86 protein-coding genes and 1 pseudogene are annotated in these 84,012 nt (G+C 65.7%); 55 read left to right on the top strand and 32 right to left on the bottom strand.

The features are described 5' to 3' along the window. Positions 1–308: 308 nt before the first annotated feature. The gene (locus RXV90_RS02915; RefSeq protein WP_316646751.1) at positions 309–503 is read right to left on the bottom strand and encodes a hypothetical protein; all 195 of its coding nucleotides are present in this window, start codon (positions 501–503) and stop codon (positions 309–311) included. Between the two features lie 88 nt (positions 504–591). Here RXV90_RS02915 and RXV90_RS02910 point away from each other — a divergent pair, with 88 nt between their 5' ends. The 4 genes from RXV90_RS02910 to ppk2 all read left to right on the top strand — a co-directional run bounded on the left by RXV90_RS02910 (position 592) and on the right by ppk2 (position 5,373). Beyond that, a complete protein-coding gene (locus RXV90_RS02910) occupies positions 592–1,476 on the top strand; it encodes a LysR family transcriptional regulator (RefSeq protein WP_316646750.1) in 885 nt (294 codons plus the stop codon). A 268-nt stretch (positions 1,477–1,744) separates the two neighbouring features. Then, positions 1,745–2,464 (top strand): VPLPA-CTERM sorting domain-containing protein, encoded by a 720-nt coding sequence (locus tag RXV90_RS02905; protein WP_316646749.1) that lies wholly within the window; start codon positions 1,745–1,747, stop codon positions 2,462–2,464. 136 nt (positions 2,465–2,600) lie between these two features. Next, positions 2,601–4,370: an adenylate/guanylate cyclase domain-containing protein gene (locus tag RXV90_RS02900; protein ID WP_316646748.1), complete on the top strand. Its 1,770-nt coding sequence runs from the start codon at positions 2,601–2,603 to the stop codon at positions 4,368–4,370. A 106-nt stretch (positions 4,371–4,476) separates the two neighbouring features. After that, entirely contained in the window at positions 4,477–5,373 is an 897-nt protein-coding gene (gene ppk2 / locus RXV90_RS02895; protein WP_316646747.1) for a polyphosphate kinase 2, read from the top strand. Between the two features lie 118 nt (positions 5,374–5,491). On the opposite strand, the gene RXV90_RS02890 is transcribed toward ppk2, so the two are convergent. Both RXV90_RS02890 and RXV90_RS02885 read right to left on the bottom strand, forming a co-directional pair. Continuing rightward, positions 5,492–5,716 carry a VPLPA-CTERM sorting domain-containing protein gene (locus RXV90_RS02890; protein WP_316646746.1) on the bottom strand — a complete coding sequence of 75 codons (225 nt, stop codon included), beginning with the start codon at positions 5,714–5,716 and terminating at the stop codon, positions 5,492–5,494. A 3-nt stretch (positions 5,717–5,719) separates the two neighbouring features. Further along, positions 5,720–6,244, bottom strand: a complete 525-nt coding sequence (locus RXV90_RS02885; protein ID WP_316646745.1) for a hypothetical protein — start codon at positions 6,242–6,244, stop codon at positions 5,720–5,722. Between the two features lie 170 nt (positions 6,245–6,414). Here RXV90_RS02885 and RXV90_RS02880 point away from each other — a divergent pair, with 170 nt between their 5' ends. Continuing rightward, positions 6,415–7,794: an MATE family efflux transporter gene (locus RXV90_RS02880; protein WP_316646744.1), complete on the top strand. Its 1,380-nt coding sequence runs from the start codon at positions 6,415–6,417 to the stop codon at positions 7,792–7,794. 7 nt (positions 7,795–7,801) lie between these two features. On the opposite strand, the gene RXV90_RS02875 is transcribed toward RXV90_RS02880, so the two are convergent. Then, entirely contained in the window at positions 7,802–8,353 is a 552-nt protein-coding gene (locus RXV90_RS02875; RefSeq protein WP_316646743.1) for a TetR/AcrR family transcriptional regulator, read from the bottom strand. A 204-nt stretch (positions 8,354–8,557) separates the two neighbouring features. Between RXV90_RS02875 and RXV90_RS02870 the strand changes: the two genes are divergently transcribed. The 8 genes from RXV90_RS02870 (at position 8,558) to RXV90_RS02835 (ending at position 13,459) form a co-directional block, all read left to right on the top strand. Further along, on the top strand, positions 8,558–9,316 hold the full coding sequence (locus RXV90_RS02870) for a cysteine hydrolase family protein (protein ID WP_316646742.1): 759 nt from the start codon (positions 8,558–8,560) through the stop codon (positions 9,314–9,316). A 101-nt stretch (positions 9,317–9,417) separates the two neighbouring features. Continuing rightward, positions 9,418–9,882, top strand: coding sequence for a nuclear transport factor 2 family protein (locus RXV90_RS02865; protein WP_316646741.1), 465 nt, complete (start codon positions 9,418–9,420; stop codon positions 9,880–9,882). Between the two features lie 11 nt (positions 9,883–9,893). Further along, positions 9,894–10,517: a pyridoxamine 5'-phosphate oxidase family protein gene (locus RXV90_RS02860; RefSeq protein ID WP_316646740.1), complete on the top strand. Its 624-nt coding sequence runs from the start codon at positions 9,894–9,896 to the stop codon at positions 10,515–10,517. Positions 10,518–10,529: 12 nt separating this feature from the next. Then, positions 10,530–11,015: a YHS domain-containing (seleno)protein gene (locus tag RXV90_RS02855; RefSeq protein WP_316646739.1), complete on the top strand. Its 486-nt coding sequence runs from the start codon at positions 10,530–10,532 to the stop codon at positions 11,013–11,015. 70 nt (positions 11,016–11,085) lie between these two features. Continuing rightward, complete coding sequence (locus RXV90_RS02850) at positions 11,086–11,283, top strand: hypothetical protein (RefSeq protein ID WP_316646738.1); 198 nt, start codon at positions 11,086–11,088, stop codon at positions 11,281–11,283. A 37-nt stretch (positions 11,284–11,320) separates the two neighbouring features. Further along, positions 11,321–12,079 carry an NAD(P)H-dependent oxidoreductase gene (locus RXV90_RS02845; protein ID WP_316646736.1) on the top strand — a complete coding sequence of 253 codons (759 nt, stop codon included), beginning with the start codon at positions 11,321–11,323 and terminating at the stop codon, positions 12,077–12,079. 168 nt (positions 12,080–12,247) lie between these two features. Then, entirely contained in the window at positions 12,248–12,928 is a 681-nt protein-coding gene (locus RXV90_RS02840) for a DUF6928 family protein (protein WP_316646735.1), read from the top strand. A gap of 180 nt (positions 12,929–13,108) precedes the next feature. Next, the gene (locus RXV90_RS02835; protein WP_316646734.1) at positions 13,109–13,459 is read left to right on the top strand and encodes a carboxymuconolactone decarboxylase family protein; all 351 of its coding nucleotides are present in this window, start codon (positions 13,109–13,111) and stop codon (positions 13,457–13,459) included. A 295-nt stretch (positions 13,460–13,754) separates the two neighbouring features. On the opposite strand, the gene RXV90_RS02830 is transcribed toward RXV90_RS02835, so the two are convergent. Further along, positions 13,755–14,096: a hypothetical protein gene (locus RXV90_RS02830; RefSeq protein WP_316646733.1), complete on the bottom strand. Its 342-nt coding sequence runs from the start codon at positions 14,094–14,096 to the stop codon at positions 13,755–13,757. A gap of 149 nt (positions 14,097–14,245) precedes the next feature. Between RXV90_RS02830 and RXV90_RS02825 the strand changes: the two genes are divergently transcribed. Further along, entirely contained in the window at positions 14,246–15,028 is a 783-nt protein-coding gene (locus RXV90_RS02825; protein WP_316646732.1) for a hypothetical protein, read from the top strand. Positions 15,029–15,238: 210 nt separating this feature from the next. On the opposite strand, the gene ptsP is transcribed toward RXV90_RS02825, so the two are convergent. Continuing rightward, positions 15,239–17,488 carry a phosphoenolpyruvate--protein phosphotransferase gene (gene ptsP / locus RXV90_RS02820; RefSeq protein WP_316646731.1) on the bottom strand — a complete coding sequence of 750 codons (2,250 nt, stop codon included), beginning with the start codon at positions 17,486–17,488 and terminating at the stop codon, positions 15,239–15,241. A gap of 139 nt (positions 17,489–17,627) precedes the next feature. Here ptsP and RXV90_RS02815 point away from each other — a divergent pair, with 139 nt between their 5' ends. From RXV90_RS02815 to RXV90_RS02790, 6 genes are all read left to right on the top strand, one after another. Beyond that, the gene (locus tag RXV90_RS02815; protein WP_316646730.1) at positions 17,628–17,918 is read left to right on the top strand and encodes a hypothetical protein; all 291 of its coding nucleotides are present in this window, start codon (positions 17,628–17,630) and stop codon (positions 17,916–17,918) included. A 761-nt stretch (positions 17,919–18,679) separates the two neighbouring features. Next, positions 18,680–19,405, top strand: a complete 726-nt coding sequence (locus tag RXV90_RS02810; protein WP_316646729.1) for a proteasome-type protease — start codon at positions 18,680–18,682, stop codon at positions 19,403–19,405. A 1-nt stretch (position 19,406) separates the two neighbouring features. Next, positions 19,407–20,138, top strand: coding sequence for an alpha/beta hydrolase family protein (locus RXV90_RS02805; protein ID WP_316646728.1), 732 nt, complete (start codon positions 19,407–19,409; stop codon positions 20,136–20,138). Then, positions 20,135–20,497 (top strand): VOC family protein, encoded by a 363-nt coding sequence (locus RXV90_RS02800; RefSeq protein ID WP_316646727.1) that lies wholly within the window; start codon positions 20,135–20,137, stop codon positions 20,495–20,497. Before RXV90_RS02805 ends, RXV90_RS02800 begins: the two co-directional genes overlap by 4 nt. Before the next feature lie 5 nt (positions 20,498–20,502). Next, positions 20,503–21,123, top strand: a complete 621-nt coding sequence (locus tag RXV90_RS02795; protein WP_316646726.1) for a VOC family protein — start codon at positions 20,503–20,505, stop codon at positions 21,121–21,123. A gap of 49 nt (positions 21,124–21,172) precedes the next feature. After that, positions 21,173–21,640, top strand: coding sequence for an MmcB family DNA repair protein (locus RXV90_RS02790; RefSeq protein ID WP_316646725.1), 468 nt, complete (start codon positions 21,173–21,175; stop codon positions 21,638–21,640). Between the two features lie 96 nt (positions 21,641–21,736). Here the strand turns inward: RXV90_RS02790 and guaD are convergent, their stop codons facing one another. Further along, positions 21,737–23,029 carry a guanine deaminase gene (guaD, locus tag RXV90_RS02785; protein ID WP_316646724.1) on the bottom strand — a complete coding sequence of 431 codons (1,293 nt, stop codon included), beginning with the start codon at positions 23,027–23,029 and terminating at the stop codon, positions 21,737–21,739. Between the two features lie 111 nt (positions 23,030–23,140). Here guaD and mgtE point away from each other — a divergent pair, with 111 nt between their 5' ends. From mgtE to RXV90_RS02755, 6 genes are all read left to right on the top strand, one after another. Then, positions 23,141–24,529, top strand: coding sequence for a magnesium transporter (gene mgtE, locus RXV90_RS02780; protein WP_316646722.1), 1,389 nt, complete (start codon positions 23,141–23,143; stop codon positions 24,527–24,529). Continuing rightward, positions 24,526–25,095 (top strand): 5-formyltetrahydrofolate cyclo-ligase, encoded by a 570-nt coding sequence (locus RXV90_RS02775; RefSeq protein ID WP_316646721.1) that lies wholly within the window; start codon positions 24,526–24,528, stop codon positions 25,093–25,095. Before mgtE ends, RXV90_RS02775 begins: the two co-directional genes overlap by 4 nt. 53 nt (positions 25,096–25,148) lie before the next feature. Further along, entirely contained in the window at positions 25,149–25,961 is an 813-nt protein-coding gene (locus RXV90_RS02770; RefSeq protein ID WP_316646720.1) for a TIGR00282 family metallophosphoesterase, read from the top strand. Beyond that, the gene (locus RXV90_RS02765; protein WP_316646719.1) at positions 25,958–26,884 is read left to right on the top strand and encodes a DMT family transporter; all 927 of its coding nucleotides are present in this window, start codon (positions 25,958–25,960) and stop codon (positions 26,882–26,884) included. Before RXV90_RS02770 ends, RXV90_RS02765 begins: the two co-directional genes overlap by 4 nt. Before the next feature lies 1 nt (position 26,885). Next, entirely contained in the window at positions 26,886–28,664 is a 1,779-nt protein-coding gene (locus RXV90_RS02760; protein WP_410482334.1) for an SLC13 family permease, read from the top strand. Between the two features lie 62 nt (positions 28,665–28,726). After that, positions 28,727–30,919 carry a SulP family inorganic anion transporter gene (locus tag RXV90_RS02755; protein ID WP_316646716.1) on the top strand — a complete coding sequence of 731 codons (2,193 nt, stop codon included), beginning with the start codon at positions 28,727–28,729 and terminating at the stop codon, positions 30,917–30,919. A 2-nt stretch (positions 30,920–30,921) separates the two neighbouring features. Here RXV90_RS02755 and RXV90_RS02750 read toward each other — a convergent pair whose 3' ends face one another. After that, a complete protein-coding gene (locus RXV90_RS02750; RefSeq protein WP_316646715.1) occupies positions 30,922–31,899 on the bottom strand; it encodes an oxidoreductase in 978 nt (325 codons plus the stop codon). A 156-nt stretch (positions 31,900–32,055) separates the two neighbouring features. On the opposite strand from RXV90_RS02750, the gene RXV90_RS02745 reads away from it, so the two are divergent. Then, positions 32,056–33,192 carry a citrate/2-methylcitrate synthase gene (locus tag RXV90_RS02745; RefSeq protein ID WP_316646714.1) on the top strand — a complete coding sequence of 379 codons (1,137 nt, stop codon included), beginning with the start codon at positions 32,056–32,058 and terminating at the stop codon, positions 33,190–33,192. 19 nt (positions 33,193–33,211) lie between these two features. Here RXV90_RS02745 and RXV90_RS02740 read toward each other — a convergent pair whose 3' ends face one another. The 3 genes from RXV90_RS02740 to ndk all read right to left on the bottom strand — a co-directional run bounded on the left by RXV90_RS02740 (position 33,212) and on the right by ndk (position 34,998). Next, positions 33,212–33,565 (bottom strand): hypothetical protein, encoded by a 354-nt coding sequence (locus RXV90_RS02740; RefSeq protein ID WP_316646713.1) that lies wholly within the window; start codon positions 33,563–33,565, stop codon positions 33,212–33,214. A gap of 147 nt (positions 33,566–33,712) precedes the next feature. Beyond that, positions 33,713–34,579: a GFA family protein gene (locus RXV90_RS02735; protein WP_316646712.1), complete on the bottom strand. Its 867-nt coding sequence runs from the start codon at positions 34,577–34,579 to the stop codon at positions 33,713–33,715. Next, complete coding sequence (gene ndk / locus RXV90_RS02730) at positions 34,576–34,998, bottom strand: nucleoside-diphosphate kinase (RefSeq protein ID WP_316646711.1); 423 nt, start codon at positions 34,996–34,998, stop codon at positions 34,576–34,578. Before ndk ends, RXV90_RS02735 begins: the two co-directional genes overlap by 4 nt. Before the next feature lie 92 nt (positions 34,999–35,090). Here ndk and RXV90_RS02725 point away from each other — a divergent pair, with 92 nt between their 5' ends. The 3 genes from RXV90_RS02725 (at position 35,091) to RXV90_RS02715 (ending at position 38,369) form a co-directional block, all read left to right on the top strand. After that, complete coding sequence (locus RXV90_RS02725) at positions 35,091–36,938, top strand: ABC-F family ATP-binding cassette domain-containing protein (RefSeq protein WP_316646710.1); 1,848 nt, start codon at positions 35,091–35,093, stop codon at positions 36,936–36,938. 193 nt (positions 36,939–37,131) lie between these two features. Beyond that, positions 37,132–37,746: a MarC family protein gene (locus RXV90_RS02720; RefSeq protein WP_316646709.1), complete on the top strand. Its 615-nt coding sequence runs from the start codon at positions 37,132–37,134 to the stop codon at positions 37,744–37,746. Positions 37,747–37,787: 41 nt separating this feature from the next. Further along, positions 37,788–38,369 (top strand): retropepsin-like aspartic protease family protein, encoded by a 582-nt coding sequence (locus RXV90_RS02715; RefSeq protein WP_316646708.1) that lies wholly within the window; start codon positions 37,788–37,790, stop codon positions 38,367–38,369. Between the two features lie 236 nt (positions 38,370–38,605). Here RXV90_RS02715 and RXV90_RS02710 read toward each other — a convergent pair whose 3' ends face one another. From RXV90_RS02710 to RXV90_RS02695, 4 genes are all read right to left on the bottom strand, one after another. Further along, entirely contained in the window at positions 38,606–39,679 is a 1,074-nt protein-coding gene (locus RXV90_RS02710; protein WP_316646707.1) for a TRAP transporter substrate-binding protein, read from the bottom strand. A 38-nt stretch (positions 39,680–39,717) separates the two neighbouring features. Next, positions 39,718–41,208, bottom strand: coding sequence for a TRAP transporter large permease (locus tag RXV90_RS02705; protein ID WP_316646706.1), 1,491 nt, complete (start codon positions 41,206–41,208; stop codon positions 39,718–39,720). Between the two features lie 4 nt (positions 41,209–41,212). Beyond that, a complete protein-coding gene (locus tag RXV90_RS02700; RefSeq protein WP_410482333.1) occupies positions 41,213–41,827 on the bottom strand; it encodes a TRAP transporter small permease in 615 nt (204 codons plus the stop codon). 66 nt (positions 41,828–41,893) lie between these two features. After that, positions 41,894–42,394, bottom strand: a complete 501-nt coding sequence (locus RXV90_RS02695; protein ID WP_316646704.1) for a flavin reductase family protein — start codon at positions 42,392–42,394, stop codon at positions 41,894–41,896. A 239-nt stretch (positions 42,395–42,633) separates the two neighbouring features. On the opposite strand from RXV90_RS02695, the gene RXV90_RS02690 reads away from it, so the two are divergent. Both RXV90_RS02690 and RXV90_RS02685 read left to right on the top strand, forming a co-directional pair. Beyond that, positions 42,634–43,335, top strand: a complete 702-nt coding sequence (locus RXV90_RS02690) for a GntR family transcriptional regulator (protein ID WP_316646703.1) — start codon at positions 42,634–42,636, stop codon at positions 43,333–43,335. 10 nt (positions 43,336–43,345) lie between these two features. Beyond that, positions 43,346–44,500 carry a Gfo/Idh/MocA family protein gene (locus tag RXV90_RS02685; RefSeq protein WP_316646702.1) on the top strand — a complete coding sequence of 385 codons (1,155 nt, stop codon included), beginning with the start codon at positions 43,346–43,348 and terminating at the stop codon, positions 44,498–44,500. A gap of 29 nt (positions 44,501–44,529) precedes the next feature. Here RXV90_RS02685 and RXV90_RS02680 read toward each other — a convergent pair whose 3' ends face one another. Then, the gene (locus tag RXV90_RS02680) at positions 44,530–44,808 is read right to left on the bottom strand and encodes a hypothetical protein (RefSeq protein WP_316646701.1); all 279 of its coding nucleotides are present in this window, start codon (positions 44,806–44,808) and stop codon (positions 44,530–44,532) included. A 132-nt stretch (positions 44,809–44,940) separates the two neighbouring features. Here RXV90_RS02680 and RXV90_RS02675 point away from each other — a divergent pair, with 132 nt between their 5' ends. From RXV90_RS02675 to RXV90_RS02665, 3 genes are all read left to right on the top strand, one after another. Then, positions 44,941–46,089 carry an aromatic ring-hydroxylating oxygenase subunit alpha gene (locus RXV90_RS02675; RefSeq protein ID WP_316646700.1) on the top strand — a complete coding sequence of 383 codons (1,149 nt, stop codon included), beginning with the start codon at positions 44,941–44,943 and terminating at the stop codon, positions 46,087–46,089. Then, positions 46,086–46,310 carry a hypothetical protein gene (locus RXV90_RS02670; protein WP_316646699.1) on the top strand — a complete coding sequence of 75 codons (225 nt, stop codon included), beginning with the start codon at positions 46,086–46,088 and terminating at the stop codon, positions 46,308–46,310. The genes RXV90_RS02675 and RXV90_RS02670 overlap by 4 nt, the downstream gene beginning before the upstream one ends. A 103-nt stretch (positions 46,311–46,413) precedes the next feature. Then, positions 46,414–48,831, top strand: coding sequence for a GcvT family protein (locus tag RXV90_RS02665; protein ID WP_316646698.1), 2,418 nt, complete (start codon positions 46,414–46,416; stop codon positions 48,829–48,831). 4 nt (positions 48,832–48,835) lie between these two features. Here the strand turns inward: RXV90_RS02665 and RXV90_RS02660 are convergent, their stop codons facing one another. Continuing rightward, positions 48,836–49,597 (bottom strand): Crp/Fnr family transcriptional regulator, encoded by a 762-nt coding sequence (locus RXV90_RS02660; RefSeq protein ID WP_316646697.1) that lies wholly within the window; start codon positions 49,595–49,597, stop codon positions 48,836–48,838. 172 nt (positions 49,598–49,769) lie between these two features. On the opposite strand from RXV90_RS02660, the gene RXV90_RS02655 reads away from it, so the two are divergent. The 3 genes from RXV90_RS02655 (at position 49,770) to RXV90_RS02645 (ending at position 52,157) form a co-directional block, all read left to right on the top strand. After that, entirely contained in the window at positions 49,770–50,591 is an 822-nt protein-coding gene (locus tag RXV90_RS02655; RefSeq protein ID WP_316646696.1) for a bifunctional allantoicase/(S)-ureidoglycine aminohydrolase, read from the top strand. Between the two features lie 67 nt (positions 50,592–50,658). Beyond that, complete coding sequence (locus RXV90_RS02650) at positions 50,659–51,087, top strand: DUF2267 domain-containing protein (protein ID WP_316646695.1); 429 nt, start codon at positions 50,659–50,661, stop codon at positions 51,085–51,087. 86 nt (positions 51,088–51,173) lie between these two features. Then, the gene (locus RXV90_RS02645) at positions 51,174–52,157 is read left to right on the top strand and encodes a DUF808 domain-containing protein (RefSeq protein ID WP_316646693.1); all 984 of its coding nucleotides are present in this window, start codon (positions 51,174–51,176) and stop codon (positions 52,155–52,157) included. 89 nt (positions 52,158–52,246) lie between these two features. On the opposite strand, the gene tkt is transcribed toward RXV90_RS02645, so the two are convergent. Further along, complete coding sequence (gene tkt, locus RXV90_RS02640) at positions 52,247–54,295, bottom strand: transketolase (RefSeq protein WP_316646692.1); 2,049 nt, start codon at positions 54,293–54,295, stop codon at positions 52,247–52,249. A gap of 210 nt (positions 54,296–54,505) precedes the next feature. Between tkt and RXV90_RS02635 the strand changes: the two genes are divergently transcribed. Further along, positions 54,506–54,967 carry a hypothetical protein gene (locus RXV90_RS02635; RefSeq protein ID WP_316646691.1) on the top strand — a complete coding sequence of 154 codons (462 nt, stop codon included), beginning with the start codon at positions 54,506–54,508 and terminating at the stop codon, positions 54,965–54,967. Beyond that, positions 54,960–55,355, top strand: a complete 396-nt coding sequence (locus RXV90_RS02630) for a cell division protein ZapA (RefSeq protein WP_316646690.1) — start codon at positions 54,960–54,962, stop codon at positions 55,353–55,355. The genes RXV90_RS02635 and RXV90_RS02630 overlap by 8 nt, the downstream gene beginning before the upstream one ends. Positions 55,356–55,424: 69 nt before the next feature. Here RXV90_RS02630 and RXV90_RS02625 read toward each other — a convergent pair whose 3' ends face one another. The 7 genes from RXV90_RS02625 to RXV90_RS02595 form a co-directional block, all read right to left on the bottom strand. Then, the gene (locus RXV90_RS02625) at positions 55,425–58,067 is read right to left on the bottom strand and encodes a TRAP transporter permease (protein ID WP_316646688.1); all 2,643 of its coding nucleotides are present in this window, start codon (positions 58,065–58,067) and stop codon (positions 55,425–55,427) included. Positions 58,068–58,174: 107 nt separating this feature from the next. Beyond that, the gene (locus tag RXV90_RS02620; protein ID WP_316646687.1) at positions 58,175–59,137 is read right to left on the bottom strand and encodes a TAXI family TRAP transporter solute-binding subunit; all 963 of its coding nucleotides are present in this window, start codon (positions 59,135–59,137) and stop codon (positions 58,175–58,177) included. A gap of 189 nt (positions 59,138–59,326) precedes the next feature. Beyond that, positions 59,327–59,692 carry a Grx4 family monothiol glutaredoxin gene (gene grxD / locus RXV90_RS02615; RefSeq protein ID WP_316646685.1) on the bottom strand — a complete coding sequence of 122 codons (366 nt, stop codon included), beginning with the start codon at positions 59,690–59,692 and terminating at the stop codon, positions 59,327–59,329. Beyond that, positions 59,689–59,943: a hypothetical protein gene (locus tag RXV90_RS02610; protein ID WP_316646684.1), complete on the bottom strand. Its 255-nt coding sequence runs from the start codon at positions 59,941–59,943 to the stop codon at positions 59,689–59,691. The genes grxD and RXV90_RS02610 overlap by 4 nt, the downstream gene beginning before the upstream one ends. Then, a complete protein-coding gene (locus RXV90_RS02605) occupies positions 59,940–60,176 on the bottom strand; it encodes a BolA/IbaG family iron-sulfur metabolism protein (protein ID WP_316646683.1) in 237 nt (78 codons plus the stop codon). The genes RXV90_RS02610 and RXV90_RS02605 overlap by 4 nt, the downstream gene beginning before the upstream one ends. A gap of 105 nt (positions 60,177–60,281) precedes the next feature. Continuing rightward, positions 60,282–62,441, bottom strand: coding sequence for a phosphoribosylformylglycinamidine synthase subunit PurL (purL, locus tag RXV90_RS02600; RefSeq protein WP_316646682.1), 2,160 nt, complete (start codon positions 62,439–62,441; stop codon positions 60,282–60,284). Positions 62,442–62,695: 254 nt separating this feature from the next. Beyond that, complete coding sequence (locus RXV90_RS02595; protein ID WP_316646681.1) at positions 62,696–63,613, bottom strand: LysR family transcriptional regulator; 918 nt, start codon at positions 63,611–63,613, stop codon at positions 62,696–62,698. Positions 63,614–63,756: 143 nt separating this feature from the next. Between RXV90_RS02595 and RXV90_RS02590 the strand changes: the two genes are divergently transcribed. Further along, on the top strand, positions 63,757–67,170 hold the full coding sequence (locus RXV90_RS02590; RefSeq protein ID WP_316646680.1) for an indolepyruvate ferredoxin oxidoreductase family protein: 3,414 nt from the start codon (positions 63,757–63,759) through the stop codon (positions 67,168–67,170). On the opposite strand, the gene RXV90_RS02585 is transcribed toward RXV90_RS02590, so the two are convergent. Further along, positions 67,155–67,574, bottom strand: coding sequence for a RidA family protein (locus tag RXV90_RS02585; protein ID WP_316646679.1), 420 nt, complete (start codon positions 67,572–67,574; stop codon positions 67,155–67,157). The two genes, RXV90_RS02590 and RXV90_RS02585, sit on opposite strands and share 16 nt — an antisense overlap. A gap of 116 nt (positions 67,575–67,690) precedes the next feature. Between RXV90_RS02585 and RXV90_RS02580 the strand changes: the two genes are divergently transcribed. From RXV90_RS02580 to RXV90_RS02525, 12 genes and pseudogenes are all read left to right on the top strand, one after another. Then, positions 67,691–68,569 (top strand): lysophospholipid acyltransferase family protein, encoded by an 879-nt coding sequence (locus RXV90_RS02580; RefSeq protein ID WP_316646678.1) that lies wholly within the window; start codon positions 67,691–67,693, stop codon positions 68,567–68,569. Positions 68,570–68,574: 5 nt separating this feature from the next. Further along, positions 68,575–69,387 carry a glutamate racemase gene (locus tag RXV90_RS02575; RefSeq protein ID WP_316646677.1) on the top strand — a complete coding sequence of 271 codons (813 nt, stop codon included), beginning with the start codon at positions 68,575–68,577 and terminating at the stop codon, positions 69,385–69,387. 54 nt (positions 69,388–69,441) lie between these two features. Continuing rightward, entirely contained in the window at positions 69,442–70,470 is a 1,029-nt protein-coding gene (gene argC / locus RXV90_RS02570; RefSeq protein WP_316646676.1) for an N-acetyl-gamma-glutamyl-phosphate reductase, read from the top strand. Beyond that, on the top strand, positions 70,467–70,910 hold the full coding sequence (gene ccmE, locus RXV90_RS02565) for a cytochrome c maturation protein CcmE (protein WP_316646675.1): 444 nt from the start codon (positions 70,467–70,469) through the stop codon (positions 70,908–70,910). The genes argC and ccmE overlap by 4 nt, the downstream gene beginning before the upstream one ends. A 66-nt stretch (positions 70,911–70,976) precedes the next feature. Continuing rightward, positions 70,977–71,588 carry a holin-associated N-acetylmuramidase gene (locus RXV90_RS02560; protein WP_316646778.1) on the top strand — a complete coding sequence of 204 codons (612 nt, stop codon included), beginning with the start codon at positions 70,977–70,979 and terminating at the stop codon, positions 71,586–71,588. Further along, positions 71,579–72,088, top strand: a pseudogene (locus tag RXV90_RS02555) (holin family protein). The gene RXV90_RS02560 and the pseudogene RXV90_RS02555 overlap by 10 nt, the downstream one beginning before the upstream one ends. Then, positions 72,085–72,261 carry a hypothetical protein gene (locus RXV90_RS02550; protein ID WP_316646674.1) on the top strand — a complete coding sequence of 59 codons (177 nt, stop codon included), beginning with the start codon at positions 72,085–72,087 and terminating at the stop codon, positions 72,259–72,261. The pseudogene RXV90_RS02555 and the gene RXV90_RS02550 overlap by 4 nt, the downstream one beginning before the upstream one ends. A 10-nt stretch (positions 72,262–72,271) precedes the next feature. Next, the gene (locus tag RXV90_RS02545) at positions 72,272–72,406 is read left to right on the top strand and encodes a hypothetical protein (RefSeq protein ID WP_316646673.1); all 135 of its coding nucleotides are present in this window, start codon (positions 72,272–72,274) and stop codon (positions 72,404–72,406) included. Then, a complete protein-coding gene (locus RXV90_RS02540; protein WP_316646671.1) occupies positions 72,403–72,819 on the top strand; it encodes a hypothetical protein in 417 nt (138 codons plus the stop codon). The genes RXV90_RS02545 and RXV90_RS02540 overlap by 4 nt, the downstream gene beginning before the upstream one ends. 75 nt (positions 72,820–72,894) lie before the next feature. Then, positions 72,895–74,868, top strand: a complete 1,974-nt coding sequence (locus RXV90_RS02535) for a heme lyase CcmF/NrfE family subunit (RefSeq protein WP_316646669.1) — start codon at positions 72,895–72,897, stop codon at positions 74,866–74,868. Next, positions 74,865–75,320, top strand: coding sequence for a cytochrome c-type biogenesis protein (locus RXV90_RS02530; RefSeq protein WP_316646668.1), 456 nt, complete (start codon positions 74,865–74,867; stop codon positions 75,318–75,320). The genes RXV90_RS02535 and RXV90_RS02530 overlap by 4 nt, the downstream gene beginning before the upstream one ends. A gap of 97 nt (positions 75,321–75,417) precedes the next feature. Next, complete coding sequence (locus RXV90_RS02525; RefSeq protein WP_316646667.1) at positions 75,418–76,194, top strand: enoyl-CoA hydratase-related protein; 777 nt, start codon at positions 75,418–75,420, stop codon at positions 76,192–76,194. Here the strand turns inward: RXV90_RS02525 and RXV90_RS02520 are convergent. Continuing rightward, positions 76,191–76,694, bottom strand: coding sequence for an RNA polymerase sigma factor (locus RXV90_RS02520; protein ID WP_316646666.1), 504 nt, complete (start codon positions 76,692–76,694; stop codon positions 76,191–76,193). The two genes, RXV90_RS02525 and RXV90_RS02520, sit on opposite strands and share 4 nt — an antisense overlap. A gap of 272 nt (positions 76,695–76,966) precedes the next feature. Between RXV90_RS02520 and RXV90_RS02515 the strand changes: the two genes are divergently transcribed. Both RXV90_RS02515 and RXV90_RS02510 read left to right on the top strand, forming a co-directional pair. After that, positions 76,967–77,218 (top strand): EF-hand domain-containing protein, encoded by a 252-nt coding sequence (locus tag RXV90_RS02515; protein ID WP_316646665.1) that lies wholly within the window; start codon positions 76,967–76,969, stop codon positions 77,216–77,218. A 157-nt stretch (positions 77,219–77,375) separates the two neighbouring features. Continuing rightward, positions 77,376–78,050, top strand: coding sequence for a transglutaminase-like cysteine peptidase (locus RXV90_RS02510; RefSeq protein ID WP_316646664.1), 675 nt, complete (start codon positions 77,376–77,378; stop codon positions 78,048–78,050). Here RXV90_RS02510 and ilvN read toward each other — a convergent pair whose 3' ends face one another. From ilvN to RXV90_RS02485, 5 genes are all read right to left on the bottom strand, one after another. After that, a complete protein-coding gene (gene ilvN, locus RXV90_RS02505; RefSeq protein WP_316646663.1) occupies positions 78,051–78,614 on the bottom strand; it encodes an acetolactate synthase small subunit in 564 nt (187 codons plus the stop codon). Positions 78,615–78,675: 61 nt separating this feature from the next. After that, complete coding sequence (locus RXV90_RS02500; protein WP_316646662.1) at positions 78,676–79,866, bottom strand: cytochrome P450; 1,191 nt, start codon at positions 79,864–79,866, stop codon at positions 78,676–78,678. Continuing rightward, positions 79,867–82,146 (bottom strand): TRAP transporter permease, encoded by a 2,280-nt coding sequence (locus RXV90_RS02495; RefSeq protein ID WP_316646661.1) that lies wholly within the window; start codon positions 82,144–82,146, stop codon positions 79,867–79,869. It lies immediately after the preceding gene. Between the two features lie 28 nt (positions 82,147–82,174). Continuing rightward, positions 82,175–82,867: a nitroreductase family protein gene (locus RXV90_RS02490; protein WP_316646660.1), complete on the bottom strand. Its 693-nt coding sequence runs from the start codon at positions 82,865–82,867 to the stop codon at positions 82,175–82,177. 62 nt (positions 82,868–82,929) lie between these two features. Beyond that, on the bottom strand, positions 82,930–83,919 hold the full coding sequence (locus tag RXV90_RS02485; RefSeq protein WP_316646659.1) for a TAXI family TRAP transporter solute-binding subunit: 990 nt from the start codon (positions 83,917–83,919) through the stop codon (positions 82,930–82,932). Positions 83,920–84,012: the final 93 nt, after the last annotated feature.

Genomic DNA, 84,012 nt, shown 5'->3' with positions numbered 1-84,012 from the left:
AAACTCGCGAAACTGATCCCGGGAGCGCCCGCCCCGGCCTGAGCGCCAGGTAAAAGCACACGCGACCGCAATCCGCTCGCGCTCTTCAAGCCGACTTCTTCAACACAATCGGCTCACTGCGGTCATTCGCTGTCTTACGTTGTCTGCAACCCGGCGTCGCGGTGGAGACGGGGCGCGGGAGCTTTGCGGGTGCGGCGGTGAGGGGCGGTGCGCGGATCACGCTGCGGGTTCATGCCGGGCGGCGCGGTCAGACCAGGCGTCGGAATTCGCGGCAAGACCGGCCCGAGATCGGCGGGAAACCTCGTATGTCAAAACTCGTCCGGAAAGATCGACATCAGCATCTGAATACCAAATTCGCTGTCGCAGGCCCCCGCTGCAATCATCTCGCCGACAATCCTGCGACGGTCTGCATCGCCGGTGGGCATAGTGTCATCGGCCATTTGCCCGGACGTCCGTGAGCGCCAGGGAAAGACGAGAAAGGCGGGAAGGGACAGGGTGGTCATTGCAGGTCTCCGTCGTGTTGCCGGGAGCAAGGTACTTTCACGGGAGGATCTGCTGGTATCTGTCACGGCGCCGTGCTGATATGCAAAAATGCAGAGCCGGTTCAGAGATTGGGGAGACGTGCGCGTGTTCCTCGCCGTGATGCGGGAGGGCTCGACCCTCGCGGCCTCCCGATATCTGGGGCTCAACCAAACCACCGTGTCGCGTCGCATCGATGTTCTGGAACACGCCCTCGGCGTGACCCTGTTCGAGAGAACCGCGCGCGGGGCGGAGCCGACCGAGCACGCACTGAACCTGCTGGCGTCCGCCGAGGCCCTCGAGACCGCCGCCCATTCCCTTGAAGCGGAGGCTGCGGCCGAAAGAGTTAGTTCGAGCAAGCCGATCCGCGTCACGGCTGTCGGCGACAAGTCGGTTGGCAACATCGGGGCGATCGTCGCTCAATTCGTCGAAGAGAACCCCGGCGTGAGTTTCGAGTTCATTTTCTCGGAAAACCCGCTGGACCTGATGAAAGGAGAAGCCGACGTTGCTTTGCGCATGGCGTCCGAGATCTCGGACGATCGGCTGATTGCCAGGAGGGTCGGCGTCACGCAATGGACCTATTATGCCTCGCGTGCCTATGCCGCCAAAACCACCCTGCCGGCAGAGTTTTCCGACGATATGGAGGCGCACCGTGTCCACCTTCTGCACCATTTCCGAAGCAAACGGCGCAACGTCGTTCGCTGCGCCACAGTCAACGACCTGATGATGGCAGTTGAGACCGGGCAGGGGATCGCGCCTTTCCCGGTGACGGTGGGGGATGCAAACCCCAACCTTGTGCGCTGCTTCAATCCGCCGCCCGGATCGGATTTGCAACTCTGGCTGATCGTATCGCCGACGGCGCACAAGCGACCCGAGGTGCGCCGCTTCACCGCGTTTGCCGCGCCGAGGATCGCAAGCAACCTCAGACATTCGAACGAACAGCATCCGGATCCTTGAGGCCTGCCCCAGGCGGGCGGCTGGCAGAGCGACCGGCTGACATTCGCCTTGCGCGAGGCATGCGTCACCCGGGGCTGAAAGCCGCGTCAGCGGCTGCCACGGATCGGGGGGCCTTGAGACCGGGCCTGGTACGCCGGGCGGGGCCGCTCGCGAGCAAGCTGCGGAGTGTTTCCGGAATGGAACCGGAGTGTTCAGATCAGGGGGCCTGCGCCCGGCGTGGAAGCCGATAACATGCAAACCTCTGTATGTGTAACGAGTCGGGGGCTTTATGCGACTTCCCATCCTTGCGGCCTGTGCCGCCGCGGTGCTGTGCGCCGCAAGCGCAGCGAGTGCTGCGGTCTATGATTTCAAAGCGGCGGCGAATTCCGGTGGCGGTATCGGCGAGAGCGCGTGGACGACGTTCAGCACGTCTTCCTTCGCGGGTTTCACCGGGCCGAACCTGGATGTGACCGCCTCGCTGACGGCGGACGCGTCGGATCAGGACGACGATATCGACCAGTACGTCTATTTCGATGCGGGCAATGCCGGGATCGGGGTGTGCCGCGATGTTCTCGACGGGACCGTTCTGAACTTCGCCTATGGCGGGGGCACGAACCGCTGTGCGCCGTCGGACGATGACGGGCTGACCACGACGGGCGAGGTTCTGACCTTCACCTCGACCGATATGGATGTGCTGATCTCGTCGATCTGGATCAACTCGAACCACGACGGGAAGGATCCCTATGCCACGATCTGGAGCATCGGGGGCGTGATCTACGACGCCGATGACATGATCGCCAATTCCGTGTCTCAGGACGGGGATGTGCGGATCGACATCAACTATTTCCTCGGGATGGGGGAGAGCCTGGAGATCTTCGGAATCTCGGGCCCGAACTCCTACATCTCGGCGATCGAGATCGCGGCGGTGCCCTTGCCGGCGGCGGGGCTTCTGATGCTGGGCGGACTTGGCGGTCTGACCGCGCTGAAACGGAAGCGCCGGGCGGCCTGAACCGCGGCCGATCCTTCGATCGGAGGCCCGGGCGGCGCGCCCGGGCCTTCTTTTCGTTCCGGGCCGATGCCACTTGCGCATGATCTTCGCTTCGGGGCAGGCTTTCCCTGCGCCGACCGAACGACCGAAAAGAGTGATGACCGAACCCGCAGTCCACCGCCGTCTTGCCGCGATAATGTCCACCGACATCGCCGGGTTCTCGCGCAGGATGAATGCGGACGAGGCGGGCACGCTGGCCGCTGTCAACCGGATCCGCAGCGAGATCTTCGCGCCGAAGGTTGCCGCCCATAAGGGCCGGGTGGTGAAGCTGATGGGCGACGGGGCGCTGGTGGAATTTGCCAGCGTCGTCGACGCGGTCAGATGCGCGATCGCGATCCAGCGCGCGATGGCCGCCCGGGAGAAGGACCCGCAGGGCCGGCCGCTTCTGCAGCTCAGGATCGGGATCAACCTGGGCGATATCATCATCGAGGGCCGCGACATTTTCGGGGATGGCGTGAACCTTGCCGCGCGGCTTCAGGAGATCGCCTCGCCGGGCGGGATCAGCCTGAGCGGGAACACCCATGAGCATATCGGCAGCCGCATCGACGCGGCGTTCTATGACGATGGCAAACACGAACTGAAGAATTTTCCGAAGCCGGTGCGGGTGTTCCGCTGGCCCGAAGAGAGCGGCAGTGCGGAGCGGACCGGGCCCGCGACCGCCCCCCTGCGGCGACCCGAGAAGCCCTCGATCGCGGTGCTTCCGTTCGACAACATGTCGGGCGACACGGACCAGGAGTATTTCGCGGACGGCGTGGTGGAGGCGATTACCGCCACGCTGTCGCGCATCCGCTCGTTCTTCGTGATCGCGCGCAATTCCGCTTTCGCCTACAAGGGGCGGCATGTGAACGTGCGCGATATCGGGCGCGAGCTTGGCGTCAAGTACGTGCTGGAGGGATCCGTCCAGCGGGCCGGCAACCGGGTTCGGATCACTGTGCAGCTGATCGAAACCGATGGCGGCGCGCATCTTTGGGCCGACAAGTATGACGGATCGCTCGACGATATCTTCGAGTTGCAGGACAAGATCACCGCGCAGGTGGCCGGCGCCATCCAGCCCTCGATTCAGTTCGCCGAAATCGAGCGCACCCGGCGCAAGCCGCCACATGACCTTGGCGCCTACGATTACACGATGCGGGCGATGCCGGATGTCTGGACGCTGGAAGAGACCTCCGCGACCCGTGCGCTGAAGATGCTCGACAAGGCGCTGGAGATCGACCCTGAATACCCGCTCGCACTTGCGCTTGCCGCATGGTGCTGGGCGCAGCGATCCGTCTACAACTGGGCCGAGCATATCGGTGACGCAAAGGCGGAGGCGCTGTCGAGGGCGGAACGGGCCGCGCAGATGTCGTCCGACGACCCGCTGATCCTGTCGGTGCTTGGCGCGGTGCATACCTTCGCGCGGAATTTCGGCGCGGCGCGGGTGCTTCTGGAGCGCGCGATCCAGCTCGATCCGAATTCCGCCTGGGCGCTGAGCCGGCTTGGCTGGCTGGACAATTATGCCGATCGGCCGGAGGAGGCGAAGCGGCATTTCGAGCACGCCATGCGCCTCAGCCCGCTTGACCCGATGAATTTCAACAACCTCGTGGGCATCGGGGCGGCGCACCAGGTGGCCGGGGACGACGCCAGGGCCGCCGACTTCTACCTTCGGGCGTTGCAGGAGCGCCCGAACGCGCATTGGGTACACCGCAACCTCAGCGCCGCGCTATTGGGTGCGGGTCGGGAGGAGGAGGCGCGGGCCTCGCTGCAGACGCTTATGGATGCGCATCCGAACATGACCGTCGCGCGGTTCAAGGACGCGATGGTGTTTTCCAAGCAGGTGCTGGACCGGATCGGGGATCAGCTGGTGGCGCTGGGCGTTCCGGAGGCGTGATGCCGCGCCGGCCGCCTGTCCCGGGCGGGTTTGATCCCGCTCAAGGCGGCGGGCGGCGGTTTCTGGCAGACTTGCGGGTAGGATCACCTGACGGGAGAACTGCCCCATGCCGGATACGGCCCGACCGAAGACCGCCCTTCCCATGCCCACGCCGGACAAGATCCGGGCGGCGTTCGAATCCGGCGAATACCCCTATGACACGCGGCTGTCGCGCCGGGCCTATGAGGCGCGGAAGGCGAAGCTTCAGGCGGAGCTTCTGAAGGTGCAGCTTTGGGCGCAGGAGACGGGGGAGCGGTTCGTCTTCCTCTTCGAGGGTCGGGATGCCGCCGGGAAAGGCGGCACGATCAAGCGGTTCATGGAGCATCTGAACCCGCGGTCGGCCCGCGTCGTGGCGTTGAACAAGCCCACCTGGGAAGAGAAGGGGCAGTGGTTTTTCCAGCGTTACATCAAGGAGTTGCCGACGGTCGGGGAAATGGTTTTCTATGACCGGTCGTGGTACAACCGGGCCGGTGTGGAGCGGGTGATGGGGTTCTGCGCGCCGAACGAGTACCTCGAGTTCATGCGTCAGGTGCCGGACCTCGAGCGGATGCTCGTGCGGGACGGGATCCGGCTTTACAAGTTCTGGTTCTCGGTGACGGCGGCAGAGCAGCGGCGGCGCTTCGAAAGCCGCGAGAACGACCCCCTGAAGCGGTGGAAGCTGTCGCCGATCGACAAGGCGTCGCTTGGGAAGTGGGACGATTATACCGAGGCGAAGGAGGCGATGTTCTTCTACACCGACACCGCCGACGCGCCCTGGACGATCATCAAGTCGGACGACAAGAAGCGTGCGCGGCTGGAATGCATGGCGCATGTGCTGTCGACGCTGGATTACCCCGGGAAGGACCCGAAGGTGGCGCGCCACCCCGACCCCCTGATCGTGGGCGGGGCGAGCCACGTGGTGCACCGGGCGGACCATATCCTGGGCACCGCCTTGCACCCCGAATTGCGGCATGTGGAGAGCTGAACGGCAAAGGGGCCCATGCCCTTCATGAGCATAGGCCCCTGACCGCCGCTGTCCCAACACACGGGACAAGGAATTCCGGCTGGGGACCCCCGGGCCTCGCCCGGAGACAACCCGGAGTTTAAGAGCGGCGGCGCATTGCCCCGAGCGCGCCGAGCATCAGAAGACCGGCGGCCGGAAGCGGCACCGGTGCGACGGTGGCGAGGAAATCGTTGGTGCCGTAAGTGCGCCCGTCGCTGAGGCACTTACGCTCGTAGTACTCTTCCCCGTATGCAACGGACTGGACCGAAACCGAGTACTCATAGCCGCCCCCGCCGGGCAGCTTGCCGCAATAGCCGGCGTCCATCGTTCAGCCGCGGAACACGCCCGAGCTGTCGTCGCCGTCGAGGCGGAAGCCGTCGAAGGCGAAGAGCGCGACATAGCCCGTGTGGTCGGCCTTGCCGGTGAAGTCGTACTGAACGTAGTCGGTGTAGAACGACCCGTAGCCGCCAGTGGCGGTGAAGCCGCCATTGCCGTCGGAGACGACGCCGGTCAGTTCGTAAAACAGGCTGACCTCATCGCCGATGCCCGGATCGGTGGATCCGGCCACGCCTGCGGTCGATGCGTTCAAGCTGCCCGACAGCGTGGCCGTGCTGCCGCCATCCCAAGTCAGCGTCACGTTGCCGAGTTGCATGGTTCCGAAGAACTCGACGTCTTCGCCGCGATAGCCGTAATCCCAGCAATCGCTGCCCGCCGAGACGTTTTCGCAGCGCAGCACCCCGTCGGGATGATCGTCGAGCACGTAGGATGCCGCGGACGCCCCTGATGCACCCATAATAAGACAGGCGGCCCCGAAACCGGCCGCATACCGCCACAGGCGGCTTGACAGTGTCATGATTTCCCCCTTCTGGCCTACCGGCCAACACGATTAACACCGCTAAATTACCATGAGCGACGCTACGTAAACAGATCAAACAGACCTGCTTTAGCGGCCGTTCAATACTTGTGGATAAGGTTGCGCCTTGCGGGCTTGCCCGGGGCCCGGCGGAGGCGTATGCGCGGGATATGACCACATTGCCGGAGGAAACCGCCGCCCCGGGCGCCCGGGGACATGCGCATGCGCTGATGGTGCTGGGCCTGCCGCTGATCGGCAGCCATCTGGCGCAATATGCCGTGCAGGTGACCGATGCGGTGATGCTGGGGCGCTATGACCTGGGCGACCTCGCGGCGCAGACGGTGGCAGGCGCGATCTATTTCGTTTTCTTCATCGTGGGATCGGGGTTTGCCTGGGCGGTGATGCCGATGGTGGCCGCCGCCGCGGGCACCGACGACGACGTGCAGGTCAGGCGCGTGACGCGGATGGGGATCTGGCTGTCGGTGCTGTTCGGGCTGGCCGCGTTGCCGGTGCTGGTGTTTTCCGAGCCGCTTCTGATCCTGATGGGGCAGGAGCCGCTGGTGGCGGCGCGGGGGGCGCTTTACCTCAAGATCGTGGGCATCGGGCTGATCCCGAACCTTCTGATCATGGTGGTGAAGAGCTATCTCGCCGCGCTGGGGCGGACGCGGATCGTTTTCGTGGTGATCGCGGTGACGGCCGCGCTGAACGTGCTTCTGAACTATGTGCTGATCTTCGGGAACTGGGGCGCGCCCGAGCTGGGAATCGCGGGCGCGGCCATCGCGAGCGTCACGCTGCAGGTCGTGGGGTTCCTGTGGCTGGCGATCTATGCCGCGCGGGTGACGCCCGAATACGAGCTGTTCCGGAACCCCTGGCGCGCGGATTGGGAGGCGTTCGGGCGGGTGTTTCGCCTCGGCTGGCCGATCGGGCTGACGAACCTTGCCGAGGTGGGGCTTTTCGCGGCGTCCTCGGTGATGGTGGGCTGGATCGGGGTGAAGGAACTGGCCGCCCATGGCATCGCGCTTCAGATCGCGAGCGGGACGTTCATGATCCATATCGGCCTGAGCCAGGCGGTGACGGTGCGGGCGGGGCGCGCCTATGGCCGCCGGGATCGCGAGGGCCTGCGGCTGGGCGCCGCGGTGGGGTTCGGCCTGTCGATGGCGGTGGTGGCGGTGACGGTGATCGCGTTTCTGACCGTGCCCGGCCTTCTGATCGCGCCCTTCGTGTCCGCCGACGATCCGGCAAGGCCCGAGATCATGGCGATCGGCGCCGCGCTTCTGGCCGTGGCCGCGCTGTTCCAGGCCGTCGATGCGGGGCAGGTGATGGCGCTGGGGATGCTGAGAGGCGTGCAGGACACGCGCGTGCCGATGGTGATCGCGGGACTGAGCTATTGGGCCGTTGGGGTGCCGGCGAGCTATGCGCTGGGCTTCTGGGCCGGGCTTGGCGCGGTGGGGGTGTGGCTTGGCCTTGTCATGGGCCTGGCGCTGGCGGGCGTGTTCCTGACCTGGCGGTTCTGGGGGCGGGCGTCGTCGCCCGCAGCACTCGGGGCCTGAGCGCCCCCTAACCGAGAAGACGGGCGGCGATGGCCTTCGCCTCCATCGCCGGGGCGGGATCGTGGGACATGGCGGCGATCACGATGGCGCCCTCTTTCAGGATCAGGAGTTCGCGGGCGAGAGCGCGGGGCGCGTCAAAACCCGCTGCGCCGGCGAGGCGGGCGAAGTGATCGACCAGAAGCTCCTTATGCGCGTAGGACTGGCGGTTGATGGCGTCGCTCGGGTTCTGGAATTCAGCACTCGCCTTGATGAACATGCAGCCCTGGAAGCCGTCGGCCTCGAACCATTCTTCGAGCGCGTCGAACATGGCGAGAAGCTGACCGGCGGGCGTATCCGCCAGATCCTCCATCCGGCGGAAGAGCCAGTTGCGGAAATCCTCGTCCCGGAGGCGAAGGACCGCGAGGATCAGTTCGTCCTTGGTGCGGAAGTGTTTGTAGATCGAGGTTTTGGAGACGCCGGATTCCTTTGCGACGAGATCCATCCCCGTCGCGTTGAAGCCGTTCCGGTAGAAGATCTTGAGCGCGTTTCGAATCAGCTCATCGCGTTTGTTGCGGCTCATCGGGCACCTTACGTTGACTGATCTGTAAATATTCCTGCTGCCAGCCGGGTTCAAGAAACCCTTCCGCAATCTCTTGTTTTCAAGGCGTTCCGTGGTGTTTCGGCATCGCGCCGGGTGGGGTTCGCAAAAATTTCTCTTGCAAACATGTACCGATCGGTTAACCCAATAGGTGCACCGATCAGTCAACCTTGGAAAGGACAGACCATGACCCCCGCCACCTTCTCGCTTACCGGCCTTGCCGCGACGCTTCTGATTTCGACCGCGCTGGCCGATCCGGCCGCGGCGCAGGGCGGGTTGCCCGACCCCGGTTTCGAGATCACCGAAGGGAATACCGCGCTTCTCGTCACCGATCCGCAGAACGACTTCCTGCACCCCGACGGCGTGGCCTGGGGCGTGGTGGGCGCCAATGCCGAGGAGAACGGCACGGTCGAGAATATCGGGCGGCTGTTCGCGGCGGCGAAGGAGACGGGGATGCCCGTGTTCGTTTCCCCGCATTACTATTTCCCCCACGATCACCGCTGGCACATGGAAGGCGCGCTTGAGACGCTGATGCACCAGATCGGCATGTTCGACCGGGCGGGCCCGCTTGATACCCACGGGTTCGAAGGATCGGGGGCCGACTGGCTGGAGCAGTACAAGCCCTTCATCGACGATGGCGACACCGTGGTGTCGAACCCCCACAAGGTGTTCGGGCCCGAGACAAACGACCTTGTCCTGCAGATGCGCAAGCGCGGGATCGACAAGGTGATCATCGCGGGCATGTCGGCCAACCTTTGTACCGAAAGCCATATGCGTGAGCTGCAGGAGCAGGGGTTCGAGGTGATGGTCGTCTCTGACGCCACCGCCGCCGCGCAACTGCCGGGCCTCGACGGCTATGCCGCCGCGATCACCAACTTTCGCATGATCGCAAGCCATGTCGCCGATACCGACGCGACCGTGGCGGCGATGCGGGACGCGCGCTGACCTCCCCAAGACGCGCGTTCCCCGAAGCCCCGGCCGGCCAGTCACCCCTCTCTCCCTGTCGCGCCGGCCGGGGCCCCCTTCTTCGAACAAGGACCGATCCCATGACACGCCCCCCCGTTCCGCCCTTCACCGAAGAGACCGCGCGCCGGAAGGTGCGCGCCGCGGAGGATGCCTGGAACAGCCGCGACCCCGACCGCGTGACGCCCGCCTATACCGAGGACAGCCGGTGGCGGAACCGCGCGGAGATCTTCGAGGGCCACCCCGAGATCCACGCGTTCCTGACGCGGAAATGGGTGCGGGAGCTGGACTACCGGCTGATCAAGGGCCTCTGGACCTTCGGCGGCAACCGGATCGCCGTGCGCTTTGCCTATGAGTGGCGGGATGCGGACGGCCAGTGGTTTCGCGCCTATGGCAACGAGAACTGGCAGTTCGCACAGGACGGGCGGATGTGCCGGCGGATCGCCTCGATCAACGACCGGGCGATCGGGGCGGAGGACCGGCTGTTCCACTGGCCACCCGGCCCCCGGCCCGCAGATCACCCCGGCCTTGACGACCTTGGCCTTTGAGGAGCGGTTCCATGGCACTTGCCTTTGCAGAGATTTCCTTCACCCCCGCCGTGCGCCGGCGGCAGGAGCGGCACGGCTCTGGCAGCTATGCGCGGTTTCTGTCCGACGACCGGCAGGGCGGGGCGCGTCTGGGGGAGGCCGAGCGGGCCTTCATCGAGGCGCGAGACGGGTTCTACCAGGCGACGGTTTCCGAGACCGGCTGGCCCTATGTGCAGTTCCGGGGCGGGCCGCCGGGGTTTCTGCGCGCGATCGATGACCGGACGATCGCCTATGCCGATCTGCGCGGGAACCGGCAGTACATTTCCGTGGGCAACCTGGACGGGAATGACAGGATCGCGCTGATCCTGATGGATTACGCCCACGCGCGGCGGCTGAAGATCTGGGGCCGGGCCGAGACCTTCGAGGCCGGGGGGATCGGGGCCGGGAGCCCCGATCCCCCCGCCGAACGGGCGGTGATCATCCATGTCGAGGCGTTCGACTGGAACTGCCCCCGCCATATTCCGCGCCGCCTGACCGAGGCGGAGACGCAGACAGAGATCGCGGCGCTTCGCCGTGAAAACGCGGCCCTGAAGGCCGAAACGCTTGCCCTGAGCCGTGCGGCCAAGGGCAGCCCCACCCAAACCTCCACTTCCTGAAAGGAACCTCCCATGACCTCCAAACTGCTTATGACCGCCCTTGCCGCCACGACGACGCTGGCGCTGTCGACCATGGCCTTCGCGGCGGACGAATATAACGTCTCGAACGGCCTGACGCTGACCGGCAACCCCCTGGGCCTGCACGGGGTGGACCCCGTTTCGATGTTCGTGAGCGAGGCGCCGGGCCTTGGTGACGCGGTGCACACCGCGGCCCATGACGGCGTCGATTACTACTTCTCCACCGCCGCGGCGAAGGAGGCGTTCGAGGCCGACCCGGCCGCCTACCTGCCGCAGTTCGGAGGCTTCTGCGCCTTCGGTGTGTTCAAGGGCAAGAAGCTCGACGGCGACGTGCGCTATGCCGATATCGTTGACGGCAAGCTCTATCTCTTCGTGAACGCGGCGATTTTCGAGAAATACCTTGAGAACCCCGAAGAGGTGATCGCCGGGGCCTACGACCTGTGGCCGGGCATCCGCGCGACGCCGGTGGGCGACCTCTGACCCTTCCCATCTTCGAGTGCCGCGCCCGGGCTTCGGGCGCGGCGCACCGACCCATTGAAGGACAAGACCGATGCTGACAGATCTTGCTTCCGCTGCCCTTGCCGCTGTCGTGGCCGGGGTGCTTTTGCTGCCAATCACGATGCCCGGGGGGGCCTGGGCGGCGGGCCGCCCGATCGCCGCCGCGATCCCGGACACGGGGACCGTCGCGTCCGGGATCGGGGCAAGGCCCCACTTCGCGCGATTGCCGGGCCCCGCGGGCGGGGTGTAAGCCTGAGGCCCGAAGACCCTTGTGCAGGAGCGGGCCATTGACGACGACGCTGATCGTGCTGGCGCATCCGGAGCCGCGTTCGTTCAACGCGGCCTGGGCGGAGGCGACGCGGGCGGCCTGTGCGGCCGCGGGCGACCGGGTTTTGCGGTCGGATCTTGTGCAGATGGGGTTCGATCCGGTGGAGGCGGCGCGGCACTATCGCGATACCGGCGATGCCTTCGACCCCCTGAAGGCGCAGGAGACGGCGGCGGCGGCCGGCACCATCCCGGCGGATGTGGCTGCCGAGCTTGAGAAGCTTCGCGCCGCGGACCGGGTGATCTTTCACTTCCCCGTCTGGTGGTTCGGGCCGCCCGCGATCCTGAAAGGCTGGTTCGACCGGGTTCTGATGCACGGGGCCACCCATAGCGTGGACGAGCGCTTCGACACCGGGCGGTTCCGGGGGCGGCGGGCGCTGTTCTGCGTGACGACCGGATCGCGGGCGACCGAAAGCGGCTTTGACGGGCGGGAGGGGGATATCTCGATGCTGCTCTGGCCCTTGGCCTATGCGCTGCGCTACCTCGGGTTCACGGTGCTGGAGCCCGAACTGGTGCACGGGGTGCACGGCTATCACCGGGAGGCGCGGAAGGCCGAGCTGGAGGCGCGGCTTCGTACGGTTCTGGATGGGCAGGCCCGGGTGATCGCGGGGCTTCCGGCGCGGGCCGCGATCCCGTTCAACGCTGACAGCGATTTCGACGGGGCGGGGCGGCTTTTGCCGGACCGGCCGAGTTATTCGGGGTTCATCCGGCATGAGGGGTGAGGGGCCCCAATTCCGGGATGCGGCTTTCCGGCGACGCGGCACAGCAGATCCCGGGCTCGCGAGAGTTCTGGCGCGACGGGAACATCCGCGCCGGGTAGACTTCTTGCAGGATCCGTCCCCCGGATCGCCCTGACTGTGCCGCAGGACATACGCGAAGGAGATCTCTGAGTGGGTGCGAAGGCGTGGTTTGCCGTTTACTACAACACTGACCCCAGACAGACCCTGGGCAATGCGCCCGTGCTGGACCGCGAGGCTTCCGCCGCGCTGGCGAAACGGATCATGCCGGATGGTGCGCTGAAAGAGATGGAGGACGGCGATCTGAGCTTTCTGAACCCCGACCACGGAGAAGTTTTTGTCGGGGTCTATGGCGACCTTGTGATCATCGCGCATCCGGGCCTTGCCGCGGATCGCCTGTCGGAGATCGACGGCCAGTGGCACAGCCTTGGCCTTGGGGCGAAGACCTATGTTCATGCGACCCATTCCGTATCCGACTGGTGCGCTTTCGCGCTTTGGGACCAGGGGAAGCTGGTTCGCGCGCTGAGCGTTTCGCCAGATGGGGGCATCCACGAGGAGATCGGCGAGAGATTGCCTTTCGAGCGTCCCTATTGGGACGGCGAGCATCCGGTTGAGCAGGACGTCGACGATGATGTCGAAGACGAGTTCGACGATGATGTCGAGGAGGAGGCCTATCCGTTCCCCTTCCACCCGCTCGAACTTTCGGAGGCCGCGCTGCTTGAGGTGCTGGGATACCAGTTCGAGGGCAGGCCCGACGACTGGGTGTGCGACCCGATGCAGATCCCGATCATGAGATTCGGGGTTCAGAAGGAAGCCTGGTGGAAGTTCTGGTAACCGGGGCCGCGCCGTTGCGGCGCGACCTCTCCCGCCCGGATTTCCCCTCAGGACGGCCCGGCGGGGGCGGGGCCGTGGCATGATGGCTGCCGCTCTGGCCCGTCGGCCCGGTTGCGGCAGATCAAGGCGCGGGGCCGGGAGGGGCCTAGGGTTCACCGCAAGGAACCAAGGAGAGACGCGGTGGGCACGACATCATATCCCGAACTGACAGGCGCCATTTCGAAGCAGATCGCGGCTTTGAGAAAGGATATTCCCGAGACCATGAAGGGGTTTTCGGGGATGGCGCAGGGGGCCTGCGGCACGGGCCGGCTTGACGAAAAGACGAAGGAGCTGATCGCGATGGGGATCGCGATCGCGCTGCGCTGCGACGGGTGCATCGGGTTTCACACCAAGGCGCTTCTGAAGCTTGGCACGCCCCGGGCGGAGTTCGAGGAGATGCTGGCCGTGGCGATCTACATGGGTGGGGGGCCGTCGCTGATGTATGCCGCGCAGGCGCTTGATGCGTGGGAGCAGTTCGGGGGCGAGGCCTGAGGAAAAGGGAGCCTGCGGCCCCGGGGTTTCTCAACCAGGGCGTCATGGGCGTATCCTTCGCCCATCCGCATCCGCGCCGGGGAAGGGCGCATATGCGGATGTGACCTGTGGGCGATGGGTTCGTTTGGGAGCTTTCACAGTGTTTGATCTGAAGACGTTGATCGTGCTCTGCGTCGTGGTGGCCCTCTTCGTGATCTGGGGCGGCTACTGAGAGCGCGGGGACAGGCCCGAGATGCCGGTAGGACGACCGGGGTGTTGCGGATCTGAGGGGGGCGGGGAGAGCCCCGGCAAGGTTTCAGAGAAGCAGGGCGCCGAGGCCGAACTGCCCGCCGATCACGCCGATGGCGACACCGGCAGGCAGGCTGAGGAGGCGCGGGAGGGGTTTGCGGCGCCACCCCTCGGGAGGGTCCGCCGGTTTGACGCCGCCGAAAAAGAGGCGGTCGACGGCTGCGTCGAAGGCGAGGGAGGCCAGGAACACGCCGCCGAAGAGGAGGAGCGTGACGATGCCGGTGACCCAGAAGGCGGAGCTTTTCAGCTGGAACAGGTAGTGGAGCGCGAGGCCGAGAAAGAGGCCGACCGCCGCGAGGGCGGCGGCGTTGACCCAATCCCCGAAGGTCATGCTGCGGCGGGTGGTCATGGGGGTGGTTTCCTTGGCGTCGGTATTTGGGGGGAAGGTAGCGTTGGTGGGGGGTGGATCAACGGGGCTAGGGGGATGGCGCTTGCGTGTGGGGGGTGTCACTTGTTCCAACGCCATTAGAGGTCTGGTGCCATATTGTCTCACAACCTGTGTCGGAGAGCCTCGCAATCATTGATGAAGCAACAACTGTTCTCGAATGGAAATACGAACCGACGGATCTCTTTGAAGAGATTATTGATCTCGAGCTACTGTCCGGAAGAGTGCATATCGAACAAGGAGTTGCTCGCGGAAATTTCCCGACGTTTGAGTATGAACGTGGCGCCGAGTTCCGAGATGAGGCTCATCGAGAGTTGGAGCCTCACTTCTTCGGTCAAGCCATTGTTTCAGGTAAGCAGTACGTTCTGAACTCAGCGCAACTAACCCGTGAATACGACGACGGGCGTTCCGACCAATACATCATCGCTGAAACAGGCCACTTCAAACTGACAACGTTCCCAGCAAACGTAGACTTCATAATTCGTGACAAGGACGGCAATGTCACTTCCGACACCCGAGCGGATCGCATCGCAGAACAGACGGAATTTCGAATCAAGGTCGCCGACGCTCTACCAAGGTTCCCTGAGATCAGGGCGATGGCTGCAAGCTTGAACGAGTCCTTCAAAGACGAGTCGAACTGCTTCGTCCATCTCTACGAAGTTCGGGATCGTATTCAGACCGTTTTCGGCGGGGCTAAGAAAGCGATAAGTGCGCTCAACGTGATGGATGACTGGAATACAATCGGCCATCTATCCAACAATCCGGATAATGCTCTGGGCCGGCACCGTGGCAGGGGCACAGACCATAAGAAGCCTGATCAGGATGATTTGCGGGAGGGCCGCGATGCGACCCGGCGGTTGATTGTCGCGTACGTCGATCATGTCAGCCGACGTTAGCATCGCCCAAGTGAGGAAGCACTTCCGCTCCGGCCTCGAAGCGGTTTTCATCTGCGCATCCGCGGTGAGCGTGATTGCTCAGGCCCGGCATAGGGGGATGGCGAAGAGACGGGCGGGGCCCTCGGGACGCCTGCGCGACGGGGCCAAGGCCCCTTCAGTCCGGGCAAGAAGTGCTCGACGCCGCTAACGCGCGACGCCCCCCTTACGGCCTCACGGCACCGTTCTGAGCCAGTCCATCACCGCGCCGCGCACGGATTGGGCGCCGGAGCCGCGGGCGTCGTCGATCACCGCCTTGGCGTCGTCGAGGTTGACGCGGCGGATCAGGGATTTGACGGGGCCGATCGAGGCGGGGCGCATCGACAGCGAGCGAAGGCCCATGGCGGCGAAGCAGACCGCTTCCACCGGGCGGCCCGCATCCTCGCCGCAATAGCTGACCCGCGTGCCGGTGTCGCGGCAGCGGTTGATGATGTGTTCGAGGAAGGTGAGGAAGGAGACGTTCAGCACGTCGTAGCGGCGGCGCACACGCTCGTTCTCGCGGTCGGCGGCGAAGAAGAACTGCTTCAGGTCGTTCCCGCCGATCGAGATGAAATCGCACATCTCGAAGAACTGGCGCGGCGCGAAGGCGAGGGAGGGGGTTTCGAGCATGGCGCCGATCTCGACCTTGGACGGCAGGACGTGGCCCAGCTTTTCCTCGCGTTCGAGTTCCTTCAGCACATGATCGCGGGCGGCGGTGTATTCGTCGAACTGCGCGACGAAGGGGAACATCACCGTCAGCGGCCGGCCGTTCGCGGCGCGGATCAGGGCCTGGATCTGCATGCGCATGACGCCGGGCTTGTCGAGGCCCACCCGGATCGCGCGCCAGCCAAGCGCCGGGTTCGGCTCATCCTCGCGCTTCATGTAAGGAAGCACCTTGTCGGAGCCGATATCGAGGGTGCGGAAGACCACGCGCTTGCCCTGGGCGGCATCCATCACGCGGGCGTAGACATTGGCAAGCTCGCCCCGGCGGGGCACGCTGGAGCGGACGAGGAACTGAAGCTCTGTCCGGAAGAGGCCCACGCCCTCGGCGCCCGAGGGAGCGAGCGAGGGCAGATCGGCGATCAGCCCCGCGTTCATCGTCAGTTCGATCACCGCGCCGCATTTCGCCTGCGCGGGCTGATCGCGGAGGCTCGCGTAGCGTTTCTGGGCGTCGGCCTGCATCGCGATCTTGTCGCGGAAGGCGGAGGACACGTTGTCGTCGGGCCGGAGGTGGACGAGCCCCTGTTCGCCGTCGACCATCACGTGATCACCGTTCAGCGCCTCGGTCGTGATGCCGTCGGCGTGGATGATGAGCGGGATGGCCCAGGCGCGGGCGACGATGGCCGCGTGGCTTCCGACCGAGCCCTGTTCGAGGATGATGCCCTTGAGCTTCGAGCGCCCGTAATCGAGAAGCTCTGCCGGCCCGATATTGCGGGCGACGAGGACGGGGTTTTCCGGCATCTCGGCCCCGGTATCCTTGCCCTGGCCGGTGAGGATGCGCAGGAGCCGGTTCGAGAGATCATCGAGATCGGAGAGGCGTTCGCGCAGGTAGGCATCGGGCACTTCCTCCATCCGGGCGCGGGCCGTCGACTGTTCCTTCTCGACGGCGGCCTCGGCGGAAAGCCCGCGGGCGATATCCTCCTCCATCCGCCGGATCCAGGAGCGGGAGCGGGTGAACATGCGGTAGGCTTCGAGCACCTCGCGCTGATCCTTGTCGGCGGTGACATCGGTGGCCGACAGCATGTCGTCGACCGAGATGCGGAGCGTTTCGATCGCGTCGTTCAGGCGCTTGCGTTCGGTTTCGGGATCTTCGCCGATCGGGTTGGTGACGACGACGCGGGGTTCGTGCAGCCAGATGTGCCCTTCGGCCACGCCTTCCTGGCCGACGCCGCCCCGGATCAGCACCGGCTGGGTGTGGCGCAGCGCCATGGCGGCGTTGTCGGAGGTGAAGGCGCCAAGTTCCGTCATCTCGGCGAGCACCATGGCCACGACTTCGAGCGCATAGACCTCGTCATCGGAGAAGGTGCGCGCCTCGCGCGACTGGACGACGAGGACGCCGAGCTTTTCGCCAAGCCGCTGGACGGGGACGCCGAGGAAGCTGGAAAACACCTCTTCGCCGGTTTCGGGCATGTAGCGGAAGCCCTTGGCCGCCGGCGCGTTCGCGGTGTTCACGACGCGGCCCTTCCTGGCGACACGGCCCACGAGGCCCTCGCCAAGGCGCATGCGGGTAATGTGCACCGCTTCCTTGTTGAGGCCCTCGGTCGCGCAAAGCTCCAGCGTGTCGGCATCGCGGAAGAGATAGATCGAACAGACCTCGGCCTGCATCGACGAGGCGATCAGCGTCACGATCGCGTCGAGCCGGGCCTGGCCCGCGCTCTGCTCTGCCATGACGTCGCGCAAGCGCTTGAGAAGCTTGCGTGATTCGCTGTCGGTCCCGTTCGTCATTGGGGCCTGATCCTCCGGGTGCCGGCCTCTGCCCCTCCGTTAGATCACAACGGCGCGGGGGAGGGAAACGGGAAAGCTTTGGACGCTGTTAACCCTGGGTGGGGTAAGGCGGGGGCGTTGGGATAACTGGAGGCTGAACATGGAACTGACGGGAGCACGCGCGCTGCGCATGGAGTTGATCGGCGCGGCGGGCATGGGCCGCGAGGGCGCGCCCGGGCAGGCGGCGAAGATGGCGGTGAAGATGGCCCTCGGGAACGGCGCGGTGCTGCCCCCCAATGCGCAAGGCATGGCGGCCTCGGCGATCGCGAAGGGGGCGGATCCCGAAAGCGTGTTCGCGGCGATGGTGCCGCCGGCGCCTGAGCCGGAGCCTCAGCCCGTGGAAGGCGATGGCGGGACGGTGACGGAAGGCGCGGAGAGCGCGGAGGCCTGATCCGGCCCGGCGCACAGAGCAGAACCCGGGCCGATTTGCGGGCGTGTGCTTCTGGCCCGCGGTGCCGATGCCTGGCGTGGTTGGCTTGGCATGCGGTCATCTCCGCCGGCCGTGTGGTTCGATCGGCGTCTTGCGGGCCGGCGGCGGCGGCGATTGTGGTTCGCATGGGCTGGCGTGTTGTCGGCCCGCTTTGCGTGCGGTGGCGGTTCCGGCAGCGGGGCCGGTGCTGTTTGCGGGTGGTGTGGGATTGGATGAGCCTGGTCTGTATCGCGTGCGGTGCCGGTTTCGACAGCGGGCGTCTGCTTCTGGCCCCCCGCTGGCGTTGTCTCGTCTGGTTCGGGTGGGATCGAGTGATTTCTGCCGGCCGTGTGGCTGGATCAGCGTCTTGCGCCCCGGCGGCGGCGATTGTGGTTCGCATGGGCTGACGTGTTGTCGGCCCGCGTTGCGTGCGGCGCCGGTTCCGGCAGCGGGGGAGGGCCGTTTGCCGTTGGTGTGGGATCGGGTGCCTTCGCCCTGCATTTCGCGCGGCGCCTGTTCTGAAACCGGGGGGGCGGGTGGCAATTGCATGACGGCCGGGGCGGGATCGGGCGGGCTGGACGTCGGGCGGGGTTCGGGCGGGCCGGACGTCGGGCGGGGTTCGGACGGTGTCCGGTGGTCAAGACTGCACGGGACGCCGATTTGCGCGGCGGTTCTGCTTCCAGAGCCCCGGAACATCGTCTAGGGTCCGCCCGCAGAACCAAGGACGGGGCAGTGCGGGTGAGATGACTTATTGCGTGGGCTTGCTCTTGAAGGCCGGTGTTGTCCTGTTGTCGGACACGCGCACCAATGCGGGGCTCGACAATATCGCGACCTACCGGAAGACATTCGTCTTCGAGGAGCCCGGAGAGCGGGTGATCGCGATCATGACCGCCGGCAGCCTGTCGGTGACGCAGACGACGGTGGCGCGACTCGAAGAGGCGGTGAGCGACCTGGAGCCCAATCCGGAACGGTCGGTTCTGATGGCACCCAGCATGCTGCAGGTGGCGCAGATCGTGGGGCGGACACTGTCGGAGGTATCCGCCGAGATCCGCGAGCGGATGGACCGTTCGGCCCAGAGCGCGAGCGCAAGCATGATCGTCGCCGGCCAGCGGAAGGGCGGGGGAATGCGGATGTTCCTCGTCTATCCCGAGGGCAATTTCATCGAAGCGACGGCGGACACCCCCTTCCTGCAGATCGGCGAGCATAAATACGGCAAGCCGATTCTCGACCGGGTGGTGACGCCGGAGACCTCGCTTTCGGATGCGAAGAAGGCGGTGCTTCTGTCGATGGATTCGACCCTTAGGTCGAACCTGTCGGTGGGGATGCCGCTGGATCTGACGGTGATCGCGGCCGATGCGCTGCGGGTGACCGAGCAGCGGCGGATCGAGGCCGACGACCCGGGGTTCCAGGAAATGAGCCGGGCCTGGAGCCGGGCGCTGCGCGACGGCTTCGCCGAAATCAAGGTGTAGGATGGGCCTCAGCCTCGAGATGCTTGACCCGCACGGGGCCGTCTATGGCCCCGAGGCGGGTGGGGATCAGGCGGGTGTGGTGATCCTTCACGGGTCGGAAGGCCCGTTTGCGGGCTGGGCGCACCGGTTTGCCGCGATCCTTGCCGCGCAGGGCGTTCTGGCGCTGCCCTGGGCCTATGGCGAGGGCGATTACTGGGGCGCGGGGCCGATCCGGGAGGTGGAGATCAAGGGCGCGCTGGACGCCGTGGAGGCGCTTGGCGCGCATCCCAGGTGCCGGGGCGCGGGGCTCTTCGGCTGGTCGAAGGGGGGCGAGCTTGCGCTTCTGATCGCCTCGCTGGTGGAGGACCCTGCGACGCTTCCCTTCGTCGCTGCCCATGCCGCGTCGGATGTGGTGCGCGGCGCGTTCGATCCGGAGCGGATGCGGGCGGAGGGCTTTGGCGGCGGGCGCGATGCGGGCGAGGCGCGGGCCTGGATCTGGCCCGGCCACGAGGACCGGCTGGCGCCCGGGTGCCCGATCGAGATCGCGCGGTACAGGGGCCCGGTGTTCCTGAGCACCGGCGATGCCGACGAGATCGCCGACCCGGCGATGACGCTTCACATGGCGGCGGACCTGGAGCGCGCGGGGCGGCCCGCCGATCTCTTCGTTGCCCCCGGGCAGGGACATGCCTACGATTTCGGGACCGAGCCCGAGCTGTGGGCCCGGCTGCTGAAATTCGTCGGGAGGGCCGTATGACGGGACGTGTGATGGGGGCGGGCGGCGTTTTCTTCCGCGCGAAGGACCCCGCGGCGCTGGCCGAATGGTACAGGACGCATTTCGCGATCGATGCGAACGGCCCCTGGCCGCAGGAGGCGGGCTTCGCCGTTCTGGGCCTTTTCGCCCAGGACAGCGATTACTGGCCCGCGGACCGGGCCTTCATGGTGAATTTCCGGGTCGACGACCTGGACGAGATGCGCGCGGGCCTGGAGGCCGCCGGGGTGGCGGTGGAGACCAATCCCGCCTGGGACATGCCCGAGATCGGCCGGTTTGCGCGGGTTTATGACCCGGAGGGCAACCCGATCGAATTGTGGGAGCCGGCGCGGGAGGCACGGTAGGCGGCATGACGCTTGAATTCGATCACCTCGCGGTCTGTGGCGAGACACTGGAGGCGGCGACGGCCCATGTGGAAGAGGTTCTGGGCCTGACGCTGGAACCCGGCGGCGTGCATGTGGAGATGGGCACGCATAACCGCCTGTTGTCGCTGGGCCCGGGGATGTACCTGGAAGCGATTGCCGTGAACCCCGAGGCCGCTCATCCCGGGCGGCCGCGCTGGTTCGACCTCGACCGGTTTGCCGGCACGCCCCGGCTGACGAACTGGATCGCGCGGACGGAAGACCTCGAGGCCGCGTTGCGAAGCGCGCCTGCGGGGATGGGCGTGGGCGTGCCGCTGCAGCGCGGGAAGTTCAGCTGGACGATGGCCGTGCCCGGCTCCGGTTGCCTGCCGTTCGGCGGGGCCGCGCCCGCGCTCATTCAGTGGGACGGGGCGCTGCACCCGGCGGATCTTTTGCCCGACCGGGGGTGCCGGCTGAGGCGGCTCAGGATCGCGCATCCCGAGGCGGCGGGGCTGCGCGCGGCGTTTCCCGCGCTTGAAAGCCTCTGGCCCGTGGTGCTGGAGGCGGGGCCCGAGATCGCGCTCGAGGCCGAGATCGAGACGGCAGAGGGCGTGAAGGTGCTGCGCTAGCGCGCGCCCCTTGCTTTTTGTTCACCTATTGTTCACAAATCATGGGATCATGCCCGATGATCAGCTTTCCCCCGCCCCGCGCCCCGGCCAGCTTCTGGCGCGGGGTGTTTGCCGGCACCTCGCGGCGCTTGATTTCGTCAGCGTCGAGGAGCTGACGCCCGCGCGGGGGCTGCGGGTGGACGTGATGGGCCTGGGGCCGAAGGGCGAGATCTGGGTGATCGAATGCAAGTCGAGCCGGGCGGATTTTACCTCGGACGGGAAATGGCAGGGCTATCTGGAGTGGTGCGACCGGTTTTTCTGGGCGGTGGACGAGGCGTTTCCGACCGAGCTTTTGCCGATGGAGACGGGACTTATCATCGCGGATGCCTATGATGCCGAGATCGTGCGGATGGCGGAAGAGGCGAAGCTCGCGCCCGCGCGGCGGAAGGTGATGATCCAGAAATTCGCGCGCCATGCGGCACTGAGGGCGCATGCCGCGCGGGATCCGGAGTTCGGGCTCGAGGCGTGGGGGTGGTGAGCGCGGGCGCATGAGAGACAAGCCACGCCATCGCCAGACGGGGGCGGTCTGGCGATGGCGTGGCGGCTTCGCCGCTGTTCACGCCAAGGGCCTTTGTCAGGCGGTGGTCGACACCTCTGATCCACCGACCCAGACCGCTTGGATCGCCCTGTCGTCGCCCATCATGATGGTCGGGAAGAGCGCCTCCCAGATCGTGCCCGCGCGGGCGGTCGCCTGGGCGATGGCAGGGGTGGAGGCGAGATCGAGGATGGTGAGATCGGCTTCGGAGCCCGGGGCGAGGGTGCCGATCCTGTCCTCCATCCGCATGGCGCGGGCGGAGCCTTCTGTGGCGAGCCAGATCAGATCGGCGGGGTGGAGGGCCTGGCCGCGCAGTTGCGCGATTTCATAGGCCGCGGCCATCGTGCGGAGCATCGAGAAGGACGAGCCGCCGCCGGTATCGGTGGCGAGCCCCACGGGGAGTGCGCGGGCCAGCCCTATGTCGAAGAGGCCCGAGCCGATGAAGGTGTTCGAGGTCGGGCAGTGGATCAGTGCCGCGCCGGTTTCGCGCAGGCGATCGCGTTCGCGGGGTTCGAGGTGGATCGCGTGGCCGAACATGGCGTTCCGGCCCAGCAGACCGTGCGCCTCGTAGGTGTCGAGGTAATCGCGGGCGTTGGGAAAGAGGGAGCGGACCCAGGCGATCTCGTCGGGCTGTTCGGAAAGATGGGTCTGCATCAGGCAGTCGGGGTGTTCGGCCCAGAGCGCGCCCAGGGCGGAGAGCTGTTCCGGCGTCGAGGTTGGGGAGAAGCGGGGGGTGATGACGTAGGCCGCGCGGCCCCGGCCGTGCCAGCGGTCCAGCAGGGATTTCGAGTCGTCATAGGCCGATTGGGCGGTGTCGCGGAGGCCGTCGGGGGCGTTCCTGTCCATGCAGGTCTTGCCGGCGGCGATGCGCATGCCGCGGGCCTCGGCGGCGGTGAAGATCGCATCGACCGAGCCCGGGTGGATCGTGCAGTAGGTGGCGACTGTGGTGGTGCCGTTCCGGATGAGGATGTCGAGGTAGCGACCCGCGATCTCGGCGGCGTAGGCAGGATCGGAAAAGCGCATCTCTTCGGGGAAGGTGTAGGTGTTCAGCCAGTCGATCAGGCGCTTGCCCCAGGAGGCGATGATCGCCGTCTGGGGGTAGTGGGCGTGGGCATCGACGAAGCCCGGGAGGATGAGCGCTTCGCCGTAATTCCTTGTTTCCGCTTCAGGATAGGCGGCGCGCAGATCGTCGGCGGGCCCCGTGGCGAGGATCCGGCCGCCCGAGATTGCAACCGCGCCCCGGCGGTCGTGGCGGGCGGCGCCGGGCCCCTCTTCGAGCGGCGAGGCGCCGAAAACCAGGGTCTGGCCGAGGATCAGGATCACGTCTGTCATGGGGCGGAGCGTAGTGCGGCGGCCGGGGCGCGTAAATCGCCGGAGCCCCCCTGTTTTCTTGAAAGACCTTCGCCTATGGTCCCGGCACTTCAGGCGTGTTGAGGGCGGGCGATGAACGACGAAACGATCGAGACCGAGGCGCCCGAGCGCGACGATTACCGCCTGGACGAACGGCTGTTCCGGGACGTGGCCGAGATCGTGGAGGCGGGCGACGGCGATGCGCTGCGCGCGCGGCTCGAAGACCTGCACGAGGCCGATATCGCGGACTTCCTGGAACAGATCTCGCCCGAGCAGCGGCGCGATCTTCTGGGGCTGGCGCCCGATATCGTGGATGGCGAGGTTCTGTCGGAACTGGACGAGGGCTTGCGCGAGGAGGTGATCGGGCTTCTGCCGGCCACGGCGCTGGGCGAGGCGCTGCGGGAGCTGGAATCGGACGATGTGGTCGACCTTCTGGAAGACCTCGACGAGCCGGAGCAGGAGGCGCTTCTGGAAGCGCTTGACGATGCCGACCGGGTGGCGATCGTCCAGGCGCTGAGCTATCCGGAGTTTTCAGCGGGCCGGATGATGCAGCGGGAGGTCGTGGCCGTTCCCGAGCACTGGAACGTGGGCCAGGCGATCGACCACATGCGGGCGCATGACGATCTGCCCGACGATTTCTATCACGTGATCCTTGTCGATCCGCGGCACCGGCCCACGGGATACGTGACGCTGGGCAAGATCATGGGATCGCCACGCGCGACCGAGCTGCGCAGCATCCTGGAAGACAGTTTCCGCACGATCCCCGTCGACCAGGACGAGGGCGACGTGGCCTATGCATTCAACCAGTATCACCTGATTTCCGCCCCCGTGGTCGACGATGACGGGCGGCTTGTGGGGATGATCACGATCGACGACGCGATGATCGTGCTGGACGAGGAGCACGAGGAGGACATCCTGCGCCTGGCCGGTGTGGGCGAGGACGGCGGTTCGATGTCGTCGAGCGTGCGGGAGATCGTGAGGGGGCGGTTTCCCTGGCTTGCGGTGAACCTTGTCACCGCGATCGTGGCGAGCCTCGTGATTGCGCAGTTCGAGGCGGCGCTGGCGCAGATCGTGGCGCTGGCGGTGCTGATGCCCATCGTGGCGTCGATGGGCGGGAACGCGGGGACGCAGGCGCTGACCGTGGCGGTGCGGGCGATCGCGACGCGCGACCTGACCGGTTCGAACGTCTGGCGGGTGATCCGGCGTGAGGCGACGGTCGGGCTTCTGAACGGCATGGCCTTCGCGGTGATCATGGGGATCGTGGGGGTGATCTGGTTCGGGATGCCGATGCTGGGCGTCGTGATCGGCGTGGCGATGGTGGTGAACCTCGTGGTGGCGGGGCTGGCGGGGATCGGGATTCCGGTGATCCTGGAGCGGGTGGGCGTGGACCCGGCGCTGGCCTCGGGCGCCTTCGTGACGACGGTAACGGATGTGGTGGGCTTCTTCGCCTTCCTGGGCCTTGCCGTGGTGGTGTTGCTGTGAGCCTCGCCGAGGAGAAGGCGGCGGCGCGGACGGCGGCCTTTGCGCGGCGGAGGGGCGCGCATGGGGTGGTCGATCCGGCGCCCGCGCAGGCGGCGCTTCGGGATGTTTTGCGTGAGGCCGGGGCGGGGGTGGCGCTGTCGGGATACCTGCCGATCCGCACGGAGATCGACCCCGTGCCGGTGATGGCCGACTGGGCGGGGCCGGTGGGCGTGCCGGTCATCGAGGGCGCGGGGCTGCCCCTGACCTTCCACCGCTGGCGGCCCGGCTGTGCGCTGATCGACGGCCCGTTCGGGGCGTGCGTGCCGGCGGAGGCCGAAGAGGTGGTGCCCAGGGTGCTGATCGTGCCCCTGGTGGCCTTCGACGATGACGGCGGGCGGCTTGGCTATGGCGGAGGCTTCTATGACCGGACGCTGGAGCGCCTGAAGGCCCGTGGGCCGGTGCTGGCCGTGGGCTTTGCTTATGAGGCGCAGCGGGCCGAGGCCTTGCCGCGGGAAGCCACGGATCAGCGGCTTGACGCGGTGGTGACGGAGGCGGGCGTGCGGCGGTGGGGCGGCTTGGGGCCTTAGCTTCGGTATCGAAACCGCTTGCTCTTGACCCGGGTGCGCCATAGGCCTCGGGCATGAAACTTCTGTATCTCGGCGATGTTGTGGGGCGGTCCGGGCGGGCCGCGGTGAGCGGGCGGCTCAAGGATCTGCGCGCGCGGCTCAAGGCCGATTTCTGCGTCGTGAACGGTGAAAACGCGACCTCGGGCGTCGGGCTGTCGGCGGGCCATGCGCAGACGCTTCTGGAGGCCGGGGCGGATGTCATCGTTCTGGGCGATCATGCCTTCGATCAGCGCGATATGCTGGAGTTCATCGGGAAGGAGCCGCGCATCCTGCGGCCGCTCAACTTCGCCAAGGATGCACCGGGGGCCGGGGCGCGGGTGTACGATGCGCCGGGGGGGCGCAAGGTTCTTGTGGCGCAGGTTCTGGGGCAGGTGTTCATGAAGCGGCCCTTCGCGGACCCGTTCAGCGCACTCGACACCGTTCTGAAGGCCCATCCGCGCGGGGGGCTGGTGCAGGCGAGCCTCGTCGACATCCATTGCGAGGCGACGAGCGAGAAGATGGCGGTGGGCCATTACTGCGACGGGCGGGCAAGCGTTGTCGTGGGAAGCCACACCCATGTGCCGACAGCGGATGCGATGATCCTGCCGGGCGGCACGGCCTATATGACCGATGCGGGGATGTGCGGCGATTACAATTCGGTCATCGGGATGGATACGGCAGAGCCCCTGCGCCGCTTCGTCACCGGCATGTCGCGGGGGCGGTTCAGCCCCGCGGCGGGGGAGGCGACGCTGTCGGGCCTTCTGGTCGAGACCGAAGACCGGACGGGCCGGGCGGTGAGCGTGGTGCCGGTGCGTGAGGGTGGGCTTTTGTCGCCGTCGCCGGGATGAGCCGGGAGACGTTTGGCCTGTTCCTCGTGCTTGTCCTTCTGGGGGCGGGGTGGGGATCGACCATGCCCTTGTCGAAGATCGTCGTCAGCACCGGGCATCAGCCCCTGGGCCTAGTTTTCTGGCAGCTTTTTATCGCGGTTCTGATCCTGGGTGCGATCACGTTCTTTCAGGGCAAGACCCTGCCGATGGGGCTTGCGCAGATCCGGATGTACACGGTGATCGCGCTTCTGGGGACGATCCTGCCCAATTCGGCCTCCTACGCCGCCGCGGTGCACCTGCCTGCGGGGCTTCTGTCGATCATCATTTCGCTGGTGCCGATGTTCGCCTTTCCGATCGCGCTGGTCATGGGGCTCGAGCGGTTCAGCCTGCGGCGGTTCGCGGGGCTTATGTGCGGCGTGGGCGCGGTGATCCTGATCGTGGGGCCGGAGGCGAGCCTGCCGGAGCGGGCGATGATCGCGTTCATCCCGCTCGCGATGATCGCGCCGTTCTTCTACGGGCTTGAAGGGAACGTGGTTGCGCGCTGGGGAACGGCCGGGGTGGGGCCTGTGCGGCTGTTGCTGGGGGCCTCTGTCGTGGGGGTGATCCTTGCCGCGCCCCTGGCGGTGCTGAGCGGCCACTGGGTCAACCCGTTTGCCGCGCCCGGGGCACCCGAGGCGGCGCTGGCCGCATCGTCGGTGATCCACGCCGTGATTTATGCCGTTTATGTCTGGCTTCTGGGGCGGGCGGGCGCGGTGTTTGCCGCGCAGGTGGCCTATCTGGTGACGGGGTTCGGCGTGGTCTGGGCGATGGTTTTGCTGGGCGAACGGTATTCCGCTTGGCTTTGGGCCGCGCTTGCGCTGATGTTCGTGGGCCTTACGCTTGTGCAGCCGAAGCGGCCCGTTCCCGTTGAAACCGCCCCCGATCGGCGGGATGATCGGCGCTGAGATGACCGGATCGCTTCTTTCTCCTGCCGCTGAGCCCTTCGTGGCGCTGGCCGTCGTGATGGCGATGTTCGTGCTGTTCGTGCGCGAGCGGTATCCCGCGGAGGTGGTGGCCATCGGCGGGGCGGCGGTGATGCTGGGCACCGGCATTCTGCCCTATCAGGAGGCGCTGGAGGTTCTGTCGAACCCCGCACCCTGGACGATTGCCGCGATGTTCATCGTGATGGGGGCGCTGGTGCGGACCGGGGCCCTCGACTGGTTCACGGGCCAGGCGGAGCGGCAGGCGGCGGTGCGGCCCAAGACGGCGATCGCCTTTCTGATGGGCTTCGTGATCCTGTCATCGGCGATCGTGTCGAACACGCCGGTCGTGGTGGTGATGATCCCGGTGTTCGTGCAACTGGCGCGGCGGCTTTCAACATCCGCTTCCAAGTTGCTGATTCCCCTGAGTTACGGGGCGATCCTCGGCGGGACGCTGACGCTGATCGGGACCTCGACCAACCTGCTGGTCGACGGGGTGGCGCGGGCGAACGGGCTTGAGCCCTTCACGATCTTCGAGGTGACGCCGCTGGCCGTCGTGCTGGTGGCCTGGGGGATGATCTATCTGGTCGTTTTCGGGCGGCGGCTGTTGCCGGAGCGGTCGTCGATGGCCGACCTTCTGTCGAACCGGGCGAAGATGAAGTTCTTCACCGAGGTCGCGATTCCCGAGGACAGCCCGCTGATCGGCCAGAAGGTGACGGAGGTGGACCTGTTCAAGCGCGACGGGGTTCGGCTGATCGATGTGCTGAGAGGGGATGCGTCGCTGAGGCGGAACCTCGGGCCCGTGACGCTGGAGCCCGGGGACCGGGTGGTGCTGCGGACGCAGATGGACGAGCTTCTGGGGCTTCAGCAGAACAAATCGGTGCGATCCGTCGACAAGCTGAGTTCGGTGGAGACGACGACGGTCGAGGTGCTGATCACCCCCGGCGCGCGGATGGTGGGGCGGTCGCTGGGATCGCTGCGCCTGAGACGGCGCTACGGTGTCTATCCGCTGGCGGTGCACCGGCGGTCGCAGAATATCGGGCGGCAGCTTGACGACCTTGTGGTGCAGGTGGGCGATACGCTGTTGCTGGAGGGGGCGCCGGAGGACATCCAGCGGCTGGCGAGCGACATGCAGCTTCTGGACGTGGCGCAGCCCTCGGCGCGGGCCTACCGGCGGCAGCATGCGCCGATCGCGATCCTCGCACTTCTCGCCATCGTGGGGCTCGCTGCGCTGAACGTCGCGCCGATCCTGATGCTGGCGGTAATCGCGGTGGCTGTGGTGTTTCTGACCCGCTGCATCGATGCCGACGAGGCATTCGGCGTGGTGGACGGCCGGCTTCTGGCGCTGATCTTCGCAATGCTGTCGATCGGGGCCGCGCTGGACGCCTCGGGTGCCGTGCGGCTGATCGTTGAGGCGGCTGCGCCGCATCTGATGGGCCTGCCGCCTTTCGTATTGGTCTGGTCGATCTATCTTCTGACCTCGATCCTGACGGAGCTTGTATCGAACAACGCGGTGGCGGTTGTGGTGACGCCGATCGCCATCGGGCTGGCCACGGCGCTTGGGATCGATCCCCGCCCTCTTGTGATCGCGGTGATGGTGGCGGCGAGCGCGAGTTTCGCCACGCCCATCGGCTATCAGACGAACATGCTGGTCTATGGGCCAGGCGGGTACCGGTTCACCGATTTCCTGAAGGTGGGGGTTCCGCTGAATCTGAGCGTGGGGCTTCTGGCCTCGGCCCTGATCCCGGTGATCTGGCCGCTTTAGGCCCCCCCGAGTGCCCGGCGAAAATCCTTGCACCTCAAAGAGAAACGGCGGTACTTGCGGAAATGGTCTCACACTCTCAGGGAGAGGTTGGCACCACAGGGAGGGGCGAAAACGGCCTGGCCGCGCTGGTGCGCGGAGGGGCCGGGCTATTCCTTGTCGCCGGCCTTTCCCCCGTCTTCACGATTTCCTTTGCCGCGCTGGTCTATGGCGGAGCGCTGGGCGCGCATTTGCAGGCGGGGATCGCGCTGGCGCTGATCGGGAGCGGGGTGATGAGCCTCGTCGCGGTGCTGATCTATTCCGACCGGACGATGATCTGTCAGCCGCAGGATGCGACGGCCGTGCTTCTGGGCGCGTCGGCGCTGGCGATCAGCCTGGAACATGGGACCGGGAGCGATGCCTTCGCGACGGTGGCCGCGCTTGTCGCAGTGTCAGCGGTGGTGGCGGGACTTGTCTGCCTCGGGCTTGGGGCCGCGCGGCTGGCGTCGCTTGCGCGGTTCGTGCCCTACACGGTGATCGCGGGGTTCCTGGCGGCGACCGGGTATCTTCTGGTGATCGGCGCGATCGGGATCGCGGTGGGCGAGGGCCTGTCGTTTTGGACGGTGCGCGAGGTTCTGGGTGGGGCGGATCCGATCCTCTGGGTGCCGTGGATCCTGGCGGCGGCGGCGATGACGCTGCTGTCGCGCATCTGGTTGTCGGACCTGTTTCTGCCGGTGTGTTTCCTGACCGTGCTGGCGCTGTTCTATGCCGCGCTCTGGATCACGGGGGTGTCGCTGGAGGAGGCGGGCGCGCGCGGATTTCTGCTGGGCCCCTTCGATGAGGGGGGCTTTGTCGGGGCGTTGAATTTCGAGGCGTTCGGGGCGATCCACTGGGGCGAACTTCTGCGGCACAGCCCGACGGTACTGGCCGTGTCGGGGCTTGTCGTTCTGGGGGCGCTTCTGAACACCTCCGGGATCGAGGCGGTGACGAAGCGGGAATCCTCGCTTGACCGGAACCTCGTGGCGGCGGGGAGCGCGAACGTGGCGAGCGCGGCCGTTGGCGGGCTTCCGGGCTACCTGATCGTGGCGGAGACAATCCTGGCCCACCGCCTGCGCCTGCCGCCGGTTCTGCCGAGCCTCGCGGTGGCGGTGATGTCGTGGCTGGTGTTCTTCTACGGGGCGGTTCTTCTGTCCTACGTCCCCGCCGGGCTTCTGGCGCTTCTGATCGGGTTCGTGGGGTTCGACCTGCTGATGACATGGGTCTGGGAGGCGCGGAAGGCGCTGACCGGGCGTGACTGGCTGACGGTGATCTTCATCCTTGCGGTGGCGATCACTGCGGGGTTCCTGCCGGCGATCGCCCTCGGGACGCTGGCGGCGGCGGCGATCTTCGTACTGTCCTATGCGCGGACCGAACCCGTGCGGCTGCGTTCGACGTTGGCCACGCGGCGGTCGTCGGTGGAGCGGTCGGACGCGTCGAGTGCGGTGCTGCTGACCGAAGGGGAACAGACGGTGGTGCTGGAACTGACGGGCTATGTCTTTTTCGGCACGGCGGATCGGCTGTTGCGGCTGGCGCGCGCGGAACTGGGCCATGTGCCGCCGCCGCGGCACCTCGTGCTCGATTTCGCGCGGGTCGAGGGGGTGGATGCCTCTGCTGCCCGGTCGCTCGCGAAGATCAGCGAGGCGGCGGAGGCGCGCGGGGCAAAGCTGTATTTCACCGGCGCGGCAGGGGAGGTGGCCGAGAGCGTCGCCGCGACCGTGGCGCCGCCCGCGGGGGTGTCGTGGAGCACGCCGCTCGATAACCTGCTGGAGGCGTTGGAAGACGGCTATCTTGCCGCCGCGTCCGGGGCGGGGGCCGGCGGGCAGGAGCTTCTGGCCGCCGCCGAGACGCTGGAGCGGGAGTTCGGGGCGGCGCCCGAGATGGTGTCGCGGCTTCGGCTTGAGGCCGGGGAGGAACTGGTCGTGGCCGGGAGCGCCTCGAAGGAGGTGTATGTCCTCGTCGACGGCGGGCTGAGGGCCGAGATCGAGACAGGTCCGGGCACGCGGGTGCGGGTGGCCGCGTTCCGGGCGAGCGCGCTGGTGGGCGAGATCGCCTATTACGCCGGGGTGGCGCGCACCGCCTGGATCGTGGCGGACCAGGAAAGCGAGGTGATCCGCCTGAACCTGGAAGCGCTGGACCGGAGCGGTAGCCCGAACGTGGCCGCGTTCCACCGGGCGGCGGCGAAGACACTTTCGCGCCGGGTGATGCGGATGACGCGGCTGATGCGGGACGCGGGGATCTAGGATCAGGCCGCGACGAGCAGGCGTTCGCTGATTTCCCAGAGCCGTTCGGCCCCTTCGTCGCTGCAGGCATGTTCGTTGACGCCGGAGTAGCGGGCCATGGGGCTTTCGGGATCGGTGGGGGCGGCGATGTCGCAATCCTCGCAATAGACGCCCGGCTGGTGTTCGAGAAGCGGCGAAGTGGCGGCCCAGACCGTCGTCGACGCGCCCTGTTCCGGCGTCTTGAAGCCCGCCTTCGCCAGTTCCGAGGGTTCGCCGGTTTCGTCGAGCCAGCCCAGGGCGATCATCTCTTCCTTCGGCAGGTGGCGCTGGAGGGGCGTGAAGATGCCGCCGGGATGGAGTGAGAAGGCGAGCCCGCCGCTATCGAGGAGCCGCCGGGACAGCGCATTGGCGAAGAGCGCGTTCGCTGTCTTGGCCTGCGCGTAGGCGCGCCACTTGTCGTAATCTCTTTCGTCGAACTGGATGTCGTCCCAGTCGACGCCGCTGATCTTGTGCGCCGTCGATGAGAGCGCGATGACGCGGGCGTGTGGCGTGGCCTCGATCAGCGGCATAAGCGCCTTCGTCAGGGCGAAGTGGCCCATGTGGTTAATGCCGAATTGGGATTCCCAGCCCGGCCCGACCCGGACGAGGGGGCAGGCCATGATGCCGGCGTTGTTTATGAGAATGTCGAGCCGGCCCTGTTCCGCGTTCACCGCGTCGGCGAAGCGGCGGACGGAGCCCAGATCGGCGAGGTCCATGGGCAGGGTGGTGATCTTTCCCGGCAGGCCCGCGAGGGTTTCGGCGGCCTTCTCAGGAGAGCGGACCGGGACGATGACGGCGGCACCGCGGGTGGCGAGCCCTTTCACCGCCTCGAGCCCGATGCCGCTGTATCCGCCGGTGACGATGGCGGTCTTGCCGGTGAGGTCGATGCCGTCGAGCACTTCGTCGACCGTGCTTTTGGCGTGGAAGCCCGTGTTGAGGGGGACCTGATCTGCGAGGCTCATGGGGGCGCCTTTCGTTTCGGGAGTGAGGGACGGGAACGATGGTAGGGCGGATTACCGGCGCCTGGGAAGCCCCCGGATCGCGGGCCTGCCGGATCGGGGGTTTTCGCCGCCGGGCTTTCCCCCCATTGTGCCGCGCAAAACGAAGGGAGGGGACCTATGAGCGATGCCGTCAAGATCAGACGGGGCCTGAAGGGCGTCTATTTCGAGCGCTCGGAGGTAAGCGATATCGACGGGAAGGCCGGGATGCTGACCTATCGGGGCTATTCGATCCACGATCTGGCGACGCGATCGAGTTTCGAGGAGGTGTGTTACCTTCTGATCCACGGGGAGTTGCCGACGGCGGAGGAACTGGCCGGTTTCGACGCCAAGCTTAAGGCGGCGCGGGTGCTGCCCGAGGAGATCCATGCCGTGATCGAGGCCGTGAAGGCGGGGCATCCGATGGATGTGCTGCGTACAGGCGTTTCGGCGCTGGCGGCACTGGAGCCCGCGAGCCAGGAGGTGGGCGAGGCGGCCTTCGTCGAGAACGGCATTCGCCTGATCAGCCAGGTGCCGATGATCATCGCCGCCCATCACGCGCTGCGCGAGGGACGTGCGCCCATTGCGGCGGATCCCGAGCTTGGGCACGCGGCGAACTGGCTGTGGATGCTGAAGGGCACGCGGCCGAGCGCGGATGCCGCGCGGCTGGCGGATGTGGATTTCATCCTGCATGCGGAGCATGGGGCCAATGCCTCGGCCTTCGCCGCGCGGGTGGCGGTGGGGACGGAAACCAACCTGCACGGAGCGCTTGTCGCCGCAATCGCGACGCTGGCGGGCCCGGCCCATGGCGGGGCGGCGGAGGATGTCATGAAGATGGTGGACGAGATCGGCGCGCCCGCGAACGCCGCCGCCTATGTCACCGCAAAGCGGGCGAACCGGGAGGCGGTGACCGGGTTCGGGCACCGGGTGTACCGCACGGAGGATCCGCGCGCGCGGCACATGCGGGACGGGGTGGAACGGCTTGGCCGCGAGATGGGGCGGCCCGAATGGTTCGAGATCCTGCAGGCCGTGGTGGAGGCGATGAAGCCCTATGCAAGGCACGGGCTGAACGTGAATGTCGATTTCTATTCCGGCGTGATCTATCAGTTGCACGGGATCCCGATGGATCTTTACGTGCCGATCTTCGCGATCGGGCGGATGCCCGGCTGGATCATCCAGTGCATCGAGCAAGAGCGGCAGAACATCCTGATCCGCCCGCTGACGCTTTACACCGGGCCGGAGCCCCGGGCCTACGTGCCGCTGGAGGCACGGGGGTAGGCGCGGGGCACGCCGCGGCTCAGAAGATCCCGAGAACCTCGCTCAGGAAGCCCGGGGTGTCTCCGGGTTCGTGACCGCTGGCGTCGTTGGCCTCGTCCGCGATGGTGGGGACGAGATCGGTGAGAGAGAACTCGGGCATCCCGCCGGGGAATGTTTCGAGATTCGGGGCCGCGTCGCCTGCGCCTTCCGGCGGCATCGGCAGAGGATCGGGTGCGCCCGCCACCATCTCTTCGGCGAGTTCGTGGGGGTCGATATCCGCGACCGGCGTTTCGCCGACCGGGATCGTGAAGGGTTCCGGTGTCACGTCTTCTACGATGGGATTGGCGATAGCGGCCGCCTTGGCCGATCCGAGCGGTGTTGGTTCTGGCTTCATGTCAGTCTCCTTTGTCCCGATAGGAGCCGCGCATAATTGGCGGATGCACATGTGATTGTTTCGCTTTTGGAGGAGTAACCTGGCGAGAATTGGGCATGAAGGCGGCAGGTCTGGCCAAAGGCGGCGTAGCGCCGACGTGCGGTGGGATCAGCCGGGCGCTTCGGAAAAGCGGGGCAGATCGTCGGGGATTTCCCACCAGTCGGCCTTGGAGCCTGTGAAGATGTGATCGTCGGGGCCGCGGGGGGCGGGATCGTCGAGGACGGCCATGGGGATGTTGGCGAGGCCCCGGAAGCCGTCGATCCGGGCGACGCCGCCGCCGCAGATATCGCAGAAGCAGGCGGCGAAAACCTTTGCGCCGGGGAGGTTGTAGCGCCGGACGTGATCGGCGCCTGAAAGGAAGGTCACCGCGTCGTCTGGGACGAAGCCGTTCGTCGTGAAGGCCGCGCCGCGGGTGCGGCGGCAGCGGGTGCAGTGGCAGTTGTGGATCGCGCTGAACTCTGCCCGGACGACGAAGCGGACGGTGCCGCAGAGGCAGCTTCCCCTGAGACCCGGGAGATCGGTTTCGGGCGGGGGCGCGGGATCGTAGGTTTTGAAGTTGCTGTCCGCCGCGGGATAGGCATCGTGCTGCGGAAGCCTGTCGCCGATCTCGAGCCAGGGGAGTTTCGCGGCGGTGAAGATATGTTCGCCGCCCGAGAGGCCGGAGCCGTTCTCGTGCGCACCCATGGGAAGGAACATCTGGCCGTTGGACAGGATCGTGCCCGGGAGCGTGCTGCCGCATTGGCGGCAGAAGCGGCGGTTGACGTCTTCGGAGGAGCGATGGTCGGCGATCAGCGCCGGGTCACCCGACCATGTCAGATCGTCTTCCGCGCATTGGGTGTAGGTGGCGAAAGCCGCGCCATGGGCCTTGCGGCACATCGAGCAGTGGCAGTGGCTGAGCGGCGTCAGGGCGCCAGTGGCAGTCCAGCCGACGCCCCCGCAGAGGCATCGGCCCGTGACTGTCCGCGTTTCGGTCACCCGACGAGTTCGAGGCCCGAGAAGAAATAGGCGATTTCGACGGCCGCCGTTTCGGGGGCGTCGGAGCCGTGGACCGAGTTCTCGCCGACGCTTTCGGCGAATTCGGCGCGGATCGTGCCCGGCGCGGCGTCGGCGGGGTTGGTGGCGCCCATGACTTCGCGGTTCTTCGCGATGGCGCCTTCGCCTTCGAGCACCTGCACCACGACGGGGGCAGAGGCCATGAATTCGCAGAGTTCGTCATAGAACGGACGCTCGGCATGGACCTTGTAGAATTCGCCCGCCTGGGCCTTCGTCAGCTGGATCCGCTTTTGCGCGATGATGCGGAGCCCCGCCTCTTCGAACTTGGCGTTGATCTTGCCGGTCAGGTTGCGGTTCGTCGCATCGGGTTTGATGATCGAAAGGGTGCGTTCGGTGGCCATGGTCGTCCTCGTGCCTCGGAATGGATTTGCGCGGGGGTTAACATGGGGTTTGAACCTTGAAAAGCCGCGAATGAGCGTTCACACCGCGCGGGATGCTGAAGATTGAAGGCATATCCTATGCGGTGGCGGGCCGTCCCCTGATCGAGGGGGCGTCTGCCGTTATTCCCGATGGGCACAAGGTGGGACTCGTCGGACGGAACGGGACGGGGAAGACGACGCTGTTCCGGCTGATCCGGGGCGAGTTGCCGCTGGAGGCCGGGCAGATCAGCGTGCCGAAGGGCGCGCGGATCGGCGGCGTGGACCAGGAAGTGCCGGCGTCGGAGACCTCGCTTCTCGACACCGTGCTGGCGGCGGACGGGGAACGGGCGGCGCTGATGGCCGAAGCCGAAACCGCAACCGATGCGCACCGGATCGCCGAGGTGCAGGCGCGGCTTCAGGATATCGACGCCTGGTCGGCCGAGGCGCGGGCGGCGACGATTCTGAAGGGCCTGGGCTTTTCGGAAGCCGAGCAGGGGATGCCCTGTTCGGCCTTCTCGGGCGGGTGGCGGATGCGGGTGGCGCTGGCCGGCGTTCTGTTCGCGGCGCCCGATCTTCTTCTGCTCGACGAGCCGACGAACTACCTCGATCTGGAAGGGGCGGTTTGGCTGGAAAGCTATCTTGCGCGCTATCCCCATACGGTGATCGTGATCAGTCATGACCGTGGGCTTCTGAACCGGGCCGTGGGGGCGATCCTGCATCTCGAGGACCGGAAGCTGACGCTCTACCAGGGCAATTACGACACTTTCGCGGATGTGCGGGCGGCGCGGCTGGCGGTGGCCGAGGGCGAGATGAAGAAGCAGGAGGCGCGGCGGGCGCATCTGCAATCTTATGTCGACCGGTTCCGCTACAAGGCGACGAAGGCGCGGCAGGCGCAGTCGCGGCTCAAGATGATCGCGCGGCTGAAGCCGATCACGTTGCCGTCGGAAGCCGCGCTTCGGGCGTTCCGCTTTCCCGAGCCCGAGGAACTGTCGCCGCCGATCATCGCGATGGAAAGCGCGTCGGTGGGTTATGGGGAGACGACGGTTCTGTCGAAGCTGAGCCTTCGGATCGACCAGGACGACCGGATCGCGCTTCTGGGCAAGAACGGCGAGGGGAAATCGACGCTGTCGAAGCTTCTGACCGGCAAGCTTCAGCCCATGGGCGGGCGGGTGACGCGGGCGCGGAAGCTGAGGATCGGCTATTTCGCGCAGCATCAGCTGGACGAGCTTCACGCCGACGAGACGCCGATTGACCATATCAGGCGGCTGAGGCCCGAGGAGGCCCCCGCGAAGCTGAGGGCGCGGCTGGGCGGCTTCGGGATCGGGGCGGAGCAGGCGGAGACGGTGGCGGGCCGGCTGTCGGGCGGGCAGAAGGCGCGGCTTTCGCTGTTGCTGGCCACGCTCGATGCGCCGCATCTTCTGGTGCTAGACGAACCGACGAACCACTTGGACATGGAGAGCCGGGAGGCGCTGGTGGAGGCGCTGACGGCCTATTCGGGGGCGGTGGTGATCGTGAGCCACGACATGCACCTTCTGTCGCTGGTGGCGGACCGGCTGTGGCTGGTGAAGGACGGGCGGGTCAGGCCCTATGAGGGGGATCTGGACAGCTATCGGCGGGACCTTCTGGCGGAGCCGGCGCCGAAGGGCGAGGGGCCGAAACCGGCGAAGCCTGCGCGGCCCCCGCGTGAGAAGGTACTGGAGCTGCGGGCGGATGTGCGGACCTGCGAGGCGCGGGTGGAGAAGCTGGAGGGGATGCGGGCGCAGATCCAGGAAAAGCTCGCCGATCCGGGGCTTTATGCGCCGGAGCGGGTGGGGGATATGGAGCGCTGGCAGAAGAAGTTCGCCGAGGTGGAAGAGGCGCTTCTGAGGGCAGAGGGCTTGTGGGAGCGGGCCGTGGAGCGGCTGGAGGCGGCGGAGGGGTGAATGGCGTGAGGCCCCGGATCAAGTCCGGGGCGGCCCCGGTTTCGCCGTCCCGGACTTGATCCGGGACCTCATGGATACGGCGCCGTCGCCGGGCAGTCGAAGGGGGATCAGCAGGTTTTACCCCGGGCGGCGCCCATGTTCCGGGTCAGTGCCACCCCTTGCCATTCCCCATGCCCCGTGGTCAGTCGTGCGGATGGATACCGCCGCGCTTATCACCGCCTTCGTCACGCTGTTTGTCGTGATCGACCCCGTCGGGCTGGCGCCGGTGTTCGTGGCGCTGACGGCGGGGGAGGATTTCGCCCATCGCCGGGCCGTGGCGTTCCGGGCCTGCCTGATCGGGTTCGGGATCCTTCTGGTCTTCGGGCTGGCGGGCGAGGCGGTGCTGGAATTCGTCGGCATCTCGATGCCCGCGTTCCGGATCGCAGGCGGCATCCTTCTGTTTCTGACCGCGCTCGACATGCTGTTCGAGCGGCGCACAAAGCGGCGGGGCGATCAGAGGGCGAAGGCCGACGATCCGTCGGTCTTTCCGCTGGCGACGCCTCTGATCGCGGGGCCGGGGGCGATTGCGACGATGATCCTGCTGACCTCGCGGCCCGGGGCGGACCTGCAATGGGCGCTGGCCGTTTACGGGGTGATGGCGGGTGTCGTGCTGATCTGTCTGGTGCTGTTTCTGGCCTCGGGGCTTCTTGAACGCCTCCTCGGCCCGACCGGGATCAACGTGGTCACGCGGCTTCTGGGGATGCTTCTGGCGGCGCTTTCGGTGCAGTTCGTTCTGGATGGGCTGAGCGATTTCGGTGTCGCGGCCTGAGAGGGCTTTCGCCCGCGCGCGGTGATGCCTATCTCTTTCCCATGACCGGAGACGAGATCGCGCGCCTGTTTTACCTTGGCCTTCTGGGCTTCGCCGTGGCCGGTTGGGCGATGGCCGAAAGCCGGCGGGGGCTGAGTGTTTTCCTGAAGCGGCTGCTTGTCTGGGCGTTCCTGTTTCTCGGCGTGATCGGGGCTTATGGCCTGTGGGAAGATATCCGGAAGGACGTGGCGCCGCGGCAGCTTGTGCTGGAGGGCGGATCGCGGATCGAGGCGCCGCGGGCGTTCGACGGGCATTATTATCTGACGATCGAGGTGAACGGGCGGGACGTGGATTTCGTCGTCGATACCGGGGCCACGGATATCGTGCTGACGCGCGAGGATGCGGAGCGGCTGGGGATCGATACGGATGCGCTGAGATATGGCGGGCTGGCGGGAACGGCGAACGGCATGGTGCGGACGGCGCGCGTATCGCTTGACCGCGTGCGGCTTGGCGGGGTTGCCGACCGGAACGTGGGTGCGGTGGTGAACGAGGGCGAGATGGACAAGTCGCTTCTCGGGATGCGGTATCTGCAGCGGTTCGACCGGCTGGAGATTTCGGACGGGACGCTGGTGCTGGAACGGTAGAGTTTGGCACGGACTCAAGGGGCATCAGCCCCGCCGTGCCAGTGCATGCCCGTCCCGGCGGGCAGGCGCTTTTTGAGAAGAAGCCTTGCTGATCGAGCGTGTGCGGGCTTGCACCATAAAGCGTGTCGTGGAGGTGTTGGCAGCGCCATCCCACGGGCATGCGCTGGCACGGCTCTTCAGGGCGACCTACCGTGCCGGGGTGCTCCGCGCCCCGGGTGGGGCGCGGAGGGGTTCGGTTACTCGAGATCGGAGCCGCGTTCGGCGGCGATTTCGGCCTCGGCTTCCTCGACCGACGCGAGGAGCGCGTTGTAGACATCCCCGCCGCCATCGACGTTCGACTGGAACCAGTCGAACACCGGCGCCGCGGCTTCCTTGAACGCCGCCTTTTCATCTGGCGTCGGCACGTAGAGATCCCCGCCGCCCGCGGCGAAATCCTGATAAGCCTGGATCGACTTCCGCTTCGGCGAGGCGAAGGTGGCCTGCTGCAGCTGGTAGAAGCCGTCGATCACCACGCGCTTCAGGTCATCCGAGAGGCCCGAGAACTGTTCGTTGTTCATGAACCAGAGCGCGCCCATGTAGGCGTGGCCGTCGAGCGTTACGTATTGCAGGCCCGCATCGGGGAACTTCATGCCCATGATGTCGGTGATGCCGTTCTTGGAGCCTTCGACGACGCCGGTCTGGAACGAGGTGAAGAGTTCCGGCCAAGGGATCGGGGTGGGCGAGGCGCCGAGGGCGCGCACGAGTTCCTGCGGCAGGTCGGCGACCACGGTGCGGATCTTCAGCCCTTCCATGTCGGACGGCGAGGCGACGCGGCGCTTGGTGTTGGCGAAGTTGCGCCAGCCGCCGGTGTTGCCGACGGTCATCAGGCGGATCGAGCCCTGGCTGTTTTCGAGCACCTTCTGCTTCATGGTCTTCATGAACTCGGTGTCGTTTTCGAGCACCTTCTCGGCCACCCGGTCATCCGCCATCAGGTAGGGCAGGTCGAGCACCTGGACGAAGGGGAAGATGCCGGACGCGCCGCCGGAGGTGGAGATGTAGATGTCGATCGAGCCGTCGGCGACGCCCTGCAGGCATTCCGCGCCGTTCGAGCAGAGCTGTGTACCGATGAAGAGTTCGACGGTGATCGCGCCGTTCGAGGCCTGTTCGACGTAGTTCTTGAACACGACGAGGCCGTCGTAATCCTCGTCGTTCTCGTTCGAGTTCGCCGTGGCGCGCAGGTTGATCGCGTGGCTGCCGGCCCAGGCGGCCGCCAAGGGCGCGGACGCGAGGATGGATGCAACCATCAGCGATTTGGTGAGTGTTTTCAGCACGTTTTAGTACCTCCCTGGAGTTATTTGTACTGGCTTGGTCAATTCACGAACCCGGTCAGGCGCGGGATCGTCATGGAAATGGCCGGGATGTAGGTGATCAGGAAGATCACGATCACCTCGACCGCGAGGAAAGGCAGGATCGCCTTGGAAATCGTCTCGACCTTTTCCTTGGAGACCGACGAGGCGACGAAGAGGACGAGGCCCATTGGCGGTGTCGCGAGGCCGACGGTGAGGTTCACGCTCATGATGATCGCGAAATGCACCGGGTGGACGCCCAGATCGACGAAGATCGGCCCGAGGATCGGCCCGAGGATGATGATCGCGGGGCCCGCGTCGAGGAACATGCCGACGATGAAGAGAAGCAGGTTGATCAGGAAGAGGAGGATCAGCGGGTTCTCGGACAGGGACAGGATGAACTCTGCGAGGATCTGGGGAGCGTAGGAGAGGGAGACGACCGTCTTGAAGGCCATCGCCGCGCCGACGAGGAGGAGGACGACGGCGGAGGTGAGGGCGGCGCGGGAGAGGACTTCCGGCAGGTCAGCGAGCCGCATCGTGCGCAGGATGAAGAAGGCCACGACGAGGGCGTAGAACACCGCAACGGCGGCGGCTTCCGTGGGCGTGAAGATGCCGAGGAGGATGCCGCCCAGGATCAGGATCGGCGTTTGCAGCGGCACTACGGCGCGCTTGCAGACCATGCGGAAATCGTGACTGACGCGCCCACGGATGCCGATGAGCAGGAAGTGCGCCGCGACGAGGGCGACGAGGAAGGTCACGAGGACGACCGCCGTCGAACTGCCTTCGCCGCCGAGCCCGGTGGAAGCCGAGAAGGCCGCATAGATCACGTAGCCCAGGTTGAGGCGAAGGAGGATCAGGGAGGACCAGTATTCGATGCCAGAAAGCTTTTGATCCTTGCGGACGATGCGTTCGGCCTTCGGAAGGTCGTAGCGGTCGGCCATGAGGCGGACCATGAGCATGAGGCCGATGCCCACCATGATGCCCGGCACGATGCCCGCGAGGAAAAGCGCGGCCACGCTTTCGCCCATGACATAGGCGTAGATGATCATGATGCCCGAAGGCGGGATGATCGGCCCGATGACCGAGGAGGCGGCCGTGATGGCGGCGGCGAAGCGGCGGGTGTAGCCCTGCTTTTCCATCGCCGGGATCAGCATCGAGCCAAGGGCCGAGGTATCGGCGACCGCCGAGCCCGAGAGCCCTGCGAAGAGGATCGAGGAGAGCACGTTCACATGGGCGAGGCCGCCCCGGAGGTGGCCCATCAGCGCCTGGGAGAACTCTACGAGCCGGATGGTGATGCCGCCGCGGTTCATCATCTCGCCCGCGAGCATGAAGAAGGGGATGGCCATCAGCGGGAAGCTGTCCATCCCGTTGTAGACGTTGCGGTAGAGAAGCGTGATGTCGCGCTCCTGGCCGTTGAGCCAGAGAAGGAGGCCGGGGGCCGCGAGGAGGCCGAAGAAGACCGGCAGGCCAATGAGGAGGAAGAGCAGGAAGAGCGGGAGGAACCAGATCAGCATATCGTCACTCCGCCATGATTTCTTCGACGTTGTCGGGAACGGGCCTGATCTGATCGCCGCCGCCCAGAAGCTGGATCAGGGCGCGGATCAGAAGCTCGATATTCACGATGAGGAGGAGGACGACGCCCAGGAGCAGCGAGGCCATCATCCAGGAGCGGGGGATTTTTTCCCACCCCCACTCAAAGCCCAATGGCCCGGCGCCGCCGAAGTTGAACGGCAGCCAGAGCGAGGCGGTGGCGAATTTGCCGCCGAAGCCCGTGACCTCGCCCCAGCCGATCTGGACCGCGAGGTAGAGGACGAAGGCGGAGATCACCAGAAGGAGGAGCGAGAGGAGTGCGCCGAGCTTCTCTGGCAGTGCGACGACGACCATGTCGATCGCGACGAAGCCGCCCCGGCGGAAGCCCGTGGGAGCGATGAGGCCCGTCATCCAGAGCATCATGAAGCGTGCGGCCTCGTCGGGCCATGGCAGGGCGTTGTTCAGCACGTAGCGGAAGAACACCTGGATCAGGATCGCCAGCACCATCATGGCTATGGCAACGATCGCGATGCCGCGCCCGATCCTGAGGACGACGTCGTTCCAGACCTGGAACGGCATCAGGATTCCCTTGAGAACACCGATCATGGGCGCCCTCCCTCCCTGTTCTGTCTCTCCGGTTGGATCCGGAGTTTCGATCACCTTCGGCGCTTATGATGCGCCTGTAAACCCGCCGTATGCGCCGCCCGAGAAAACCAGCGGCGCGCCGGGGCGATGGGCGAATGCGAGGACGCGGCCGACCACGATCAGGTGGTCGCCGCCCTCGTGCACCGCCGTGCGTTCGCATTCGAACTGCGCGAGGCAGCCGGAGATAAGCGGCACGCCCTGCGCGTTTTCCGCCCAGTCGAGCCCGGCGAAATCGAGCCCGTCCGTCGAGAAGCGGCGGCAGATATCCATCTGCTCGGCCCCGAGGACGTGGATCGCGTAGTGATCGGCATCCGCGAAGGCCGCGAAGCGCCGCGAGGCGCGGGCGGGCGACCAGAGCACGAGCGGCGGATCGAGCGAGACGCTGGCGAAGCTGTTGGCGGTGATTCCGAGGGGCCCCAGGGGTGTTGAGGTGGTCACGACAGTGACGCCGGTGGCATAGCGGCCGAGCGCATCGCGGAATTCCCGCGCCGTCATATCCGACGGTGTGATGTCTCTGGCGCCCATGAACCCTCCATCCGGCATCTTCAGCGAACCTTTCGACCTAGGGCGGCGGTGTAAAGATCAATGCGGATTTTCGTGCCGGGGCCGGGCGCGGGACGGGCCGCGCGGGGCGTGGTGATGAGTCTGCGACGGCTCATTCCATACGGGCCTCCGGCGCCGCCATTCCGTGGCGGCAGATTTTTCTTGCGTAACATCTCGGCGCGTGTAGATCAATGGTAGATCAATTTTGCCAGCGGCGTGAGATGACCGACCCGCATGCACTTCCCAAATACGTGCAGACCGCCGAAATGCTGACGCGGGAGATTGCGGCGGGCCGCCTGATCGAGGGCGAGCGCCTGCCGCCGGAGCGGAAGATGGCGGCGAGCCTGGGGCTGAGCGTTGGCACGCTGAGAAAGGCCCTGAGCGATCTGGAGGACCGGGGGCTTCTGGACCGGGTTCAGGGATCTGGAAATTACGTGAAGGCGGGGGCGGAGGCCACGGGCGTCTATGCGCTTTTCCGGCTGGAGCTGGTGGGAGGCGTGGGCCTTCCGACGGCGGAACTGATCTCGGTCGATCTGGTGGCGAAGCCCGAGGATGCGCCGGAGTTCGGGCCGGCGCCCAAGGCGCACCGGATCCGGCGGCTGCGGCGGCTGGGGGGGACGCCTGCAGCGCTGGAAGAAATCTGGCTTGACGGCGACCGGGCCCGGCGGCTTCAGGCCGAGGCGCTGAGCGAGTCGCTTTATTATTTCTACCGCACGAGCCTTGGCTTCTGGATCGGACGGGCGGAGGACCGGGTGGGGATCGCGCCTGCGCCCGAATGGTCTGCGCCGCCCTTCGGCCCCGGGCCGGGCAAGCCTTGCGGTTTCGTCGAGCGCCGCGCGTTCGATCAGGACGGGCGCGCGGTGGAATACTCGCGCACATGGTATGACAGCGACGTGGCGCGCTATGTCGCGCGGTTGAAGTAGGGCGGTGGCCATGGAACGGATGAATTACGGCATCATCGGATGCGGCATGATGGGACAGGAGCATATCCGCAACATCGCGCTTCTGCCCGATGCGCGGGTGGCGGGGCTGTTCGACCCGAGCGAGATCATGCTGGCGAAGGCCAAGGCCATGGCGCCCAACGCCAAGGTGCACAGGACAGTGGGAGAGCTTCTGGCCGACGAGGCGATCGACTGCCTTCTGGTGGCGAGCCCCAACTTCCTGCATGTGAGCCAGCTTGAGGAAATCGCGGCGTTGCGGCCCCTGCCGCTGCTGATCGAAAAGCCGCTTTACACCGATCCCGCCGATGCCGCGCGGATCGCGGCGCTGGCTGCGGGCTATCCCGCGCCGGTCTGGGTGGCGATGGAATACCGATACATGCCCCCCGTGGCGAAATTCATCGAGGAGGCGGAGCGGGCCACCGGCGGGATCCGGATGCTGACCGTGCGCGAGCACCGGTTTCCGTTTCTCGAGAAGGTGGGGAACTGGAACCGGTTCAACCGTTATTCCGGCGGCACTCTTGTCGAGAAATGCTGTCACTTCTTCGACCTGATGCGGCATATCCTGAAGGACGAGCCGGTGCGGATTCTTGCCTCGGCGGGGCAGGAAGTGAACCACCTCGACGAGGCCTATGAGGGCGAGGTGCCCGATATCTGGGATACGGCCTATGTGATCGCGGAGTTTTCGCGGGGCGCGCGCGCGATGCTGGAGCTGTGCATGTATGCCGAAGGGGCGCGGTATCAGGAAGAGATCTCGGCCGTGGGCCCCGAAGGCAAGATCGAGTGTTTCGTGCCGGGGCCGGGGCGGTTCTGGCCCACCCATCTGGGCGAACCGCCGGTCGCGCAGGTGATCGTCAGCCCGCGCCAGCCGAAGGGGCCGATGGCGGTGGAGATCCCGGTGGATCCCACGCTGCTCGATGCCGGCGATCACAACGGATCGACCTTCTATCAGCACGTGCTGTTCCAGCGCGCGGTGCGGTGCGAGATCGCGCCCGAAGTGACGCTGATGGACGGGGCCCGGGCGGTGGCGATGGGGCTTGCCGCGCAGGAGGCGGCGGTGACGGGGCTGCCGGTGACGCTTGACCTGCCGGATCAGTCGGCAGGGGCGAGCGCAAAGGGGCGCCGCACGCCCGCGCCGTCGACCCAGTAGAGCGTGCCGCCCTCGGCGCGTTCGATCGCTTAGGAGGACCAGCCCGAGCGTTCCCAGAAGCTTTCGTAGCTGTCGGTCTCGGGGTTCACGCGCCAGCGGCCCGCATCGGGGCGGCCACCCTTCGGGATGTAGACGGTGTGGCCGGTGGCCGCGAAGGTTTGGCTGTAAGCTTTGCCGTTCCACGCGCCGGTGATCTTGCGGCCTGAGAGCAGGGCCTCGATCTCGGCGGCCGTGAGGCGCCGGGTTTCGGCCCAGGCGGGTGCCGCAAGGGCGGCGGCGAGAAGGGAGAGGGCAATGCGGCGGTGCATGGTTCAGCCTAGGCCTGCCGGCAATGCCGTCACCCGACCGAACGCGACCTGATGGTGTCGGTTTTGAGACTGCGGCGAAGCCTGCCAAATAGGCAGAGTGGGCCGCGAGATGCCAGCCGGAGCCCCTGTGAGATGTCCCTGAGCGATTTGTCCGATGTCCTGAAGCCCGTGGCCGAAGCACGCGGGCTGCCGAACGCGCATTACACCTCGGAGGAGGTGTTCCAGGCGGAGCGGAAACCCTTGTGGTTCGACACATGGGCCGGGATCTGTACCGCATCCGACGTGCCGGAGCCGGGCGATGCGCGGCCTGTCGATTTCCTCGGCGTGCCGCTTTTCGTTCTGCGGGGCAAGGATGGGGTCGTGCGGGTGTTTCAGAACATCTGCCGCCACCGTGGCATGATCCTCGTGACCGAGCCGAGAAAGATCGAAGGGGCGATCCGCTGCCCCTATCATTCCTGGTGCTACAGCCACGAGGGCCGGCTTGTGGCCACGCCCCATGTCGGCGGCCCCGGGCACAACACCCATCCCGAGATGAAGCGGGAAGAGATGGGGCTGATGGAGGTGCGGGCCCATGTCTGGATGGACGTCGTCTTCATCAACCTCTCGGGCGACGCGCCCGCGTTCGAAGAGCAGCACGCGAAGCTGATCGACCGGTGGGGCGAGTTCGATGTGCCTCTCTACCATGGCGGGGCGGACAGCACGTTCACGCTGATATGCCGCACGAACTGGAAGCTGGCGGTGGAAAATTACTGTGAGAGCTATCACCTGCCCTGGGTGCATCCGGGTCTGAACAGCTATTCGCGGCTGGAAGACCATTACCACATCATGGAGCCCGAGTTTTCCGGGCAGGGCACGGAAGTCTATCGCCAGATAGAGGATGAGGACGGAATGCGGTTTCCCGATTTCCCGGGGCTTTCGGAGAAGTGGGATACGGCGGGGGAATACGTGACGGTGACGCCCAATGTTCTTCTGGGCGTGCAGCGGGACCACGTGTTCGCGATCCTTCTGGAGCCGAAGGGCGCGGGTGTGACGGAGGAGCATATCCACCTCTACTATGCCGTTCCCGAGGCGCCCGAGGGCCTGCGCCGGAAGAATGCCGCGCAGTGGCGCGTCGTCTTCGAGGAGGATATCGGCGTCGTCGAGGGGATGCAGAAGGCGCGTGGCGCCTGGGGCTATGACGGGGGCCGGTTCTCGCCCGCGATGGACGGGCCCACGCATCACTTTCACCGCTGGGTGGCGGAACGGCTTATGCGGAGCGAGGGCGCTCTGGCCGCGGAATGAGCCGGCCGGCGGGCGAGATAGAGGCCGGGCTTCTCGCCGCCCATGGGGCGGGGGACGGGACCGCGCTTGTCGGGCTTTACACGGAGGCCGCGGAGGCGGCGGGTGACGTGGACCGGGCGTGCTTCTTCCTGACCCATGCCTATATCTTCGCGCTCGAGGCCGGGGATGCGCGGGCCGGGGCGCTTTATGCGCGCCTGAAGGCGGAAGGTCGGGAGTCGTGAGCCTGGCGGACGCGCCTCCGGCGCGACATCCATCGTGGTCCCGCCTTCGGCGGGACGCCGCCTCCGGCGGGAGTATTTGGGCCAAAATGAAGGGAACTGCGCCATGAAGACGACGGCACGGGTGGTGGTGATCGGCGGGGGCGTGGTGGGCTGTTCGGTGGCCTATCACCTGACGAAGCTTGGCTGGGCGGATGTGATGCTGCTGGAGCGGTCGGAACTGACGAGCGGGTCGACATGGCACGCGGCGGGCGGCTTTCATACGCTCAATGGCGACACCAACATGGCCGCGCTTCAGGGCTATACAATCCGGCTTTACCGGGAGCTCGAGGAGATCACGGGCATGTCCTGCGGGTTGCACCACGTGGGCGGGATCACGCTGGCCGATAGCCCCGAGCGGTTCGACATGCTGAAGGCGGAGCGGGCGAAGCACCGCTACATGGGGCTTGAGACCAAGGTTCTGTCGCCCGAAGAGATCGTGGCGCGGACCGACGGGCTGGTGAACACCGACGGGATCCTCGGGGCGCTTTACGATCCGCTTGACGGGCACCTCGATCCGTCGGGGACGACCCATGCCTATGCGAAGGCCGCGCGGATGGGGGGCGCGGAGATCGTGACCCATTGCCGGGTGCTGGAGACCAGCCCGAGGGCGGACGGAACGTGGGACGTGGTGACGGAGAAGGGCACCGTGCATGCAGAGCATGTGGTGAATGCCGCCGGGCTTTGGGCACGGGAGGTGGCGGCGATGGCGGGCGTTTACCTGCCGCTTCTGCCGATGGCGCATCAGTACCTCGTGACCGAGGATATCCCCGAGATCTATGAACGCGGCGAGGAGTTTCCCCATGTGATGGATCCCGGTGGAGAGAGTTACCTGCGCCAGGAGGGCCGGGGGCTTTGCATCGGGTTCTACGAGCAGAAATGCGAGCCCTGGGCCGTCGGGGGAACGCCCTGGGAGTTCGGGCACGAGCTTCTGAACGACCAGTTCGAGAAGATCGAGGAGAGTGTGGATTTCGCCTATCGGCGGTTTCCGGTGCTGGAACGGGCCGGGGTGAAGCGGGTGATCCACGGGCCGTTCACCTTCGCGCCCGACGGGAACCCGCTGGTTGGGCCGGTGCCGGGGCTCAGGAACTACTGGTCGGCCTGTGCCGTGATGGCGGGGTTCAGCCAGGGGGGCGGCGTGGGCCTGAGCCTGGCGCAATGGATGGTCGAGGGTGAGCCCGAGCGCGATGTCTTCGCGATGGATGTGGCGCGGTTCGGGCGGTGGACGACGCCGGGTTACACCGTGCCGAAGGTGATCGAGAACTATCAGCGGCGGTTTTCGGTGAGCTATCCGAACGAGGAACTGCCCGCCGCGCGGCCTTTCCGGTCGACGCCGGTCTACGACATCTGGGAGGAGTTGGGCGCGGTCTGGGGGGCGCAGTACGGCCTCGAAGTGCCGAACTACTTCGCCCAGGGCGAGGAGCCGCGCTTCGAGACCCCGAGTTTCCGGCGGTCCAACGCCTGGGAGGCCGTGGCGCGGGAGGTGCGGGCGGTGCGTGAGGGGGTGGGGATCAACGAGACCCACAATTTCGGCAAGTTCCGCGTGGCGGGGCCGGGCGCGCGGGCCTGGCTTGACCGGATCATGGCGGGACGGATCCCGGGGCCGGGGCGCCTGTCGCTGACGCCGATGCTGTCGGAAAAGGGGCGGCTGATCGGGGATTTCACCGTGTCGTGCCTGAGCGAAGGCGAGTTCCGGCTGACGGCGAGTTACGGGGCGCAGGACTATCACTTGCGGTGGTTCGAGGCCCATGCCGAACCGGGGGTGATCGTCGAGAACATCTCGGACCGGGTGACGGGGTTTCAGATCGCGGGGCCGAAGGCGCGCGATGTGCTGGCCGCGGCGAGCGGGGCGGATGTGTCGAACGAGGCGTTCCGGTTTCTCGACGTGAAGCGGATGACGGTGGGGATGGCGGACTGCGTTGTGCAGCGGGTGAGCTATACCGGCGACCTGGGCTATGAGATCTTCTGCGATCCGGTGAGCCAGCGGGTGCTGTTCGGCTATCTCTGGCAGGCGGGGAAGGCGCACGGCATGGCGCCTTTCGGGATGCGGGCGATGATGAGCCTCAGGCTTGACCGCTTCTTCGGGTCGTGGATGCGGGAATACTCGCCCGATTACACGCCGGCGGAGACAGGGCTCGACCGGTTCATTTCGTGGAAGAAGGACGTGGATTTCATTGGTCGGGCGGCGGCGGAGGCGGAGCGGGCAGCGCCGCCGGACCGTGTTCTGGCTGCTTTTGTCGTCGAGGCGGAGGATGCCGATGTGGTGGCCTATGAGCCGATCTGGCTGGATGGCCGGGTGCAGGGCTTCTGCACCTCGGGTGGCTATTCACACTGGGCGGCGCAATCGGTTGCCCTGGGCTTCGTGCCGCGGGAGCGGGCGGCGGACGGGCTGGAGGTCGAGATCGAGATCCTCGGCGAGATGCGCAAGGCGCGGCTGGTGACGGACCCCCTGTTCGACCCCGAGGGCGCGCGGTTCAGGTCGTAGCGCCTTATTGCGCAGCGGCGACGGGGGAGGCGTAGGGTTCGAGATAGCCCGGGTCGAATTCGGCGAAGGCCATGGCTGCGGTGAGATTGGGGAAGCCGATCTTCCGGCCTGTGCCGGAGATCAGGCCCTGATCGCGCAGGCGGCGCATTGCACGGTTCACCGCGACGACCGAGAGCCCGCAGATCTGGCCGAGTTCGGTTTGGGAGAGGGGCAGGTCGTAGCCGCCATCCTCGAGCTGATGGACCTGTTCGAGGCGCAGCCGGATTTCGAGAAGCTGAAACAGGATGCGCTTGGCCGAGGCGCGGAGCGACAGCGACACGACCTGGTTCGAGACGATGTTCATCACCCGCATCGTGTGCCAGTTCAGCTTGTCCTGAAGCTCGGGCAGGCGTTGGGCGGCGTCGGCCATTGCCTTGGGATCGATTGCGATCGCCGCGCCATCGGTCAGGGCAACCGCGTCGAGGGTGGCGCGGCGGGTCTGACCATGGCGCACGATGTAGATATCGCCCGGGAGGTATGTGTTCACGACTTGCTGGCGGCCGTCGAGTGCCGTGTAGACACGCCCGACCCAGCCATCGGTAAGCAGGTAACTGTGTGAAATGACCGATCCCGCGGAGATCAGGTTTTCACCGTCACGGAAGGAAATGGTGCGAATGCTGCCCTTGTTCAGTTCAGCGATTTCGAGTTCGTTGAACGGTGCCGGAGACGGTTTCGCCAAGGGCGGCTGCCCAAGGGGGGATTGCCCGAATACGCGCAGTTCGTTCATGTCAACTCTCCATACCATCGCCCTAGGGTGACGGCGCTGGCTTCGCAAATAGAACGTTTGACGGTGCGGGAGGTTCCATCGGGGCATGCTGCGGGCCATGCCTGTCTTTGCTGAAGGTGTTTCTGCAAGGTGCTTGGTAGTTATTCCCGGGCGATCGCGGAATGATCGGCCCATGAGTTATGGAACACCGCAGGGCGGGCTTCCGCCGCAATCGCAGCTATTGACGGGCCGGGCCGTGTTTACAACGGCTTACGCGGTGGTTCCGCGGGGCGTTATGACCGATATCGTGACCTCGGCCTTCCCTGGGTGGGAGGGCGCGCGGGGCTGGGTTCTGGCGCGGCCGCTGACCGGGTTTGCGGAGACGTTCAGCCAGATCATCATGGAACTTGCGCCCGGGGGCGGATCGGATGCCCCGGAGAGCGATGCCGGTGCGGGGGCGGTGATCTTCGTCACCGGTGGGACGCCAACGCTGAGCCTCGGGGCGGCGGATCATGCGCTGGAGCCCGGGAGCTATGCCTATCTTCCACCGGGATGCGGATGGCGGATCCGGAACCGGGGGGCGGGGCCGGCGCGATTCCACTGGATCCGGAAACGCTGGCAACCGGCGCCGGGGCTTGAGCCGCCCGCGCCGTTCGTCACCCACGAGGCGCGGGTGGCGAAGGATCCGATGCCCGGAACGGATGGCGCGTGGGCGACGCAGCGTTTCGTGACGTCCGACGATCTGGCCCACGATTTCCACGTCAATATAGTGAGTTTCATGCCCGGGGCCGTCATTCCCTTTGCCGAGACCCATGTGATGGAGCACGGGCTTTACGTACTCGAGGGCAAGGCCGTCTACCGGCTGAACGACGACTGGGTGGAGGTGGAGGCCGGTGATTTCATGTGGCTGCGCGCCTTTTGCCCGCAGGCCTGCTATGCTGGCGGGCCGGGGCCGTTCCGGTACCTGCTTTACAAGGACGTCAATCGCCTGCCGTCGCTGATGCGCGCAGGCTGATCTGCGTCAGCATGTGAGCCGCGCCGATCTGGTGAAATGGATTCGCCGGACATCGGGGAGGTGGACCATGAGCGCACTTGGTTTGAAGATCATCGACGAATCCGTTCAGCAGGCGAATATCTGGATCAACGAGGTCGACGAGCGGGCCGGATGGGGCAACAAACAGCGTGCCTACAGGCTTTTGCGGTCGGTCTTGCATGCGATCCGCGATCATCTGAGCGTCGACGAAGCGGCGCAGCTTGCGGCGCAGATGCCGATCATGATCCGGGGGATCTATTACGAGGGCTGGGATCCATCGAAGACGCCGGTGCGTGACCGGACGCGCGCGGCCTTCCTGCAGGGGATTCAGCGAGACTTCCGGAGTGATCCGCTAGGGGACGAGGCGGCTGCCGTGGGCGCGGTTCTGGACACGCTCGATCACCGGATCTCGGAAGGCGAGATGAACAACGTCCGCCGCAGCTTTTCGAAGGATATCCGGGGTCTGTTTTTCGACTGACCTGCCGCGACGTCCCGAATTACCGCGTTGAAGCCCCGCTTCGGACCGCTATCGTTAAGGCGAGGCGATACGGGCGGAGAGACGGTATGAGCGGGCTTCTGGCACTTCTGGACGACGTCGCGGGAATCGCGAAGGTTGCGGCGGCATCGGTCGATGATGTGGTGGGGCAGGCCGTCAAAGCCTCGTCCAAGGCCGCGGGCGCGGTGATCGACGATGCAGCGGTGACGCCGAAATACGTGCATGGCTTTTCCGCCGATCGCGAGATTCCGATCGTCTGGAAGATCGCCAAGGGATCGCTGTTCAACAAGCTTGTGATCCTTCTGCCCCTGGCGCTGATCCTGCAGGCCTTCGCGCCCTGGGCGATCCCGCCCTTGCTGATGCTTGGGGGGGCGTATCTGTGTTTCGAGGGGGCGGAGAAGGTGTGGCACGTGGTGAACCCGGCGGATCACCATGCCGAGGATGTGTACAAGGAGAAGCTGAAGGACGCGCATCTTGAGGAAGCCAAGGTCAAAGGCGCGATCAAGACGGATTTCATCCTGTCGGCGGAGATCATGACGATCACGCTGTCGGCGCTGCCCGAGGACCTGCCGTTCTGGATGAATGCCGGGGCGCTGGGTGTGGCGGGGGTGCTGATCACGGTCGCGGTTTACGGAGCCGTGGGTCTTATCGTGAAGGCCGATGACGCGGGGCTGCACATGTGTGCGAACGGGCGGCTTCGCATGACGCGCTGGCTGGGGCAGGCCATCGTGAAGGGGATGCCTACCTTCATGAAGCTTCTTGTCATTGTGGGCACGGCGGCGATGATCTGGGTCGGCGGATCGATCATCGTGCACGGGCTGCACGAGATGGGTGTGCACGGGCCTTACGACTTCATTCACGATATTTCCGTGAGCGTGGCCGGCGCCGTGTCGCAGAACCTTGCGGGGGCCGTGGAGTGGATCGTGACCGCAGGGCTGGACGGGGTGGTGGGGCTGGCGCTTGGCTTCGTGCTGATCCCCGTATCGCATTACGTGCTGACGCCGGTGATGGGCCTTTTCCGGTCGGAAAAGGCGGCGCAGGGGGAGCACTGACGGCCGGGCGGGCATCGCGCGAGGGCTGAAGCGAAAAGGCCGGCGCTGCGGGTGCAGCGCCGGCCTTTTTTCGGGTCGTCAGGAAGGGATCAGGTGCGCGGGTCTGGCGCCCAGCGGCCTTCGAGAAGATCCTTGACCTTGGTGGCCGTCGCCTCTGCCGTGATGCCGAAATGTTCGTAAAGCTCTTCAGCCGGGCCGGAGGCACCGAAGCCGTGCATGCCGATGAAGCCGGACTTCTCGCGCTTGCCGCGTTCGCCGAAGAGCCAGCGATCCCAGCCGAAACGAACCAGCGCCTCGATCGCCACGCGGACGGGGCCGGCGGGGAGGACACGCTTGCGATAGGCTTCGTCCTGTTCTTCGAAAAGTTCCCAACATGGCATGGAGACGACGCGGGTGCCGATGCCCTCGGCCTGAAGAAGGTCGCGGGCCGCGAGCGCGATTTCGACTTCGGAGCCGGTGGCCATGAGAATCGCCTGGCGCTTGCCCTCGGCCTCGCGAAGGACATAGGCGCCCTGGGCCGTGAGGTTCTTGATCTTGTGCTCGGTCCGGACCGTCGGCAGGCCCTGGCGGGTCAGCGAGAGCACCGAGGGCGTCTTGGTCGAGGTCAGCGCGATTTCCCAAGCCTCTGCCGTTTCCACCGTATCGGCGGGACGGAAGACGCGGCAGTTCGGTGTCGCGCGCAGCATGGCGATATGTTCGACCGGCTGGTGCGTCGGCCCGTCTTCGCCAAGCCCGATGGAATCGTGGGTCATCACATAAACCGGTGCGATTTCCATCAGCGACGACAGCCGCATGGCGCCGCGGGCGTAATCGGTGAAGGTGAGGAACGTGCCGCCATAGGGCTTGATGCCGCCATGGAGGATCATGCCGTTCATCGCCGCCGCCATGCCGTGTTCACGGATCCCGAAATGGACGTAGCGGCCCTTGCGGTTTGACGGATCGAAGATACCGAGATCGGCGGTCTTGGTGTTGTTCGAACCGGTAAGATCGGCGGAGCCGCCGATGGTTTCGGGCATCACCGGGTTCACGACTTCGAGCACCATTTCGGAGCTTTTGCGCGTCGCGACCTTGGGCTGGGATTCGGAGATCTGCTTCTTCAGGGCGCGGATCGTGGCGGAGAGGCGTTTCGGCGCCTCGCCCGACATGACGCGGGCGAATTCCGCCTGGCGGTTCGAGGACAGGCTTTCGAGACGGCCCTGCCATTCGGCACGTTCGGCGCCGCCGCGGGCGCCAATGTGTTCCCACGCCGCCTTGACCTCGGCGGGGATTTCGAACGGGCCGTAAGGCCAGCCATAGGCGTCGCGCGTGGCCTGGATTTCGTCAGGGCCGAGGGGCGAGCCGTGGACCTTCGCGGTGCCTTCCTTCGTGGGGGCGCCGAAGCCGATCCGCGTCTTGCAGGCGATCATCGTGGGTTTCTTGGAGGATTTCGCCTTGGTCAGGGCGGCGTCGATATCCTCGGGGTCGTGGCCGTCGCAGGAAATCACCTGCCATCCCGCGGCCTGGAAGCGGCGCGGCTGGTCGGTGATGTCCGACAGCGAGAGTTCGCCGTCGATCGAGATGTTGTTGTCATCCCAGAGCACGATGAGCTTGCCGAGCTTCTGCATGCCGGCAAGGCCGATCGCCTCGTGGCTGATGCCTTCCATCAGGCAGCCGTCGCCCGCGATGACGTAGGTGTAGTGATCGACGATCTTCTTGCCGAAACGGGCGCGGAGCGCTTCTTCGGCGATGGCGAAGCCGACGGAGTTGGCGAGGCCCTGGCCGAGCGGCCCGGTCGTTGTCTCAATTCCCTTGGCGTGGCCGTATTCGGGGTGACCCGCGGTCTTGAAGCCGAGCTGGCGGAAGTTCTTGATCTGCTCCAGCGTCATGTCGGCGTAGCCGGTGAGGTGGAGCAGCGCATAGAGAAGCATAGAGCCATGGCCGGCAGAGAGGATGAAGCGATCGCGGTCGGGCCAGTCAGGGGCCGAGGCATCGAATTTCAGGTGTTTCTCGAAAAGGACTGTGGCGACATCGGCCATGCCCATGGGCATGCCCGGATGGCCCGAATTGGCCGCCTGAACGGCATCCATGGCCAGTGCCCGGATCGCGGTTGCCTTTTGCCAGTGGTCGGGGTGAAGCTCTCTCAGTCGTGCGATGTCCAAAGGTCCCGTGTCCTATCTTGACGCCGCGCCAGCTGCGGCGGGTGACGACCTGATACCAGCCTCGGGGCCAAGTGCAAGGCGGCGCGGGGCCGCCCCGGGGAGGGGGTGAACTCCCAGACCCATCTGGCTAGAATTGGCGGAATGGTTGCCGGCCTGATTCGGAGCGGATGACCAAGAGGACAGGGCGAACCAGGTAAAGGGGACGCGAGGATGTCGGACATCGCGGAGCTCGAGCAGCGGATCACCGCGGCGCTGGAGCGGGTTGGGGCGGCTGTTTCCCGCCTGTCGGCGGATGATCAGAGCGAATTGCAGGATCAGCTTGCCGCGGAGCGGGAGGCGAATGCCCAGCTTGAAGAGCGCGTGCGCGCGATCAAGGAGCGGCAGGAGACGATGGTGGCCTCGCTGCAGGAAGAGGTCTCGACGCTGCGGCAGGCGCTGACCGATACGGATGCGGATTTGCAGCGGCTGAGATCGGTGAATGCCGAACTGCGCCAGTCGAACGCGGCGCTTCGGCAGGCGAATGCCGCGGGGCTTGCCGATCCCGACCTTGTCAACAGTGCGCTCGAGACGGAAATCGAGGCCTTGCGCGAACTCAACGAGGCGAACCGGGCGGAGATCGACCGGGCGCTCGCGGAACTTGAACCCATGCTGAAGGAGGCGGCCAGTGCCTGAGGTGACGATCACGATCGGCGGGCGGGATTTCGAAGTGGCCTGCCAGGATGGCGAGGAGCATTTCCTTCACGCCGCGGCCCAGATGCTGGACACCGAGGCGCAGACGCTGCTGAGCCAGATCGGGCGGATGCCGGAAAGCCGGATGCTTCTGATGGCCGGGCTTCTGCTGGCCGACAAGGCCGCCGGGGCGGATGACCGGGTAAAGGCGATGGAGAAGCAGGTGGGATCGCTTACCGCGCAGCTTGAAGAGGCGCGGGAGGCGGCGATGACACCAAGGGAGGTGGAAGTCGCGCGGATCCCCGAAGAGGTGACCGATACGCTTTCGGAACTCGCCGCAAGGGCCGAGGCGCTGGCGGATGCGGTGGAGGAGCGCGTGGGCGCGGCCTGACCGCAGACCGGTCGAGACCGGCACACAGGCAGATTGCAGCGGGGCGCCCAGATGGGCGCCCCGTGTCGTTCAGAAGGCCGGTTTTGTCTGGCGCCGCCGCTGCATCAGGACGATGAGCGCCAGAAGCGCCAGGGCCGGAATGTAGAAGACGTATTTCGACATCCGCTCACGCGGGGCCTGGATCGAAGCCAGCCGTACCGGCGTATCGGCGTAGAAATCGAAATCGGCCAGCTTTTCGGCCGAGGGTGTGCCGAACATCGGCTCGTCAAGCCGCACCACCTCGCCTTCCGGGAAGAGCAGGAGGCCCGAGGCGTCGATGCGTTCCTGTGCCGTGCCTTCGCCCTCGATATCCATAACTAGGGTGGTCGAGGCCGTTTCGCCGGTGTTGAAATCGGGGCCTTCGATCTGAAGCCGGAGCCGCGACCCCGCGGGCGCATCAGCCACCGCCTGTTCGAACTGCGCAGGCGGGATATCCAAGAACGGGCTTTGCAGCATGTTGAGCCAGAAGCCCGGCACGAAGAGCGTAAAGGCCACGACGAGAAGGCCGGCGGTTTCGTGGATGCGCGATTTCGCCAGGAAATAGCCCTGGGTGGCGGCGGCAAAGAGCAGCATCGCGATGGTCGCCACGATGAAGATGAAGACCGCCTGGAGGATCCCTCCCGTCGTCCCGAGATCGACCCCGTAAAGGATCAGCGTCGGATTGTAGATGAAGAGGAAGGGCAGGGCGACCGTCCGGAGGGAGTAGAAGAAGGCCGTGAAGCCCGTCTTGATCGGGTCGCCGCCGGAGACGGCGGCGGCGGCAAAGCTGGCAAGCCCCACCGGCGGTGTCACATCCGCCATGATCCCGAAGTAGAACACGAAGAGGTGCGCGGCGATCAGGGGCACGATCAGGCCTTCCTGCGCGCCAAGCGACACAACGACCGAGGCCATGAGCGAAGAGACCACGATGTAGTTGGCCGTCGTCGGAAGGCCCATACCGAGGATCAGCGAGAATATCCCAACGAAGATCAGCATCAGGATCAGGATGCCGCCCGAGAGCTGTTCGACGAGCCCCGCGAGTTCGGTGCCGATCGGGGTTTTCGTCACGGTGGCGACGATGATGCCCGCCGCCGCCGTGGCGACGCCGATGCCGATCATGTTGCGGGCGCCAGCGATGAGGCCCTCGATCAGGTCGGAGAACCCTTCCGAGATCTGGCCGCCGATATCGCCGGCATTGCCGCGGAAGATGGCCTTCAGGGGCTTTTGCGTGACGATGATGAAGAGCATGAGCGCGGTGGCGTAGAAAGCCGATTTGGCCGGGCTCTGCTGTTCGACCATCAGGAACCAGATCAGGACGAAGATCGGGAGGATGTAGTGGAGGCCGGTTGCGTAGACCTCTCCCACGGTCGGGATCTTGATTTCCGGGTCGTTCGGATCGTCGGCTTCCAGATCTGGCTGGCGGGCCGCGACGGCGACGAGCCAGAGATAGGCAAGCCCGAGAAGGCTCATCATGATCGGGGCCGTCAGGCTGGGCACGGCGGCTTCGAGGGCGTGGACGCCGTAGATCAGCGCCGTGAAGCCCACACCGAAGACGACGAAGCCGATGAAGGTTTTCACGATCATGCCGAGGAAGGATTTCGCCTCGCCGAGGGCGGGCATGTCCTTCTTCAACGCTTCGAGATGCACGATGTAGACGAGCGCGATGTAGGAGATCACCGCCGGGATGAAGGCGTGCTTGATGACCTCGACATAGGAGATCCCGATGAACTCGACCATGAGGAAGGCGGCCGCGCCCATGACCGGCGGCATGATCTGGCCGTTCACCGATGAGGCGACCTCGACCGAGCCCGCCTGTTCGGAGGTGAAGCCCACGCGCTTCATCAGCGGGATGGTGAAGGTACCGGTGGTGACGACATTGGCGATGGACGAGCCCGAGATCAGGCCGGTCATGGCCGAGCCCACGACCGCTGCCTTGGCCGGGCCGCCGCGGAGGTGGCCAAGGCCCGCGAAGGCGAGCTTGATGAAGTAGTTGCCCGCGCCCGCCTTGTCGAGCAGCGAGCCGAAGAGGACGAAGAGGAAAACGAAGGCCGTCGAGACGCCGAGCGGGATGCCGAAGACGCCGGCCGTGTCGAGCCACTGGGCGTTGATGAGCGACGTGAAGGACAGGCCTTCATGTTCGATCAGTTCGGGGATCAGCCAGCCGGTGCCGAAATAAGCATAGAGCAGGAAAAGCCCGCCCACGATCGTCAGCGCGGGGCCAAGCGCGCGGCGCGAGGCCTCGAGCAGCAGGACGAGGCCGGCGGCACCGATGATGACCTGGGTTTCGGTCGGCAGGCCCGAGCGGGCGGTGACGGCGAGGTGATCGGAGAAGGCGAAGACGTAGAAGGCGCAGGCCGCGGCGGCGATGGCGAGGATCCAGTCGACGACCGGCACCCGGTCGCGCGGGGAATTCTTGAAGGCGGGGTATGCAAGGAAGGCCAGGAAGACCGCGAACATCAGGTGGATGGGACGCGTCTGGGAGGCGTTGAAGACCGGAAGGTACTGGCCGAACCAGAGCATGGGCTGGGCGATCCAGAGCTGGAACAGCGACCAGACGAGCGCCGTTCCGGCGATCAGCAGGGCGACGGAGCGGTTTGACGGTTCACGACCGCCGGTATCGGTGCTTGCGACGAGATCCTGAAGTTCGGCGTCGCTGAGCCCGCGATCCTTGCCGTCCTGTGACTGGTCGGTCATGGCCCATTCCCCTTCGAGCTATGTCTTATGGAAAAGGTCGCCTTGTCAGGCGGTCCTGAGCGGCGGGGCGCATTTGCGCCCCGCCGCAAGTCTGTGCGCGTGCGGCGTTATTCGATGAGGCCGGCTTCGCGGAAGTACTTTTCGGCACCAGCGTGGAGCGGCGCGGAAAGACCGTCATTTGCCATCTGCTTGGGATCGAGATTGGCGAAGGCCGGGTGCAGGCCCTTGAACTGGTCGATGTTCTCGAACACAGCCTTGACGACTTCGTAGACGACCTCTTCGGGCACGTCGGTGGACGTCACGAAGGTGGCGCCGACACCGAAGGTGGTGGTGTCGTTGTCGTTGCCCCGGTACATGCCGCCCGGGATCGTGGCGACCCGGTAGTAGGGGTTGTCGTTGATCAGCCCTTCGATTTCGGGGCCGGTCACGTTCACGAGCACGGAATCACAGGCCGTCGTCGCTTCCTGGATCGAGCCCGAGGGGTGGCCGACGGTGTAGATCATCGCGTCGATGTTGTTGTCGCACAGCGCCTGGCTTTGTTCCGCTGCCTGAAGTTCGGAGGCCAGGGCGAAATCGCCGGTTGTCCAGCCCTTGGCTTCGAGCACCACGTCCATCGTGCCGCGCTGACCGGACCCCGGGTTGCCGATGTTGACGCGCTTGCCCTTCAGGTCGTCGAAGTTCGAAATCCCGGCATCGGCGCGGGCGACCACGGTGAAGGGTTCGGGGTGGACCGAGAAGACAGCGCGGAGACCTTCGAAGGCGCCCTGCTCTTCGAACTGGGAGGAGCCGTTATAGGCGTGGAACTGCCAGTCGGACTGGGCCACGCCGAATTCAAGCTCGCCATTGCGGATCGCATTGATGTTGAACACCGAACCGCCGGTGGATTCGACGCCGCAGCGGATTCCGTGTTCGGCGCGCCCGCGGTTCACCAGACGGCAGATCGCGCCGCCGGTCGGGTAGTAGACGCCTGTTACGCCGCCCGTGCCGATGGCGATGAAGGTTTGCTGAGCGCTGGCTGCGCCCGCAGCAAGCGTCACGGCGGCCAATGCGCCGAGGAAATGGGCTTTCATGTATTTCTCCCTTATGCGCCGCATCCCTTAAAGTCTCGTGCGGCATGGATTTGTGTGCCTGAAGGGTGCGTTAACCGAGAGGGTAAGGTCAACCGAAATTGCGCGGCGCTGCCCGTAGAATGTTGTTTAAAATAATAAAAGGGGCGGCGCCGGATGCCCGGAACCGCCCCGAAAGCAAACGCTTTTTCGTTAAGCGTTGTGTTCCCGAATCTTGTTCGCCGCGTCCTTGTCGAAGGCCACGCCGCTTTGCTCGAAGAGGGTATCGAGCTCTCCCGACAGCGTCATTTCGGTGATGATATCGCAGCCGCCCACGAATTCGCCCTTCACGTAAAGCTGGGGGATCGTCGGCCAGTCGGAATACTCCTTGATGCCCTGTCGGATGCCTTCGTCTTCAAGAACGTTCACGTCCTGGAATTCGACACCCATGTAGTTGAGGACGCCCGCCACGCGGGAGGAAAAGCCGCATTGAGGCATCATCTTGGTGCCCTTCATGAAGAGCACGACGTCGTTTCCGGTGACGGTGTCCTTGATCTGGTCTTCAACGGTTGAGGTCATTCTTTCCGATCCTTGCTTCTGGGCACGAAGCCCTTTGCGTATTCCTGCGGGTCGCGGGGGACCCGAAACTGCGACTGGTGCCCGCCGCCGCCGCCGCCCGAGAAATAGCTCGAGTCGATCACGTGATATCCGGTGCCCGGCTCGGCGCCGCGTTCGTCATGCCGTTCGCGGCGAACCACGGCGAGCGCACGCAGCAAAAGAACGACGAAGATCGCGAGCGATATCCAGACTATCGGGTGGGCCCAGGTCATTCCGGCACGCGGGTGGTGAGGGCGAGCGCGTGGAGTTCGCCATTCGGCCCATCCATCTTGCCCTTGAGCGCGGCGTAGACGGCACGCTGCTGCTGCACGCGGTTCATGCCGCGGAAGCTTTCATCGATTACGAGGGCGGACATGTGGACGCCGTCGTCCCCGCCCACCTCGATCCGGGCGTTGGGGAAGCTTTCGCGGAGCAGCGTTTCGATTTCATGGGCCTGCATCGGCATCGGCGGGTGTCCTGTTGGGTCGTGATGGATGTAATTTAATGTGCCGTGGAAGGAGCGGCAAGATTGACTGGCGCCGGTTGGGAGCGGCTTGGGCGGCGCGGGCCCTCAGCCCACCGCCGCCTCGAAGGCAGAGCCATGGAGGGCGAAGAGTTCGCTTGCGGGGGCCTCGGAACGGCCGATTGCGATCGTCTCTCCGCCGAAGCGGCCGACATTGGTGACAGGCACGCCCGCACGGCCGGCGGCGGCCATCAGTGCCTCGGCGCAGTCGAAATCGGTGGCGACGAGGTAGCGCGCCTGATCTTCGCCAAAAAGGGTAGGGATGTCAGAGACATCGAGGCGGAGGCCGATCCCGGCGGCGGCGGCCAGTTCAAAGGCCGCGAGGGCAAGGCCGCCATCAGAGAGATCTGTGGCGGCGTGGATATAGGCGGCGGAGGCGCGGATCAATTCGCCCGCCCGGAGTTCGGCGTCGAGATCGACGGGCGGTGCGTCGCCCTCTTCGCGCCCGAAGGCCTCGGCCAGAAGCGCGGACTGGCCGAGATGGCCCGCCGTGGCGCCGATGAGAATGGCGTGATCGCCATCGCGCGCGCGGCCCGCGATCATCTGGTCTGCGGAGGCGATCAGCCCGACCGCGCCGATCGTCGGCGTGGGCAGGATCGCCTGGCCATCGGTTTCGTTGTAGAGCGAGACGTTGCCCGAGACGATCGGCATGTCGAGCGCCGCGCAGGCCTCGCCGATGCCTTTGATCGCGTGGACGAACTGCCCCATGATCTCGGGCTTCTCGGGGTTGCCGAAGTTGAGGTTGTCGGTGGAGGCAAGCGGGCGCGCACCCACGGCCGAGAGGTTGCGATAGGCTTCGGCAACCGCCTGTTTGCCACCCTCGAAGGGGTTGGCGCGCACGTATCGGGGCGTAACGTCGGAGGTGAAGGCCAGAAGCTTGTCGGTGCCGTGCACGCGGACGATGCCCGCGCCGAGGCCCGGACCCTCAGCCGTGTCGGCCAGCACCATGCTGTCATACTGTTCGAAGACCCAGCGCTTCGAGGCATAGTTGGGCGAGCCGATCAGCGCGCGGAGGCCTTCGAGCGGGTCGATTTCCAGCGCCTCTTCGAAGGCTGCCGCAGGGGCGGGGGCGACGTGGGGCCGGTCGTATTCGGGGGCTTCGCCGGACAGGGGCGAGAGGGGGAGATCCGCCTTCACCTCGTTGCCCTGAAGGATGAGGAAACGGTCTTCGGCGATGGTTTCGCCGACGATGGCGAAATCGAGATCCCACTTGTCGAAAATTGCGCGGGCCTCTGCCTCCTTCTCGGGCTTGAGAACCATGAGCATACGCTCCTGGCTTTCTGACAGCATCATCTCGTAAGCCGTCATGGCGGTTTCGCGGACGGGGACGCGATCGAGATCGAGGCGGATCCCCAGGCCGCCCTTGTCGCCCATTTCGACCGCCGAGCAGGTGAGGCCCGCGGCACCCATATCCTGGATCGAGATCACCGCGCCGGAGGCCATGAGTTCAAGGCAGGCCTCGAGCAGGCGCTTTTCGGTGAAGGGATCGCCGACCTGAACCGTGGGGCGCTTTTCCTCGATCGTGTCGTCGAATTCGGCCGAGGCCATGGTGGCGCCGCCGACGCCGTCGCGCCCGGTCTTTGCGCCGAGATAGACGACGGGCATGCCGACGCCCGAGGCGGCGGAGTAGAAGATCTTGTCGGCATCGGCGAGGCCGGCCGCGAAGGCATTGACGAGGCAGTTGCCGTTATAGGCGGGATGAAAGCGGACCTCGCCGCCCACGGTGGGCACGCCGAAGGCGTTGCCGTAGCCGCCAATCCCTTCGACCACGCCCGCGACGAGGCGGCGGGTTTTCGGGTGCGCGGGTTCGCCGAAGCTGAGCGAGTTCATTGCCGCGATGGGGCGCGCACCCATGGTGAAGACGTCGCGGAGGATGCCGCCCACGCCGGTGGCGGCCCCCTGGTAGGGTTCGATGTAGGACGGGTGGTTGTGGCTTTCCATCTTGAAGACCACCGCCTGGCCGTCGCCGATATCGACGATGCCTGCATTCTCGCCGGGGCCGCAGATGACCTGCGGGCCTTCGGTAGGAAGCGTGCGGAGCCATTTCTTGGAGGACTTGTACGAACAGTGTTCGTTCCACATGGCCGAGAAGATGCCGAGCTCCGTGAAGCTGGGCGTGCGTCCGACGATCTTCAGGATGCGGTCGTATTCGTCGGGTTTCAGCCCGTGTGCTTCGACGAGCTCCGGTGTGATCTCCGGTTCCTGCATATCTGCCCCCCGTTCTTGCCCCGCGACGCTTTTAGGCGAAGGGCCGGGGAGGGGAAAGTGGGAAGCGGAGGCGGAGGAGCCGCGTGCACAAAAAAAGAGGCCGAGCACTAAGCTCGGCCCAAGTCCAACAGGGAGGTTGCCGTCGGCGGGATTGCTCAACCACCGGCGACACGAGGCATGTAATCCGCACTGTGCCGCCGATCAAGGCAAACTGCCTAAAATTACCGCAATCCAGATATGCGCTCAGCGCATGGCTATGTCCCAACCGTCGCTGCCGCCTCTGCTTTCTTGCGGCGGCGGTGGGCGATGATCTCGTCGGTGACGAAATCGCGGAAGGCGGCGATGCGTTTCGATTGCCTGAGTTCTTCGGGATAGGCGAGAAAGACCGGCACCTCGTTCGATTCAATCTCCGGCAGCACGCGCTCGAGCTGCGGGAAATCCTCGATCACGTAATCAGGCAGGACGCCTATGCCGAGATTGGCCAGCGTGGCCTGGAGAACGCCGAAGTAGTTGTTGACGGTGAGCGTCGAGGGAACGTTGTGGGTAAGGAGTTCCTGCACGAGGGCCGCGCCGGCGGAGACCTGGAAAGACGATGTGCTTTGACAGATCAGGCGGTGCTTCGAGAGATCGGAGGGGCGTTCGAGCCGGCCGCGTTCGTCGAGATACTGGGGGGTCGCGTAGAGGCGCATGTGGACGCTCATCAGGCGGCGGCGGATCAGATCGGCCTGGCTCGGCTCCTTCATCCGGATCGCCACGTCGGCCTCGCGCATGGGGAGGTCGAGCACCCGTTCCTCGAGGTTCAGGTCGATCTTCAGGTCGGGATATTTCTCGTAGAGCTTGGGCAGGCGCGGGGCGAGCCAGAGCGTGCCGAAGCCGATCGTGGTGGTGACGCGGAGTTCGCCGAACACCTCTTCCTCGCTGTCGCGGATGCGTGCTTCGGCCGTGTCGAGGCGGCGTGCCATGGCGGAGGTGGCATCGAAGAGAAGTTCGCCCTGTTCGGTGAGAATCAGGCCGCGGGCGTGGCGGTGGAAGAGGGTGGCACCCAGGGTTTCTTCCAGTGCCCGGATCTGGCGGGAGACCGCCGATTGCGACAGGTGGAGGGTTTCGCCGGCATGGGTCAGACTGCCCGCATCGGCCACTGCGTGGAATATTCTTAGCTTGTCCCAGTCCATCGCCTCAGACCCGAAAAATGTTAGCGTTAAAAACTGTCTCCTCCTTATCCGGGGTTATGCTGCAATTGCAAACTGTCGATGACACGAAGATTTGCTTTCTAGGTCAGAAATTATGACCTATAATTGAAGGCAGGAGGTCCCTCATGTCACTGCGCGATGTCAGCCTTCATGATCGGTATGATCTTACGAAATCAGACGTCCTGCTGAACGGCACCCAGGCGCTTGTGCGGCTGATGCTGATGCAGCGGGCGCGGGATGAAGCGGCGGGGCTGAATACCGCCGGGTATGTCACCGGGTATCGCGGCTCTCCGCTTGGTGCCGTCGACCAGATGATGGCGCGGGCGAAATCGGTGCTGGAGCCTGCGCAGATCAAGTTTCAGCCCGGCCTGAACGAGGATCTGGCGGCAACCGCGCTTTGGGGCACGCAGCAGGCGGAACTCCGGGGCGAGGGGGCCTATGACGGGGTGTTCGGGCTTTGGTACGGCAAGGGCCCCGGTGTGGACCGGTCTGGCGACGTGATGCGGCATGCCAACATGGCGGGCACATCGCCCCATGGCGGTGTCCTGATGGCGATGGGCGACGATCACACCGGCGAAAGTTCGACCGTGTGCCACCAGTCGGACTGGGCGCTTGTCGATGTCTATATGCCTGTTCTATCGCCTGCAGGGGTGCAGGAGATCCTGGATTACGGGCTTTACGGATACGCGCTGTCGCGGTTCGCGGGGGTGTGGGCCGGTCTCAAGCTGATGAAGGATACCGTCGAGGTGACGAGTGTCGTGGACGCGCGGCTTGACCGGATGCAGTTCGTCACGCCCGAGTTCGATATGCCCGAGGGCGGGCTGAATATCCGGCTTCACGATCACTGGATCGAGCAGGAAGCGCGGATGATCGATTACAAGCGCTTTGCCGCGGAAGCCTTTGCCCGAGCGAATAAAATCGACCGTCGGGTGTGGGGAAGTGCCGGTGCGAAGATCGGGTTCGTGGCGGCGGGGAAGAACTGGCTGGATCTCGAGCACGCCTTCGGGCTTCTCGGGATCGATGCGGGCGAGGCGGAGCGGCTGGGGATCACCACCTACAAGATTGGCCAGACCTTTCCGATGGATATGGCGAGTTTCCACGACTGGGCCGAGGGCCTCGACCTGATCGTGGTGGTCGAAGAGAAGCGCAAGCTGATCGAAGTGCAGATCAAGGAGGCGATTTTCGACGACCGGCAGGGGCGGCGTGTCTATGGCTGGTACAAGGGCGGTGCCGGAGGCCTGCACGACGCAGAGCTTTTCCCGACGCGCATGGCGCTTGATCCGGTGATGGTGGCCGAGAAGATCGGCGGCATCCTGATCGAGGAGGGGCGAGGCACGGATCGCATCAAGGCCGGGCTGGAAACCATTGCCTCTGCGAAAATTTCCGACAATGCCGAGGATATCGCGGCGCGGCTTCCCTATTTCTGTTCGGGGTGTCCGCACAATACCTCGACCAAGGTGCCCGACGGCAGCCGGGCCTATGCCGGGATCGGCTGTCATTTCATGGCGCGATGGATGGACCGGGGCGTGTCGGGCTTCACCCATATGGGGGGCGAAGGCGCGAACTGGATCGGCGAGGCGCCGTTTTCGAAGACCGAGCACGTGTTCCAGCAGCTTGGCGACGGGACCTACAACCATTCGGGGTTGCTGGCGATCCGGGCCGCGCTGGCGGCGGGGACGAACATCACCTTCAAGATCCTCTACAACGATGCCGTGGCGATGACCGGCGGGCAGGGGAATGAGGGGAACCTGACGCCCGACCGGATCGCACGGGAGATTCAGGCGGCGGGGGTTCAGGAGATCGCCATCGTCTATGATCCGAAGGAGGAGCCGTCGCGGGGGCCGTTTCCGAGCGGCGTGAGCTGGCATGAGCGTGACGAACTTCCGAAGGTGCAGGAGCGGTTCCGCGCGATCAAGGGCGTCTCGGCGATCATCTATGTGCAGACCTGCGCCGCCGAGAAACGGCGGCGGCGGAAGCGCGGCACGTTCCCCGATCCCGACCGGCGGATCTTCATCAACACCGATGTCTGCGAGGGGTGCGGGGATTGCGGGGTGCAGTCGAATTGCGTCTCGATCGTGCCGGTGGAGACGGAACTGGGTCGGAAGCGCGCGATCGACCAGTCTTCCTGCAACAAGGATTATTCCTGCGTGAAGGGCTTCTGCCCGTCTTTCGTGAGCGTCGAGGGCGGCGCGTTGCGGAAGGAGGCGCGCGCGGACGTGCAGGTGGGCGCGCTGCCCGAGCCCAAACTTCCCGAGATCGACGGCACGTGGAACGTGGTGATCACCGGGGTCGGGGGCACGGGTGTCGTGACGATCGGCGCCGTGCTGGCGATGGCGGCCCATGTGGACGGCAAGGGGGCGGGGATGATGGAGATGGCGGGACTCGCCCAGAAGGGCGGTGCCGTGCACATCCATTGCCGGATTGGTGAGAAACCGTCCGATATCAAGGCGATCCGGGTTGCGACGGGCGAAGCGGACGCGCTGATCGGAGGGGATCTGGTGGTGAGCGCGGGGTCGAAGACCCTGGGACTGACCGCCACGGGACGGACGGGGGCCGTCGTCAACAGCCACGAGATCATCACAGGCGAGTTCACGCGGGACCGCGAATTCCGCATTCCGTCGGAGCGGCTGGCGCTGGCGCTGGAGCGGAAGCTGCGCGACCGGGTGAACCTGTTCGATGCCTCGTCGCTGGCGGAGGCGCTGATGGGAGATTCGATCTATTCCAACATGATGACCTTCGGTGCGGCCTGGCAGAAAGGCCTGATCCCCGTGTCACGGGCAGCGATCGAGAAGGCGATCGAGCTGAACGGGACGGCAGTTGAGCGGAATCTTCGCGCGTTCGAGCTGGGCCGCTGGGCGGTGGAGATGCCGGAGGCGGCGGCGGAGCTTCTGGCGCCGACGGTGGTGGATCTGCCGAAGACGCTTGCGGAGCGGATCGCGTTCCGGGAACGGCATCTGACCGAGTACCAGGGCCTGCGGCTGGCGCGGCGCTACCGCAAGCTCGTCGACCGTGTCGAGGACGCGGGGCTGAAGGAGGCGGTGGCGCTCGGCTATCACAAGCTGTTGGCCTACAAGGACGAGTACGAGGTGGCGCGGCTTCTGCTGGAGACCCGGTCGAAGGCGGAGGAGGCGTTTTCGGGCGATCTGAAGCTGACCTATCACCTGGCCCCGCCGATCCTGTCGAAGACGGGCCCCGGCGGGCGCCCCAAGAAGCGCGATTTCGGGCAGGGGATGGAGCGGTGGTTCGGTGTTCTGGCGCGGCTTAAGGGGCTGAGGGGCACGCCGTTCGATGTGTTCGGTTACTCTGCCGAGCGGCGGATGGAGCGCAAGCTGATCCGGCAATACGAGAAGGATATGGCCCGGATCCTCGCCGATCCGCCGAAGAACATGCCGGCCGCTGTGGAGCTTGCGCGGCTGCCACTGGAGATCCGCGGGTTCGGCCCGGTGAAGCATGCGAGTGCGGAGGCCGCGGCGCGGCGGCGCGAGATGCTTCTGGGCGCGCTCGACAAGCGCCCGGTTCTCGATCAGGCGGCGGAGTGATCGCCCCAGCCTGAGATCACCGCGTCCGCTTCCAATTCGACGAGCCATTCGGGGTTCACGAACCGCGAGACCGCCATGATCGCGTCGACCGGACGGATCTCGCGGAAGTAGAGTTTGCGCGCCTCGATGGCGGGTTTCCAGTTGTCGATATTGGTGAGGATGACCCGGGTCCGGACGACATCGTGAAGCCCTGATCCGGCCTGTTCGAGCGCCTCCTTGATGATCTCGATGCAGCGGATGGTCTGAGCCTGCACATCGCCCACGCCGACGGTGGAGCCGTCGGGCGCGACGGGGGCCGTCCCACCGATGCTTATGAAGGGGCCGACCCGGACGGCGCGACTGAAGCCAACGACCGCCTCCATCGGGTTTCCGTTCGAGATCAGTTCCCTGTCGAATGTATCCATCTTTTGCGTCCCCGTGACACGCTGCCGAGCGCAGTGTCGCATGGCCGACATAATCTGTGGCGAAAAATCGAAAGGTGCCCTAGAGGCAATAGAAAGGTATCGAGAGGCAGCCGGGCATGAGCGCTCAGCGGCAGGTCGCACGGGAAATCAGCTATGCAAGCTCTGCCCAGACACGGGGCGGGCGTGCTGTCATCCGGGTTCTGGAAAATGTCACCGGCCGGATCCGACTGATCAAGCGGGCCAACGGGTATGAGCACGAGGTCGCGCGGGGGCGGGACTTCTGGGAGGTGATGGTCGAACGCTATGGCCTGTCGCTCGACATCGTGGGCGGGAGCCTCGACAACATCCCGCGGACCGGGCCGCTGATCCTTGTGGCGAACCATCCCTACGGCATCCTCGACGGTCTGACGATGGGCCATATCCTGTCGACCGTGCGGGGCGATTTCCGCATTCTGGCGAACCGGGTGTTCCGCAAAGCGCGGGAGCTTGACCGGATCATCCTGCCGATTTCCTTCGACGAGACGAAGGAAGCGGTGGCCAGCAACCTGCAGACGCGACGGCTTGCGCTTCAGTACCTCGCGGAAGGCGGCGCGATCGGGGTGTTTCCGGGCGGCACGGTGTCGACCGCGGAGCGCCCGTTCGGCCAGCCGCTTGACCCCGGCTGGCGGGCTTTTACCGCGCGAATGATCGCGAAGAGCGACGCGGCCGTGGTGCCGATGTATTTCCTCGGCGCCAACTCGCGGTTGTTCCAGGTGGCCAGCCACATGCATTCGACCCTGCGGCTGGCGCTTCTGATCAAGGAATTCAAGCGCCGGGTGGACGAGCCCGTCCAGGTGGTGATCGGGGAGCCGATTTCGCGCGAGGATCTGGACCGGCACCGCGCGGATACGCGGGCGATGATGGACTTTCTGCGCCAGCGGACCTATGCCCTGTCTCCGACACCGCTGAGATCGACCGGCTACGGGTTTGAGTTCGAGGCGCGCTACAAGGGATAGGGCTTATGGCTGTCGGGATTTTCGACTCCGGTCTGGGCGGACTGACCGTGCTGGATGCCGTGACCAAGCGTTTGCCGGAGGTGCCCTTCGTCTATTTCGGGGACAATGCCCATGCGCCTTACGGGGTGCGGGATGCCGATGACGTCTATCAGCTGACCACCGCTGCTGTTGAGCGGCTTTGGGGGGCGGGCTGCGACCTTGTGATCCTGGCCTGCAATACCGCTTCGGCCGCCGCGCTGCGGCGGATGCAGGAGAGCTGGGTGCCGCCCGAGAAGCGTGTGCTTGGCGTGTTCGTGCCCCTGATCGAGGCGCTGACGGAACGGCAGTGGGGCGACAATTCTCCGCCCCGCGAAGTGGCGGTGAAGCACGTGGCGCTGTTTGCGACGCCCGCCACCGTGTCGAGCCGGGCGTTTCAGCGGGAGCTGGCGTTCCGGGCGATCGGGGTGGATGTGGAGGCGCAATCCTGCGGCGGCGTTGTCGATGCGATCGAGGAAGGGGACGAGATCCTTGCCGAAGCGCTCGTCCGGTCGCATGTGGATGCGTTGAAGCGGAAAATGCCGAGGCCCGATGCCGCCGTGCTGGGCTGTACCCATTACCCGCTGATGGAGCGCGTGTTTCAGGACGCGCTGGGCGACGATGTGAAGGTGTTCAGCCAGGCGCACCTGGTGGCCGAGAGCCTAGCCGATTACCTCGACCGGCGGCCCGAGATGATCGGCCCGGGGACCGAGAGCCTGTTTCTGACCACCGGGGACCCGAAGCGTGTGTCGGACAAGGCCACGCAGTTTCTGCGACGTAGGATCGCGTTTGAGGCCGCCTAGATTGCGCGCGGGACCGAACTTTCCTAAATCGCGGGGCAACTGAAGGCGGGACCCATGACCCACAGAATCGCAGTGCTCGGGGCGAGCGGATATACCGGCGCGGAACTTGTGCGCCTGATCGCCACGCATCCGAGAATGGAGATCGCGGCGCTGGCCGCGGACCGGAAGGCCGGGATGGAGATGGCGGAGGTCTATCCCCATCTGCGTCACCTGGAATTGCCGGTGCTGAAGCGGATCGAAGAGATCGATTTCCGCCGCATCGACCTGGCTTTCTGCGCCTTGCCCCATGCCACGAGCCAGGAGGTGATCGCGGGCCTGCCGCGTGACTTGAAGATCGTGGACCTGTCGGCGGATTTCAGGCTGCGGGACCCGGCGGCCTATGAGAAATGGTATGGCAAACCCCATGCCGCGCCGGAGTTGCAGGGCGAGGCTGTTTACGGGCTGACCGAGTTCTACCGCGACGAGATCGAGACCGCGCGGCTTGTTGCCTGCACCGGGTGCAATGCCGCGACCGGGCAATTTGCCCTGCGCCCCCTCGTGGCGGCGGGGGTGATCGACCTCGACGATATAGTCGTCGATCTGAAGGCTGCGACCAGCGGTGCGGGACGGTCGGCGAAGGAGCATCTGCTGTTCGCAGAGCTTTACGAGAACATCATGGTCTATTCGGCGGGCGGCACGCACCGGCACCTGGGCGAGTTCGACCAGGAGTTGAGCCTGATCGCCGGGCGCCCCGTCGAGATCCAGCTGACACCGCATCTGATCCCGGCCTCGCGCGGGATCGTGGTGACAGCTTATGTGAAGGGGGATGCGGCGGCGGTTTATGAAACGCTGTCCGACGGTTATTGCGAAGAGACGTTCATTCACGTTCTGCCTTTTGGTAAGATCCCTTCGATGAAGGATGTTCGCGGATCGAATTACTGTCATATCGGCGTGGTCGGCGACCGCCGGCCGGGACGGGCGACGGTGGTGGCCACGCTTGACAACCTGACGAAGGGCTCGTCGGGCCAGGCCATTCAGAATGCGAACCTGATGCTTGGAGAAGAGGAGACGGCCGGCCTTGCGCTGGCCCCGGTGTTCCCATGAGAAGCCTCAAGAAGAAACGCAGGATTCAGGTGATCGCGATCGCGGTGCTGGCGCTGGCCGCCGGTGTGGGCGCGATGATCTATGCCTCGCAGGATGCCTTTCAGTTCTTCCGCTCGCCCTCGGAGGTGGCCGAGGCACCGCCACCACCCAACGAGGTGTTCCGGATCGGCGGGCTTGTGGAGGACGGTACGCTGGTGCGCGGCCAGGGCGAGACGATTTCGTTCAGCGTGACCGATGGCGGGGCCTCGGTTCCGGTACGCTACACCGGCATCCTGCCCGATCTCTTCGGTGAGGGGGAAGGGATGGTTGGAACCGGGCGCCTTGTGAACGGGGTGTTCGAGGCCGACGAAATTCTCGCCCGGCACGACGAGACATATATGCCCGCCGAAGTGATCGACGCGCTGAAGGAGCAGGGGGTCTATCAGGACCCGAACGGTTAGGTACGCCCGCCTTAACCATTCAGGTGCAGGGTTCGCACGGTTTCACCACCGAGCGGGAGCGGACCACTGCGCAGCATCACCGATATCGCAGACGAGATCATTGCCCGCGAAGGCGGCTACGTGAACGACCCTGACGACCCCGGGGGTGCCACGAAATATGGCGTGACGGTTCACACGATGCGCCGGCTCGGGATCGATCTGGATGGGGACGGGGATGCCGACGCCGAAGACGTGAAGCGGCTGAGCCGGGAGCGGGCACGCGCCGTGCTGATCACGCAATATTTCGAGGCTCCTGGGATCGGGCGGCTTCCCACCGCACTTCAGCCCACCGTGTTCGACATGCAGGTGAATGCCGGTTCGCAGGCGATCCGGATCCTGCAGCGGCTTTTGGGCGATATGGGCGAGCCTGTGCGGGTGGACGGCATCCTCGGCCCGCAGACGGTGGGTGCCGCACGGCGCGCCCATGACGCGGCTCCGGACCATATCGCCGATGCATACGGGATCGAGCGGCGAAGCTTCTACTACCGTTTGGGCGACCGGAGACCGGCCTTGCGAAAGTTCGCGCGACGCAGGGATGGTGGGAAGGGCGGGTGGATCACGAGGGCCGAGACCTTCATCGCGCCGCGGTTCCACCTAAGCGACGCGGAGCATCGGGCCAGGACACGAACATGGGGCTGATAGAGCGGGTACTCATGCTGGTCTTCGGGGGCGGCAACGTGGTGCGGGAGACCGCCGAGGTCTTTCGCGAGAATGCCGAGGCGCGGGCGGTGCGCGAGGCCGACCGGCACGGTGCCGCGCTCGACCAGTTCGCGGCGGAATTTCTTCTGCCCCGGCAGGGGTGGTTCGACCGGATGATGGACGGGATCAACCGGCTGCCGCGACCGGCGCTGGCGCTGGGCACGCTTGGCCTGTTCGTTTCGGCGATGTACAACCCGGCCTAGTTTGCAGCCCGGATGCAGGGCGTGTCACTGGTGCCGGAACCCCTGTGGTGGCTTCTGGGCGTGATCGTCTCGTTCTATTTCGGGGCGCGGCATCAGCAGAAATCACAGGAGTTTCAAAGGGCTCTGGCCGCAACCTTCACACGCGCGCCGGAGGTGATCGCACGGGTGCGGCACGCGGATGGTGCCGAAGACGCCGAGAACGCGGCACTGGCCGAATGGCGGAGGGGCGGGGGGTGAGCGATGCCATCTTCCGCATGCTTGCCGATGACGGCCCCTGGGTGCTTCTGGTGTTCTACCTGCTGTACCGGGATCTCGAGAAAGACCGGGCGACCCGCGAGATCGTGGACCGCAGCACCAAGATCCTGATCGAGATGTCCACGATCATACGCGAACGGCTTCCGGGCAAGTGAGGCGGGCACGATGCGCCTTTTCCATCATCTCCTGCGCCTGATCTGGCGCTGGGTTATCGGCGGACGGTTTTGCGACACCGTCGCGCGCCACGAGGCGGCGGCCGACAGGCTGGACGCCGCGGTCAGAGAGGTTTTGAAGCGATGAGAGGTGCCCTGTTTCTTCTCGTGGCGAGCGGATCGGCCTTCGTGGCGATCCGGTTTGCCTTCGGATACGAACGTGCGATCGCGATTGCCTATGGGCTGGTGGCCGCGATGGCGTTGTCGATCTCCGGCACATTCTTCTGGCTGTGGCGGGCCCGGGCGACGCCGCTCGCACTTGGCATGGGGTTCAGCTGGTCGGGTACGGCGGGGGTTCTCGGCTGGTGGTGGACCTACCGGCTTCTCGACCGGCCGGACGCGATGGCGGAGAGCCTTGCGCTTTTCGCCTTCGTTGCGGCCTATTTCGTGGGGGCCGTCCTGCATTTCCAGGTGGTGGGCCGGTCGTTGGGGCGGCGCGCAATGCTGCTTCTGCTGCCGGTGATCCTGACGTTGACGGTGGCGATTTCGGCGGCGATCTGAGGGACCGGTTCAAACATGCGCGACCGACGGGCGCACCCGCTTGGCGCGCCCGTCCGGTCAGGCTATTTTCGCCCCATGATAGTAGAGTTTGGCCACTTCGCCCTTCTTCTCGCCTTCCTGATCGCGATCGTTCAATCGGTCGTGCCACTTGTCGGTGCCCATAAAGGCTGGCGCGGATGGATGGCGATGGCGGAACCTGCCGCGACGACGCAGTTCCTGCTTCTCGCCTATGCCTTCGGGGCACTGACTTATGCCTTCGTGACCTCGGATTTCTCGCTGAGGCTGGTGACACTGAATTCCCATACGCTGAAGCCCATGCTGTACAAGGTGACGGGGGTCTGGGGGAACCACGAGGGCTCCATGCTTCTGTGGTGCGCGATCCTGGCGCTGTTCGGGGCGATGGCCGCATGGTTCGGCGGCAACCTGCCGCCTCGGCTGCGCGCCCGGGTGATTGCGGTGCAGGGGGCGGTGGGCGTGGCGTTCCTGGCCTTCCTGATTTTCACCTCGAACCCCTTTCTCAGACTCGAGACGCCGCCCTTCGACGGGCAGGATCTGAACCCTCTGTTGCAGGACCCGGGCCTCGCCTTCCATCCGCCGTTTCTTTACATCGGCTATGTCGGGCTTTCGATTTCCTTCTCCTTCGCCGTGGCAGCCCTGATCGAGGGCCGTGTCGATGCGGCCTGGGGGCGGTGGGTCAGGCCCTGGACGCTTCTGGCATGGCTGAACCTGACGGTCGGCATCGCGCTGGGATCGTGGTGGGCCTATTACGAGCTTGGCTGGGGTGGGTTCTGGTTCTGGGATCCGGTCGAGAATGCCTCGTTCATGCCGTGGCTGATCGCGGCGGCGCTTTTGCATTCGGCTATCGTCGTGGAGAAGCGCGAGGCGTTGAAAAGCTGGACGATCCTTCTGGCGATCCTGGCCTTCGGGTTTTCACTGATCGGGGCGTTCATCGTGCGGTCGGGCGTGCTGACCAGCGTGCACGCCTTTGCCAACGACCCGGACCGGGGGGTCTGGCTTCTGGTGATCACGGGGATCTTCATGGGGGGAGCGCTGACGCTCTTTGCCGCGCGGTCCGGCGTGATGACGGCACGCGGCGTGTTCCAGCCGGTGAGCCGTGAGGGGGCGCTGGTTATGAACAACGTCCTTCTTGCGGTGAGTGCATTCGTGGTATTCGTAGGAACGGTCTGGCCGCTGATTGCGGAAATCTTTTTCGATACCAAGATGTCGGTCGGCCCGCCCTTCTTCGATGCGGCGTTCACGCCGTTCATGGTGGCGCTTGCCGTGATCCTGCCCGTGGGCGCGATCCTCCCCTGGAAGCGTGGGCGGCTTGGCCGGGCGATGGCGCCGCTTTGGGGGGTGGCCGCGCTGGCGATCGCGCTTGGCGCCTTCGTGTGGACGATGCAGACCGGCCGGTCGATCCTGGCACCCGTGGGCGCCACGTTGGGGGCGTGGCTGGTTTTCGGGGCTTTGGCTGAGCTTTGGACCCGCGGAGGACGCGGGGATGCAGCTTCGCGCGTGAGGCGCATCCTGCGGCTGCCGCGGGCCGACTGGGGCAAGGCGGTCGCCCATGCTGGGTTCGGCATCACGACATTCGGGGTGGCCGCGCTGACGGCCTGGACGATCGAGGATATCCGCGTGGCACAGGAGGGCGAAAGCTGGACTGTTGGGAATTACGAGGTGACGCTGCGGAGCGTCGACCAGGTGGAAGGCCCCAACTACCTGTCCACGATGGCGCGGATCGAGGTGATCGATAACGGCCGCAGCCTAGGGGTCCTGACCCCGGAGAAACGGGTGTATCCGGTGGCGGGGATGCCGACGACGGAGGCCGCGATAGACAACGGTGTGACGCGCGACGTCTACGTGGTGATCGGCGATCCGCAGGATGGCGGCGGCTGGGCCGTGCGGACTTTCATCAAACCCTTCGCGAACTGGATCTGGGCCGGGGCGATCATTATGGCGATCGGCGGGATCCTGAGCCTGACCGACCGGCGCTTCCGCGTGGCCGCGGGCGCGAGGAAGGCGCGCGCCGCGGCGGTGCCGGCAGAATGAAACGGTTGTTCCTGATATTCTGGCTTCTCGCGACCCCCGTGCTCGCCGTCGAGCCGCAGGAGATGCTGAGCGACCCCGCGCTCGAGGCGCGGGCGCAGGCGCTGGATCATGCACTGCGTTGCGTGCAGTGCCAGTCGGAGAGCATTGCCTCGTCGAATGCGCAATGGTCGGCGGATGCGCGGAAGCTGGTGCGCGAGCTGATCGTCGAAGGACGTTCGGATGACGAGGTGCTGGATTTCTTCGTGGCGCGCTATGGCGAGTTCGTTCTGATGCGGCCCAAGGCGGAAGGGGCGAACCTTGTTCTTTGGCTTGCGGGTCCCGGGCTTCTGATCCTCGGAGCGGGGATCGCCGTGTCTTACCTGCGGCGGCGGTCGGCGCCCGAGGCGCCGACCGCGCTGAGCGCCGAAGAAGAAAAGCGGCTTGCGGAGCTGATGGGCGACAAGCCGACCTGAGCGGTGTTTCGACGCGGCGTCACGGGGTGCGATGCCCCTTTTCTAAACAGATCAGTTCACTTATCACGGAGCCCGAAGCCAGTTGCGAGGGCCCCCGATGGATTATCAGACGATCCGGCTGACCGTTGCCGACGACATCGCCGTTCTGACGCTGAACCGCCCCGATGTGATGAACGCGCTGAACACGCAGATGCGGGCCGAGATTCTGCATGCGGTGAAGGCCGCCGGCGAGGCCGCGCGGGTGCTGGTGATGACCGGGGAGGGCCGGGCCTTCTGTTCGGGTCAGGATCTGGGCGACCGGGCGACGGCGGCGACGATCGACCTGGAAAGAGTTCTTAGGGACGAGTACGAGCCGATGTTGCGGGCGATCTTCGACTGTCCGATCCCGACGATTTCGGCGGTGAACGGGCCCGCGGCTGGGGCGGGGGCGAACCTTGCGCTGGCAGCGGATGTGGTGATCGCGACGGAGAGCGCGGTGTTCCTGCAGGCCTTTGCCCGGATCGGGCTTATTCCCGATGCGGGCGGCACCTACTGGCTGCCCCGGCAGATGGGTTTTGCGAAGGCTATGGGCGCCGCGCTTTTCGCCGAGCCGGTTTCGGCGCGGGAGGCCTCGGACTGGGGCATGATCTGGGAAGCGGTGGCGGACGCGGAATTCGAAGACCATTGGAGGGCGCGGGCGGCGCATCTGGCGAAGGGGCCGACGGTGGCCTATCGCGGGATCAAGGATGCGCTGAGGGCGAGTTTCGCAAACACGCTGGACGCGCAGCTGAAGCTTGAGGCCGAACTTCAGGGAGCCTCGGGCAAGACGCGTGATTTCCAGGAGGGCGTCATCGCCTTTACCGAGAAGCGCCCGGCGCGGTTCGAGGGCCGCTAGCGTCGACCGAGGAGCGCGCTGACCGGCCTGTCCTTCGGGAGATCGAGCATTTCGCGCAAGGCGGCGCGGCCGCGGGAGACGCGGCTCATCACGGTACCGATCGGGATGTTGTGGGCGCGGGCGAGGGTGGCGTAGCTTTCGCCCCCCACCGCGACGCCGAGCAGCAGGACAGATTGTTCTGCGGGCAGCGCGTCGAGCGCTTCCCCGACCTCGCGCGCGGCGACACGGTCGGTGCCGGTGTCGGGAACGCCCGGGACGAGCGTTTCGGGCAGTGCGTCGAAGGCCGGCGGGGGACGCATGGCGATTCTGCGGAGCGCGGTGACGAGATAGGCCTCGAGATTGGTGATTGGCGGGTCTTCCGACATTCTGAGCCAGACCCTGAGCAGTGCTTCCTGCACCATGTCTTCAGCGGTTGCCGGATCTCGCGTGTAGCGGCGGGCGCGCCTGAGGAGTTTCGGGCGCAGCCGCATCAAAAGGTCAGCTCTGTCGTCGCCTTGCATCGTAGCCGCGCCCCCGGGGCCAGGCGCACGGGGACAGCGCCCCCATGCCGGAGCCGATAGATAAGGCCGGGCGAGGCTTCTGTCTTGGTTGCGGGTTTGCGGAAATGTGCCGACGGCAAAGCATCGCTGACCCGGTGGGCCCGGATCGGCGATTGGCCGCAGGCGCAGGCACCCCGGGGAATGCGTGGGGCCGAGCCTGCGTCTTCGTTCATAGGGTGCGCCGCACGGATGGCGGCCCTCAATGCAACGTAAGAAAGGTGAGGATACCTACGATGACACCACGCATTCTTGGCGCGCTTCTGGCAGGCGGTTTCGCCCTGACGGGTACGGCGGCGATCGCGGATATGAGCGCACTTGATACCGATGGCGATGGGCTTGTGAGCTTCGAAGAGATGATCGCGGCGGTGCCGACCGTTTCGGAAGAGACGTTCACGACCATCGACACGAATGCCGACGGCACGCTTGATGCCGAAGAGTTCGCTGCCGCGGAGGCCGCCGGTACGCTGCCCCCGACCGACGGCTGATGCCCCCGCCCGCCGCCCCCCGGTATGCTGTTTTTGCAGGGGCGGCGGGCACTTCCAGTGCCCCAAAGACGACCTCGTTCCCGCCAAACTCTTGCCCGGATTGTCGATTTAATTGGCGTTCGCCGGGCGGGGGCCTGGTCTGCTGTCAGGGGATGTTATGGGATCCTACTCACTGTCCGGGAAGAGATGCCGCGGGTTCAATCCCAAGGGAAACACGGTTCGTCCGATCGAAAAGTGCGGGTCGCGCGTTCTGCCGACGCTTCTGGTGCTGCTGACGCTGGCGCTTGGGATGATGGTGAGCGCGGCGCGGCCGGCTTATGCGGCCGATCTCGTGGTGTCGACCAAGGCAATCTCGGCACCGGCGGGGTTCCGCGGGGTGTGCGAGCGCTATGCCTGGGCCTGTGACCGGTCGAGCAAGGCATCGGTGCATGGCGCGGAAGCGCAGCTGGAACTGGCCTACAGGGTCAACCGGGCCGTAAACCGGCAAGTGCGCGAGATTTCGGATCAGCAGCAGTACAAGCAGCGCGAATACTGGGCGCTTCCCACCCGCCGTGGCGGGGATTGCGAGGATTTCGCACTTCTGAAGAAGCGCGAGCTGCAGCGCGCGGGGATCGCGCCTGACCGGCTTCTGATCGCCACGGTTCTCGACCGCCGACAGCGGGCGCATGCGGTGCTGGTTCTGCGGACGGATCGGGGTGACTATGTCCTCGACAACCTGACTTCGCGGATCAAGCCGTGGAACAAGACCGGTTACTCCTTCATCCGGATGCAGGATCCGACGACCCCCTCAGGGTGGACGGTCGTGATGCGGGGTGGGATCTTCAGGACCTGATCATTCCGCGCCGCGGGCAAGGGCGGCGACGCCTGTCCGGGCCATTTCGACCAGGCCGATGGGGCGCATGAGATCGGCGAAGGCGTCGACCTTTTCGGGCGTGCCCGTGATCTCGAAGACGAAGCTGCCAAGGGTCGAGTCGACCACGTTGGCGCGGAAGATTTCGGCAAGACGCAGCGCTTCGATGCGTTTTTCGCCGTCGCCGGCCACTTTGAAGAGGGCAAGCTCCCGTTCGACCGAGGGGCCTTCGACCGTGAGGTCGTGAACGTCGTGAACAGGGACGATGCGGCCAAGCTGGGCCTTGATCTGTTCGATCACGCTGGGCGTTCCGGTGGTGACGATGGTGATGCGCGAGGTGTGCCCCTCGTGGTCGACCTCGGCCACCGTCAGGCTTTCGATGTTGTAGCCGCGCCCCGAGAAAAGCCCGATGACGCGGGCGAGAACGCCAGCCTCGTTGTCCACCACCACGGCCAGGGTATGACGCTCCATCATCTCGGCATGGGGATCGCGCAGGTCGTATGCCGAATGGCTGGACGCGCCTTTCTGGAGTTTGAGCGGGGACATGGGTGTATTCCGGCTGGTGTTTACATCAGGAGGAGCTTGTAGCGGGCCAAGGGATGGGCGTTCAAGCAGAAAGGACCGGACCGCGTGTGACGATCAGGCGGGAGAGCCCGTGGAAATGATAAAGATCGGCATATTCGGGCGGTTCCGCGAGCGCGAGGCCGGGGCACCGTTCGAAGAGGGTACGGAGGCCGATCTGGAGTTCGAGGCGGGCTAGTGGAGCACCGACGCAGAAATGGAGCCCGGCACCGAAAGCCAGGTGGGGGACGGGTTTGCGGGTTGGATCGAAGCGGCTCGGGTCGGGGGCAAGTGCCGGATCGCGGCCCGCTGCGCCGAGGAGACAGCCCAGCTGGTCGCCGCGCCGGAAGGAATGTCCGAAGAGTTCGATGTCCTCGTAGACATGGCGCGTAAAGAGGTGTAGGGGCGGGTCGTATCGGAGGACCTCCTCGACCGTCGCGTCGATGGCGCTTGGCCGCGTGGCCGATTGGGCGTCGTTTTCGAGGATCGCCTTCACCCCGTTTCCGATCGTGTGGACGGTAGCTTCGTGGCCCGCATTCAGAAGCAGGATGCAGGTGGTGATCAACTCGTCGGTCGAGAGGCGTTCGCCGTCTTCCTCGGCCGCGATCATATGGGTGATGAGATCGTCGGCGGGGCGGGCGCGGCGTTCGTCGATGTAGCCCCTCAGGAAATCGGAGAAGGCTTGCGCGGCGCCGGCGGCGGCCAGTTCCATCTCATGTGTGCGGCGGGCCTGATACATGCCTACCATGGCGTGCGACCAGGCGAGGAGCTGATCGGCCATGGCTTCGGGCACGCCGAGGAGGCGGGCGATCACGATAACGGGGAGTTTTTCGGCGAAGGCGGGGAGGAGATCGGCAGATTCCTGATGAATAGCCTTTGCGAGGGTGGTTGCAAGTTCTTCAATCTCGGGCGCGAGCCTCGCAATCCGGCGCGATGTGAAGGCGCGGAGGACGAGGGCGCGAAGCCGGGTATGGCGGGGCGGCTCAAGCTCGAGCATCGAGTTGTCCTCGATGCGGTAGAACGGCACGAGGTGCGGCGGTACCTCGGGCGGGGTGATCGGTTCGCGCCCGAGGCGGCGATCCTTCAGAATGGCGGAGACGGCCCGGTGGCTGACGGCCATGGGCATTCCGTATTCTTCCCAGAAGAACAGATCACCCGCCGCCCGGGCCTCGTCATAGAACGGGTAGGGGTTCTGGACGAAGCCCGGATCGGTGGGCGACCGGGAGAGGCGATGCACCTAGTCGGCGCCCCGGACCGCGATCTGCGCATCGGGCGCGGGGCGGAAAACCTTCTGGACGAAGAACAGGGCGGCAGCCAGACCCACGCCGATCAAATCGGTGATGCCGCCGCCTTCGATCATGAAGAGTGCCGCGATGATCAGGCCCAAGCGGATGAACCATGCTGAACGACCGCCCATGAACCAGCCCTGAATGCCGGATGACAGGAGGAAGACGCCAAGGATCGCCGTCACGCCCGCACGAACGATGTTGTACCAGTGCGGCGATTGATGGACGAGTTCGCCCGCTACCTCGACCAGTTCGGTACCCTGCATCAGGAGGTTGCCGTTGTAGAAGAACATGAACGGCACGATGAACGCCGCCATGCCGATCTTGAACGAGGCCACGGAGGTTTCCATCGGGTTGGCGCCGGATATGCCGGCCGCCGCGTAGCTTGCCAGAGCCACGGGTGGCGTGATCGCCGAGACGACGGCGAAGTAGAAGACGAAGAAATGCGCCGTGAGTTGCGGGATCCCGAGCTCGACCAGCCCCGGTGCGACCACGGATGCGGCAACCGCGTAGGCCGCCGTGGTGGGCATGCCCATCCCCAGCAGGATCGCGATGCACATGGCGAAGAAGAGGGCCAGAAGCTGCGAGGCTTCGGCGAGCCCCAGAAGCAGGTTCGAGAAGCGGGCACCGACGCCCGTCAGGGAGATCACGCCGACGATGATGCCGGCGCAGGCGCAGACCGCGATGATCTGGATCGACATGACGCCCGCGAGTTCGAACGCCTTTACGATCGAGCGTGGCCCCATGCGGTAGGGGGTGAGCCAGCTGACCACGGCCGCGGCTACGGTGGCGAGCGTGCCCGCTCGGATCACCGAATAGCCCATGAAGAGCGCCGCGATCAGGATGATGATCGGGATGAAGAGGAAGATGCGGCGCATCATCTCGTTCAGCTTCGGCAATTCGTCTTCGCGCATGCCGCGCATGCCGAGCTTGGCCGCTTCGAAATCGACCATGAAGTAGATCGACACGAAGTAGAGCACCGCCGGGATGATCGCGGCGATGGCGATATCGGTGTAGGGAATGCCCGTGATCTCGGCCATGATGAAGGCGCCCGCGCCCATGATCGGCGGCATGATCTGGCCACCGGTGGAGGCGGCGGCTTCGACCGCGCCCGCGGTTTTCTTCTGGTAGCCGACCTTCTTCATCAGCGGGATGGTTAGTGAACCGGTCGCGACGACATTGCCGGCCGAGGTGCCGTTGATCATACCCATGAGGCCGGAGGCGAAGATCGCGACCTTCGCGGGCCCGCCACGCGCGCGCCCGGCGGCGGCGAAGGCGAAGTTTACGAAGTAATCACCTACCTTCGAGGCCTGCAGGAAGGCCGCGAAGATGATGAACAGGATGATGTAGGTAGAGGACACCGCAGTTGTGGGCCCGAGAATGCCTGCATCGGTGTAGACCTGGCTGAAGAAGCGCTGCCAGCCGATTTGAGGGGTGTTGAGGAAGCCCGGCAGATACTGGCCGGTGAAGACGTAAACGAGGAATATTCCTGCGATGATCACCAGTGCGAGGCCCGCGACGCGGCGGGTGAGTTCCATGATCAGCGCGGCGCCTGCAACGGCAGCCATGGAGATGCCAATTGGTGCGAAGGGTGTGCCGGTCGAGTTCCGCATCATCGTGCCGTAGATCGTGATCAGGTAGGTGGCGACGGCAACCCCGCAGACTGCGAGGACGATGTCGGGGGCGGTGAAGGCCCCCCGGGTGCGGGCGTTGAACCAACTGAGGACGATCGCGCCCGCCGTGGCGGCCCAAAGTGGCGCACCGAAGTGCCATGTCTCGGCGGCCTTGATGCCCGCGTCGATGCCGTTCCACATCGTGCCGCCGGCGATCTGGGCCGCGAAACCGATCGCCGTCCAGAGGCTGTAGAGTGCGGGCAGGAGGAGCGCCCAGGAAATCACGTCGAGCGTGCGGGTTTCCGACTGGTCGTTGCTGGCGAAGCTCCGGCCCGCGAACAGGAGGAAGCCGAGGCCAAGGGCACCCGCAACGTGCACGATGCGGAAATTCCACGTTTCCATGGGAAACTGGGGAAGGAAGGGGATTTCGAGGCCGGTCCATTCCGATATCGACAGGCCATTCAGCGCCGCCATGTGGAAGGCCGCGTAGATCGTCGAGACCGCCGCGATGAAGGTGTAGGCCAGGCCCGTAAAGAGCCGGCGGTTGGATTCGACCGGTTCGTCGTCGACGCCTTCGGCAATTACGCGCTCGTCGCTTTCGGCAGATGTGTCGGCCATTGTCGTGTCCCCTCCTCATGGCCCGGCGTCAGTCGACGACGGTCAGGATCTCGTTCAGCGGTTTCTTGATTTTGGCGGCCCTCGGCACCGTGGCGTCCGCGGCGGCGTGACCCGTGGCCAGGATCATCACCGGTTTTTCGGAGGCCGGGCGGTTCAGAAGCCCGTTCAGGAATTTCATCGGGTTGGGCGTGTGGGTAAGCGTCACGAGCCCGGCGTGGTGCAGCGCGGCGATCAGGAAGCCGGTTGCGATGCCCACGCTTTCGGGCACGTAGTAGTTCTTGTAGCGCGTGCCGTCGTCAAATTCGCCCCAGCGCTGGGCGAAGATCACGATCAGCCAGGGGGCGATATCGAGATGCGGTTTCTCGACGCCTGTGCCGAGAGGTTCGAGCGCCTTGATCCATTCGTCTCCGCCGCCGCCGGCGTAGAAGGCGCGCTCTTCCTCTTCCGCTGCGAGGCGGATCTTGTGCTTCACGCCCGGGTTCGAGATCGCGACGAAGTGCCAGGGCTGGTGATTTGCGCCGGAGGGCGCGGTGCCTGCGGTCGCGATCGCAGCCTCGATCACGGCCGCATCAACCGGCCGGTCGGCGAAATCGCGCACCGAATGGCGGGTTTTCATGCGGTCGCGGAAGGCGAGAGCCTCGGCCAGGGACGCGTCGTCGGACATGTCCGCGCGTTCAGGCAGAGGGATTGCCTCAAAGGAAAGCGCTGATTTCGCAAACATTTCTTGCCCCCTTGCGGATACAGGGCCGCCCGCAGGGAGCGGCCCCGTTCCGTCAGGATAGCTTACATTCCGTGGATCATGTCATCAGGAATGTCGGCGCCCGCGTTCTCTTTGAACCACTTGGCGGCGCCGGGGTGCCACATCAGCACTTTGTTTTTGTCCCAGTTTTCGGGAAGCGTGGAGCGGGCGGCCTTGTGGATGCCCACCATGCGCTCGTTATCCGACATCACGACATCCACCACCGCTTCGACGAAGCTTTCGGGCAGATCGCAGTTGGCGATCGCAAAGTTCCACATCGAGACCGAGCGCGCATCGGCTTCGAGCGTGGTGTAGGTGCTCGCCGCGATGTTGAACTCGCTGACTGGGAAGCTTTCGAGGATCTTGGCCTGCTCTTCCTCGGTGAATTCGATGATGTTGACGTCGGTCTGCACCTCGAGCTGCGACACGGCAGGGACCGGCACGCCGGCCGCGAAGGCGATGACGTCCAGAAGCCCGTCCTGAAGTTGACCGCCAAGGTCCGTCCAGCCACCATTCCGACGCTCGAAGTTGACGCCCAGCGTCTCCATCATGCGCGGGAAGTAGGTGTCGGACGTGGAGCCGGCGGGGCCGAAGCCGATCTTCGCGCCGTCCGGGATCTCGGCGATCGAAGTGATGCCCGAAGAGGCCAGAGCGGTGACCGAGAACGGTGTCTGGTACATCGGGAACATCGCGCAGGCATTCGACATCTGAAGGCCCGGTGCGATCGGGTTTGTGCCCGCAAGCGATTCCGCCGCCGGGCCCATGGTCGTCATGCCGAAGGCCGCGTCGCCGGTGTGGACGAGTGCCATATTCTGCATCGGGCCGCCGGTGACTTCGCCACCGCCGGAGATGCCGAGTTCCTCGGCCACGAGGTTCGCCCAGCCGGAGCCGTAAGCGAAGTAGGTGCCGCCCTGGGAGGCGGTGCCGACGGTGAAGCTTTCGGGCCAGCCGGTTTTGTCGACATGGCTGCCCGCAAACGCGGCGCCAACGGAAACGGTCGCGGCCAGAGCCACGCCAATGGTTGTACGGATCATGTTTCTCCTCCTTTCCGGGTGCGGTTGGATGCCCCCGGTTACGTGCCACGTCCCTTCGCGGCGATGGCCTGATTGAGCGCCCATCACCGCAGG

The sequence above is a fragment of the Ovoidimarina sediminis genome (assembly GCF_032586175.1).
Lineage (GTDB): Bacteria > Pseudomonadota > Alphaproteobacteria > Rhodobacterales > Rhodobacteraceae > Ovoidimarina > Ovoidimarina sediminis.
This window is presented reverse-complemented; position numbering and strand designations above follow the sequence as displayed.

Excerpts from the sequence above, each read along its gene's own strand:
- RXV90_RS02915 (WP_316646751.1), bottom strand. The coding sequence starts at position 503 with ATGACCACCCTGTCCCTTCCCGCCTTTCTCGTCTTTCCCTGGCGCTCA.
- RXV90_RS02910 (WP_316646750.1), top strand. The coding sequence starts at position 592 with ATGCAGAGCCGGTTCAGAGATTGGGGAGACGTGCGCGTGTTCCTCGCC.
- RXV90_RS02905 (WP_316646749.1), top strand. The coding sequence starts at position 1,745 with ATGCGACTTCCCATCCTTGCGGCCTGTGCCGCCGCGGTGCTGTGCGCC.
- RXV90_RS02900 (WP_316646748.1), top strand. The coding sequence starts at position 2,601 with ATGACCGAACCCGCAGTCCACCGCCGTCTTGCCGCGATAATGTCCACC.
- ppk2 (WP_316646747.1), top strand. The coding sequence starts at position 4,477 with ATGCCGGATACGGCCCGACCGAAGACCGCCCTTCCCATGCCCACGCCG.
- RXV90_RS02890 (WP_316646746.1), bottom strand. The coding sequence starts at position 5,716 with ATGGACGCCGGCTATTGCGGCAAGCTGCCCGGCGGGGGCGGCTATGAG.
- RXV90_RS02885 (WP_316646745.1), bottom strand. The coding sequence starts at position 6,244 with ATGACACTGTCAAGCCGCCTGTGGCGGTATGCGGCCGGTTTCGGGGCC.
- RXV90_RS02880 (WP_316646744.1), top strand. The coding sequence starts at position 6,415 with ATGACCACATTGCCGGAGGAAACCGCCGCCCCGGGCGCCCGGGGACAT.
- RXV90_RS02875 (WP_316646743.1), bottom strand. The coding sequence starts at position 8,353 with ATGAGCCGCAACAAACGCGATGAGCTGATTCGAAACGCGCTCAAGATC.
- RXV90_RS02870 (WP_316646742.1), top strand. The coding sequence starts at position 8,558 with ATGACCCCCGCCACCTTCTCGCTTACCGGCCTTGCCGCGACGCTTCTG.
- RXV90_RS02865 (WP_316646741.1), top strand. The coding sequence starts at position 9,418 with ATGACACGCCCCCCCGTTCCGCCCTTCACCGAAGAGACCGCGCGCCGG.
- RXV90_RS02860 (WP_316646740.1), top strand. The coding sequence starts at position 9,894 with ATGGCACTTGCCTTTGCAGAGATTTCCTTCACCCCCGCCGTGCGCCGG.
- RXV90_RS02855 (WP_316646739.1), top strand. The coding sequence starts at position 10,530 with ATGACCTCCAAACTGCTTATGACCGCCCTTGCCGCCACGACGACGCTG.
- RXV90_RS02850 (WP_316646738.1), top strand. The coding sequence starts at position 11,086 with ATGCTGACAGATCTTGCTTCCGCTGCCCTTGCCGCTGTCGTGGCCGGG.
- RXV90_RS02830 (WP_316646733.1), bottom strand. The coding sequence starts at position 14,096 with ATGACCACCCGCCGCAGCATGACCTTCGGGGATTGGGTCAACGCCGCC.
- ptsP (WP_316646731.1), bottom strand. The coding sequence starts at position 17,488 with ATGACGAACGGGACCGACAGCGAATCACGCAAGCTTCTCAAGCGCTTG.
- RXV90_RS02815 (WP_316646730.1), top strand. The coding sequence starts at position 17,628 with ATGGAACTGACGGGAGCACGCGCGCTGCGCATGGAGTTGATCGGCGCG.
- RXV90_RS02810 (WP_316646729.1), top strand. The coding sequence starts at position 18,680 with ATGACTTATTGCGTGGGCTTGCTCTTGAAGGCCGGTGTTGTCCTGTTG.
- RXV90_RS02805 (WP_316646728.1), top strand. The coding sequence starts at position 19,407 with ATGGGCCTCAGCCTCGAGATGCTTGACCCGCACGGGGCCGTCTATGGC.
- RXV90_RS02800 (WP_316646727.1), top strand. The coding sequence starts at position 20,135 with ATGACGGGACGTGTGATGGGGGCGGGCGGCGTTTTCTTCCGCGCGAAG.
- RXV90_RS02795 (WP_316646726.1), top strand. The coding sequence starts at position 20,503 with ATGACGCTTGAATTCGATCACCTCGCGGTCTGTGGCGAGACACTGGAG.
- RXV90_RS02790 (WP_316646725.1), top strand. The coding sequence starts at position 21,173 with ATGCCCGATGATCAGCTTTCCCCCGCCCCGCGCCCCGGCCAGCTTCTG.
- guaD (WP_316646724.1), bottom strand. The coding sequence starts at position 23,029 with ATGACAGACGTGATCCTGATCCTCGGCCAGACCCTGGTTTTCGGCGCC.
- mgtE (WP_316646722.1), top strand. The coding sequence starts at position 23,141 with ATGAACGACGAAACGATCGAGACCGAGGCGCCCGAGCGCGACGATTAC.
- RXV90_RS02770 (WP_316646720.1), top strand. The coding sequence starts at position 25,149 with ATGAAACTTCTGTATCTCGGCGATGTTGTGGGGCGGTCCGGGCGGGCC.
- RXV90_RS02765 (WP_316646719.1), top strand. The coding sequence starts at position 25,958 with ATGAGCCGGGAGACGTTTGGCCTGTTCCTCGTGCTTGTCCTTCTGGGG.
- RXV90_RS02760 (WP_410482334.1), top strand. The coding sequence starts at position 26,886 with ATGACCGGATCGCTTCTTTCTCCTGCCGCTGAGCCCTTCGTGGCGCTG.
- RXV90_RS02755 (WP_316646716.1), top strand. The coding sequence starts at position 28,727 with ATGGTCTCACACTCTCAGGGAGAGGTTGGCACCACAGGGAGGGGCGAA.
- RXV90_RS02750 (WP_316646715.1), bottom strand. The coding sequence starts at position 31,899 with ATGAGCCTCGCAGATCAGGTCCCCCTCAACACGGGCTTCCACGCCAAA.
- RXV90_RS02745 (WP_316646714.1), top strand. The coding sequence starts at position 32,056 with ATGAGCGATGCCGTCAAGATCAGACGGGGCCTGAAGGGCGTCTATTTC.
- RXV90_RS02740 (WP_316646713.1), bottom strand. The coding sequence starts at position 33,565 with ATGAAGCCAGAACCAACACCGCTCGGATCGGCCAAGGCGGCCGCTATC.
- ndk (WP_316646711.1), bottom strand. The coding sequence starts at position 34,998 with ATGGCCACCGAACGCACCCTTTCGATCATCAAACCCGATGCGACGAAC.
- RXV90_RS02725 (WP_316646710.1), top strand. The coding sequence starts at position 35,091 with ATGCTGAAGATTGAAGGCATATCCTATGCGGTGGCGGGCCGTCCCCTG.
- RXV90_RS02720 (WP_316646709.1), top strand. The coding sequence starts at position 37,132 with ATGGATACCGCCGCGCTTATCACCGCCTTCGTCACGCTGTTTGTCGTG.
- RXV90_RS02715 (WP_316646708.1), top strand. The coding sequence starts at position 37,788 with ATGACCGGAGACGAGATCGCGCGCCTGTTTTACCTTGGCCTTCTGGGC.
- RXV90_RS02705 (WP_316646706.1), bottom strand. The coding sequence starts at position 41,208 with ATGCTGATCTGGTTCCTCCCGCTCTTCCTGCTCTTCCTCCTCATTGGC.
- RXV90_RS02695 (WP_316646704.1), bottom strand. The coding sequence starts at position 42,394 with ATGGGCGCCAGAGACATCACACCGTCGGATATGACGGCGCGGGAATTC.
- RXV90_RS02690 (WP_316646703.1), top strand. The coding sequence starts at position 42,634 with ATGACCGACCCGCATGCACTTCCCAAATACGTGCAGACCGCCGAAATG.
- RXV90_RS02685 (WP_316646702.1), top strand. The coding sequence starts at position 43,346 with ATGGAACGGATGAATTACGGCATCATCGGATGCGGCATGATGGGACAG.
- RXV90_RS02680 (WP_316646701.1), bottom strand. The coding sequence starts at position 44,808 with ATGCACCGCCGCATTGCCCTCTCCCTTCTCGCCGCCGCCCTTGCGGCA.
- RXV90_RS02675 (WP_316646700.1), top strand. The coding sequence starts at position 44,941 with ATGTCCCTGAGCGATTTGTCCGATGTCCTGAAGCCCGTGGCCGAAGCA.
- RXV90_RS02670 (WP_316646699.1), top strand. The coding sequence starts at position 46,086 with ATGAGCCGGCCGGCGGGCGAGATAGAGGCCGGGCTTCTCGCCGCCCAT.
- RXV90_RS02665 (WP_316646698.1), top strand. The coding sequence starts at position 46,414 with ATGAAGACGACGGCACGGGTGGTGGTGATCGGCGGGGGCGTGGTGGGC.
- RXV90_RS02660 (WP_316646697.1), bottom strand. The coding sequence starts at position 49,597 with ATGAACGAACTGCGCGTATTCGGGCAATCCCCCCTTGGGCAGCCGCCC.
- RXV90_RS02655 (WP_316646696.1), top strand. The coding sequence starts at position 49,770 with ATGAGTTATGGAACACCGCAGGGCGGGCTTCCGCCGCAATCGCAGCTA.
- RXV90_RS02650 (WP_316646695.1), top strand. The coding sequence starts at position 50,659 with ATGAGCGCACTTGGTTTGAAGATCATCGACGAATCCGTTCAGCAGGCG.
- RXV90_RS02645 (WP_316646693.1), top strand. The coding sequence starts at position 51,174 with ATGAGCGGGCTTCTGGCACTTCTGGACGACGTCGCGGGAATCGCGAAG.
- RXV90_RS02635 (WP_316646691.1), top strand. The coding sequence starts at position 54,506 with ATGTCGGACATCGCGGAGCTCGAGCAGCGGATCACCGCGGCGCTGGAG.
- RXV90_RS02625 (WP_316646688.1), bottom strand. The coding sequence starts at position 58,067 with ATGACCGACCAGTCACAGGACGGCAAGGATCGCGGGCTCAGCGACGCC.
- RXV90_RS02620 (WP_316646687.1), bottom strand. The coding sequence starts at position 59,137 with ATGAAAGCCCATTTCCTCGGCGCATTGGCCGCCGTGACGCTTGCTGCG.
- grxD (WP_316646685.1), bottom strand. The coding sequence starts at position 59,692 with ATGACCTCAACCGTTGAAGACCAGATCAAGGACACCGTCACCGGAAAC.
- RXV90_RS02610 (WP_316646684.1), bottom strand. The coding sequence starts at position 59,943 with ATGACCTGGGCCCACCCGATAGTCTGGATATCGCTCGCGATCTTCGTC.
- RXV90_RS02605 (WP_316646683.1), bottom strand. The coding sequence starts at position 60,176 with ATGCCGATGCAGGCCCATGAAATCGAAACGCTGCTCCGCGAAAGCTTC.
- purL (WP_316646682.1), bottom strand. The coding sequence starts at position 62,441 with ATGCAGGAACCGGAGATCACACCGGAGCTCGTCGAAGCACACGGGCTG.
- RXV90_RS02595 (WP_316646681.1), bottom strand. The coding sequence starts at position 63,613 with ATGGACTGGGACAAGCTAAGAATATTCCACGCAGTGGCCGATGCGGGC.
- RXV90_RS02590 (WP_316646680.1), top strand. The coding sequence starts at position 63,757 with ATGTCACTGCGCGATGTCAGCCTTCATGATCGGTATGATCTTACGAAA.
- RXV90_RS02585 (WP_316646679.1), bottom strand. The coding sequence starts at position 67,574 with ATGGATACATTCGACAGGGAACTGATCTCGAACGGAAACCCGATGGAG.
- RXV90_RS02580 (WP_316646678.1), top strand. The coding sequence starts at position 67,691 with ATGAGCGCTCAGCGGCAGGTCGCACGGGAAATCAGCTATGCAAGCTCT.
- RXV90_RS02575 (WP_316646677.1), top strand. The coding sequence starts at position 68,575 with ATGGCTGTCGGGATTTTCGACTCCGGTCTGGGCGGACTGACCGTGCTG.
- argC (WP_316646676.1), top strand. The coding sequence starts at position 69,442 with ATGACCCACAGAATCGCAGTGCTCGGGGCGAGCGGATATACCGGCGCG.
- ccmE (WP_316646675.1), top strand. The coding sequence starts at position 70,467 with ATGAGAAGCCTCAAGAAGAAACGCAGGATTCAGGTGATCGCGATCGCG.
- RXV90_RS02545 (WP_316646673.1), top strand. The coding sequence starts at position 72,272 with ATGCGCCTTTTCCATCATCTCCTGCGCCTGATCTGGCGCTGGGTTATC.
- RXV90_RS02540 (WP_316646671.1), top strand. The coding sequence starts at position 72,403 with ATGAGAGGTGCCCTGTTTCTTCTCGTGGCGAGCGGATCGGCCTTCGTG.
- RXV90_RS02535 (WP_316646669.1), top strand. The coding sequence starts at position 72,895 with ATGATAGTAGAGTTTGGCCACTTCGCCCTTCTTCTCGCCTTCCTGATC.
- RXV90_RS02530 (WP_316646668.1), top strand. The coding sequence starts at position 74,865 with ATGAAACGGTTGTTCCTGATATTCTGGCTTCTCGCGACCCCCGTGCTC.
- RXV90_RS02525 (WP_316646667.1), top strand. The coding sequence starts at position 75,418 with ATGGATTATCAGACGATCCGGCTGACCGTTGCCGACGACATCGCCGTT.
- RXV90_RS02520 (WP_316646666.1), bottom strand. The coding sequence starts at position 76,694 with ATGCAAGGCGACGACAGAGCTGACCTTTTGATGCGGCTGCGCCCGAAA.
- RXV90_RS02515 (WP_316646665.1), top strand. The coding sequence starts at position 76,967 with ATGACACCACGCATTCTTGGCGCGCTTCTGGCAGGCGGTTTCGCCCTG.
- RXV90_RS02510 (WP_316646664.1), top strand. The coding sequence starts at position 77,376 with ATGGGATCCTACTCACTGTCCGGGAAGAGATGCCGCGGGTTCAATCCC.
- ilvN (WP_316646663.1), bottom strand. The coding sequence starts at position 78,614 with ATGTCCCCGCTCAAACTCCAGAAAGGCGCGTCCAGCCATTCGGCATAC.
- RXV90_RS02495 (WP_316646661.1), bottom strand. The coding sequence starts at position 82,146 with ATGGCCGACACATCTGCCGAAAGCGACGAGCGCGTAATTGCCGAAGGC.
- RXV90_RS02490 (WP_316646660.1), bottom strand. The coding sequence starts at position 82,867 with ATGTTTGCGAAATCAGCGCTTTCCTTTGAGGCAATCCCTCTGCCTGAA.
- RXV90_RS02485 (WP_316646659.1), bottom strand. The coding sequence starts at position 83,919 with ATGATCCGTACAACCATTGGCGTGGCTCTGGCCGCGACCGTTTCCGTT.